At 64.5% G+C, this 114466-nt stretch carries 107 protein-coding genes, 1 pseudogene and 1 riboswitch (2 of these 109 only partly in view); of the genes and pseudogenes, 42 read left to right on the forward strand and 66 right to left on the reverse strand.

What is annotated here, in order from left to right; genetic code table 11:
* The 4 genes from EWM63_RS32315 to EWM63_RS08415 all read right to left on the reverse strand — a co-directional run.
* On the reverse strand, nt 1-97 hold the 5' portion of the coding sequence (locus tag EWM63_RS32315) for a cytochrome oxidase small assembly protein (RefSeq protein WP_229487807.1). Its footprint begins 2 nt before the window's first position; only the first 97 of its 99 coding nucleotides appear in the window; it begins with the start codon at nt 95-97; only part of the stop codon is in view: it crosses the left edge, with 1 base visible at nt 1.
* A gap of 13 nt (nt 98-110) precedes the next feature.
* A complete protein-coding gene (gene ctaD / locus EWM63_RS08405) occupies nt 111-1733 on the reverse strand; it encodes a cytochrome c oxidase subunit I (RefSeq protein WP_130186122.1) in 1623 nt (540 codons plus the stop codon).
* A gap of 15 nt (nt 1734-1748) precedes the next feature.
* The gene (coxB, locus tag EWM63_RS08410) at nt 1749-2972 is read right to left on the reverse strand and encodes a cytochrome c oxidase subunit II (RefSeq protein WP_130186123.1); all 1224 of its coding nucleotides are present in this window, start codon (nt 2970-2972) and stop codon (nt 1749-1751) included.
* A 335-nt stretch (nt 2973-3307) separates the two neighbouring features.
* Nucleotides 3308-4216: a methyltransferase domain-containing protein gene (locus EWM63_RS08415; protein ID WP_130190273.1), complete on the reverse strand. Its 909-nt coding sequence runs from the start codon at nt 4214-4216 to the stop codon at nt 3308-3310.
* A gap of 39 nt (nt 4217-4255) precedes the next feature.
* Between EWM63_RS08415 and EWM63_RS08420 the strand changes: the two genes are divergently transcribed.
* The 4 genes from EWM63_RS08420 to EWM63_RS08435 all read left to right on the forward strand — a co-directional run bounded on the left by EWM63_RS08420 (nt 4256) and on the right by EWM63_RS08435 (nt 6991).
* Nucleotides 4256-4996 (forward strand): ComF family protein, encoded by a 741-nt coding sequence (locus EWM63_RS08420; RefSeq protein ID WP_229487809.1) that lies wholly within the window; start codon nt 4256-4258, stop codon nt 4994-4996.
* A gap of 23 nt (nt 4997-5019) precedes the next feature.
* Nucleotides 5020-5490, forward strand: a complete 471-nt coding sequence (gene trmL / locus EWM63_RS08425) for a tRNA (uridine(34)/cytosine(34)/5-carboxymethylaminomethyluridine(34)-2'-O)-methyltransferase TrmL (RefSeq protein ID WP_130186125.1) — start codon at nt 5020-5022, stop codon at nt 5488-5490.
* 139 nt (nt 5491-5629) lie between these two features.
* A complete protein-coding gene (locus tag EWM63_RS08430) occupies nt 5630-6496 on the forward strand; it encodes an REP-associated tyrosine transposase (protein WP_130186126.1) in 867 nt (288 codons plus the stop codon).
* 30 nt (nt 6497-6526) lie between these two features.
* Complete coding sequence (locus EWM63_RS08435) at nt 6527-6991, forward strand: DUF421 domain-containing protein (protein WP_130186127.1); 465 nt, start codon at nt 6527-6529, stop codon at nt 6989-6991.
* Here EWM63_RS08435 and EWM63_RS08440 read toward each other — a convergent pair.
* Nucleotides 6966-7463 (reverse strand): adenylyltransferase/cytidyltransferase family protein, encoded by a 498-nt coding sequence (locus EWM63_RS08440; protein ID WP_130186128.1) that lies wholly within the window; start codon nt 7461-7463, stop codon nt 6966-6968. The genes EWM63_RS08435 and EWM63_RS08440 overlap by 26 nt on opposite strands.
* Before the next feature lie 140 nt (nt 7464-7603).
* On the opposite strand from EWM63_RS08440, the gene EWM63_RS08445 reads away from it, so the two are divergent.
* From EWM63_RS08445 to EWM63_RS08455, 3 genes are all read left to right on the forward strand, one after another.
* Nucleotides 7604-8575: a hydrogen peroxide-inducible genes activator gene (locus tag EWM63_RS08445; RefSeq protein ID WP_130186129.1), complete on the forward strand. Its 972-nt coding sequence runs from the start codon at nt 7604-7606 to the stop codon at nt 8573-8575.
* Between the two features lie 10 nt (nt 8576-8585).
* Nucleotides 8586-9461 (forward strand): 4-hydroxybenzoate octaprenyltransferase, encoded by an 876-nt coding sequence (gene ubiA / locus EWM63_RS08450; protein WP_130186130.1) that lies wholly within the window; start codon nt 8586-8588, stop codon nt 9459-9461.
* A 90-nt stretch (nt 9462-9551) separates the two neighbouring features.
* The gene (locus EWM63_RS08455; RefSeq protein ID WP_130186131.1) at nt 9552-9938 is read left to right on the forward strand and encodes an ElaB/YgaM/YqjD family protein; all 387 of its coding nucleotides are present in this window, start codon (nt 9552-9554) and stop codon (nt 9936-9938) included.
* Nucleotides 9939-10012: 74 nt separating this feature from the next.
* On the opposite strand, the gene proC is transcribed toward EWM63_RS08455, so the two are convergent.
* Both proC and EWM63_RS08465 read right to left on the reverse strand, forming a co-directional pair.
* On the reverse strand, nt 10013-10849 hold the full coding sequence (gene proC, locus EWM63_RS08460) for a pyrroline-5-carboxylate reductase (protein ID WP_130186132.1): 837 nt from the start codon (nt 10847-10849) through the stop codon (nt 10013-10015).
* Nucleotides 10850-10866: 17 nt separating this feature from the next.
* Nucleotides 10867-11586, reverse strand: a complete 720-nt coding sequence (locus tag EWM63_RS08465) for a YggS family pyridoxal phosphate-dependent enzyme (protein WP_130186133.1) — start codon at nt 11584-11586, stop codon at nt 10867-10869.
* Nucleotides 11587-11639: 53 nt separating this feature from the next.
* Here EWM63_RS08465 and EWM63_RS08470 point away from each other — a divergent pair, with 53 nt between their 5' ends.
* From EWM63_RS08470 to EWM63_RS08485, 4 genes are read left to right on the forward strand one after another with little or no spacing between them, the layout of a single operon-like run.
* On the forward strand, nt 11640-12683 hold the full coding sequence (locus tag EWM63_RS08470) for a type IV pilus twitching motility protein PilT (protein ID WP_130186134.1): 1044 nt from the start codon (nt 11640-11642) through the stop codon (nt 12681-12683).
* Nucleotides 12684-12692: 9 nt separating this feature from the next.
* Nucleotides 12693-13829, forward strand: coding sequence for a PilT/PilU family type 4a pilus ATPase (locus tag EWM63_RS08475; protein WP_130186135.1), 1137 nt, complete (start codon nt 12693-12695; stop codon nt 13827-13829).
* Between the two features lie 55 nt (nt 13830-13884).
* Entirely contained in the window at nt 13885-14370 is a 486-nt protein-coding gene (locus EWM63_RS08480; RefSeq protein WP_130186136.1) for a glutathione peroxidase, read from the forward strand.
* 34 nt (nt 14371-14404) lie between these two features.
* Nucleotides 14405-14854: a GNAT family N-acetyltransferase gene (locus EWM63_RS08485; protein ID WP_229487810.1), complete on the forward strand. Its 450-nt coding sequence runs from the start codon at nt 14405-14407 to the stop codon at nt 14852-14854.
* A gap of 90 nt (nt 14855-14944) precedes the next feature.
* Here EWM63_RS08485 and EWM63_RS08490 read toward each other — a convergent pair whose 3' ends face one another.
* Nucleotides 14945-16438: an FAD-linked oxidase C-terminal domain-containing protein gene (locus EWM63_RS08490; RefSeq protein WP_130186137.1), complete on the reverse strand. Its 1494-nt coding sequence runs from the start codon at nt 16436-16438 to the stop codon at nt 14945-14947.
* 173 nt (nt 16439-16611) lie between these two features.
* On the opposite strand from EWM63_RS08490, the gene EWM63_RS08495 reads away from it, so the two are divergent.
* On the forward strand, nt 16612-17166 hold the full coding sequence (locus tag EWM63_RS08495; protein WP_130186138.1) for a cob(I)yrinic acid a,c-diamide adenosyltransferase: 555 nt from the start codon (nt 16612-16614) through the stop codon (nt 17164-17166).
* Between the two features lie 146 nt (nt 17167-17312).
* Here EWM63_RS08495 and EWM63_RS08500 read toward each other — a convergent pair whose 3' ends face one another.
* From EWM63_RS08500 to EWM63_RS08515, 4 genes are all read right to left on the reverse strand, one after another.
* Complete coding sequence (locus EWM63_RS08500; RefSeq protein WP_130186139.1) at nt 17313-18146, reverse strand: hypothetical protein; 834 nt, start codon at nt 18144-18146, stop codon at nt 17313-17315.
* Between the two features lie 18 nt (nt 18147-18164).
* Nucleotides 18165-18860 (reverse strand): hypothetical protein, encoded by a 696-nt coding sequence (locus tag EWM63_RS08505; protein WP_130186140.1) that lies wholly within the window; start codon nt 18858-18860, stop codon nt 18165-18167.
* Nucleotides 18857-20026 carry an exo-alpha-sialidase gene (locus tag EWM63_RS08510; RefSeq protein ID WP_130186141.1) on the reverse strand — a complete coding sequence of 390 codons (1170 nt, stop codon included), beginning with the start codon at nt 20024-20026 and terminating at the stop codon, nt 18857-18859. The genes EWM63_RS08505 and EWM63_RS08510 overlap by 4 nt, the downstream gene beginning before the upstream one ends.
* Nucleotides 20027-20276: 250 nt before the next feature.
* Nucleotides 20277-21182, reverse strand: coding sequence for a LysR family transcriptional regulator (locus EWM63_RS08515; protein ID WP_130186142.1), 906 nt, complete (start codon nt 21180-21182; stop codon nt 20277-20279).
* Nucleotides 21183-21284: 102 nt separating this feature from the next.
* Between EWM63_RS08515 and EWM63_RS08520 the strand changes: the two genes are divergently transcribed.
* Entirely contained in the window at nt 21285-22523 is a 1239-nt protein-coding gene (locus tag EWM63_RS08520) for an SGNH/GDSL hydrolase family protein (protein ID WP_130186143.1), read from the forward strand.
* Nucleotides 22524-22820: 297 nt separating this feature from the next.
* Here EWM63_RS08520 and dxs read toward each other — a convergent pair whose 3' ends face one another.
* The 3 genes from dxs to EWM63_RS08535 are packed head-to-tail and all read right to left on the reverse strand — an operon-like array spanning nt 22821 to nt 25849.
* Nucleotides 22821-24692: a 1-deoxy-D-xylulose-5-phosphate synthase gene (dxs, locus tag EWM63_RS08525; protein ID WP_130186144.1), complete on the reverse strand. Its 1872-nt coding sequence runs from the start codon at nt 24690-24692 to the stop codon at nt 22821-22823.
* Nucleotides 24693-25598, reverse strand: coding sequence for a polyprenyl synthetase family protein (locus EWM63_RS08530; RefSeq protein WP_130186145.1), 906 nt, complete (start codon nt 25596-25598; stop codon nt 24693-24695). It abuts the gene before it with no gap.
* Nucleotides 25595-25849 (reverse strand): exodeoxyribonuclease VII small subunit, encoded by a 255-nt coding sequence (locus tag EWM63_RS08535; RefSeq protein WP_130186146.1) that lies wholly within the window; start codon nt 25847-25849, stop codon nt 25595-25597. Before EWM63_RS08535 ends, EWM63_RS08530 begins: the two co-directional genes overlap by 4 nt.
* 503 nt (nt 25850-26352) lie before the next feature.
* Between EWM63_RS08535 and EWM63_RS08540 the strand changes: the two are divergent.
* The 3 genes and pseudogenes from EWM63_RS08540 to EWM63_RS08550 all read left to right on the forward strand — a co-directional run bounded on the left by EWM63_RS08540 (nt 26353) and on the right by EWM63_RS08550 (nt 29112).
* A pseudogene (locus tag EWM63_RS08540) lies at nt 26353-27257 on the forward strand (aromatic ring-hydroxylating oxygenase subunit alpha).
* A 70-nt stretch (nt 27258-27327) separates the two neighbouring features.
* Nucleotides 27328-28251, forward strand: coding sequence for a DMT family transporter (locus tag EWM63_RS08545; RefSeq protein WP_130186147.1), 924 nt, complete (start codon nt 27328-27330; stop codon nt 28249-28251).
* A 9-nt stretch (nt 28252-28260) separates the two neighbouring features.
* Nucleotides 28261-29112, forward strand: coding sequence for a sulfurtransferase (locus tag EWM63_RS08550; RefSeq protein WP_130186148.1), 852 nt, complete (start codon nt 28261-28263; stop codon nt 29110-29112).
* Nucleotides 29113-29147: 35 nt separating this feature from the next.
* Here EWM63_RS08550 and EWM63_RS08555 read toward each other — a convergent pair whose 3' ends face one another.
* The 3 genes from EWM63_RS08555 to EWM63_RS08565 all read right to left on the reverse strand — a co-directional run bounded on the left by EWM63_RS08555 (nt 29148) and on the right by EWM63_RS08565 (nt 32786).
* Nucleotides 29148-30812 (reverse strand): subtype B tannase, encoded by a 1665-nt coding sequence (locus EWM63_RS08555; protein ID WP_130186149.1) that lies wholly within the window; start codon nt 30810-30812, stop codon nt 29148-29150.
* Between the two features lie 324 nt (nt 30813-31136).
* A complete protein-coding gene (locus EWM63_RS08560) occupies nt 31137-31934 on the reverse strand; it encodes a UCP032817 domain-containing protein (protein WP_130186150.1) in 798 nt (265 codons plus the stop codon).
* A gap of 99 nt (nt 31935-32033) precedes the next feature.
* Nucleotides 32034-32786 carry a ZIP family metal transporter gene (locus tag EWM63_RS08565; protein ID WP_130186151.1) on the reverse strand — a complete coding sequence of 251 codons (753 nt, stop codon included), beginning with the start codon at nt 32784-32786 and terminating at the stop codon, nt 32034-32036.
* On the opposite strand from EWM63_RS08565, the gene EWM63_RS08570 reads away from it, so the two are divergent.
* Nucleotides 32674-32949 (forward strand): hypothetical protein, encoded by a 276-nt coding sequence (locus tag EWM63_RS08570; RefSeq protein ID WP_130186152.1) that lies wholly within the window; start codon nt 32674-32676, stop codon nt 32947-32949. The two genes, EWM63_RS08565 and EWM63_RS08570, sit on opposite strands and share 113 nt — an antisense overlap.
* 45 nt (nt 32950-32994) lie before the next feature.
* Here EWM63_RS08570 and EWM63_RS08575 read toward each other — a convergent pair whose 3' ends face one another.
* Together EWM63_RS08575 and polA are read right to left on the reverse strand one after the other, a co-directional pair.
* Nucleotides 32995-33870 carry a dienelactone hydrolase family protein gene (locus tag EWM63_RS08575; RefSeq protein ID WP_130186153.1) on the reverse strand — a complete coding sequence of 292 codons (876 nt, stop codon included), beginning with the start codon at nt 33868-33870 and terminating at the stop codon, nt 32995-32997.
* A 290-nt stretch (nt 33871-34160) separates the two neighbouring features.
* Nucleotides 34161-36911, reverse strand: coding sequence for a DNA polymerase I (gene polA, locus EWM63_RS08580; RefSeq protein WP_130186154.1), 2751 nt, complete (start codon nt 36909-36911; stop codon nt 34161-34163).
* A 188-nt stretch (nt 36912-37099) separates the two neighbouring features.
* Here polA and EWM63_RS08585 point away from each other — a divergent pair, with 188 nt between their 5' ends.
* The 4 genes from EWM63_RS08585 to EWM63_RS08600 all read left to right on the forward strand — a co-directional run bounded on the left by EWM63_RS08585 (nt 37100) and on the right by EWM63_RS08600 (nt 41693).
* Nucleotides 37100-37528, forward strand: coding sequence for a hypothetical protein (locus tag EWM63_RS08585; protein ID WP_207221262.1), 429 nt, complete (start codon nt 37100-37102; stop codon nt 37526-37528).
* Nucleotides 37529-37598: 70 nt separating this feature from the next.
* The gene (locus tag EWM63_RS08590) at nt 37599-38558 is read left to right on the forward strand and encodes a homoserine kinase (RefSeq protein WP_130186155.1); all 960 of its coding nucleotides are present in this window, start codon (nt 37599-37601) and stop codon (nt 38556-38558) included.
* Complete coding sequence (locus EWM63_RS08595; protein WP_259772502.1) at nt 38555-39334, forward strand: BPSS1780 family membrane protein; 780 nt, start codon at nt 38555-38557, stop codon at nt 39332-39334. The genes EWM63_RS08590 and EWM63_RS08595 overlap by 4 nt, the downstream gene beginning before the upstream one ends.
* A gap of 52 nt (nt 39335-39386) precedes the next feature.
* Nucleotides 39387-41693, forward strand: coding sequence for a UvrD-helicase domain-containing protein (locus EWM63_RS08600; RefSeq protein ID WP_130186157.1), 2307 nt, complete (start codon nt 39387-39389; stop codon nt 41691-41693).
* Nucleotides 41694-41796: 103 nt separating this feature from the next.
* On the opposite strand, the gene EWM63_RS08605 is transcribed toward EWM63_RS08600, so the two are convergent.
* The 11 genes from EWM63_RS08605 to thiC form a co-directional block, all read right to left on the reverse strand.
* Nucleotides 41797-44058 (reverse strand): M56 family metallopeptidase, encoded by a 2262-nt coding sequence (locus EWM63_RS08605; RefSeq protein ID WP_130186158.1) that lies wholly within the window; start codon nt 44056-44058, stop codon nt 41797-41799.
* Between the two features lie 220 nt (nt 44059-44278).
* A complete protein-coding gene (locus EWM63_RS08610; protein WP_130186159.1) occupies nt 44279-45016 on the reverse strand; it encodes a DUF6338 family protein in 738 nt (245 codons plus the stop codon).
* A gap of 36 nt (nt 45017-45052) precedes the next feature.
* Nucleotides 45053-45241, reverse strand: a complete 189-nt coding sequence (locus EWM63_RS08615; protein ID WP_130186160.1) for a hypothetical protein — start codon at nt 45239-45241, stop codon at nt 45053-45055.
* Nucleotides 45242-45319: 78 nt separating this feature from the next.
* Complete coding sequence (locus EWM63_RS08620; protein ID WP_130186161.1) at nt 45320-46426, reverse strand: S-(hydroxymethyl)glutathione dehydrogenase/class III alcohol dehydrogenase; 1107 nt, start codon at nt 46424-46426, stop codon at nt 45320-45322.
* Nucleotides 46427-46493: 67 nt separating this feature from the next.
* On the reverse strand, nt 46494-46898 hold the full coding sequence (locus EWM63_RS08625) for a response regulator (protein WP_165390783.1): 405 nt from the start codon (nt 46896-46898) through the stop codon (nt 46494-46496).
* A 262-nt stretch (nt 46899-47160) separates the two neighbouring features.
* Nucleotides 47161-47790 (reverse strand): ANTAR domain-containing response regulator, encoded by a 630-nt coding sequence (locus EWM63_RS08630; RefSeq protein ID WP_130186163.1) that lies wholly within the window; start codon nt 47788-47790, stop codon nt 47161-47163.
* Between the two features lie 139 nt (nt 47791-47929).
* The gene (gene thiE, locus EWM63_RS08635) at nt 47930-48544 is read right to left on the reverse strand and encodes a thiamine phosphate synthase (protein WP_130186164.1); all 615 of its coding nucleotides are present in this window, start codon (nt 48542-48544) and stop codon (nt 47930-47932) included.
* Nucleotides 48545-48559: 15 nt separating this feature from the next.
* The gene (gene thiD, locus EWM63_RS08640) at nt 48560-49363 is read right to left on the reverse strand and encodes a bifunctional hydroxymethylpyrimidine kinase/phosphomethylpyrimidine kinase (RefSeq protein WP_130186165.1); all 804 of its coding nucleotides are present in this window, start codon (nt 49361-49363) and stop codon (nt 48560-48562) included.
* Between the two features lie 52 nt (nt 49364-49415).
* Complete coding sequence (locus EWM63_RS08645; RefSeq protein ID WP_130186166.1) at nt 49416-50207, reverse strand: thiazole synthase; 792 nt, start codon at nt 50205-50207, stop codon at nt 49416-49418.
* 16 nt (nt 50208-50223) lie between these two features.
* Nucleotides 50224-50424, reverse strand: coding sequence for a sulfur carrier protein ThiS (gene thiS / locus EWM63_RS08650; RefSeq protein WP_130186167.1), 201 nt, complete (start codon nt 50422-50424; stop codon nt 50224-50226).
* An 88-nt stretch (nt 50425-50512) separates the two neighbouring features.
* Nucleotides 50513-52393, reverse strand: coding sequence for a phosphomethylpyrimidine synthase ThiC (gene thiC / locus EWM63_RS08655; RefSeq protein WP_130186168.1), 1881 nt, complete (start codon nt 52391-52393; stop codon nt 50513-50515).
* A gap of 66 nt (nt 52394-52459) precedes the next feature.
* A riboswitch (TPP riboswitch) is annotated at nt 52460-52566 on the reverse strand.
* Between the two features lie 96 nt (nt 52567-52662).
* On the opposite strand from thiC, the gene EWM63_RS08660 reads away from it, so the two are divergent.
* Nucleotides 52663-53334: a hypothetical protein gene (locus tag EWM63_RS08660; protein ID WP_130186169.1), complete on the forward strand. Its 672-nt coding sequence runs from the start codon at nt 52663-52665 to the stop codon at nt 53332-53334.
* A 199-nt stretch (nt 53335-53533) separates the two neighbouring features.
* The gene (locus EWM63_RS08665; protein ID WP_130186170.1) at nt 53534-55138 is read left to right on the forward strand and encodes a methyl-accepting chemotaxis protein; all 1605 of its coding nucleotides are present in this window, start codon (nt 53534-53536) and stop codon (nt 55136-55138) included.
* 22 nt (nt 55139-55160) lie between these two features.
* Here the strand turns inward: EWM63_RS08665 and EWM63_RS08670 are convergent, their stop codons facing one another.
* Nucleotides 55161-56588: a DUF4214 domain-containing protein gene (locus EWM63_RS08670; RefSeq protein ID WP_165390784.1), complete on the reverse strand. Its 1428-nt coding sequence runs from the start codon at nt 56586-56588 to the stop codon at nt 55161-55163.
* Between the two features lie 270 nt (nt 56589-56858).
* Here EWM63_RS08670 and EWM63_RS08675 point away from each other — a divergent pair, with 270 nt between their 5' ends.
* From EWM63_RS08675 to EWM63_RS08685, 3 genes are all read left to right on the forward strand, one after another.
* Complete coding sequence (locus tag EWM63_RS08675) at nt 56859-59660, forward strand: valine--tRNA ligase (protein WP_130186172.1); 2802 nt, start codon at nt 56859-56861, stop codon at nt 59658-59660.
* 101 nt (nt 59661-59761) lie between these two features.
* Nucleotides 59762-60211, forward strand: coding sequence for a DUF2147 domain-containing protein (locus tag EWM63_RS08680; protein ID WP_130186173.1), 450 nt, complete (start codon nt 59762-59764; stop codon nt 60209-60211).
* Nucleotides 60212-60308: 97 nt separating this feature from the next.
* On the forward strand, nt 60309-61004 hold the full coding sequence (locus EWM63_RS08685; protein ID WP_165390786.1) for a PEP-CTERM sorting domain-containing protein: 696 nt from the start codon (nt 60309-60311) through the stop codon (nt 61002-61004).
* Nucleotides 61005-61247: 243 nt separating this feature from the next.
* Here EWM63_RS08685 and EWM63_RS08690 read toward each other — a convergent pair whose 3' ends face one another.
* The 9 genes from EWM63_RS08690 to dusB form a co-directional block, all read right to left on the reverse strand.
* Complete coding sequence (locus EWM63_RS08690) at nt 61248-61445, reverse strand: hypothetical protein (protein ID WP_130186175.1); 198 nt, start codon at nt 61443-61445, stop codon at nt 61248-61250.
* A gap of 46 nt (nt 61446-61491) precedes the next feature.
* The gene (locus tag EWM63_RS08695; protein WP_130186176.1) at nt 61492-62253 is read right to left on the reverse strand and encodes a glutaminyl-peptide cyclotransferase; all 762 of its coding nucleotides are present in this window, start codon (nt 62251-62253) and stop codon (nt 61492-61494) included.
* Nucleotides 62254-62341: 88 nt separating this feature from the next.
* The gene (locus EWM63_RS08700; protein ID WP_130186177.1) at nt 62342-62794 is read right to left on the reverse strand and encodes a YaiI/YqxD family protein; all 453 of its coding nucleotides are present in this window, start codon (nt 62792-62794) and stop codon (nt 62342-62344) included.
* Nucleotides 62795-62801: 7 nt separating this feature from the next.
* Nucleotides 62802-63851, reverse strand: coding sequence for a Holliday junction branch migration DNA helicase RuvB (gene ruvB / locus EWM63_RS08705; RefSeq protein ID WP_130186178.1), 1050 nt, complete (start codon nt 63849-63851; stop codon nt 62802-62804).
* A 15-nt stretch (nt 63852-63866) separates the two neighbouring features.
* Entirely contained in the window at nt 63867-64448 is a 582-nt protein-coding gene (gene ruvA / locus EWM63_RS08710) for a Holliday junction branch migration protein RuvA (protein ID WP_130186179.1), read from the reverse strand.
* A gap of 31 nt (nt 64449-64479) precedes the next feature.
* Nucleotides 64480-65010, reverse strand: a complete 531-nt coding sequence (gene ruvC / locus EWM63_RS08715; protein WP_130186180.1) for a crossover junction endodeoxyribonuclease RuvC — start codon at nt 65008-65010, stop codon at nt 64480-64482.
* Between the two features lie 196 nt (nt 65011-65206).
* On the reverse strand, nt 65207-66793 hold the full coding sequence (gene purH, locus EWM63_RS08720; RefSeq protein ID WP_130186181.1) for a bifunctional phosphoribosylaminoimidazolecarboxamide formyltransferase/IMP cyclohydrolase: 1587 nt from the start codon (nt 66791-66793) through the stop codon (nt 65207-65209).
* Between the two features lie 93 nt (nt 66794-66886).
* A complete protein-coding gene (locus EWM63_RS08725) occupies nt 66887-67120 on the reverse strand; it encodes a helix-turn-helix domain-containing protein (protein ID WP_130186182.1) in 234 nt (77 codons plus the stop codon).
* A 42-nt stretch (nt 67121-67162) separates the two neighbouring features.
* The gene (gene dusB, locus EWM63_RS08730) at nt 67163-68179 is read right to left on the reverse strand and encodes a tRNA dihydrouridine synthase DusB (protein WP_130186183.1); all 1017 of its coding nucleotides are present in this window, start codon (nt 68177-68179) and stop codon (nt 67163-67165) included.
* 254 nt (nt 68180-68433) lie between these two features.
* On the opposite strand from dusB, the gene EWM63_RS08735 reads away from it, so the two are divergent.
* The gene (locus tag EWM63_RS08735; protein ID WP_207221263.1) at nt 68434-70812 is read left to right on the forward strand and encodes a glycoside hydrolase family 31 protein; all 2379 of its coding nucleotides are present in this window, start codon (nt 68434-68436) and stop codon (nt 70810-70812) included.
* 116 nt (nt 70813-70928) lie between these two features.
* Here the strand turns inward: EWM63_RS08735 and EWM63_RS08740 are convergent, their stop codons facing one another.
* Genes EWM63_RS08740 through tyrS form a run of 4 tightly spaced genes read right to left on the reverse strand, consistent with a single transcriptional unit; the run spans nt 70929 to nt 73943 of the window.
* Nucleotides 70929-71570, reverse strand: coding sequence for a histidine phosphatase family protein (locus EWM63_RS08740; protein ID WP_130186184.1), 642 nt, complete (start codon nt 71568-71570; stop codon nt 70929-70931).
* Nucleotides 71567-72196 carry a YbhB/YbcL family Raf kinase inhibitor-like protein gene (locus EWM63_RS08745; RefSeq protein ID WP_130186185.1) on the reverse strand — a complete coding sequence of 210 codons (630 nt, stop codon included), beginning with the start codon at nt 72194-72196 and terminating at the stop codon, nt 71567-71569. Before EWM63_RS08745 ends, EWM63_RS08740 begins: the two co-directional genes overlap by 4 nt.
* 23 nt (nt 72197-72219) lie before the next feature.
* Nucleotides 72220-72669: a D-aminoacyl-tRNA deacylase gene (dtd, locus tag EWM63_RS08750; protein WP_130186186.1), complete on the reverse strand. Its 450-nt coding sequence runs from the start codon at nt 72667-72669 to the stop codon at nt 72220-72222.
* On the reverse strand, nt 72666-73943 hold the full coding sequence (gene tyrS, locus EWM63_RS08755; RefSeq protein ID WP_130186187.1) for a tyrosine--tRNA ligase: 1278 nt from the start codon (nt 73941-73943) through the stop codon (nt 72666-72668). Before tyrS ends, dtd begins: the two co-directional genes overlap by 4 nt.
* Nucleotides 73944-74098: 155 nt before the next feature.
* Between tyrS and EWM63_RS08760 the strand changes: the two genes are divergently transcribed.
* Nucleotides 74099-75484 (forward strand): M23 family metallopeptidase, encoded by a 1386-nt coding sequence (locus EWM63_RS08760; protein WP_130186188.1) that lies wholly within the window; start codon nt 74099-74101, stop codon nt 75482-75484.
* A gap of 178 nt (nt 75485-75662) precedes the next feature.
* On the forward strand, nt 75663-76760 hold the full coding sequence (locus EWM63_RS08765) for an anhydro-N-acetylmuramic acid kinase (protein ID WP_130186189.1): 1098 nt from the start codon (nt 75663-75665) through the stop codon (nt 76758-76760).
* Nucleotides 76761-76763: 3 nt separating this feature from the next.
* Here the strand turns inward: EWM63_RS08765 and EWM63_RS08770 are convergent, their stop codons facing one another.
* Nucleotides 76764-76979 (reverse strand): DUF4287 domain-containing protein, encoded by a 216-nt coding sequence (locus EWM63_RS08770; RefSeq protein ID WP_443094123.1) that lies wholly within the window; start codon nt 76977-76979, stop codon nt 76764-76766.
* A 160-nt stretch (nt 76980-77139) separates the two neighbouring features.
* Here EWM63_RS08770 and EWM63_RS08775 point away from each other — a divergent pair, with 160 nt between their 5' ends.
* Complete coding sequence (locus tag EWM63_RS08775) at nt 77140-77553, forward strand: DUF2061 domain-containing protein (protein ID WP_130186191.1); 414 nt, start codon at nt 77140-77142, stop codon at nt 77551-77553.
* 103 nt (nt 77554-77656) lie between these two features.
* Here EWM63_RS08775 and EWM63_RS08780 read toward each other — a convergent pair whose 3' ends face one another.
* The 5 genes from EWM63_RS08780 to rplM all read right to left on the reverse strand — a co-directional run bounded on the left by EWM63_RS08780 (nt 77657) and on the right by rplM (nt 81290).
* A complete protein-coding gene (locus EWM63_RS08780) occupies nt 77657-78601 on the reverse strand; it encodes an IS1595 family transposase (RefSeq protein WP_229487812.1) in 945 nt (314 codons plus the stop codon).
* A 152-nt stretch (nt 78602-78753) separates the two neighbouring features.
* Nucleotides 78754-79116 (reverse strand): iron-sulfur cluster insertion protein ErpA, encoded by a 363-nt coding sequence (erpA, locus tag EWM63_RS08785; RefSeq protein WP_130186193.1) that lies wholly within the window; start codon nt 79114-79116, stop codon nt 78754-78756.
* 130 nt (nt 79117-79246) lie between these two features.
* Nucleotides 79247-80284, reverse strand: a complete 1038-nt coding sequence (gene argC / locus EWM63_RS08790; protein WP_130186194.1) for an N-acetyl-gamma-glutamyl-phosphate reductase — start codon at nt 80282-80284, stop codon at nt 79247-79249.
* 175 nt (nt 80285-80459) lie between these two features.
* Nucleotides 80460-80852: a 30S ribosomal protein S9 gene (gene rpsI, locus EWM63_RS08795; protein WP_119811272.1), complete on the reverse strand. Its 393-nt coding sequence runs from the start codon at nt 80850-80852 to the stop codon at nt 80460-80462.
* A 9-nt stretch (nt 80853-80861) separates the two neighbouring features.
* A complete protein-coding gene (rplM, locus tag EWM63_RS08800) occupies nt 80862-81290 on the reverse strand; it encodes a 50S ribosomal protein L13 (RefSeq protein WP_107140762.1) in 429 nt (142 codons plus the stop codon).
* Between the two features lie 264 nt (nt 81291-81554).
* Here rplM and EWM63_RS08805 point away from each other — a divergent pair, with 264 nt between their 5' ends.
* The 4 genes from EWM63_RS08805 (at nt 81555) to EWM63_RS08820 (ending at nt 85479) form a co-directional block, all read left to right on the forward strand.
* Nucleotides 81555-82991, forward strand: coding sequence for an alpha/beta fold hydrolase (locus tag EWM63_RS08805; RefSeq protein WP_229487813.1), 1437 nt, complete (start codon nt 81555-81557; stop codon nt 82989-82991).
* A 15-nt stretch (nt 82992-83006) separates the two neighbouring features.
* Nucleotides 83007-83741: an ABC transporter ATP-binding protein gene (locus EWM63_RS08810; RefSeq protein WP_130186196.1), complete on the forward strand. Its 735-nt coding sequence runs from the start codon at nt 83007-83009 to the stop codon at nt 83739-83741.
* On the forward strand, nt 83738-84946 hold the full coding sequence (locus tag EWM63_RS08815; protein WP_229487814.1) for an ABC transporter permease: 1209 nt from the start codon (nt 83738-83740) through the stop codon (nt 84944-84946). The genes EWM63_RS08810 and EWM63_RS08815 overlap by 4 nt, the downstream gene beginning before the upstream one ends.
* A gap of 110 nt (nt 84947-85056) precedes the next feature.
* Nucleotides 85057-85479, forward strand: coding sequence for an OsmC family protein (locus tag EWM63_RS08820; protein WP_130186197.1), 423 nt, complete (start codon nt 85057-85059; stop codon nt 85477-85479).
* Nucleotides 85480-85549: 70 nt separating this feature from the next.
* Here EWM63_RS08820 and ypfJ read toward each other — a convergent pair whose 3' ends face one another.
* The 3 genes from ypfJ to EWM63_RS08835 all read right to left on the reverse strand — a co-directional run bounded on the left by ypfJ (nt 85550) and on the right by EWM63_RS08835 (nt 87801).
* Complete coding sequence (ypfJ, locus tag EWM63_RS08825; RefSeq protein WP_130186198.1) at nt 85550-86419, reverse strand: KPN_02809 family neutral zinc metallopeptidase; 870 nt, start codon at nt 86417-86419, stop codon at nt 85550-85552.
* Between the two features lie 81 nt (nt 86420-86500).
* The gene (gene coq7, locus EWM63_RS08830; RefSeq protein ID WP_130186199.1) at nt 86501-87148 is read right to left on the reverse strand and encodes a 2-polyprenyl-3-methyl-6-methoxy-1,4-benzoquinone monooxygenase; all 648 of its coding nucleotides are present in this window, start codon (nt 87146-87148) and stop codon (nt 86501-86503) included.
* A gap of 206 nt (nt 87149-87354) precedes the next feature.
* Nucleotides 87355-87801, reverse strand: coding sequence for a hypothetical protein (locus EWM63_RS08835; protein ID WP_130186200.1), 447 nt, complete (start codon nt 87799-87801; stop codon nt 87355-87357).
* A 258-nt stretch (nt 87802-88059) separates the two neighbouring features.
* Between EWM63_RS08835 and EWM63_RS08840 the strand changes: the two genes are divergently transcribed.
* The 4 genes from EWM63_RS08840 to EWM63_RS08855 all read left to right on the forward strand — a co-directional run bounded on the left by EWM63_RS08840 (nt 88060) and on the right by EWM63_RS08855 (nt 93684).
* Nucleotides 88060-88950, forward strand: a complete 891-nt coding sequence (locus EWM63_RS08840) for an ABC transporter ATP-binding protein (protein ID WP_130186201.1) — start codon at nt 88060-88062, stop codon at nt 88948-88950.
* A complete protein-coding gene (locus EWM63_RS08845) occupies nt 88941-92537 on the forward strand; it encodes an ABC transporter permease/M1 family aminopeptidase (RefSeq protein WP_307720843.1) in 3597 nt (1198 codons plus the stop codon). Before EWM63_RS08840 ends, EWM63_RS08845 begins: the two co-directional genes overlap by 10 nt.
* 111 nt (nt 92538-92648) lie before the next feature.
* Entirely contained in the window at nt 92649-93155 is a 507-nt protein-coding gene (locus EWM63_RS08850; RefSeq protein WP_130186203.1) for a hypothetical protein, read from the forward strand.
* Between the two features lie 79 nt (nt 93156-93234).
* Nucleotides 93235-93684 carry a DUF3597 domain-containing protein gene (locus EWM63_RS08855; RefSeq protein WP_130186204.1) on the forward strand — a complete coding sequence of 150 codons (450 nt, stop codon included), beginning with the start codon at nt 93235-93237 and terminating at the stop codon, nt 93682-93684.
* 147 nt (nt 93685-93831) lie between these two features.
* Here the strand turns inward: EWM63_RS08855 and EWM63_RS08860 are convergent, their stop codons facing one another.
* From EWM63_RS08860 to EWM63_RS08875, 4 genes are all read right to left on the reverse strand, one after another.
* On the reverse strand, nt 93832-96492 hold the full coding sequence (locus tag EWM63_RS08860; RefSeq protein ID WP_130186205.1) for a DNA topoisomerase III: 2661 nt from the start codon (nt 96490-96492) through the stop codon (nt 93832-93834).
* A 333-nt stretch (nt 96493-96825) separates the two neighbouring features.
* Nucleotides 96826-97296: a Smg family protein gene (locus EWM63_RS08865; RefSeq protein WP_130186206.1), complete on the reverse strand. Its 471-nt coding sequence runs from the start codon at nt 97294-97296 to the stop codon at nt 96826-96828.
* A gap of 53 nt (nt 97297-97349) precedes the next feature.
* Entirely contained in the window at nt 97350-98366 is a 1017-nt protein-coding gene (dprA, locus tag EWM63_RS08870; protein ID WP_229487815.1) for a DNA-processing protein DprA, read from the reverse strand.
* Nucleotides 98367-98529: 163 nt separating this feature from the next.
* Complete coding sequence (locus tag EWM63_RS08875; RefSeq protein WP_130186207.1) at nt 98530-99624, reverse strand: LysM peptidoglycan-binding domain-containing protein; 1095 nt, start codon at nt 99622-99624, stop codon at nt 98530-98532.
* 364 nt (nt 99625-99988) lie between these two features.
* Here EWM63_RS08875 and def point away from each other — a divergent pair, with 364 nt between their 5' ends.
* From def to metH, 4 genes are all read left to right on the forward strand, one after another.
* Nucleotides 99989-100528 (forward strand): peptide deformylase, encoded by a 540-nt coding sequence (gene def, locus EWM63_RS08880; protein ID WP_130186208.1) that lies wholly within the window; start codon nt 99989-99991, stop codon nt 100526-100528.
* An 11-nt stretch (nt 100529-100539) separates the two neighbouring features.
* Nucleotides 100540-101496 carry a methionyl-tRNA formyltransferase gene (gene fmt, locus EWM63_RS08885; protein ID WP_130186209.1) on the forward strand — a complete coding sequence of 319 codons (957 nt, stop codon included), beginning with the start codon at nt 100540-100542 and terminating at the stop codon, nt 101494-101496.
* A 249-nt stretch (nt 101497-101745) separates the two neighbouring features.
* The gene (locus tag EWM63_RS08890) at nt 101746-102354 is read left to right on the forward strand and encodes a PEP-CTERM sorting domain-containing protein (RefSeq protein WP_207221264.1); all 609 of its coding nucleotides are present in this window, start codon (nt 101746-101748) and stop codon (nt 102352-102354) included.
* Between the two features lie 200 nt (nt 102355-102554).
* Entirely contained in the window at nt 102555-106301 is a 3747-nt protein-coding gene (gene metH / locus EWM63_RS08895) for a methionine synthase (protein WP_371861239.1), read from the forward strand.
* A gap of 77 nt (nt 106302-106378) precedes the next feature.
* On the opposite strand, the gene EWM63_RS08900 is transcribed toward metH, so the two are convergent.
* The 8 genes from EWM63_RS08900 to EWM63_RS08935 all read right to left on the reverse strand — a co-directional run.
* Nucleotides 106379-107536: an ABC transporter permease gene (locus EWM63_RS08900; RefSeq protein ID WP_130186211.1), complete on the reverse strand. Its 1158-nt coding sequence runs from the start codon at nt 107534-107536 to the stop codon at nt 106379-106381.
* A 10-nt stretch (nt 107537-107546) separates the two neighbouring features.
* Nucleotides 107547-108476 (reverse strand): ABC transporter ATP-binding protein, encoded by a 930-nt coding sequence (locus tag EWM63_RS08905; RefSeq protein WP_229487817.1) that lies wholly within the window; start codon nt 108474-108476, stop codon nt 107547-107549.
* A 16-nt stretch (nt 108477-108492) separates the two neighbouring features.
* Nucleotides 108493-109785: an EAL and HDOD domain-containing protein gene (locus EWM63_RS08910; protein ID WP_130186213.1), complete on the reverse strand. Its 1293-nt coding sequence runs from the start codon at nt 109783-109785 to the stop codon at nt 108493-108495.
* 25 nt (nt 109786-109810) lie between these two features.
* Nucleotides 109811-110617, reverse strand: coding sequence for a class II glutamine amidotransferase (locus tag EWM63_RS08915; RefSeq protein WP_130186214.1), 807 nt, complete (start codon nt 110615-110617; stop codon nt 109811-109813).
* Nucleotides 110618-110710: 93 nt separating this feature from the next.
* Entirely contained in the window at nt 110711-110968 is a 258-nt protein-coding gene (locus EWM63_RS08920) for a BTH_I0359 family protein (protein ID WP_130186215.1), read from the reverse strand.
* A gap of 110 nt (nt 110969-111078) precedes the next feature.
* Nucleotides 111079-111465: a GTPase gene (locus EWM63_RS08925; protein ID WP_130186216.1), complete on the reverse strand. Its 387-nt coding sequence runs from the start codon at nt 111463-111465 to the stop codon at nt 111079-111081.
* A gap of 1 nt (nt 111466) precedes the next feature.
* Nucleotides 111467-112186, reverse strand: a complete 720-nt coding sequence (locus EWM63_RS08930) for a response regulator (RefSeq protein WP_130186217.1) — start codon at nt 112184-112186, stop codon at nt 111467-111469.
* 81 nt (nt 112187-112267) lie between these two features.
* Nucleotides 112268-114466: the 3' portion of a sensor histidine kinase gene (locus tag EWM63_RS08935; RefSeq protein WP_130186218.1), read on the reverse strand. 111 nt of this gene lie beyond the right edge of the window; the window shows 2199 of its 2310 coding nt (coding positions 112-2310); its start codon lies off the right edge, out of view — the gene reads right to left on this strand; its stop codon occupies nt 112268-112270.

The raw sequence follows: 114466 nt of genomic DNA on the forward strand, positions 1-114466 counted from the left end.
AGAGCAGGTGCTGGGCGATCACGGACACGAAGAACACGAGCGCGATCGAACCCAGGATCAGCGCCAGCCGCAGGTTGCTCTTTTTCTGGTTCGACATGGCATCCTCCTGCTTACTTGACGGTCGGCGGCGTTTCAAAGGTGTGGAACGGCGCCGGCGACGGCACGGTCCACTCCAGGCCTTCAGCGCCTTCCCACGGCTTGGCCGATGCGGCCTTGCCGCCGCGGATCGTCGGCAGCACCACGCAGAACAGGAAGAACGCCTGCATCAGGCCGAAGCCGAATGCGCCGATCGACACGAGCGTGTTGAAGTCGGTGAACTGCGCCGGGTAATCCGCATAGCGGCGCGGCATGCCGGCCAGGCCCAGGAAGTGCATCGGGAAGAACGTGACGTTGAACGTGACCAGCGAACCCCAGAAGTGGATCTTGCCCATCAATTCGCTGTACATGTGGCCCGTCCACTTCGGCGCCCAGTAGTAGAAGCCGGCGAACAGCGCGAACAGGGAACCGGCCACCAGCACGTAGTGGAAGTGCGCCACCACGTAGTAGGTGTCGTGCACCTGGATGTCGATCGGCGTCACTGCCAGGATCAGGCCCGTGAAGCCGCCGATCGTGAACACGAAGATGAAGCCCACCGCGAACAGCATCGGCGTCTCGAACGTCATCGAGCCCTTCCACATCGTGGCGATCCAGTTGAACACCTTCACGCCGGTCGGCACCGCGATCAGCATGGTGGCGTACATGAAGAACAGCTGCGAGGTGACCGGCATGCCGGTGGTGAACATGTGGTGCGCCCAGACGATGAACGACAGGATCGCGATCGACGCGGTGGCGTACACCATCGATGCGTAGCCGAACAGCGGCTTGCGGGCGAACGCCGGGATGATCTGCGAGACGATGCCGAATGCCGGCAGGATCATGATGTACACCTCGGGGTGGCCGAAGAACCAGAAGATGTGCTGGTACATGACCGGGTCGCCGCCGCCGGCGGCGTTGAAGAACGAGGTGCCGAAGTGGCGGTCGGTCAGCGTCATCGTGATGGCGCCGGCCAGCACTGGCATCACGGCGATCAGCAGGTAGGCGGTGATCAGCCAGGTCCAGCAGAACATCGGCATCTTCATCAACGTCATACCTGGAGCGCGCATGTTCAGGATCGTGACGACGATGTTGATCGAACCCATGATCGACGAGGCGCCCATGATGTGCATCGCGAAGATCGCCATGTCCATGCCCGGGCCCATCTGGGTCGACAGCGGCGCATACAGCGTCCAGCCGGCAGCGGTGGCGCCGCCCGGCACGAAGAACGAACCGGCCAGCAGCAGCGCCGCCGGTGGCAGCAGCCAGAAGCTGAAGTTGTTCATGCGGGCGAACGCCATGTCCGATGCGCCGATCTGCAGCGGGATCATCCAGTTAGCAAAGCCCACGAAGGCGGGCATGATGGCGCCGAACACCATCACCAGGCCGTGCATCGTGGTCAGCTGGTTGAAGAACTCCGGATGGAAGAACTGCAGGCCAGGCTGGAACAGCTCCATGCGGATCATCAGTGCCAGCACGCCGCCGGACAGCAGCATGATGAACGAGAACCACAGGTACAGGGTACCGATGTCCTTGTGGTTGGTGGCGAACAGCCAGCGGCGCAGGCCGGTCGGATGGTCGTGCGCGTGGTCGTCGTGGCCATGCGCGTGGTCGTGACCGTGCGTCTGGTCGTGACCGTGATCGAGAGTAGTCGTGCTCATCGTAATGCTCCTGGATTACTTGCGTGCTGCCACAATTTCAGCCGGTTGAACGATGTTTTCTGCTGGCTTGTTCGACCAGTTGTTCCGCGTGTAGGTGATGACCGCGGCAATGTCGGAATCCGACAGTTGCTTCCAGCCCGGCATTTCGGCCGGATACTTGCCGGTCTTCTGGCCGTTCAGCAGCACGTGGATCTGGTCGCCCTTGGCGCCGTTCACGACCGCCGAGCCGTCGAGCGGTGCGAACGCGCCCGGCACACCCTTGCCGTTGGCCTGGTGGCACACGGCGCAGTTGGCGGTGTACACCTTCTCGCCCTTGGTCTTCAGTTCGTCGATGGTCCACGTCTTGTTCGGATCGTCCGCCAGCGCGGCCATTTCCGCCTTCTTCGTGTTGACCCAGGCCGTATATTCGGCGTCGGTGACCACTTTCACGACGATCGGCATGAATGCGTGCTCCTTGCCGCACAGTTCGGCGCAATTGCCGCGGAACGTGCCGGTGTGCTCGGACTTGAACCACGTGTCGCGCACGAAGCCCGGAATCGCATCCTGCTTGACGCCGAACGCCGGGATCATCCAGGCGTGGATCACGTCCGTGGCGGTGGTGACGATGCGGATCTTCTTGTTGACGGGGACGACCACTTCATTGTCGACTTCCATCAGGTAGTTCTCGCCCCGTGCCTCGGTGGCGGGGGCGCCCGGCGCGCCGATCTGTGCGCGCGGCGTGGACAGGTTCGAGACGAACGAGATGCCCTCGCCTTCGCCCTTCAGGTAGTCGTAGCCCCACTTCCATTGCATGCCCGTGGCCTTGATGGTGATGTCGGCGTTCGACGTATCCTTCATGCCGACCACGGTGCGGGTCGCCGGCAATGCCATGCCGATGACGATCAGGAACGGCACCACGGTCCAGGCGATTTCAACGGCGGTGGATTCGTGGAACGTGGCGGCCTTGTGGCCGACCGATTTGCGGTGCTTCAGGATCGAATAGAACATCACGCCGAACACGGCGACGAAGATCACCAGGCAGACGATCATCATCCAGTTGTGCAGCGTGTAGATTTCCGAGGCGATCTGGGTCGCGGCCGGTTGCAGGTCAAGCTGGTTCTTCAGCGGCCCGCCGGTGCCCCCCGTGGCTGCGGTGTATGTTCCCGTTGCCGTCGCTGCCGGCTCTGCCCAGCCCGGCGAGCAGGCCAGGGCCGCCCATGATGCGGCCAGCAACGATGTAAGTCGCTTCGCAAGTTTCATATGATCCCCAAAACCAACCCAAGATATAAGAAAAATTTTTTATGGCGACGACCTGCCTGTAGAGGTGGATCGTCTCGTGCATTCAACACCTTGCAGCTCCTTGTTGGAGCCACGACCATTGCCACCGGCAGACCCGATATCGCCGATGACGCGGGCTATTGATGCCTTGCTGATGCTTTGCTGATGCTTGCTGTTTCTGGCTTTTGCAACGTCAGGATCTTGCTGTCCGTATGGAAAAAAGTAGCCAAAACAGTCAAGGATTATAAGCAGTATTTCTGATCGACTTCAAGGTAAATTGCACCACGAAAAATGGTGCGGCGCCACATGTATCGCTATCATTTCGGCGTCCGCGGCGCGAAGCGAATGATGGCTTCGCCATCCTTCGTGACGCGGGCTTCCGGCTTGAAAGCGTGTCCATAAATGACCTCGAAAGTGAGGCCGATCCTGCCGTCTGCGCGGCGCTGTTTTTGCAATCCTGTGAACAGCTTCTCACGGGCTGAACGGCTGAGCAAGCCTTTACGTACGGTGCTCAGGGGATTGCCGCCCAGTGCCCGCACATCGGCGAGAAGCTTCGCCGGATCGTCGTACGTGACGGTGATTTTTTCCATGTCCATGACTGGCGTGGAAAAGCCCGCTTCAACGAGCTGATCGCCGAAATCATGCATGTCCACAAACGGCAGTGTATGGGGGGCAAGATCGATATCGGTAAAGGCAGAACGTACTTCCTGTAAGGAGTCCGGACCGAGGCAGGAAAACATCATCAGCCCGTTGACGCGCAGCACGCGGCGCCATTCGGCGAACACGCGGTCCGGCTGCGGGTGCCAGTGCAGCGCCAGGTTCGACCAGACGAGGTCGACACTGGCAGCGCCCAGCGGCAGGTCGGCGAAATCACCACAGACGAGATCGATGCCGCTCTTGGCCGGCAACAGCTTGCTGATCAGGCGGTTCAAGCCCCTGGCCCCCTGCGTGTCGATCGTCTTCAGCATCGGCACCGACGCGTCGAGGCCGATGACCTGTGCCGCGGCATAGGCTTTCTGCAATGTTGCGAGATCGGCACCGCCACCACAACCGGCGTCCAGCACGCGCTGTGGCGCCAGGCGCACCAGTTGCAGGCGCTCGTGCATGCGCGCCGCGATTTCGCGGCGCAGGAATTCGGCATTGCGCAGGCGTTCCGGCCGGGAGAACAATGCGCGAACGCGCTCCAGGTCGATTGGAGCGGACAGTTTGGGAGGGCGGACTTGCATGGGAATGTGGAGTTGAATGCGATAATGTGCGCAGTCTACATGGTTGGAGCATATTCGATGGCGATGGCGATGGCCCTGGCCGCCTTGCTGCCCTGCCCGTGCGTGCTGTGCGGCATGCACGGCCGGGAGGCTTTGTGCCCGCCATGCCGCGCGCAATTCTTCGGCGCGCCCGCTGCGGCGCGCTGTCCCGTCTGTGCGGACCCGCTGCCGGCGGGCTGCGCCGTGCTCAAGTGCGGTGCCTGCGTGGTGCGCCACCCCGCCTTCGACGCGACCGTGGTCGCGGCCCCCTATGCGATGCCGTGGGACCGGCTGGTACTGGAACTGAAGTTCGGCGGCCAGCTGGCGCATGCGCGGCTGTTCGCGGAGCTGCTGGCCGACGCGGCACGCGGGGTCCTCGGCCTTACCCTGCCGGCGCTGCTGTGCCCTGTTCCACTGGGACCGGGTCGCCTCGCCGAGCGGGGCTTCAACCAGGCGCTGGAAATTGCCCGGCCGCTGGGGCGGCTGCTGGGCATCGCCGTGGCGCCGCGGCTGGCCGAGCGCGTGCAGGAAACATCGGCGCAGAGCAAGCTGCACGGCGGCCGGCGCCGCGCCAACGTCGCCCACGTGTTCGCGGTGCCCGAGCGGGCGCTGGTCGAAGGGCGGCATGTCGGTATCGTCGACGACGTGATGAGCAGCGGCCAGACCCTGGGCGAGCTGGCCGCCGTGCTCAAGCGCCATGGCGCCGCGCGGGTGACGAATTTCGTGTTTGCCCGCACACCGCCGCAACGTGGCGAGCAGTGATTCTTATGATTGAGGAGAAAGAGTTGTTTCACGTAGTACTGGTCAATCCAGAAATTCCGCCGAACACCGGCAACGTCATCCGCCTGTGTGCCAACACGGGTGCGCAACTGCACCTGATCGAGCCACTGGGCTTTCCGCTGGACGACGCGAAGATGCGGCGCGCCGGGCTCGACTATCACGAATACGCGCAAATGAAAGTGCACAAGGACTGGGACGCGTTCCTGACCGCCGCATCGCCCGACCCTGCCCGCATGTTCGCGATGACCACGCACGGCTCCACGCCGTTCGGGCAACTCGCCTTCCGGCCCGGCGACGTGTTCGTCTTCGGTTCCGAAACGCGCGGGCTGGCACCGGAGTTCCGCGAGACCTTCCCCGCCACGCAGCGGATCCGCCTGCCCATGCGCCCGGGAAACCGGAGCCTGAACCTGTCCAACACCGTGGCCGTGGTGGTGTACGAGGCATGGCGGCAGAACGGCTACGACGGCGGCGCATAGCGCATAAGTTCCACATCAGAGCTCGTGTCCACCATGGGGTCAACCCCAAAATCGGACACGGCCTCAGCCTGCAAAAGTTGCGTCCGGCGAACTGATCCATCGCAGCAGCCGGCAGCAACGGTGGTGTTAGCGTGCTGGAATGAGCCGACCCCACCGAATCCAGTACCCTGGCGCCCTCTACCATGTCACGGCACGTGGCAATCGCAGGGCATCTATCTTTCTCGACGATCGAGATCACTTCATCTGGCGCGACCTGCTGAGCACCGTGGCCGAACGATTCGGATTCATCGTCCATTCGTATTGCATGATGCCGAACCACTATCACATGCTCGTCGAAACACCCGATGCCAACCTGTCTGCGGGCGCACATTACCTGAACAGTTGTTATGCCCAGCATTTCAACAAGCGGCATCACCTCGTGGGACACGTCCTCCAAGGGCGCTTCCACGCCGTGCTGATCGATCGCGATGCGCATCTGCTTGAGCTCTCGCGCTATATCCCGCTCAATCCCGTGAGGGCCGGCCTTGTTACCGATCCCGCGGGCTGGCAATGGAGCAGCTATGGATCCCTGGCTGGCATCGTGCCGATACCGGCCTGGCTGGAGCACGAATGGATCCTCAGCCAGTTTGCACATAAGCAATCACGGCATGTGGCCTATAGGGCCTTCGTCGAAGCGGGCCGCCACATGAAAGATCCCCTACTCGGCATGGACGAACATACGAGTCAACCAGATTCCCCGCCGCTGTCAATGCTGCAGTACGCAGCCCTGTATCCCGACCGGGGCGTTGCCATGGCGGCTGCCTACCATGCGGGCGGATGTGCGATGAAGGCGATCGCCGCACATTTCGGTGTTTCCGTCAAAACGGTCAGCCGGGCAGCCAAACAGTACCGGGATGCATTTATAGTTGAGCTCGTGTCCGATTCGGGGGTTGACCCCAAGGTGGACACGAACTCGGCAGTAGAGCACGCCAGCTGTGTTGGCATAAATGCATGGAACGTCGTATAAGCAAACCCATCATCTTGTGATGGAGGCGCTATGTTCGACATGGACTTGCCGTGGTGGGAATTCATTGCGCGCGGCGCGGTCATTTACTGCTTCCTGCTGCTGATGGTGCGCATCACGGGCAAGCGCACGATCGGCCAGTTCACGCCGTTCGATCTGCTGGTGGTGATGCTGCTGTCGGAAGCGGTATCGAATTCGCTGTCCGGTGGCGACGATTCGCTACAGGGCGGCATGATCGTGGCCACCACGCTGATCGCGCTGAACGTGCTGTTCGCGGTGGCCACGTCGCGCAGCCGCAAGATCGCCGACCTGGTCGACGGTCGGCCCGTACTGCTGGGCCGCGACGGCAAGATCTTCGATGACGTCGTGAAGAAGTGCCGCGTGGCCGAAGGCGACGTCGAGCAGGCGCTGCGCGAGGCCGACTGCCCGGTTCACAAGATGAAGTGCGCCTTCCTCGAACCGGACGGCAAGATCACGATTCTCCAGAACGAGCAGTGAATTCGCGCACCCTGGCCAGCAGCTTCGTCGTCGAGCGGTCGTGCTCGAAGTCGATCGCCACGGCCTTGCCGCCGTAGGCCAGCACTGCCTGCCCTTCCGGGATCGCCGTCATGTCGTAGTCGCCGCCCTTGGCATAGATTTCCGGGCGCGCCTCCAGGACCACTTCGAGTGCCGTATCCTCGTCGAACGGCACCACCAGGGCCACGGACTCCAGCGCGGCCAGCACCGCCATGCGGTCTTCCAGCGTGTTGAGCGGGCGATCGTCGCCCTTGCCCAGCCGCTTGACAGAAGCATCCGTGTTGGCCGCCACCACCAGCGAGCCGCCCAGTTCGCGCGCCTGCGCCAGGTAGGTCACGTGGCCGCGGTGCAGGATGTCGAACACGCCGTTGGTGACCACCACGGGTTTCGGTAGCGCGGCCACGCGCGCGCGCAACTGGTCACGGGGGCAGATCTTGTCTTCGAACGAGGGCATGGCAAAAACCGGTCAGTGGGGAAGGCGCCATTATAGGGTCGCGCCGCCGCGCCAACCGTGCCGCCACCATTCGGAAAGGGCCATTCCGTTACAATACCCCGTCCGGGAACACCCCTCTGGCGTTGACTCGCATTGACCTTATGACACTCACCGAACTCAAATACATCGTTGCCGTGGCCCGCGCCAAGCACTTCGGCCATGCCGCCGAAGCGTGCTTCGTGGCCCAGCCCACGCTGTCGGTCGCGATCAAGAAGCTCGAGGATGAGCTGGGCGTGATGCTGTTCGAACGGGGCGGCGCCGAGATTTCGGTCACGCCGCTGGGCGCGCAGATCGTGGCCCAGGCCGAACGCGTGCTGGAGCAGACGGCCGCGATCAAGGAACTGGCCAAGCAGAACAAGGACCCGCTGGCCGGCCCGCTGCGGCTCGGGGTGATCTACACGATCGGCCCCTACCTGCTGCCGCCGCTCGTGAAGACGATGATCGAACACACCCCGCAGATGCCGCTGATCCTGCAGGAGAACTTCACGGTCAAGCTGCTCGAACTGCTGCGCCAGGGCGAGCTCGATGCCGCCATCATGGCCCTGCCCCTTCCCGAGCATGGCATGGCGGTGCAGACGCTGTACGACGAACCGTTCGTGGTGGCGATGCCGAAGAGCCACCCATGGGCGGCGCGCCAGCGCATTCCGGCCGAAGACCTGAAAAAGGAAACCATGCTGCTGCTGGGCGCCGGCCACTGCTTCCGCGACCAGGTGCTCGAGGTATGCCCCGAGATGGCGCGCTTTTCCACACCCGGCAACGGCATGCAGCGCACGTTCGAAGGCTCGTCGCTGGAAACGATCCGGCACATGGTCGCATCGGGCATCGGCCTGACGGTGCTGCCGCGCGCGTCGGTGGTGGACATGGAAGCCTCGGACGGCATGCTGCAGTATCGCCATTTCGACGACCCGCAACCGTCGCGCCGGGTCGTGATCCTGTGGCGCAAGAGCTTTACCCGCAAGGCCGCGATCGACGCCGTGTGCGATGCCATCGCGCAGATCCGCCTGCCCGGCGTGATCAATGCGGACAAGGCAGACTTGAACAAGGCCGGCGCGAACAAGGCCGAAGCCGCCTGAGGAACCGACCATGCATGCCTCCGCTCCCGCCCCCAGCAAGCTGCAACTGTATTTCCGCCTCGTTCGCCTGGACAAGCCGATCGGCACCGTGCTGCTGCTGTGGCCCACGCTGTCGGCCCTGTGGCTGGCCTCGAACGGCGTGCCCGACTGGCACCTGCTCGTCATCTTCTGCCTCGGCACATTGCTGATGCGCTCTGCCGGTTGCGCCGTCAACGACTATGCGGACCAGGACTTCGACCGCCACGTCAAGCGCACGGCGGACCGGCCGATCACCAGCGGCCGCGTCAGCGGCAAGGAAGCGCTGGCGATCGCCGCCACGCTGTCGCTGGTGGCGTTCCTGCTGATCCAGCCGCTCAACGCCCTGGTGAAGCAATTGTCCGTCGCCGCGCTCGTCATTGCCGGCACCTACCCTTATTTCAAGCGCTTCTTCGCGATCCCGCAGGCTTACCTGGGCATCGCCTTCGGCTTCGGCATCCCGATGGCGTTCGCCGCCGTGCAGGACACGGTGCCGGCCTGGGCCTGGTTGCTGCTGCTGGGGAACGTGTTCTGGGCTGTGGCCTACGACACGGAGTACGCGATGGTCGACCGCGACGATGACCTGAAGATCGGCATCAAGACATCGGCCATCACGTTCGGGCGCTTCGACGTGGCGATCGTGATGCTGTGCTATGGCGTGCACCTGGCGATCCTGCTGGCCGCTGGCACCTATTTCGGCCTCGGTTCCTGGTACAAGGCGGGCCTTGCCGTGGCGGCCGCCTGTGCCGTCTATCATTATTTCCTGATCCGTGGACGCGAGCGTGCGCCTTGTTTTGCGGCATTCCGCCACAATAACTATCTGGGAGCGGCTGTGTTTGCCGGAATTGCGCTTGACTTCGCGCTGCGCTGACATCTGTGACGCACATGAAGTTGCTTTTTAGCAAGCTCCAGCATTCTGCCGCGAAGACCAGCTTTCCAACAAACCAAACTCGAGGCGACCATGGATCAGACGAATAATCCCACCGCAGGCAATGGCATCGGCAACAACGCGGGCAGCACCGCGGGCACGGGCACGATCGGCAGCGACACGGGCGCGGCGCGCGAGCGCCTGATGACCGACCTGAAAACCGCGATCGGCGATGCCGAACAATGGCTGCGCAGTGCCGCCAGCTCCAGCGCGGAAGGCGCCGAGGAAGCCAAGACGCATTTCAAGGAAACGCTGCGCAATGCGAAGTCCAACCTGCTGACGCTGGAAGACAGCGCACTGGCAAAAGGCAAGCTCGCCGCCCAGTGCGCCGATACGTATGTGCACGACAATCCATGGCGTTCGGTCGTGATCGGCGCCGTTGTCGGCCTGCTGGCCGGCGTGATCATCTCGCGCGACTGATTCACCAGCCCGCAGCAAAACGGCCCGCAACGCGGGCCGTTTTTCATGGCACTGTCGGCATAGAAAACTCGCGCTCAGTCCCGGCCCATCTGCTCGCCCAGCTCCCTGCCCCGGGCCGCGGCGGCCTTCACGGCGGTGACGATCGCCGCCTTCACGCCGCTCTCTTCCATGCTGGTCAAGGCCGCGTACGTGGTGCCGCCCTTCGACGTGACCCGCTCGCGCAGCAACGTCACCGGCTCGGCCGATTGCGCGGCCAGTTGCGCGGCGCCGGTGAAGGTGGCCTTTGCCAGTTCCAGCCCCTGCTCCGCCGTCAGCCCCAGCTCGACGGCGGCCTGCTGCATCGCCTCGATGAAGTAGAACACATAGGCCGGGCCGCTGCCGGACACGCCGGTCACCGCGTCGATCTTCGACTCGTCGTCCAGCCACACGGTCGCGCCGACGGCCTTCAGGACCTGGTCGGCCGCCTGGCGCTGCGCGGCGGTCACGCCTTGCGACGCCACGAGGCCGGAGATACCCATGCCGATCAGCGCCGGCGTGTTCGGCATGCAGCGCACGATCGCGGCATGGCCGCCGAGCCAGCGTGCCAGGTCGGCGCTGCGGATGCCGGCCGCGATCGACAGCACCAGCGGCGCATGGCTTCCCTGCTGGCTGGCGCGCGCCAGCAGCGGCACGAGCGGCGCCACGGCTTCGCGCATGCTCTGCGGTTTCACCGCCAGCACGATCACCTCGGCCGCGGTGACGGCTTCGTCGATCGACGCAGCCGTCGTCACGCCATGCCCCGCGTGCAGCGCTTCGAGCGCGGCCGGGTTCGGGTCGACGACATGGATGTTGGCGCCCGGCGTCACCTTGCCGGCCAGCCCGGCGACCAGCGCGGCGGCCATGTTGCCGCCGCCAATGAATGCAATCTTCATGGATATCCCTTTTGGTTTTACTTGTTGTAGTCTCGCGCGCCGAAGATGGCGCTGCCCACGCGCACGATCGTGGCGCCTTCGAGGACCGCCGCGCGCATGTCGGCCGACATGCCCATCGACAGCGTATCGAAGTCCGGCCCAAATTTTTCGCGCAGGCGTTCAAACAGCACGCGCAGCGCCGCGAACGGCGCACGCTGCGCAGCGAAATCATCGGCGGGCTCCGGGATCGCCATCAGGCCGCGCAGCCGCAGGTTCGGCAGCCGCGCCACCGCCTCCGCCAGCGCTTCCACCTCGGCGGGCGCGATGCCGCTCTTGCTGGCCTCGCCGCTGATGTTGACCTGCAAGCACACGTTCAGCGGCCCCAGCGCGGCGGGGCGCTGCTCGGACAGCCGCGCGGCGATCTTTTCGCGCTCGACCGTATGCACCCAGTCGAAATGCTCGGCGATGGGCCGCGTCTTGTTGCTCTGGATCGGGCCGATGAAATGCCAGGTCAGGCGCGTGCCCGGCAATGAATCCGGCAGCGCTTCCGCCACGGCGCGCACCTTGTCCACGCCTTCCTGCACGTAGTTTTCGCCGAAGGCGCGCTGCCCGGCAAGGGCGGCGGCAAGCACGGCATCGGGCCCGAAGGTCTTCGATACGGCCAGCAGATGCACCCCCTCAGGCGGGCGCCGCGCCTCGCCGCACGCGGCCACAATGGCATTTTCGACAGCTTGCAAACGCTCTGGGATTCCGGACATAATCAGACGCGCCAGCCCACAGCTGGCATTTTTTCAAGGCACAGGGATTATAAATGGACATCTCCGATCTGCTCGCGTTCTCCGTGAAAAACAAGGCATCCGACCTGCACCTGTCGGCCGGCCTGCCGCCGATGATCCGCGTGCACGGCGATGTGCGCCGCTTGAACGTGGATCCGCTGGAGCACAAGGAAGTGCATCGCATGATCTATGACATCATGAACGATGCCCAGCGCAAGGCTTACGAGGAAATGCTCGAAGTCGATTTCAGCTTCGCCATTCCCGGCCTGGCCCGCTTCCGCGTCAATGCCTACAACCAGGATCGCGGCGCCTCGGCCGTGCTGCGCACGATCCCGTCGAAGATCCTCACGCTGGAAGACCTGAACGCGCCGCGCATCTTCGGCGAGTTCGCCTTGAGGCCGCGTGGCCTGGTGCTGGTCACCGGCCCCACCGGCTCGGGCAAGTCGACCACGCTGGCCGCGATGGTGAACCACCTGAACGAGCACGAATACGGCCACATCCTCACGATCGAGGACCCGATCGAATTTGTGCACGAATCGAAGAAGTGCCTGATCAACCAGCGCGAAGTGGGCCCGCACACGCTGTCGTTCAGCAACGCGCTGCGCTCGGCGCTGCGCGAAGATCCGGACGCGATCCTCGTGGGCGAGCTGCGCGACCTGGAAACGATCCGGCTGGCGCTGTCTGCCGCCGAGACGGGCCACCTCGTGTTCGGCACGCTGCACACGTCGTCCGCCGCGAAGACGATCGACCGCATCGTCGACGTGTTCCCCGCCGAGGAAAAGGAAATGGTGCGCGCCATGCTGTCCGAATCGCTGCAGGCCGTGATCTCGCAGACGCTGCTGAAGACCAAGGATGGCTCGGGTCGCGTGGCCGCGCACGAGATCATGGTGGGCACGCCGGCGATCCGCAACCTGATCCGCGAAGCGAAGATCGCGCAGATGTACTCGGCGATCCAGACCGGCAGCAACGTCGGCATGCAGACGCTGGACCAGAACCTGACCGACCTGGTGCGCCGCAACGTGATCTCGTCCGCCACCGCGCGCTCGGCCGCGAAGATCCCCGAAAACTTCCCGGGCTAAAGGACCACCATGGAACGCGACCAGGCCAGTAAATTCATGTTCGACCTGCTGCGCCTGATGGTCAGCAAGAAGGGGTCGGACCTGTTCGTCACGTCCGGCTTCCCGCCGGCGATGAAAATCGACGGCAAGCTCACGCCGGTATCGAGCCAGCCCTTGACGGCCGCGCACACGGCCGACCTGGCCCGTTCGATCATGAACGACAAGCAGGCGGCCACGTTCGAGCAGACAAAGGAAGCGAACTTTGCGATCAGCCCCGGCGACCTGGGAAGATTCCGCGTCTCGGCCTTCGTGCAGATGGGTGCCGCGGGCATGGTGCTGCGGGTCATCAACAGCAAGATCCCCGACCTGGACGAGCTGGCCCTGCCCCCGGTATTGAAGGACGTCGTGATGTCCAAGCGCGGCCTCGTGGTCATGGTGGGTGCCACCGGCTCGGGCAAGTCGACGACGCTGGCGGCCATGGTCGGCTACCGCAATGAACACAGCTATGGCCACATCATCACCATCGAGGACCCGGTGGAATTCGTGCACCCGCACCGCAACTGCATCGTCACGCAGCGCGAAGTGGGCGTCGATACCGAGGACTGGGAAATCGCGCTGAAGAACACGCTGCGCCAGGCGCCGGACGTGATCCAGATCGGCGAGATCCGCGACCGCGAAACGATGGACCACGCAATCGCGTTCGCCGAAACGGGCCACCTGTGCCTGGCCACGCTGCACGCCAACAGTGCCAACCAGGCGCTGGACCGCATCATCAACTTCTTTCCGGAAGAGCGCCGCCAGCAACTGCTGATGGACCTGTCGCTGAACCTGAAAGGCATGATCTCGCAGCGGCTGATCCCGTTGAAGGAAAGCCGCGGCCGCGCGGTGGCGATCGAGATCCTGCTGAACTCCCCGCTGATCTCCGACCTGATCTTCCAGGGCAAGGTGCACGAGATCAAGGAATTGATGAAGAAGTCGCGCGAGCTGGGCATGCAGACGTTCGACCAGTCGCTGTTCGACCTCTACGAGGCAGGCACGATCAGCTACGAGGATGCGCTGCGCAATGCCGATTCCGTCAACGACCTGCGCCTGGCCATCAAGCTCGAAGGAAAAGGCGCACAGCATCGCGACCTGTCGGCCGGCACCGAACACCTGGGTCTGATATAAACAGCGGATATGAACCGGGTAATGAAACCCGGATGATCCGACCCGAGGAGAACACATGAGTACCGTCTTCGATTTTTCCGCCGTGGGCCTGGCCGGCCAGCCCGTCAACCTGGCGCAGTATCACGACAAGGTGCTGCTGATCGTGAACACGGCCAGCGCCTGCGGCTTCACGCCGCAATATGCCGGCCTGGAAAAGCTGCATGAACGCTTCCACGAGCGGGGCTTCGAGGTGCTGGGCTTCCCGTGCAACCAGTTCGGCGCGCAAGAATCCGGCACGCACGAGGAAATCGGCGCCTTCTGTGAAAAAAACTATGGCGTGACGTTCCCGCTGTTCGCCAAGGTCGACGTGAATGGCGCGGATGCGCATCCGCTGTTCCAGCATTTGAAGAAGACGGCGCCGGGCCTGCTGGGCACCGAAGGCATCAAATGGAACTTCACCAAGTTCCTGGTGCGCAGGGATGGCACCGTGGCGAAGCGCTATGCGCCGGCGACCAAGCCGGACGATATCGCCGATGATATCGAGGCATTGCTGGGCGCTTGAGGGCGTGTGCACCTCCTTCCATTCTCGAATCGCAATGTCTCGAACGAACAATTTGCTGTTCAGACGCGCCAACAGCGCCGACATCCCCGCCATGTCGATGATTCGGCTGTCTGTCACCGAAAACCGTTTGTCGGACCCGGCGCGCGTTACCGCTGACATGTACGAACGTTACCTGGAACTGTCGGGACGCGGCTGGGTTGCGGAGAGTGACAACGAGATCGTTGCGTTCTGTTATGCGGACAAAGTCAATGCGTCCATCTGGGCCTTGTTTGTCAGTCCCGGGCATGAGGGGCGTGGTCTCGGCCAGGCACTGCTCAAGCTCGCAACCGATTGGCTGTTCGCCATTGGACACGACAGTATCCGCCTCACCACCGGCGTGAATACCAGGGCTGACCGCTTCTATTCGGCACAGGGCTGGAGCCGTGCGCCGGTCAGCGCTACCGACATCGGGTATTCCCTGAGCAGGTCACGAACAGTCGAGTAAGCTGCGCAGGGTTTTGTTCGCACTGGCGGCAATTGCGACAGGCCGGCGATCGAGCATCGGCTACAGGCTTGCAGGCTGAAGGCGCTCACGTCAAAAACGCGGCAGCTCCGGATGCGCCAGCACGCCTCCGGTCACGCGCATGCGCCCGAACTCGGCGCAGCGGTGCAGCGTGGGAATCGCCTTGTTCGGGTTCAGCAGCGACGTCGGATCGAAGGCCCGCTTGACGCCGAAGAAGGCATTCAATTCGGCCGGCGTGAATTGCACGCACATGGAATCGATCTTCTCGATGCCCACCCCGTGTTCGCCGGTGATCGTGCCGCCAACGGCCACGCACAGCGCCAGGATCTCGGCGCCGAAGCTTTCCGCGCGCGCCAGTTCGTCGGGCACGTTCGCATCGAACAGGATCAGCGGGTGCAGGTTGCCGTCGCCGGCGTGGAACACGTTGGCGCAGCGCAGGCCGTACTTCACTTCCATCTGCGCGATGCCGGCGAGGACGTGCGCCAGGTGCTTGCGGGGGATTGTGCCATCCATGCAGTAGTAGTCGGGCGAGATGCGGCCGGCGGCCGGGAACGCGTTCTTGCGACCGGACCAGAACCTCAGGCGCTCGGCCTCGGTGGAGGACACCGCGATCGCCGTCGCTCCGGCGTCGTGCAGCACTGCCGCCATGCGAGCGATCTCGTCTTCCACTTCCTCCGGCGTGCCGTCCGCCTCGCACAGCAGGATCGCCGCCGCTTCCAGGTCGTAGCCCGCGTGGACGAAGGGCTCGACCATGCGCGACGATGTCTGGTCCATCATCTCCAGGCCGGCGGGGATGATGCCGGCCGCGATCACGCGCGCCACCGCGTTGGCGCCCGTGACGATGTCGCCGAACGATGCCATGATCACGCGCTGCACCGCCGGCTTCGGCACGAGCTTGACGGTGACTTCCGTGACGATGCCCAGCATGCCTTCGGAACCGATGAACACGGACAGCAGGTCGAGGCCCGGCGCATCGGGCGCTTCGCTGCCCAGTTCGATGATGGCGCCGTCGATCGTGGCCACGCGCACGCGCAGCACGTTGTGCACGGTGAGGCCGTACTTCAGGCAATGCACGCCGCCGGAATTCTCGGCTACGTTGCCGCCGATCGTGCAGGCGATCTGCGACGAGGGATCGGGAGCGTAATACAGGCCATGCGGCGCGGCTGCTTCCGAAATGGCGAGGTTGCGCACGCCGGGCTGCACGATGGCCGTGCGCGCCCCCGCATCGAGCCGCACGATGCGGTTCAGCTTCGCGGTGGACAGCACCACGCCATCGGCGATCGGCATCGCTCCGCCCGACAGCCCCGTGCCCGCGCCGCGCGGCACGATCGGCACGCTCATCTCCCGGCAGACCGCCAGCACGGCCACTACCTGCGCCTCGTTTCCCGGCAGCGCCACGATCATCGGCGGCTGGCGGAACGCGGACAGGCCGTCGCATTCATATGGGCGGGTATCCTCGAGCCGATGCAGCACGCAGCCTGACGGCAACACTGCGCCCAGCGCGCGTGCCACGTCGCGCTGGCGGCTTTCACTGAACGGCGCTGCACTGGCGGGTGGCGTGGTCATGGGCCGATTGTAGGCCAAACGGCTGGCGGACCGCGCTCGGAGGAAAAGTTTCAACATAACCGGTGTCTGTCACTGGTTTTCCAGGAATGTTCCGGGAAAACCGGTGTCTGTCACCGGTTTCGCTTTCGCTGGGATGTGGCGTATGCTCGCACTTTCACTACATGGAGGCGAGCATGGGCAACCGGCTATCGAAGATCGCGACCCGCACGGGTGACAATGGCACCACCGGCCTGGGGGATGGCAGCCGCACCCGCAAGGACAGCGTGCGTGTGCACGCCATGGGCGACGTCGACGAGCTCAATTCGAACCTGGGCCTGCTGCTGTGCGAGCCGCTGCCGGACGAACTGCGCGAGGAACTGGTGGCGATCCAGCACGACCTGTTCGACCTGGGCGGTGAACTGTGCATTCCCGGCTACCAGCTGATCAAGGAAGAACACGTGGAGCGGCTCGATGGGCTGCTGGAGAAATACAACGCCACCTTGCCGACGCTGACGGAATTCATCCTGCCGGCGGGTTCGCGCGCCGCATCGCTGGCGCACGTGTGCCGCACGGTGTGCCGGCGCGCCGAGCGCAGCATCGTCACGCTGGGCAGCGAGGAAACGATCCACGACCACCCGCGCCAGTACGTGAACCGCTTATCCGACCTGCTGTTCGTGCTCGCCCGCGTGCTGAACCGCTTTGCCGGCGGCAGCGACGTGCTGTGGCACCACGAGCGAAAACGCAGCTGACAGCCCTGCCCGTGTCCACCACGGGGTCAACCCCATTTTAGGACACGGGCTGAACAGTCCCATTCATTCGCAGCCATATTACGGCCGAGGTCGTGTCCGATTTCGGGGTTGACCCCAAGGTGGACACGAACTCTGCTTTGGATAGATCAGTCCTTGCCGTTCGGGTGCAGCGCCAGGTAAGGCTCGGCACCGGCGCCGGCGCTCAGCAGCCATGCGGTCAGCAGCAGGAACACCAGCAGCATCGCGAACAGCGTGCCCACACGGCGGCTGTCGGCCGGCGTTTCGAAGATGGGGCGCTTGCCGTAGCCGATGCCGAGGAAGTAGGCGGCGAACACGGTGGCCGTGTAATGCATGGCGCCGAACATTTCGCCCAGTTCGCCCTTGCGCGGATGGTCGATCACGAGGTGGGAAATCGCCACCAGCACGATGTAGATCACCGAGGCGGACAGCGGCGGCAGGTACAGGCCGAAACGCTCGACGAAGTCGCGGATCGCCGGGCGCTTGCGGGCCAGCAGCGGCAGCACGATATTGTGCGTGAGGCCGGCGATGGCGATGACCTTCAGCAGGATCGTCTTGTGGATGCTGCCCTTCTTGCCGATCGCCAGGTTGTGCAGGTTCGTTTCGCCCTGGCGGTTATTCTGGGCAAAGTACTCGGGCGTGGTGACGTTCAGGATGCGCTGGAACCAGCTGATTTCCTCCAGCGCGGCCAGCGCCACGATGCCGGACAGGCCCACCAGCGCCAGCAGCGGCAGGTCGATGCGCCGCTCGCGCTGCCAGTGTTCGACCGCGGCGAAGGCCAGCAGGCCGGACGTCACGGCGAAGCACAGGAACTGCATCCATTCGACGATGCCGTCTTCCACCAGCAGGCGCTGCAGCTTTGCGGGGTCGCCGGACCACGCGATGGCGAGGCCCATCACGAAAACGTTGACGAGGACCGCCACGGCGATCGCCGGATGGACATACCACTTGTTCTGAACCACGTATTACTCCCTTAGCGTTTAAAGTTGTTCGATGCCGGCCACGCCTACCGGCGCCGGCTCGGCCACCGGCACCTGCACTGGCGCCGCCTGCGGCTGGGCGGCCGGTACGCGTGCCCCTGCGGCGTGGCGCACACCAGCGGCGATGGCGGAGCCCAGCGCCCACATCCACAGCAGCGGATCGAGCAGCGCGTCCCACAGGTTCCCCGTCGGCAGCCGCAACAGTGCATACAGCAACAGGCCGGTGAGCAGCGCCACCGCCGGCTGCAGGGCATGACCGCGCCAGACCGCGAATGCGCAAGCCACGATCGCCAGGAAGCCCAGCACGGGCGCGCCGATGGTGCCGAATCCGCCATGGTACAGGCCAAGGGACAGCACGCCAAAGGTGTCCAGGTACAGTGCCGTTCCGGCCAGCGCCAGCGGTAACGCCATCGCCAGCGGCAGCAGCATGGTGGGCGCCGTGCCCTGCCGGCGGCGCTCCAGCGCCATCATGCCGAGCCCGACCATCAAACCGCTCGGATACTGGAATGCCAGCGTGAGCCACCAGGCCGGCGACCACGCGGCGGGCAGCGCGCACAGCACCACGAAGCCGGCCGCCGTCGCACGCCAATGGCGGCGCGCCAGGCCGGGCATCCAGGCCGACAGCACGGCCACCAGCAACAGCGCCCAGGCCACTTTTCCATAAACGATCTGCAGCGCGAGATCGGGCAAGGTCATAACGGGTCCTTTTTGGGCGTGGAGATGCGCAGCAGGTGATGGGCGATCGCCTGCCGCTGGTGCGTGTAGGTGATGTGGAGCTTGTCGCCCACCTGCTGCATCGTGGGATACGAGAATTCGTCGCCCGGCTTGCCGCTGACGATGTCCGCCAGCGGGCGCCATGTGCGCGCATCGGTCGACAGCGCCAGCGACAGCACGTTGCGGTCCGAACCGCCCTCCGCCACGTGGTTGTACAACATCAGGAAGTTGCCGTTCGAGAGGCGCAGCGCAGCCAGCGACGTGCTCTGGTTCGACAGCGGCGACGGCGCCAGGTCTTCCCAGCTGTTGCCGCCATCCCGGCTCAGCGCCTGCTGCACGCGCCGGCCTTCGCCCGCGTCGCGCATCCAGGCCCGCACTTCGGTGGCCGTCACCGGCACGATCGCCGGCTGCAGCGACGACGTGCCGCTGCCGATGCGGGCAATGCGGCGCGGCTCGCCGTTCGCATCGAACGACATCAGCATCGGGTATTTGTTGCCGATCTCGAAATACACCGGCAGCCACCAGCCGCCATCGGCCAGCGGTACCGCCGACGTGCGCACCAGCGTGCTCGTATTGAACAGCGGCGACAGCGGCAGCACGCGGCGCACGGTGAAGGTAGCGCCATCATCGTGCGATAGGAGCTGGACGATGCGCGAAGCAGCCCAGCCGCCGAGCCCCGTGGCCACCACATACAGGTGCACGGTGCCGTCCGGCGCGGTCCAGGCCACCGGGTTACCGATACGGCGCACGCCGAAGCCCAGTGCCTCGCCGAGCGATTCGCGGCTGGCCACCACCCAGTTGTCGCTCCACGTGCCATTCGACCAGCGCGACGCATAGACTTTCACATCCGGCCCGCTTTCGCGGCTGCCGGCCCACCAGAACGAAATGAGATTACCGCCGGGCAGCGCCGCCAGGGCGCTGGCATGCGCGGACGGCACCCCGACCGGCATGGGGATGATCGAACGACTGACTTCACTGAGGACAAGGGGTGCCGGCGTGGCGACACTGGCGATGGCGGGCCGCTCGGCCTCCTTCGCGTCGCCGGACCAGCGCAACGCTTCCGCAGCCGCGGCACCGACCACCGCAATGATACAAGCCAGCGCGACCAGCTTGCCGGTGCGCCGGACAGGTGGGCGTCCTGCTCCCATTCCTTCTCCGAGAAAGATGGACATGAGAACGGTTGACGTGTTTCCCTGCCCAGCATGAATACCAGCTTGCGGGCCTTCATCCGTCGCAAGCTTGAACTTGATTTACGTCACACGTTTTGCGTGGACGAAAGCCGGTATCCTACAGGAAAACGTCAAGGAAGGGGTAAGCCAGCCGCCGGCGGGCTGCGCAAATTCATGCAGGAAGTGTTTCCTTTATTCGCGGGAAATATTGCCGGAAGTTTCACCGATGTCAGGCGTCACCCGCCCCAAAACCGGGCAGTGCCGGCAGCTGTGCCTCCATGAATGCCATGAATGCACGTGCCCGGGCGCTCCGGTGGCGGCCCGCCAGCAGGTGCACTGCCTGCGGCACGCCCTGCCAGGCGGGCAACACCCTGCGCAGCGTGCCGGCGGCCAGCAGGTCGCCCACCAGCCATTCCGGGCAGAGGCCGATGCCCGCTCCCAGCGCGAGGCTGTCCCGGATCGCCAGCGCATTGTTGACGCGGTAGCGGCTCTTCGCTGTCTCCGTGATGGTGCTGGTGCCATCGTTCAGCGTGATGGCATCGCCGGCCGGCAGCCAGGCAAAGCGTACGTAGTCGTGCTGCGCGAGCTGCCGCGGCATGTCGAGGGGAGGATGCCGCGCCAGGTAAGCCGGCGCCGCCACCAGCTGCCGCGCCGATACCGCGACCTTGCGTGCCACGGCATCCTGCGGCAGGTCGCCGCCCAGCCGCACGGCCACGTCGACGCCCTCTTCCACCAGGTCGACCATCCGGTCGTTCAGGATCAGTTCGAACTCGATCCCCGGGTGCAACGCAAGAAAATCCAGCACGAGCGCATTGAGTCGGAACTGGCCCAGCGCGACCGGTGCGCTGACGCGCAGCAGCCCGCGCAGCGCCGCGCCGCCGCCACGCGCTTCGGTGATGGCGGCATCGAATTCGGCCAGCAGGCTGCGCGCCCGCTCATGGAAGCGCCGTCCTTCGACCGTGGGCGCCAGGTGCGTGGTCGAGCGTTCCAGCAGGCGGGCACCGACCTCGCGTTCCAGCGCGGCGATGACCTTGCTGACGGTCGGTTGCGTGGTGCCTTCCGCGCGGGCGGCAGCGGACAGGCTGCCCAGCTCGACGGCGCGAACAAAGTATTGCAGCGAACGGATCGTATCCATGGCACCTCATTCCAGTATGGAATGAACTATAGTCGATTCTGCTGGCTACCACGCGCTCGTGGAATGATCGAACATGGCTTTTCCACCCCACCAGGAGCCATCATGTTCACCATCCGATCCTTGGGCGCGGCGATCCTTGCCGCCGCGCTGGCCACGCCCGCGATCGCATTCCCCGGCTGGCAGGCCAGCTGGTACGCGGCGCCGCAGCCCGGCTGGGCGCCGGATTTCGCGCTGCCGACCAATGTGCCGGCCACCGTGGCCGGCAGCACGGTACGCGAAGTGCTGCGGCTTTCCACCGGCGGCAGCGCGCTGCGCGTGGTGCTGTCGAACCGCTACGGCGCCGTGCCGCTGGCCGTCGGCGCCGTGCGCATCGCCCGCACCGCGGGCGGGCGCGGTGCCACGTCGGCCATCGACGCGGCCAGCGACCAGGCGCTGACGTTTGGCGGTCACGCCGGCGTGACCATTCCACCCGGCGGCACGGCGGTGAGCGATGCGCTGGCGTTTCCCGCCGCGGCGCTGGAACGGCTGACCGTATCGGCATGGTTCCCTGGCCCGGCACCGCTGACCACGTTCCATTGGGGCGCCCAGCAGACCGGCTATATCGCCGCCGGCAATACCACGGCCGCCGTCGCGCTGGATGGTGCCCGGCCATTGCACGGCAGGGCGTTTCTCGTCGCCGTCCACTTCGCCGGACAGGGCGGGACCATCGTCGCGCTGGGCGATTCCATCACGGACGGCAACGGCTCGACGCCGGACCGGCATCGCCGCTGGCCGGACTTCCTGGCCGAACGGCTGGCACCGCAAGGCGTGGCAATCGCCAACGCGGGAATTTCCGGTGCGCGGCTGCTGTCGTCGACAATGGGCGTGAAGGCGATCGAACGTTTCGACGCGGACGTGCTGGACCAGCCCGGCGTCACCGGCGTGGTGCTGCTGCTGGGGTCGAACGACATCGGCTGGCCCGGCACGGCTTTCGCACCGCAGGAGCCGCCGATGACGGCGGAGCGCCTGATCACCGGCTACCGTGTACTGCTGGCGCGCGCCCAGGCGCGGCACGTGCGGGTCATCGGCGGCACACTGCCACCGTTCGGCCACGCGCTGCCAGGTACGCCGTTCGAAGGCTACTGGACACCAGCCAAGGAAGCGGTGCGCCTGCAGGTCAACACATGGATCAGGGAGAGTGGCGAGTTCGACGCGGTGGCCGATTTCGATGCCGTGCTGCGCGACCCTGGCGATCCCGCGCGCCTGCGGCCGGAATACGACTCGGGCGACCACCTGCATCTGGGCGACGCGGGATATGCGGCGATGGCGCGGGCCGTACCGGAATTTCCGCCCGCGCAATAAAAAAAACGGCGCCGCGGCGCTAATGCCGTCAAGTTAGTGGAATTCGATGTAGTTCGCGACGCTGGCGTATTGGTGTCGGACACCGGCTTCTTGGTGTCGGACCGCTGCGGCGGACCGACCGGTTTTCCGCTGAGGAAATCGGCAACATCAGGTGAAGACCGGTGTCCGACACATTTTCCGGATGGAGCGCCCGGAAAAAATGTCCGACACCAGGCACGGCGCGGGCTGTGCCGGAATTACGGCCCGCGCAATAAAAAAACGGCGCCGCGGCGCCGTCTTTCGTTGCGCGAAATACGCTCAGCCGTTGCTGACCACGAGCCGGGGCTCGCCGCCGAGGAAGCGCGTCTTGATGGACCGGGCGATGCCGTCGGCATCCAGGCCCACGCTGGCCAGCAGCTTGGCCGGGTCGCCATGGTCGATGAACTGGTCCGGCAGGCCCAGGATCAGCAGCGGCTTGGCGATGCCCGCCTCGGCCAGCGCCTCGGCCACGGCGGCGCCGGCGCCACCCATCACGCAGCCCTCTTCCACCGTGACCAGGTAGTCGTGCGATGCGGCCAGTTCCTTCACCAGTTCCACGTCCAGCGGTTTCACGAAGCGCATATTGGCCACGGTGGCGTTCAGCGCGTCGCCGGCCTTGAGCGACGGTGCCACCATCGCACCGAAGGCCATGATCGCCACACGCTCGCCCTGGCGGCGCAGTTCGCCCTTGCCCAGGTCGATGGCGGTGAGCTCCTTCGATACGGCCGCGCCGATGCCGGCACCGCGCGGGTAGCGCACGGCGGCCGGGCCGGGATACTGGTAGGCAGTGGTTAGCATCTGGCGGCATTCGTTCTCGTCGGATGCGGCCATCACCACCATGTTGGGGATGCAGCGCAGGTAGGCCAGGTCGTAGTTGCCGGCATGCGTGGCGCCATCGGCGCCCACCAGGCCGGCGCGGTCCAGTGCGAACGTCACGTCCAGGTTCTGCAGGGCCACGTCGTGGATCAACTGGTCGTAGGCGCGCTGCAGGAACGTCGAGTAGATCGCCACGACCGGCTTCATGCCCTCGCACGCGAGGCCGCCGGCGAAGGTGACGGAATGCTGCTCGGCGATGCCCACGTCGAAGTAGCGCTGCGGGTATTCGGCATGGAAGCGCACCATGCCCGAACCTTCGCGCATCGCCGGCGTGATGCCGACCAGGCGCTCGTCATGGGCCGCCATGTCGCACAGCCAGCTGCCGAACACCTCGGTGTAGGTCAGCTTGGCCGGCGCCGTGGCCGGCTTGATGCCCTCGGCCGGGTTGAACTTGCCCGTGCCGTGGTACAGGATCGGCTCCGCCTCGGCCAGCTTGTAGCCCTGGCCCTTTTTCGTGACCACGTGGAGGAACTGCGGCCCCTTCAGGTTGCGGATGTTCTGCAGCGTGGGAACCAGCGAATCGAGGTCGTGGCCATCGATCGGGCCGATGTAGTTGAAGCCGAATTCCTCGAACATCGTGGCCGGCACCACCATGCCCTTGGCATGTTCTTCCAGCTTCTTCGCCAGCTCCAGCATGGGCGCCGGCAGTACCGACTTGCCGACGTTTTTCGCGGCCGCGTAGAACTGGCCGGACATCAGCCGCGCCAGGTAGCGGTTCAGCGCGCCCACCGGCGGCGAGATCGACATGTCGTTGTCGTTCAGGATCACCAGCAGGTTGCAGTCTTCTTCCACGCCGGCGTTGTTCAACGCTTCGAAGGCCATGCCGGCCGTCATCGAGCCGTCGCCGATCACGGCGATGGCGTGGCGCTGTTCGCCCTTGATCTTTGCGGCCATCGCCATGCCCAGCGCGGCGGAAATCGACGTGGACGAGTGCGCGGTGCCGAACGTGTCGTATTCGCTTTCGACGCGGCGCGGGAAGCCGGAAATGCCGTCCAGCTGGCGCAGCGTGTGGAACTGCTCGCGCCGGCCCGTGAGGATCTTGTGCGTGTACGTCTGGTGGCCCACGTCCCACACGATGCGGTCGTGGGGCGTGTTGAACACATAGTGCAATGCCACGGTCAGTTCGACAGTGCCCAGGTTCGATGACAGGTGGCCGCCCGTCTTGGAGACGGAATCGAGCAGGAAGTTGCGCAATTCGTCGGCCAGCGGTACCAGCTGGTGGCGCGGCAGCTTGCGCAGGTCGGCCGGGTTATTGATGTTTTGAAGCAGGTTCATTTATGCCTTCCGCTGCACGATCAGGTCCGCGAGTTCGCGCAGGCGCAGCGCGCCGTCGCCAAAGGCGCCAAGCGCCGCGTGGGCATCGCGCCGCAATTGCTCGGCCAGGGCGACGGATTCGTCGAGCCCCAGGATCGAGACGTAGGTGGGTTTGTTGTCGGCGGCATCCTTGCCGGCCGTCTTGCCGAGGGTGGCCGAATCGGCGGTGGCGTCGAGCACGTCGTCGACCACCTGGAAGGCCAGGCCGATCGCGCGGCTGTAGGCGTGCAACGCCTCCAGCTCGCTCGCGGACAAGTCCTTGCCGGCCAGCGCGCCCAGCACGACGGACGCGCGCAGCAGCGCGCCTGTCTTCAGCTGGTGCATGCGTTCCAGTTGCTCGAGCGTGAGGGCGAGGCCAACGCTGTCGAGGTCGATCGCCTGGCCACCGCACATGCCGCCCGAGCCGGCGGCATCGGCCAGCAGGCGCACCATGGCCAGCAGGCGCGCCGGCGGAATACCTTCGGCGCCGGCCAGCACGGTGAAGGCCTGCGACTGCAGCGCGTCGCCGACCAGCAGCGCCGTCGCTTCGTCATAGGCCACGTGCACCGTGGGCTTGCCGCGGCGCAGGTCGTCGTCGTCCATGCAGGGCATGTCGTCATGCACCAGCGAATACGCATGGATCATTTCCACGGCGGCGGCGGCACGCGACAGCGCTTGCGCATCGGCGCCCGTCAGCGCACCGGCCGCATGCACCAGGAGCGGGCGCACGCGCTTGCCGCCGCCCAGCAGCGCGTAGCGCATCGCTTCGTGCAATTTCGCCGGCACCACGGTGGCCGCGGGAAGAAAGGCGGACATGTCCGCTTCCATGCCGGCCTGGATGCCGCGCATCCAGTCCTGGAACGTGACCGCGTCGAATGGCACCGTCATGGCGCGCCCTCGTCACCGTCGGCAAAGGGCTTGAGCAGGTCGCCTTCGAGGATCTTGACCTGCGATTCCACCTTGTCCAGCTGGCTCGCGCAGTATTTGACCAGTTCCGAACCGCGCGCATAGGCTGCGACCGATGCCTCCAGCGGCAACTGCCCGGATTCCATCTGCGTGACGAGCTGCGCCAGCTCGGCCATCGCCTCTTCGAATGAGGCGGGCGCGGTGTTTTCGGCGCTGATTGTTTTATTGACCATGACTTGATTTCGGTTCAGTGCTGGAGTGTAGCCCGTTATTTTAGAACAAAGTGTCCCGCACGGTCCAAAATGGCAACCCGGCCAGGCGTGCCATGTTGCAATCGAGGCCAGGGTGGCACCCTTGCACGCTGAAAGCGCGCACAATGCCGGGCACCCGGGGGTCGAAACGATGATTTATCGGCGGAATCAAGCAGTTCACGCTATAATCTCCGGTTCTTTCCGAAATACCCGTTCTCATACTCTGAATTCAGGTCTTTGCGGATTCTGTCTCTTCTTGGTTTGCAGTAACTTAATTAAGGGGGGTTGGGATGTCCGATCTGGGTACCCACGCCAGGCTAGCGCGCTCGAATGCGCAACTTCCGGTCCACGTCTATTTTGACGAAGCGCTACTGCAGCGAGAAATGCAGCAATTGTTTCGGAATGGCCCACGTTATGTGGGCCATGAACTGATGGTGCCGAACATCGGCGACTTCACGACGCTCGCCTCGGAAAACGAGGGCCGGATGCTGGTCCGTAACGCCCAGGGTATCGAACTGCTGTCGAACGTGTGCCGGCACCGCCAGGCACTGATGTTCAATGGACGCGGCAATGCCAACACGATCGTCTGTCCGCTGCACCGCTGGACCTACGACCTGAAGGGCGAACTGATCGGCGCTCCGCATTTCCCGGAAACGCCTTGCCTGAACCTGCCGAAGGCGCCGCTGCAAAGCTGGAACGGCCTGTTGTTCGAGCAGAACGGCTACAACGTGATGGACAAGCTCAAGGACATGTCCGTGACGAAGGACCTGGACTTCACCGGCTACATGCTCGATCACGTGGAAGTGCACCACTGCGACTATAACTGGAAGACGTTCATCGAGGTCTACCTCGAGGATTACCACGTGGAGCCGTTCCACCCGGGCCTGGGCGGCTTTGTGTCCTGCGACGACCTGCGCTGGGAATTCGGCGCCGATTACTCGGTGCAGACGGTGGGCGTGAACCGCGGCCTGAAGAAATCGGGCTCGGACGTGTACCAGCGCTGGCACGAGCAGGTGCTCAAGTTCCGCAATGGCGAGGCACCGCCGTTCGGCGCGATCTGGCTGACGCTGTACCCGAACATCATGGTGGAGTGGTATCCGCACGTGCTGGTCGTGTCCACGCTGTGGCCGGAAGGCCCGAACCGCACGAAGAACGTGGTGGAGTTCTACTACCCGAAGAGATCGTGCTGTTCGAGCGGGAGTTCGTGGACGCGGAACGCGCCGCCTACATGGAAACGGCCGTCGAGGATGACGAGATCGCGCTGCGCATGGATGCGGGCCGCAAGATCCTGCTGGATCGCGGCACATCGGACGCGGGGCCCTACCAGAGCCCGATGGAAGACGGCATGCAGCACTTCCACGAATGGTATCGAAGTAAAATCGCCGTATAAACAAAATCAACAACGAGGGGACAGATCCGGATCGCAACGGACTGTCCCCTCGGTCATTTAAAGGAATGAAATGCAATCGCTGTGGATGTTGTTCGCCAGTTTCCTGTTCGCCGCCATGGGGGTGTGCGTGAAGCTCGCATCGGACATGTTCTCCACGTCGGAGATCGTGATGTACCGCGGCATCGTGGGCGTGACCGTGCTGCTGGTCCTGATCCGCCTGCAGGGCGGCACGCTGCGGACGAAATTCGCGCTGGGCCACCTGTGGCGCAGCGTGGTGGGCGTGATTTCGCTGTGGCTGTGGTTCTTCTCGATCGCCAAGCTGCCGCTCGCCACGGCGATGACCCTGAACTACCTGTCGCCGATCTGGATCGCCGTGTGGCTGTTCGCGCACGGCTGGTGGCACGCGAAGAACGACGTGTCATGGCCGCTGCTGGTGGCGGTGGGCATGAGCTTCGTCGGCGTCGTGCTGCTGCTGCAGCCCGCCTTCCAGTCCGACCAGCTGGTGTATGCGCTGATCGCGATCTTCTCGTCCATCCTCACCGCGGTGGCCTACATGCAGGTGCGCAAGCTGGGCCTGGCCGGCGAACCGGAAAACCGTGTGGTGTTTTATTTCGCCGTGTCGAACGTGGTGGCGGGCCTCATCGGCACGTTCGCCGAAGCGGGCGGCGGCCCGGTCGTGTTCCACTCGCTGAACAGCGAATACGGCTTCCTGCTGTTGCTGGGCATCGGCCTGTTCGCCACCGCGGCGCAGGTGTCGATGACGCGCGCCTACCGCCTTGGCAACACGCTGGTGGTCGCCAACCTGCAATACACCGGCATCGTGTTTTCCAGTATCTGGGGCGTGCTGGTGTTTGCCGACAAGTTCGACTGGCACAGCTGGCTGGGCATCGGCATCATCCTCGCCTCCGGCAGCGCCGCCGCGTTCTACAATACGAAGAACACCGAGCGCGGCAAGGCCGTTGCCTCGACCGATCCCATCGCCAGCGAAGTTTGAGGAGACCTTATGCACACCACCCTGATCGACGCCGCCACCCTCGCGCAACATATCGATGACCCGCAGTGGGTCGTGCTCGATTGCCGGCACGACCTGCTGAACCCCGCTTTCGGCCGCGAAGCCTTTGCCGCGGGCCACCTCCCCGGCGCGCAGTTCGCCAGCATCGACGACGACCTGTCCGGCCCGAAGACCGGCGCCGGCAGCACGTTCCGCGGCAGGCACCCGCTGCCGGAACGGGCGGCGCTGATCGAAACGCTGCGCCGTTTCGGCATCGATGACACGACCCAGGTGGTGGCCTACGACGCGCATGGCGGCATGTACGCGGCGCGGCTGTGGTGGCTGCTGCGCTCGATTGGCCACGAGGCCGTGGCCGTGCTCGATGGCGGCCTGCCGGCATGGCAGGCTGCGGGCCAGCCCGTGTCCACCGACGTGGCGCCGCGCGCCCCGGGCGGCATCACGGAACGGCCGTCGCTGACCCGCGCGGTATCGGTCGATGACGTGGTGGCGAACCTGTCCACCGGCGGGTTCACGGTCGTGGATGCGCGCGCCAGCGACCGCTTCCGCGGCGAGAACGAGACCATCGACCCGGTCGGCGGTCACATCCCCGGCGCGAAGAACCGCTTCTTCAAGGACAACCTGGGCGCCGACGGCAAGTTCAAGCCGGCCGCGCAACTGAAGGAAGAATTCGCGCCACTGTTTGCCTCGCCCTCTTCTGCCGTGATGCAATGCGGCTCGGGCGTGACGGCCTGCCACAACCTGCTGGCGCTGGAAGTGGCCGGCATGCCGGGCGCCGCGCTGTATCCGGGTTCGTGGTCGGAATGGTGCGCGGCACCCGAGCGGCCAGTGGCGACCGGGGCCTGACGCCGCCGTAGCCGCGGCGCGCCGGCCGCGGTCCCTCAGAGTCCCTTCGTCGCCGCGGCTTTCAGCGTCTGCGCGATCCACGCCATCGCTTCTGGCACGTCGTAGTTGCCGGCGTGCGGCTGGTTCCACGCCAGCCGGTAGTTTACCTCCTGCACACCCGTGTCGGCCTGCAGTGCGCGCGCAAGATTGATCGATACCGTGAATGCCGTGTCGCGGTCGCGCGTGCCGTGCCGCACGTACCAGTATGGCGCCGTGTCGGCCGTGGTGCCGATGTAGGCCATCGGATTGATCAGCTTTACCTGCGCCATGACGGGCGTCGTCACCAGGCCGAAGTGGCGGCTGGCGCTGATGCCGGTATCGTCGTAGCCGATGCCGTCGCCGTGCACGTCGTTGTTGTCCCAGCCATACTCGGTGAAGTTGCTGTATTTTTCGCTCGCCGTGCCGAACAGGTTCGATTCGCCACTGGCCCCGGTGATCGTCATGCCGGTCTGGTCGAATGCCGGCGCCGCCTTCAGCGTGGCTTGCGTGGCAACAAATTTCAGGTACTTTTCCATGTCGAGCGACACCACCTTCTTCGTGGCGTTGTCGACGTCGATCCAGTCGTTCGTGTAGGTGCGCGTGGCGGCCCCGCTGGTGTACGCCATCGCTTCACCCAAGTCGGCGATCGTGCCGCCCGCCGCCATGTACACCTCGGCCGAGCGGGTCACCTCCTGCCTGATCTGGTCCATCATGTTGTCGGCCGTGAGCGCGGCGCCGCTGCTGCCGGTCAGCTTCAGGCCCTGCTGGTAGGCGGGGAATTTCGCCGCCAGTTGCGCACTGCCCGCCGGGTTCGGATTGCGGCCCACGGCGGCACGCGTGCCGAAGGCCGTGTACAGCCACTCGTAATGCAGGTCGGCGTTGCCCAGGTCCGTGATCGGGCAATACGCGTTGATGGCGAGGACATCGTCGCGCAGCGTGCTGCCGCCGTTCGCGTCGATGCCGGCGGCGCCCACCGCGGCCAGGTAAGGCAGGTAATCGGGGCTGTTGCCGGAGGCACCGATGATCGACGACAGCGCCCCGCCGCCGCTGGTGCCGTTCACCACGATGCGGCTGGCGCTGCCCGGCATGCGCGCGTCGTTCAGGCGCAGGTAGCGGATCGCCGCCTTTGCATCGACCACCGGGGCCGGCGCCTTGCCCGGGTAGCTGCCGTCGGCCGCCGCCAGGCCGCGGCTGCGCGTGGCCACGTCGATGAACACGTAGCCCGCCTTCAGCGCCGCGCCCACGTTGCTGGTGGCGCTGTCGAAGCTGGCGCCATCCGTCACACTGGCCTTGATGTAGCTGGCGAACCAGCCGCCGTTGTTGACGGCGAAGTACAGCGCCGTGTCGTTGCTGGCCGCTGCGCTTTCCGGCACAAAGATGTTCATGCTCTGGTAGCCGCATGCCGTGTTGGCGATCGTGGTCGTGCTCCCTCCCAGCGTTGCCTGCGTGGCCGCTACCGCCGTCGGCTTGGCCACGTAGCACACTTCCCTGTACCAGCGCACCGGCACCTGCACGCCATCGATGGTGACGTTGATCGTGGTGTACTTCGCGCTGTCGAAGGCCAGCGCGCTGTCGGACACGCCTGTCGGCTGGTTACCGTCATCGGAGCCGCAGGCGGTCAGCGCCATCAGCATTGCCGCGCCGGCGGCGATGGCCTTCAAAGGGGTCGTGTTTCGATGCATGGAGTCTCCTTGTTGTGGATGATGGATGCGCGCGGGTGCACGCCGCCCTGGCAAAAAGTGCCAACGCGAAAAACAGCAAAAGGGAAAACGGGGTAACCAGTGCGCGGCAATGCACGCTGCTATATCGGTGGCGGGATCGATGCGATGTGGTGGAACTGCGGTGTCATGGTCGTTTCCTCGCGGCGGTCAGGCGGCTGCCTTGTTACGCCGGTGCCGCGATGCCGCGGAGCCCACTGGCGTTGCCGGGGAAAGTATAGGTGGGCCATGCGCGGCCACGATTGCGTTTCGCTGCTTGAAGAATGCTTTTTACTTATCGGCGCTTTTTCAACTACCGCAGCCGCCACCGCCGCAACCGCCGCCGCAACTGCTGCCGCCATCACTGCTGCCGGAATCGCCGGAGTCGGTGCTGCCACCCTCGCAGGCCAGCTCGGGGCCCGCGCCGTCAACGGCCGATCCCGAATTCCCGCTCGTTGCGCAAGCACGCAGCCACCGGTCGTAGTCGCCCTGTGCGATCAGGCCGGCGGCAAGCAGGAAGTCCGGCTCCGTTGCGGGATGCACGCGCGTGTGCTGCGAAGGCCGTCCGTACGGGTCCATGTGCGACAGGACCATCCAGTTGCCCCGCACCCGCCACGCATGGCCCTGCGGCATGCGCAGCGCGCGGTCGGTGGCGAACAGGCGCGGCACCCGGGGACCGGCGAGGCCAAGGCCGTCCAGCGTCCGCGCCGTGACGAGCGTCATGGCGATCGGCATTGCCATGCCGCCGGTCATGTCGACCGCTTCGACATGGGGAATGCGCTGGCCGAAATGGCGTTCGCAGAACGCGTCCAGCGAGGCTGGCGAGTAGCTGAGCCATGCGTGCCAGACAGAGTCCGCCGCCTTCGACGGCAAGGCGCACGGCCGGTTGCTGCGCCGGACGCACTCGAAGAAATCGAGCAGCGCGTCCGAGGCACGGGCGTAAAAAAAGGCATCGCGAGGGATGCCTTGGAATTCGAAGCGCGCCGTGCGCGACCAGTATTCGTACAGTTCCGGGGGAATGTCGCGCCAGGCCTTGCGGTGGCGCGACGTGATGCGCAGACAGGTGGCCCGGATGGTTCCGATGGTTTCCGACAGGTTGTTCAGCATGTGTTGCCTCCTTGGTTGTTGTTTTTGTTGAGGCCATGCTGACAAGGATTTATGACGGGACCATGACATGCGGCGGGAACCGCATGATCGCGGTCAATTTCAGTGCCGCCCTGCCGTCAGGAACAGCACGATGCAGACGCCCAGTGCGATCAGCAGCACTTGCGGCACGGTTTCCTTCATCGTGGCGCGGCGCTGCATCTGCGGCATCAGGTCGCTGACGGCGATGTAGATGAAACCGGACGACGCGAATACCAGCACATAGGGAATCAGGTTGCTGGCGCGGTCAAGCGTGTAATAGCCCAGCAGGCCACCGGCGACGGCCAGCAGGCTGCACAATAGATTGTAGAAGTAGGCCCGCGCGCGCGAAAAGCCGGCGTTGAGCAGCACGATGAAGTCGCCGATCTCCTGCGGGATTTCATGGGCGATGATGGCAAGCGCAGCCACGATGCCCAGGTGCGGGTCGGCCAGGAACGCGGCGGCGATCAGGATGCCGTCGGTGAAATTGTGCATGCCATCGCCGACCAGGATCATCCAGCCCGCACGGCCGGCTTCATGCTTGTCGTGACCATGCGCGTGGTGGTGGCCGTCGCCCTCGTGATGGTGCGAATGGCGCAGGATCGCCAGCTTTTCCAGCATGAAGAATGTCAGCAGGCCAGACAGCAGCGTGGCAAACAGCGTGCGCGGGTCGGCATGCGATTCGAAGGCTTCCGGCAAGGCATGCAGCAAGGACGTGGACAGCATGATGCCGACCGACAGGCTGACCATCCGCTCGACGACTTTCGACAGCAGCGTGAAGGAAAACAATGCCGCCGCCGAAATGCTGGCAACGCCGGCAAGCGTGGTTGCCAGCAGAATTGAAATGAGTACCGGATCGATTTTGGAGCCTCTCGTGCGCTTTGCCGCGCGCGCGGCACCGGGGCCCGGGCAGCGCGCAAACCGGACATTTTACCGTCCAGCTCGCGCTTCTGCTGAAAATCCGTTATCAATAAGGAGAAAACAGGACGAATGCGGCTGACAGCCCGTTACCAATAATGCAAGAACGAGGCAAAAAAGTAACGGATCAGGCCACGCCGTGCTGCTTGAACCAGTCCAGGGCGCGCTTCCAGCCATCTTTTGCATCTGCTTCCACGTAGCTCGGGCGGTAGTCGGCATGGAAGGCGTGGCCGGCATTCTCATAGATGACGAACGTGGACCCGGATTTGCCCTTTGCCAGCTCGGCTTTCATCTTTTCCACCGACTCCAGCGGAATGCCGGTGTCCTTGGCGCCATACAGGCCCAGGACCGGCGTCTTCAGCGTGGCAGCCACGTCGACAGGATGGCGGGCCGTATTGGGAGTGGCTTCCCCTAGTAACCTCCCATACCAAGCCACGCCCGCCTTGACGGCCGGATTGTGCACGGCATACAGCCAGGTGATACGGCCGCCCCAGCAGAAACCGGTGATGCCCAGCTTGTCCGCCGCGCCGCCGTTCTGGCCGGCCCAGGCCACGACCGCGTCGAGGTCCTTGAACACCTGGATGTCCGGCACCTTGCTGATGATGTTCTTTTGCAGGTCGGCGATCGACGGCTCCTTTTGCGGGTCGCCCTGGCGCGCGAACAGGTTCGGTGCCAGCGCCAGGTAGCCCTGCTTTGCAAAGCGGCGCGCCACGTCGGCGATGTGCTCGTGCACGCCGAAGATCTCGGAGATGACGAGGATCACCGGCAGGCCCGTCTTGCCGGCGGGCTGGGCGCGGTACACGGGCACCGGGTAGCCATCGACGGTGACGTTGACGGTGCCGGCCGTGAGGCCGTCGGTATCGGTCTTCACCACGGTCTCGGCGCTGACAGGCAGCGCCGCGGCGGCAAAGCCGGTGCCGAGCGCCGCCTTCAGCAGGTCGCGACGGCTGATGCCTTCGGCTGCGCCGATCAGGCTGGCGGCATCGTTGTGCAGGTCGTTCATGGATTCTCCAGGAGGTGTGTTATCGGAAATTGAAACACAATGGTATTGAAAAGCCAACTATCGAAGGAACCGCTGGCCGGCATTGCTGGGAGAACCGGTGTCCGACACCATTTTTCTGCGAAAAATAGTGTCCGACACCGATGCCCGGGCGCTATTTGCAGCATCAACCGACGCCCGGTGTCAGACACCTTTTCCGGCACGGAAAAGGTGTCTGACACCGGTTTTCGTTGGAGGCTCCTGCCGGCGCATGCGCCGTCAGTGAGCGGAGGCACCTAGAAACGCATGCGTTTTCAGTGAGCCTCCTCCCAGTTCCTGCCCACGCCGACTTCGGCGACGAGCGGCACTTTCAGCTCGGCCACGCCGGCCATCAGCTTCGGCAGTGCTTCGCGCACCAGCGGCAGTTCGTCGTCGGGCACTTCCAGCACCAGTTCATCGTGCACCTGCATGATCATGCGCGACTTCAGGTTTTCCTTTTCGATCCAGTCCTGCACGGCGACCATCGCCAGCTTGATCAGGTCGGCGGCGGTGCCCTGCATGGGCGCGTTGATCGCGGCGCGTTCGGCGGCTTGCCGGCGCGGGCCGTTCGGCGAATTGATCTCGGGGAGCCACAGGCGGCGGCCGAACACCGTTTTCACGTAGCCGTTGGCCTTGGCTTCCAGCCGCGTCTCGTCCATGTAGCGCTTCACGCCATGGAAGCGCTGGAAGTAGCGGTCGATGTAGTTCTGCGCGGCGGTACGGTCGATGCCCAGGTTGGCGGCCAGGCCGAACGCGCTCATGCCATAGATCAGGCCGAAGTTGATCACCTTGGCATAGCGGCGCTGCTCGCTGTTCACTTCATCGGCCGGCACGCCGAAGATCTCGGCGGCGGTGGCGCGGTGGATGTCGACGCCTTCGGCAAAGGCGCGCAGCATCGCCTCGTCTTCCGAGATATGCGCCATGATGCGCAGCTCGATCTGCGAATAGTCGGCCGAAACGAGATGGCTGCCCTCGGGCGCGATGAACGCTTCGCGGATGCGGCGCCCTTCGGCCGTGCGGATCGGGATATTCTGCAGGTTCGGATCGTTCGATGCCAGGCGCCCCGTCACCGCCACGGCCTGCGCATAGTTCGTGTGCACGCGGCCCGTCTGCGGGTTGATCATCTTCGGCAGCTTGTCGGTGTACGTGGACTTCAGCTTGGCCATGCCGCGGTATTCCAGCAGCACTTTCGGCAGTGGGAAATCCTCGGCGAGCTTTTGCAGCACTTCTTCATCGGTCGATGGCGCGCCGCTCGGCGTTTTCTTCACGACCGGGAGCTTGAGCTTGTTGAAGAAGATCTCGCCGATCTGCTTCGGCGAACCCAGGTTGAACGGCCCTTCGGCCAGCTCGTAGGCCTTCTGCTCCAGTTCGGCGATGCGCGCGCCCAGCTCGTTCGATTGCGTGGCCAGCAGGCCCGCGTCGATCAGCACGCCATTGCGCTCGATCTTCTGCAACACCACAGCGGTGGGCAGCTCGATGGTGCGGTAGATCTTCGTCAGGCCTTCGTCGCCCGCGACGTGGCCGTGCATCGCCATATGCAGGCGCAGCGTGATGTCGGCATCCTCGGCCGCGTAGTCGGTGGCGCGCTGCAGCTCCACCTGGTCGAAGCAGATCTGGCTGGCGCCCTTGCCGCAGACTTCTTCATAGGCGATGGTCTTGTGGTTCAGGTGGCGCATGGCCAGGCTGTCCATGTCGTGCGTGCGGTGCGATTCGAACACGTAGGACTGCAGCAGCGTGTCGTGCACGATGCCACGCAGCGCAACGCCATGGTTGGCGAAGATATGCGCGTCGTACTTCAGGTTCTGGCCCAGTTTCGGCTTCGCGGCATCCTCGAGCCAGGGTTTGAGCTTTTCCAGCACGTGTTCGCGCGACAGCTGATCGGGCACGCCCGCATACCGGTGCGCCACCGGGATATAGCACGCCAGGCCCGGCTCGGTGGCCAGCGAGATGCCGACCAGCTGCGCATTCATCGGTTCCAGCGACGTGGTTTCCGTGTCCAGCGCCACCAGCTCGGCGGCGCCGATGCGGGCGATCCATTCGTCGAGCTGCGCCTCCGTCACCACCGTATCGTAGCGGACATTGGCCGGCGGCTCGGCGAACATGTCGCCGGTAGGGCCTTCCGGCGCGGCCGGGCCGGTCTGGCCGGGCACCTGCGCCGACGGCGTCAGCGCCTTCAGCTCGCGCAGCAGCGTCTTGAAGCCGTACTTGTTGAAGAACGCCAGCAGCGATTCATGGTCCTCCTCGCGCGCGATCAGCGACTCGGAGATCGACATCATGTGCTGCGCCAGGTCGCAATCGGTCTTCACGGTGATCAGTTCGCGGCCTTTCGGCAGCCAGTCCAGCGCCGCCTTCAGGTTCGCCCCGACCGCGCCGCCGATCTTGTCCGCGTTGGCGATCACGCCTTCCAGGCTGTCGTACTGGGTCAGCCATTTCACGGCCGTCTTCGGGCCGCATTTCGCCACGCCGGGCACGTTGTCGACGGTATCGCCGATCAGCGTGAGGTAATCGATGATGCGATTCGGCGGCACGCCGAATTTCGCCACCACGCCCGCCTCGTCGAGCTTTTCATTGCTCATCGTGTTGATCAGCGTGACGTGTGGCGTGACCAGCTGCGCCAGGTCCTTGTCGCCGGTGGAAATGATCACGTCCATGCCGTTCTTTTCGGCCGTGACGGCCAGCGTGCCGATCACGTCGTCCGCTTCCACGCCCTCCACCATCAGGATCGGCCAGCCCATCGCCTTCACGGCTTCGTGGATCGGTTCGATCTGCAGCGACAGGTCGGACGGCATCGAGGCGCGGGTGGCCTTGTATTCCGGATACAGGTCGTCGCGGAAGGTCTTGCCCTTGGCATCGAATACGCAGGCGATGTAGGCGGCCGGGTAATCGGCGCGCAGGCGGCGCAGCATGTTGACCATGCCATGCATGGCGCCGGTCGGGTGGCCATCCGGGCTGCGCAGGTCGGGCAGCGCATGGAAGGCACGGTAGAGATAGCTGGAACCGTCGACCAGCAGCAAGGTCTTTTGCATGGGTGCAAGTGGGGGTGTCTGATGCGAATCCGGCATTATCGCAGAGAACAAGCGGTGGCGAATCGTGTGGCGCCGCTGCGGAAATTGGCGTTCGCAGCGGAAACGGGTGTCAGTTTGTTACAATGGCCTAACCACCAATATCACGCGTATTGCCATTACCGGCATTCTCCTGACCAAAGGCACCTATCATGCGCCCGTCCACCGTCGCCGTACCGCTGGCCTCCATCCTGCTGGCCCTGGCCGCCGCCACCGCCAGCGCCCAGAACAGCACCCCACCAAAGCTGGATCCGGTGCCGGATAACGACACGCCGATCACGGTCACGCCGAAATCGAACCGTGAAACCACCACCACGGTGCAGCGTGACGGCGGCCGCATCGTGCAGGAAACCGTGCAGGCCGGCGGCAGCACCTACGCGGTGAAGCCGGCCAACCCGAACAGCACCCAGCTGCCGGGCGACGCTGGCGGTCCGCAAGTGCGCGGCCCGCAATGGACCGTGATGGAATTTGATATCGCCAAGAAACAAAAACAGCGCAGTGCCGATGCCGCGGCCGCAGCCGCGGCGGACAACGCGGCAGACGTGCCGCCGCCTCCTCCGATGCCACCCGTAACGGAGTGATGCCGCGTTCCCGCCCGGGAGGAACATTTGCCCGGCGCAGCTCATCCATCCTCGAACCTTATTGATTCTCATGGCAGTCTTTACCTCGGTCAGCCTGGACGATGTCCAGCCCTGGATCGCGCAATTTCCCCTCGGCCGCGCGGTAGCCCTCAAGGGCATCGCATCCGGCATCGAAAACAGCAATTTCTTCCTGACGACGGAACGTGGCGAGTACGTTCTCACCATCTTTGAAAACCTCAGCTTCGAGCAGTTGCCGTTCTACCTGCGCTTGATGGAGCACCTGGCCTCGCGCGGCGTGCTGGTACCGGCGCCGGTGCCGAACGACAAGGGCGAGCTGTGCGTGCCGCTGCATGGCAAGCCGGCCGCGATCGTCCTGAAGCTCGAAGGCAGTTCCGAACTCGCTCCGCGGCCCGTGCATTGCGCCGAGGTGGGTGCGATGCTGGCGCGCATGCACCTGGCCGGACGCGATTTCCCGCTGCACCAGCCGAACCTGCGCGGCCTGGCATGGTGGCACTTCGCCGCCCCGGCCGTGCTGCCGCACATGGCCGAACCGGAAGCGGCGCTGCTGCGCGCCGAGATGCATTTCCAGGAAGCGTTCCATGGCAGCGCGCTGTATGGCCGCCTGCAGCAGGGCCCCGTGCATGCCGACCTGTTCCGCAACAACGTGATGTTCGACGGCGAGCGCCTGACCGGCTTCTTCGACTTCTACTTTGCCGGCTGCGACACCTGGCTGTTCGACGTGGCCGTGACCATCAACGACTGGTGCGTGGACCTGGACACCGGCGTGCTCGACGAGGCACGCGTGCGCGCCTTCCTGGATGCCTACCACGCGGTGCGCCCGTTCACGGCCGACGAGCAGGAAGCCTGGCAACCGATGCTGCGCGCCGGTGCACTGCGCTTCTGGCTGTCGCGCCTGTACGACCTGCACCAGCCGCGCGAAGCGGAAATGCTGACGCCGCACGACCCCACCCACTTCGAGCGCATCCTGCGTGAGCGCATCGCCACCCCCGCACCAAGCTTGTACCAATGAATCAGACACCAGCAAGATCAGGATGGGAATGGGTGAAACAGGGCTTCGGCATGCTGAAGAAGCAGCCGGCAGGCCTGTCCACGCTGTTCTTCGGTTACATGCTGCTGACCACGCTGCTGCTCGTGGTGCCCCTTGTCGGGCAGATCGCCCACAGCGTGCTCATGCCCGTGTTCGCGATCGGCTTCATGACGGCGGCGCGCGAGATCGGCGCCGGCAAGCCGGTGCTGCCCGCCCTGCTGATCGCGGGCTTTCGCGGCCCCGCGCTGCGCAAGCTGTGCATGCTCGGCGTGATCCACTTGCTGGTGTTCCTGGCCGCCGGCGCCATCGGCGTGCTGCTGTTTGCCAATACCGACGCGCTGCGCGACGCCACGCTGGCCGAGCTGCAGACGAACCGGGAACTGGTGCTCGAGTCGGGGCTGGTGCCGACGATGCTGGCCACGGCCCTGCTGTATATCCCCGCGCTGCTGGTGATCAGCTTTGCCGCGCCGCTTGTCCAGTGGAACGGCATGGGGCCCGGCAAGGCGCTGTTCTACAGCTTTTTCGCGATCAAGCGCGCGGCCGGCGCATTCTTCATGTTCGCCCTCAGCCTGTTCCTGATCACGGTCGCCGTACTGTTGCTGGTGCGCGCGGTGTTCGGCTTCGGCTCGATCGGCTTTGCATTGATGCGCATGTTTTCCGAGGTACTGTACGGCGTGGCGCATTGCGCGCTGTTCGTGGCCTATGCGCACATATTCCCGGCGCCGCCGGGCGATTCCGATCCCGCCCTGAAGCCCTGAGCCGGCACGCCACGACAAGGAACGGCGCGGGTCCGAAAGGTATAATGGCGGGATGCAGAATCTCCTCCACAACCTCAATCCCGAACAACTCGCCGCCGTCACCCTGCCGCCGCAAAACGCCCTGATCCTGGCGGGCGCCGGCTCGGGCAAGACGCGCGTGCTGACTACGCGCATCGCCTGGCTGATCCAGACCGGGCAGGTGTCGCCGGGCGGCATCCTGGCCGTCACGTTCACGAACAAGGCGGCCAAGGAAATGCTGGCGCGCCTGTCGGGAATGATGCCGATTAATACACGCGGCATGTGGATCGGCACGTTCCATGGCCTGTGCAACCGCCTGCTGCGCACCCACTACCGCGATGCCGCCCTGCCCCAGTCGTTCCAGATCCTCGACACGCAAGACCAGCTGTCGATGATCAAGCGCCTGCTGAAGGCCAACAATGTCGACGATGAAAAATTCCCGCCGAAATCGGTGATGTATTTCATCAACAACAACAAGGACCAGGGCCTGCGCGCCAGCCAGGTCGAAGCGTACGACGCGAACGAACGCAAGCTGGCCGAGCTGTACCAGCTGTACGACGACCAGTGCCAACGCGAAGGCGTGGTCGACTTCGCCGAACTGCTGCTGCGCACCTACGAACTGCTGTCGCGCAACCAGCCACTGCGCGAGCATTACCAGCAGCGCTTCCGCCACATCCTCGTCGACGAGTTCCAGGATACGAACAACCTGCAATACGCGTGGCTGAAACTGATCGCCGGCCATGGCACCGGCCACGGCGGCGCGCTGTTCGCCGTGGGCGACGACGACCAGAGCATCTATGCGTTCCGCGGCGCGAACGTGGGCAACATGGCGGCGTTCGAGTCCGAGTTCAGCGTGAAGAACCTGATCAAGCTCGAACAGAACTACCGCTCGCACGGCCACATCCTCGATGCGGCGAACGTACTGATCGCGAACAACAGCCGCCGTCTGGGCAAGAACCTGCGCACGGACGCGGGTCACGGCGAACCGGTGCGCGTGTACGAAGCCACGTCCGACCTGCAGGAAGCGCAATGGCTCGTCGACGAAGCAAAGAACCTGATCGGCGAAGGCACGCGGCGCAGCGAGATCGCCGTGCTGTACCGCTCGAACGCGCAATCGCGCGTCATCGAGCATGCGCTGTTCTCGGCCGGCATTCCGTACACGGTGTACGGCGGCCTGCGCTACTTCCAGCGCGCCGAGGTGAAGCACGCGATCGCCTACCTGCAGCTGATGGACAATCCGCACAACGATTCGGCCTTCCTGCGCGTGGTGAATTTCCCGGCACGGGGCATCGGCGCGCGCACGCTGGAGCAGTTGCAGAATGCGGCCGAAGCCTATGGCATCTCGATGTATGCGGCGGTGCCCTACATGGTGGGCAAGGCCGGCACGTCGCTGGGCGGCTTCGTGAAACTGATCGAGGGCGTGCGCTTCGAAACGCAGCAGATGGCGCTGCCGGAACTGGTGCGCATCACGCTGGAAGCATCCGGCCTGCTGCAGCACTATGCCAACGAAAAGGAAGGCGCCGACCGGGTGGAAAACCTGGAGCAGATGGTCAGCGCGGCCACCCAGTTCGTGGGCGAGGAAGGCTATGGCCAGGGTGCGCCCGCGCACCTGGGCCCGGCGGCCGAAGCCCAGGCGGGCGCGGCGATCATCAATGCCGACGGCGTGGAAATCATGGATGCTGACGCGCCGCTGTCGACCGTGATGTCGCCGCTGTCGGCATTCCTCGCGCATGCGTCGCTCGAAGCGGGCGACAACCAGGCGCAGGCCGGCCAGGATGCGATGCAGCTGATGACGGTGCACTCGGCCAAGGGCCTCGAATTCGACAATGTGTTCATCACCGGCCTTGAAGAAGGCCTGTTCCCGCACGAGAGCAGCTCGAAGGAGGAAGGCGGCGTCGAGGAAGAACGGCGGCTGATGTACGTGGCCATTACCCGGGCCAGGAAGCGCCTGTACATGTGCTTCTGCCAGACACGCATGCTGCACGGGCAAACACGCTACAACATGAAGTCGCGCTTCTTCGACGAATTGCCGGAGGAATCGCTGAAGTGGCTGTCGCCGCGCGTGCAGGCGCACTGGTTCGCCAACAAGAAGGCACAGTGGGAAGACGTGCAGCTCAATGGCGGCAGCGACAACGCGATCGCCCAGCGCATCGCGCAGAAATCCACCGGCGGCTCCGGTTGGCGCATCGGCGAATCCGTTTCGCACGCCAAGTTCGGCGAAGGCGTGATCGTCAACATCGAGGGCAGCGGTGCCAATTGCCGCGCGCAGATCAACTTCGGCAGCGCCGGCATGAAGGTGCTGGACCTGTCGGTGGCGAAGCTGGAGCGGCTGGGGCGATAGTATCTCGCACTGGTGTCTGACACTCTTTCCCGCAAGGAAACGGTGTCAGACACCGGTTTTCGTAGGATGCTGGCGATTTTCTGGTCACCGCTTTTGCGTCACTTCAGCCCTGCTTGCGCCCCACCTCGGTAGCCTGCCCCTTGCGCAGCGCTTCATCGATCAGCGCGCGGGTGGCCTTGTCGGCCTCGCTGCTCAGCCGGCCCTGTTCGCGGCCCAGCTCGGCGGCCTTGCGGGCCAGCTCTTCCATCGGCTTCGTCAGCTCGGCCATGCGGGCATGCAGGGTTTTCATGGGTTCGCGGTCGGCACTTGCCTTCTCGTGCTCGCGCGCCATCGTTTCGGACAGGCGGGCCATGCGCTGCTGCAGCGGTTCCATCTGCTTGCGGAGGGCGTCCATCTGGCGCGACAGCGCTTCCCGGCTGGCGTCGCTGCCGGCCGATGCCATGCGCCGGCCCAGTTCTTCCTGCTGGCGGCCCAGGCGCTCCTGCTTGCGGGCCAGTGCGCTCAACTGATGCACGGTATTGCGCGTGAGCTCTTCATTGAACAGCGTGGCCACCTGGGCGCCGATCTGCGCACCGATCGCCTCGATCTCCTTGCCGTGGCTGTCCATCGAGGCGCCCTGCTTTTCCATGTCGGCGGCGAGCTTTTCCGACGGTACCCAGGCGCTGCGCACTTTGGCGACGAGCGCCGCATCCTTCACGACATAGCGCTTGCCATCTTTCCTGAACCAGACGAAATCGCCACCGATGGCTTCCTTCGCCTCGCGCACGTCGGACTCGTCGCGCGGATCGAGGGCGAAGTTGCGCACCTGGGCGTTGTTCCCGCGCACGACCGCATACGATACGGACACAGGGCCCGGGTGGACGATCGTCGCGCCATTGCGTAGCCCGATCGGTGCTGCGGGTGGTGCAGGCGGTGCGGGTGGTGCGGGTGGCGCGGGTGGAACCGGTGCCGCCATCATGGGTGCGGCAGGGGCGGCCATTTTCGTCATCGGTGGCGCCGGGGGTGCGGGCGGTGCGTCCGGCACGGTCATCCTTGCCATCGGCGGCGCCGGAGGCGCATCGGGCGCATCGGGCGGGGCCGGCGGCTCGGGCGGCACGGGTGCCAACCAGCCCGCATCCTTGCGATGCAAGGTGGCGGCGCGGGCGGCTTCGGCGGCGGCACCAGCCGCCTCGACGCCAGCGGCCGCCGCGGCCTCGGCGGCCTTCGTGGCTTCCTGCGCCGCAGCCGCTTGCGCCACCGCCGCGACCGTCGCTGCCCTGGCGGCTTCGGCCGCTTCCCCGGCGTCGGCATCGCGGCCGGCGATGGGGGTGCCGGTGGTGTGCACCGCGGTGGAAGCCGTTTCCGGTTGCGCATGGGCATACAACATCACGCAGGCCGTGCACAGGCCAAGCAGCGGTGTCGCGATTTTCCAGCTGAGCGGTTGCGCATCGGGACGGATCAGGCGTTTGATACGTGACATGAGGTCTCCTCCTTGTGCCGCGGGGGCGAAGTGCGAAGTGGTGAACTGGAACTTGTCCAGCTCGGACAATGCCAGGGCCAGGCGCCGCGGCTCGCCGAGGGCGGCCGCCGCCAGGTCGTCGGCGATCTGTTCCCGCTCGATGCGGATGCGCTTGCTCAGCATCCACACGCTCGGGTGATAGAACAACAGGATCTCGATCGCGCTCTGCACCAGGTTCACGAAGTAATCGTGGCGGCGGATATGCGCGAGTTCATGCGCCAGCAAGGCTTCCAGCAGGTGCGGCGGCATGCCGGTCACCAGCGCGGCCGGCAACAGCACGACGGGGCGCCAGCAGCCGGCCGTCATCGGGCCTTCCAGGTCGTCGTCCGACACGCCGAGCCGCACATGCCGGCGGATGCCGATGCGCAGTGCGAGGCGGTCCAGGCGCTCCTGCCACCCGGCGTCGGGACGATGGTGGCCGGCCAGCATGCGCTGGCGTACCCACTGCAGGCCCAGCGACAGCCGCAGCGTCATCAGCGCAGCGCCACCGGCCCACAGCAGCACCAGCCAGGGCATCTGCCGGCGCAGCACGTATTCGAACGACGTCCACTGGTCGGCGTCGACCAGTACCGGCACGTGCGCGGCGGGAATCGCACCGGCCCCGGCCCCCAGCAACGGGTCGGACGGCAAGGGCATCGCATAGCCTGCCTGCAGCGCTTCCTGCATGCGCCACACGATGCCGCCGGCCGGCACCGCGGCACACAGCAGCAGCGCGGCGCAAGCCACGGCATAACGGGCCTGCGGCCGTGCGTTGCGCAGCAGGTGCAGCGCCAGCGCCGCGGCCCAGCCGATCAGCAGCCCCTGCCAGACGAAATGCAGCAACGACCAGCCCAGGGCCGGCACCAGCGTGTCGACGAAGGTGTTCATTGCGCTGCTCCCGCGCCGATGCGGGCAACAATGGCAGAGCGGTCGGCGTTCTTCGTCATGGCGGCTCCTCGTGAAGTGGGAACGAGAGTAAATTATGTAGAAAATTTTGTCTAGAACTTTTTGTCTAGATAAGATCGCGGCGGGTCATTGCACTATAGTCAATGCGAAACGGGCACGGTCGGGTTTTGTGACAGACGGCAGGCCGGGCGGCCTGGGCCGCTCAGCCGAGATGCACGTACTGGACGTTCAGGGTGATCATTTCACTGTAGCGCAGCACGAAGGAATCGCCATCGACCTGGTAGAAGCGGCTGGCGTCATCGACCACGCCGCCGGCATCCTTGTCGTTGGCCAGCGCCCTGCGCGCAACGTTCTGCAGCACCAGCCGGTCGAGCTGCCCTTCCGAGTCGAAGTAGAAATTATCCAGCACCCCCGTGTACAGCACCGCTTCCTTGCCCACTTCGACGATCGCCGCGACGATCACGAAATCGGGCGCGTCGTCCTCGCCGAAATCGGCTCCCGTGAGCAGGTAGTACCAGGGCGCTTCATGGAAGCGCAACATGGCGCGCAGCGGCGACGCGGCCCGGTCGAGCCGATACCGGGTGATTGCCACGCGCAGCAGCATCGGCACGACGAACGAGGCAAACAGCAGGGTGACGAAATAGGCGGCGATCCAGTCGAAATCATCCGCCACCGCGCGGGCTGCCTCGATCTGGCTGGCGGGGGCCGATGACAGCAGTTGCATCAGCACGAGGGGGTCGAAACGCTGGCCGAACAGCAGGTAGGACAGCGTCAGCCACGCCACGTGGGCGACCGCGGCCGACATGACGGCACCGGCCGCGATCCGGCCGAAAGGGGAAAAATCAAGGGAAGTGCGTTCGACCCGCTTGAAGCGGATGCGGAAGATGAAACCGGGGAGAAGGACGAGAAAGACGATGAGCGCAGGCAGGGCTACGTTCATGAGGGGAACGGTCTCCTGGCGGGTGGGACGGCCTGGTCAGGCAGCCTTGGCCTTCGGAACGATCCTGGGGCTGATCTTGACCGTTTCGCCGTTGGGCCGGCGAAACTCGAACTCGCTGGGGGGCGCCCCATTGGAGGCACCGCGGGTGAGGATTTCACGCAGGTGCTTCCGGGCGACCGGATCGGCAAGGACTTCCGACGCAAGCTGGCTTTTGAGCGCTTTCATAACCGCCACTATGCCACATTTCAGGGCCGGCCATGGCGCCTGTTGCGGTCGAGCCGCACAGGCGCCGGCCGGAACCGGTCAGTACATCACCACCGAGCGGATCGACTCGCCCTTCTTCATCAGGTCGAACCCTTCGTTGATCTGATCCAGCGACAGCTTGTGGGTGATCAGGTCGTCGATGTTGAGCTTGCCGTCCATGTACCAGTCGACGATCTTCGGCACATCGGTGCGGCCGCGCGCGCCGCCGAACGCGGACCCCTTCCATTCCCGGCCCGTCACCAGCTGGAATGGCCGGGTCGAGATTTCCTGACCGGCCGCCGCCACGCCGATGATGATCGACTTGCCCCAGCCCTTGTGGCAGCATTCGAGCGCCTGGCGCATCAGCGTGGTATTGCCCACGCACTCGAAGCTGTAGTCGGCGCCGCCATCGGTCAACTGGATGATCGTGTCGACGACGTTCTCGACATCGTTCGGGTTGATGAAATGCGTCATGCCGAACTGGCGCGCCATCGCTTCGCGGCCCGGGTTGATGTCGACGCCGATGATCTTGTCCGCGCCCACCATCTTCGCCGCCTGGATCACGTTCAGGCCGATGCCGCCCAGGCCGAACACGACCACGTTGGCGCCCGCCTCCACCTTGGCGGTAAACAGCACGGCCCCCACGCCGGTGGTGACGCCGCAACCGATGTAGCAAACCTTGTCGAACGGCGCATCCTCGCGGATCTTCGCCAGCGCGATTTCCGGCACCACGATGTAGTTCGAGAAGGTGGACGTGCCCATGTAGTGGAAAATGGGCTTGCCGTCGAGGGAGAAGCGGCTCGTTGCATCCGGCATCAGGCCGCGGCCCTGCGTGGAGCGGATCGCCTGGCACAGGTTGGTCTTTTGCGACAGGCAGAACTTGCACTGCCGGCATTCCGGCGTGTACAGCGGAATGACGTGGTCATCCTTCTTCAGGCTTTTCACCCCCGGGCCCACGTCGACGACGACGCCGGCGCCCTCATGGCCGAGGATGGCGGGGAAAATGCCTTCCGGATCGGCGCCGGACAGCGTGTAGTAATCAGTGTGGCAAATGCCGGTGGCCTTGATTTCGACAAGGACTTCGCCTTCCCTTGGACCGCCCAGCTCGACCTCTTCGATCGTCAGCGGAGCGCCCGCCTGCCATGCCACTGCTGCCCTGGTTTTCATCGTTCGCGTTCCTCGGAGGTAGTAAAACCGCCATGATAGCAAACGAAGAAATGCCGGGTTGCCAGCGCTAGCGCACGGCGGCGAGATCGAGCTCCAGCAGCCGGCAAACCGCCTGCCATACCTGGCGCGGCGACGTCCATGGCTTGGGCAGGTAGGCATGGGCCTGGTGGTGCAGGCTGGGCGGGCGCGCCGAGTACAGCAGCACAGGGGTATGGCAACCCCGCGCGCGCACCTCGTCCACCAGGACCTGGCCGTCACCGTCCGGCAGGTCGGCATCCACGATGATCAGGTCGAATCGCTCGTTTTCCAGCCGGGCCGCGGCCGCAGCCATCGTCGCCACGCGGCTGACGCGAACTTCCGGCACCAGCAGGGTGGCAAGGATCAGGGCAGTGGTCTCGTCGGCATCCACGTGCAGCACGTGGGGCGCTGGGGCCATCGGCTTGAAAGCCTCGAGGGCGTCGGTCATGTTCATCGTCTTCTCCGCTGGGGATGCTGCAAGACCTGGATCCATGCGCCGCGGGAGCGGGGTCGATTGGTATCCGGGATGCAAGTCGGCGGAGTTGGGCCGATGTTTGATGCACGGCCGCGGTGGCGGGGCAGCCGTAACGTTGACAACCGCACCGCAACCGGTGCGTATAAGACAGCTTCAGTGCAGGTGGCTTCACTGAAGAAGCTTCACCTTAAGAAGCTCAACTGTAGGAAGTGTAACCCAGCTTAGTTCTTCGTGGAAATAATTATTTCTTGAATCGGGCATTGAACGCCCCATGCAGGCTGTTCAATGTTTCCTCGGCGGCAAGCAACTGGTCCGCCACCTCGTTGACCTTGCGCCGGCTCGAGCGGGCATGGTCACGCAGCACTTCGAAAGCGGTATTGCGGTCGGTCTGGAATTTGCACATCAGCAGCCCGACGGCCAGGCTCGTTTCACGGCCCGCGGCCAGCGCCGCATTCAGGTTCAGCTCGGTGCGGCGCAACTGGCGGATCTCATCCGCCCGGGCCAGCCCCGCCTCGAATGCCGGCATCAACTGCTTTTCATCGACCGGCTTGACGAGGAAGCCGACCGCGCCATAGGCGGCGGCCTGCTTGCCGGCATCGGCATCGCCGCGCCCGGACAGGAACATGAACGGCACCGACGTTTCCCGGTTCAACTGCTTGGCCAGCTCCAGGCCCGACATGCCGGGCATGTGGATATCGAGCAGCGCCATGTCCGGCTCGCGCTCGGCCACCAGGCGCAGCGCATGGTCGGCTGAATGGGCCTGCACTGTTTCATACCCGGCATTGCGCAGGACCACGCTGAGGAATTCGGCAAGGAGCTGGTCGTCGTCGACGATCAGGATCAGGCGTTTTGCGGCGGCGGGTGCGGGCATGTCGGGCAATCGGTCAATGAACTTGAACCGATTATACGGGCGTTTGATGCGTCGGCAAGGGGATTCACGGTCATGCGGAACCGGCGATGGCCGGCTACCACATTTATTACATTCAACCGTCTTGCCGGCGGCGCGCCGGTCAGCGCCGCGTGAAAAGCTGACCGAATGCGCCAACGGCGGCGGCCACGTCCGGCGCCCCGTACACGCTGCTGATTGCCGCCACCATATGCGCGCCCCGCGCCACCAGCGGCGCGGCGTTTTCCGGCGTCATGCCGCCAATGACCACGCAAGGCACGCGCACGGCGGCGCGGGCATTCTCGACGATCGAAGGCGCCGTCGTTACCGCATAGCGCTTGACGCGCGACGGATAGAAACCGCCGAACGCCACGTAGCTGGCACCGGACCGTTCGGCATCGATAGCCAGCTGCAAGTCGCCGTAGCACGAAGCCCCGACGATCTTGGCCGGCCCCACGCTGTCGCGCGCCCGCGCCACCGACACGTCGGTACCGCCCACGTGCACGCCATCGGCATCGAGCTCGCGGGCGAGATCGACGAAATCGTTGACGATGAACGGCACGCCATGGCGGCGGCACAGCGCCAGCAGCGCGGTGGCCTGTTCGCGCCGCAGTTCCGGCGAGGCCGTCTTGTGCCGGTACTGCAGCAGTGCCACGCCGGCGCCCAGTGCCGCCTCGGTACGTGCCAGCAGCGCGGCGGTATCGTCCCAGTCGGGAGTAACCAGATAAAGTCCGTGCATTCGAATTCTCCTGTATTAGCGCAACGGTATGCGCTGGCCGGTCGCGATCGCGTACGAGGCTTCCAGCGTGCGGTGGGTATAGGCCTGGGCCCGGGCAAGCGCCTGCGCGACCGGGCATCCCTGGGCCAGCAGCGCGGCGATCGCCGCCGCCAGCGTGCAGCCGCTGCCATGGAATGCGCCATCCAGCCGTGGCCAGTGCCAGTTCTGCTGCCGCGCAGGGCCCATCCAGCGATTGACGACTGAATTGCCGCCGGCATGCCCGCCGGTGACGAGCACGTGTTCGCAGCCGATCTGCCGCAGCACCTGCGCATGTGCCAGTTCCGCCACGTCGCTCGATGGCGGCGGAATGTCCTTCTGGTGCGCCTTCGCCAGCGCAGCCGCCTCCGGGCCGTTCGGCGTGATCACGGTGGTCAGCGGCAGCAGCGGCGCCAGTGCGGCGATGGCGCTGCCGCGCCCCAGCTGGTCGCCATTACCGCTGGCCAGCACCGGATCCAGCACCACCGGCAGCGCCGGGTTTTCCTCGCGCAGGCCGATGATCACGCGGGCGATCGCCTGGGCGTTTTCCAGGTTGCCTGGAATGCCGATCTTGACGGCGCTGATACGGAAGGCCGCGGCGACGGCCAGGGCCTGCCGCATCACCACGTCGTGCTCGACCGGCAGCACTTCGTGCACCCGGTTATTGTCCTGCACCGTCAGCGCCGTGATCACGGGCAGCGGGTGCGCATCGAGCGCCGCGATGGCACCCACATCGGCGGCAATGCCGGCACCGCCCGAAGGGTCGGCGCCGGCAAAGACGAGCACGCAGGGGCGATGGCTCATGGATGAACCTTCATGGATGAAAACTCGTGGACGATCTTCATGGCCGGGGCCTTCACGCCAGCCGGCCGGCCATTGGCGACGACGGCGACGCGGCGAACTTGCGCGGCATGCGGCCGGCCAGGTATGCATCGCGCCCCGCTTCCACGGCCAGGCGCATCGCGCGCGCCATCCGCACCGGGTCGCGCGCGGCGGCAATGGCGGTATTCATCAGCACGCCGTCGCAACCGAGTTCCATCGCGATCGCCGCATCCGATGCCGTGCCCACGCCGGCATCGACCAGCACCGGCACATTGGCCTGTTCGATGATCAGCGACAGGTTCCACGGATTGAGGATGCCCATGCCGGAACCGATCAGCGATGCCAGCGGCATCACGGCCACGCAGCCGATGTCTTCCAGCATGCGCGCCTGGATTGGATCGTCGCTGCAATAGACCATCACGTCGAAGCCATCCTTCACGAGTTCCCTTGCGGCGACCAGCGTTTCTGGCATGTTCGGGAACAGCGTCTTTTCGTCGCCCAGCACTTCGAGCTTGACGAGCTTGTGGCCATCGAGCAGCTCGCGCGCCAGTTGCAGCGTGTACACCGCATCTTTCGCCGTGTAGCAGCCGGCCGTGTTGGGCAGGATCGTGAATTCCGACGGCGGCACCACGTCCAGCAGGTTCGGCGCATGGGGATCCTGGCCGATGTTCACACGGCGGATCGCCACCGTGATGATTTCCGCGCCGGCCGCCAGGGTGGCGGCACGCGTCTGCTCGAGGTCGCGGTACTTGCCGCTGCCTACCAGCAGGCGCGAGCGGTATTGCCGGCCCGCGATGGTGAGCAGGTCTTCATCGTTCGTTTGCATTGTCTGTCTCCTTTGTTCATCCACCGCCGATGGCGCGGACGATGTCCACGCGATCCTGCGCGTTCAGCGCCATCTCGCCCCAGCGTTGCCGCGGCACGACACTGCGATTGACGGCCAGCGCCAGCGCCTGGCCTTCCAGCTCCAGCGCCGCGATGAGTTCCGCCAGGGTCTGCCCCGGCGGCAACGCGCGCGGCGCCCCGTTCAGCATGATTTCCATTGTTCATCCCACCTGTTGCAAAAAACTTGGGGACTGTCCCCCGGAGGGGACTGTCCCCTCCAGGGGGACTGTCCCTGTTGTTGGTGCGCTACGCTTTCTGGTACAGCTGGCTGCCCGTCTTGACGAATTCGATGGCTTTTTCCTGCATGCCGCTGGCGGCGTATTCGCGCACTTCCTGGGTGATCTTCATCGAGCAGAAATGCGGGCCGCACATCGAGCAGAAGTGGGCGACCTTCGACGATTCCTTCGGCAGCGTTTCGTCGTGGAAGGCGCGGGCGCGGTCCGGGTCGAGGCCGAGGTTGAACTGGTCTTCCCAGCGGAATTCAAAGCGCGCCTTGGAAAGCGCGTTGTCGCGGATCTGCGCGCCCGGGTGGCCCTTGGCGAGGTCGGCGGCGTGGGCAGCGATCTTGTAGGTGATCATGCCTTCCTTGACGTCGTCCTTGTTCGGCAAGCCCAGGTGCTCCTTCGGCGTCACGTAGCACAGCATGGCGGTACCGTACCAGCCGATCTGCGCGGCGCCGATGCCGGAGGTGATGTGGTCGTAGCCGGGCGCGATGTCGGTGGTGAGGGGGCCGAGCGTGTAGAACGGCGCCTCGCCACATTGTTCCAGCTGCAGGTCCATGTTCTCCTTGATCAGCTGCATCGGCACGTGGCCGGGGCCTTCGATCATCACCTGCACGTCGTGCTTCCAGGCGATCTGCGTGAGTTCGCCCAGCGTCCTCAGTTCGCCCAGCTGGGCATCATCGTTGGCGTCGTAGATCGAGCCGGGGCGCAGGCCGTCGCCCAGGCTGAACGACACGTCGTACGCCTTCATGATCTGGCAGATGTCTTCGAAATGCGTGTACAGGAAGTTTTCCTTGTGGTGCGCCAGGCACCACTTGGCCATGATCGAGCCACCGCGCGACACGATCCCGGTCAGCCGGTTGGCCGTCAGCGGCACGTAGCGCAGCAGCACGCCCGCGTGGATCGTGAAGTAGTCGACGCCCTGCTCCGCCTGCTCGATCAGCGTGTCGCGGAAGATTTCCCAGGTCAGGTCCTCGGCCTTGCCATTCACTTTTTCCAGCGCCTGGTAGATCGGCACCGTGCCGATCGGGACCGGGCTGTTGCGCACGATCCATTCGCGTGTTTCATGGATGTGCTTGCCGGTGGACAGGTCCATCACCGTGTCGCCGCCCCAGCGGATCGCCCACGTCATTTTCTCGACTTCCTCGCCGATCGACGACGTGACGGCGGAGTTGCCGATATTGGCATTGACCTTCACAAGGAAATTGCGGCCAATGATCATCGGCTCCAGTTCCGGGTGGTTGATGTTGGCGGGAATGATCGCCCGGCCGCGGGCGATTTCCTCGCGCACAAATTCGGCCGTGATCTCCTGCGGGATGGCGGCGCCGAACGACTCGCCGCGGTGCTGGCGGCCCAGCAGGTCCGCCATCCTCGTTCCCATCGGGCCCGCGGCCCGCATGGCGTCGATGTATTCGCGCCGGCGCATGTTTTCGCGGATCGCCACGTATTCCATCTCGGGCGTGACGATGCCACGGCGCGCGTAATGCATCTGCGTCACGCAGGCGCCGGCTTTTGCGCAGCGCGGCGTGCGGTGCAGGTCGAAGCGCAGCGCATCGAGCGACGCATCGGCCAGGCGCGCCTTGCCGTAGTCGGACGTCGGGCCAGCCAGTTCCTCGGTATCGCCGCGCTCGGCGATCCAGGTTGCACGCACCGAGGCCAGGCCGGCGCGGATGTCGATCGGCACTGCCGGATCCGTATACGGGCCCGACGTGTCGTACACCGTCACCGGCGGATTGACTTCGTGGCCGAACGAGGCTGAGGTGTCGGCCTGGGTGATTTCGCGCATCGGCACGCGGATATCCGGGCGGCTGCCGGTCACGTAGATCTTGCGGGAATTGGGCAGCGGCGCGATGGCGGCGCTGTCGACTTCGGCCGTACTGGCCAGAAATTTTTGATGGGCGTTCATATTATGGCTCCTTTGGGCAGGAGCCAGCAAAGGAGACCTGGACGTGCACAGCCGTGCGGCATGGGTGCGACGATCCTTGTGCTTCCCTTCGCTGGCATTATCCAGATCAGGTTCGGAGGGTATTTCTCACCAGTGCGCGGCTGTAGCCGTGCGCAGGACCCCTAGCGTTTGCCGCCTCCGTTGAAGGCAGCGGCGCCATTATAGGCATGAACCGTGCATTTACTGCAAGCACTAACGCCTATAATCGGTATCTCGACGAAAGGATAACGATGCACAAATGGGTGGTCGCCGTGCTGGCGGCAGCGATGCAGGCGGGCGCGGTGGCTGCGGCCCCGGAGTCCAGGACGGCCACGCCGGAGGAGCAGGCGTCGTTCTTCGACTGGTACAACATCCAGCAGCAGGAAAGCCGCGGCCTGCTGCGGCCGCAGTTCAATGTGACGCTCGAGGGAGGGAAACGCGGAAAACGCGGCAAGCGCCGCGTGACGGCCACCGTCGACGGCCCCGCGCAGCGCGCGGTACTGCCGCTGTGCCGCCAGCCGCGCGCCGTCTACGAATACGATCCGCGTGCCGGCAAGGCGGCGCGCTGGCGCGAAGCCGGTCCGCCGCAGACACTCGTGTGGATCTACCACCAGCCCCAGTGCGGTGCCCAGCCGGACACGCCGGTACGGCTGTCCCAGCCGCTGGCCGAGATGGATATCCTGATGCTGCTCCAGAACCATCCGGCCATCCTCGGCAGCGCCCGCCTGCTGATGGCGGGGAACACGTCCTGCGCACCGTCGCGTTCGCGCGGTTACCGGCTTACCGGCCTCGACCGTGGCAAGGATGGCTTGCCCGTGCTGGTCTTCGAGAACGATATCGCCGGCGAAGCCCGCGTTGCCGTGCGGCGCACCCGCAACGAGCTGCTGCCGTGGAGCGTGACCTGCCCAGGTCCACGGCGTTAGCGCTAACGGACCACACTGTTGCTCCAGGGATACATTTCACTGTTCTTTGCCACTTCTCTCTGATAAGCTTGCAATCGACTTCCGGCGGCCCTGTCCCAGCCGCCATCGATGCCAGCCGCATCACAACCCGTCTCCCAGCCAGCGCGACGCGTGCCGATACCGGCATCCCTTATCAGAACAGACAAGAAAGCGAGCGAACATGCGGAACAATCTCCCTGTCACCGGCCACGAAATCCTCCTCGAAGAAGGCAAGACCATCGTTTCCACGACGGACTTGCAAGGCAACATCACCTACGCGAATCCGTATTTCATCGATATTTCCGGGTTCACGGAGGAAGAGCTGATCGGCGCGCCGCAGAATATCCTGCGCCATCCGGACATGCCGGCCGAGGCGTTCGCCGACATGTGGGATGCGATCCGCCGCGGCTTTCCCTGGACGGGCATGGTCAAGAACCGCTGCAAGAATGGCGACTTCTACTGGGTGATGGCGAACGTTACGCCGGTGATCGAAAACGGCAAGCCGGTCGGCTACATGTCGGTGCGCACGCGGCCAAGCCGCGAGATGGTTGCCGAGGCAACGAAGGCCTACGCCGCATTCAAGGATGGCAAGGCGCAGGGCCTGCGCATCCGCCGCGGCAAGGTGGTGGCGGATGGCCCGCTGCATCGCGTGATGGCCGCCATGCGCCTGTCACTGTCGGCCCGCCTGGTGCTCGCCGGCGCGTTGCCGGCCGTGGTGCTGGGGGCTTGCGCGGCGAGCCTGTTTGGCCACGGCAGCAATGCACTGGGCACGGTCGCCACGCTGGCGGCACTGGCCTCGCTGTACCTGGGCTGGAGCTTGCACGACTCGATCGCCACGCCGCTGCGCACGGCTACTTCGCTGGCGCGGCAGATGGCCGGCGGCGACCTGACCGCGACGATCGACGTGGCACGCGACGACGAAGCCGGCGAACTGCTGGCCGCGCTGCGCCAGACGACCATCAACCTGCGCAGCATCATCGGCGACGTGCGCAGCAACTTCGCCCAGATCGAACGGGCCACGAGCGAGATCGCCAGCGGCAACATGGACCTGTCGGGCCGCACGGAATCGCAGGCATCGAGCCTGCAGGAAACCGCGGCCAGCATGGAAGAGCTCAATTCCACCGTGCGGCAAAGCGCCACCAACGTGTCCGATGCCGACCGGCTGGCCGTGCGTGCGTCGGAAATGGCCGGCCAGGGTGGCGACGTGGTCGCGCAGGTGGTCACCACGATGGAAGGCATCAGTGCCTCGTCGCACCGCGTCCTCGACATTATCGGCATCATCGACGGCATCGCCTTCCAGACCAATATCCTGGCGCTGAACGCGGCCGTGGAAGCGGCCCGCGCGGGTGAACAGGGCCGCGGCTTCGCCGTCGTCGCATCGGAAGTGCGCGCGCTGGCCCAGCGTTCCGCTGCGGCCGCGAAGGAAATCAAGACGCTGATCGACCAGTCGATCCACAAGGTGGATGCCGGCACGCAGCTGACCAGCAGCGCCGGCGCGATCATGGCCGAAATCATCGCCTCGGTCGCTCAGGTGAAACAGGTGATGAACGAGATTTCCAACACGGCCTCGGAGCAGAGCATGGGCATCGGCCAGGTCAACGAGGCCGTCGCGTCGATCGACGACATCACGCAGCAGAACGCCGCATTGGTCGAACAGGCCGCCGCCGCCGCCGGCGAACTGGTACAGCAGACGCGCGGCGTGGCGCAGGCCATCGCCGTGTTCAAGGTGCAGGGCCAGCAGCACGGCCGCTCCGCGGCGCGCACAGCCTCGCGGCTGACGGCGTAAGCGCCAGCCCGGCGAGAAGGCGTTACCCGTACGGCGTGTAGGCGATGCCGTGCTGGATGTCGGCGATCACCTGCGCCTGGTTCTCGGTGCTTTCGGAGAACGCCGCCACGACCTCCGCGCGGTCGCCGCCGCCATCGAGAATGCCTTGCCAGTATTGCAGCCCGGACGTGTCGGGCGCGCGGTGCAGGATGTTGCCGTAGAGTTTGACCAGGAAGGTCGTGCTGTCTGCCCCGACCACGAGCGAGGCAAATTCGTCACCCGCCACGAAGCCATTCGCCACGTCGCGCAACGAGGCGCCCGAATCGAGCACCGACACCCAGTAGCCCAATCCCGCCGCATCGGGGGCCCGGCCCAGTGCGGCCGTGTACAGGCGGTAGGCCTGGCCGGCGTGGCCATCGATGTCGAAGGCCACGGCGCCGTCGTCGAACAGCACGCGCTCGACGCTTTGCAGGCTGGCACTGTGGCCCTCGTTCGACCCGACCCCGATGAAGACATTCCAGGTGCCCATCTGGCTCGCCGAGAAATCGGCCTGCTTGCCGGCGATGACGGCGGTATCGAACCCGTCGCCGCCCTGGATCGAGCTGCGCCCCTTCAGCAGCGTGACCACGTCGTCGCCTGCCCCCGTGGCGACGTTGAAGTCCGCGCCACCGGTCAGCACGATGCGGTCATTGCCGTAGCCCGAGTCGATCATGGGAAGTATGTCCGACGTGGCCACGTCGAGGTTGAACACGTCGTCGCCGCCGAAATTGGCCGCGTTGCCCAGCGCCGCGGCGACGCCGGACAGGGTCAGGTCCGACGCGTCGATGCGGGCGTCGCCGGCCCGCAGGAAGCTGCCGTCCGCATAGCTGAAATTCGCCGCGGTGACGGTGGCCGACGAGAAGTCGCCCTGCCCGCCCGCGACGAAATCGCCCTGCACGGAACCCTGCATGATGCCCGACGTGGTGGAAAACGCCAGCTCGGTCAACCGGCCGCGAACGGCCAGGCTTTCGTCCAGCGCCAGCGAGCCGGTGGCGCGCACCGACACGTTGCCGATCGCCGCGTCGTAGCCGGCCGAACCGGGCTGCCATTGCGACGTGATGGCCACGCTGGATACCTGGCCCGTGAAGCCCTGGATCTGCGGCGCGCCGTTCACCAGCGCATAGCGGATCGCATACTGGCCTGGCAGCTCGATGCTGCCCACGCCAGCGCGATACAGGTGCAGGTTGTCGGCAGTGATGACCGACTGGCCAAGGCCAAGGCCAAGGCCAAGGCCGCCGACCGCCAGCGTTGCGCCGTTGCCGAGATAGGCCGTCAGTGCCGAGCCGCCGATATCGAACGTGGCGCGTGCCACGTCGCTGTCGGTGGGCAGCAGGCTGTCGATGGCGTTGCCGAGCGCCGTTTCAAGGCGGGACTGGCCATGCGCATGCAGCTGGGCGGCTGCCGCGGACCATTTGAAATCGATGGTGCTCACTGTGATTCCTGAAGTGTGATGACGGTGGTGGTGGTGGATCGTCGGCGGCACGCATGCGTGGCATGCCGCTCGCGGATTATCGGACAACTCAGCCGGCAGCATAGCGAGCCATTGCCACTACAGCAAGCAACGTTTCCTGGCAGTGTGGTATCGACGCACGACCGGGATTTCCTGCGGCAGCGGCGGCCCGGCGGGCCGGACCGCCGCTGCCTACCTGCCGGCCTGCTCCTTTATAATGGTCGTTTTCGCCAAAATCACACATCCCGGATCATGGAATTAGCCAAGTCTTTCGAGCCTGCCGACATTGAACAGTTCTGGCGCAGCGAATGGGAGAAGCGCGGTTACTACGCCGCTTCGATGGACCTTTCGCAGCCCTCCTTCAGCATCCAGCTGCCACCGCCCAATGTGACCGGCACGCTGCACATGGGCCACGCGTTCAACCAGACGATCATGGATGGCCTGACGCGCTACCACCGCATGCTGGGCCACAACACGGCCTGGATTCCGGGAACCGACCACGCCGGCATCGCCACGCAGATCGTGGTGGAGCGCCAGCTCGATGCGCAAAAGATCTCGCGCCATGACCTGGGCCGCGAAAAGTTCGTCGAAAAAGTCTGGGAGTGGAAGGAAAAATCCGGCTCCACGATCACAGGCCAGATGCGCCGCCTGGGTACTTCGCCGGACTGGAACCGCGAATACTTCACGATGGACGAACCGCGCTCGAAGGTCGTCTCGGAAGTGTTCGTGCGCCTGTTCGAACAGGGCCTGATCTACCGCGGCAAGCGTCTGGTGAACTGGGATCCGGTGCTGGGCACCGCCGTCTCCGACCTGGAAGTGGTGTCGGAAGAGGAAGACGGCTCGATGTGGTACATCAAGTACCCGCTGGCCGACGGCAGCGGTTCGCTGACGGTTGCCACAACCCGCCCCGAAACGATGCTGGGCGACGTGGCCGTGGCCGTGGACCCGACCGACGAGCGCTATGAAGCCCTCGTCGGCAAGATGCTGACCCTGCCGCTGGTGGGCCGCGACATCCCGATCATCGCCGACTCGTACGTGGACAAGGCGTTCGGCACCGGCTGCGTGAAGATCACGCCGGCGCACGACTTCAACGACTACGCGGTGGGCCAGCGCCACAACCTTGACATGCCGTCGATCCTCACGCTGGATGCGAAGGTTGCCGATACCGCGCCGGAAGCCTACCGTGGCCTGGACCGCTTCGCCGCGCGCAAGCAGATCGTGGCCGACCTGGAAGCGCAAGGCCTGCTGGAGCAGGTCAAGCCGCACAAGCTGATGGTGCCGCGCGGCGACCGCACGGGCGTCGTCATCGAGCCGATGCTGACGGACCAGTGGTTCGTGGCCATGAGCAAGCCGGCGCCCGAAGGCACGTTCAATCCGGGCAAGTCGATCACCGACGTGGCGCTGGAAAAGGTCGCATCGGGCGAAATCAAATTCGTGCCGGAAAACTGGACCACCACGTACAACCAGTGGCTGAACAACATCCAGGACTGGTGCATCTCGCGCCAGCTGTGGTGGGGCCACCAGATACCCGCATGGTACGACGAAGCCGGCAACATCTTCGTTGCGCGCACCGAAGAGGAAGCGCTCGCGAAGCAGCAGGCCGCCGGCGGCACCGGCACGCTGCGCCGCGACAGCGACGTGCTGGACACGTGGTTCTCCTCCGCGCTGGTACCGTTCTCCACGCTGGGCTGGCCGCAAGAAACCCCTGACCTGAAGGCCTTCCTGCCCTCCTCCGTGCTGGTGACGGGCTTCGACATCATCTTCTTCTGGGTCGCCCGGATGGTGATGATGACCGCCCACTTCACCGGGAAGGTGCCGTTCGAGACCGTGTACGTGCATGGCCTGGTGCGCGACTCGCAGGGCCAGAAGATGTCGAAATCGAAGGGCAACACGCTCGACCCGATCGACCTGATCGACGGCATCGGCCTCGAGGAACTGGTCGCCAAGCGCACGACGGGCCTGATGAATCCTAAGGCCGCGGAAAAAATCGCCAAGGCCACGCGCAAGGAATTCCCCGAAGGGATCGCCGCCTACGGCACCGACGCGGTGCGCTTCACGATGGCCAGCTATGCCTCGCTGGGCCGCAACATCAACTTCGACCTGGGTCGCGCCGAAGGCTATCGCAACTTCTGCAACAAGCTGTGGAACGCTACCCGCTTCGTGCTGATGAATACCGAAGGCAAGGACTGCAGCGCCAGCGATGCCGACCTGTCGCAGGCCGACAAGTGGATCGTGTCGCTGCTCAACCGCACAGAGCAGGAAGTGGCCAAGGGCTTCGCCGACTACCGCTTCGACAACATCGCCACGGCAATCTACAAGTTCGTGTGGGACGAGTACTGCGACTGGTACCTTGAACTGGCCAAGGTGCAGGTCCAGCAAGGCACCGAAGGCCAGCAGCGCGCCACCCGCAACACGCTGTTGCGCGTGCTGGAAGTGGTGCTGCGCATGGCGCACCCAGTCATTCCGTTCGTGACCGAACAGCTGTGGCAGACCGTCGCGCCATTGGCGGGCAAGGGCGACACCGAAGGCAAGTCGATCATGGTGCAGCCTTACCCGATCGCCAATGAAGCAGCCATCGACACGGCGGCCGAAGCCTGGATCGGCGAGCTGAAAGCCATGACGGATGCAACGCGCAACCTGCGCGGCGAAATGAAGCTGTCGCCATCCGTTCGCGTGCCGCTGATCGTGGAAACCACCGCTGCCGACAAGGACAAGATCACCGCCTTCGCACCGTATGTGCAAATGCTGGGCAAGCTGTCCGAGGTGCAGATCATGGACGCGCTGCCGGAATCGCCGGCCGCCGTGTCCGTGGTGGGCACCACGAAGCTGATGCTGAAGGTGGAGATCGACGTGAAGGCCGAGCGCGAGCGCCTGTCGAAGGAAATCGCACGCCTGGAAGGCGAAGTGGCCAAGGCTGCCGGCAAGCTGTCGTCGGAAAGCTTCGTGGCCCGTGCGCCCGCCGCCGTGGTGGCGCAGGAACAGGAACGTGTCGCCACGTTCTCCGCCACGCTCGACAAACTGCGCGAGCAGTTCGCCAAGCTGCCGGCCGCGTAAGTTTTTCTCGCCACATGCAAAGCCGGACCGGGTTCGCCCGCTCCGGCTTTTTTATCGCGCTGCGCTACACTGCCCGCATAATCATTCCAAGGAGACTTCCAATGCGTGCCCTGTTGTTCACCGCCCTGCTTTCCACCTTTCAGCTTGCCGCCCTGCCCGCCTTTGCCGACAACACTTCCGCCGTGGGCCTGTGGAGAAACATCGACGACCAGACCGGCAAGCCGAAGGCCGATATCCGCATCAGCGAATCGAACGGCGTGCTGCAGGGTCGCATCGAAAGACTGTATCGCGCCGCGGGGCAGGACCAGCATCCGATCTGCGACAAGTGCGAAGGCGGCGACAAGGGTCGGCCGATCGTCGGACTGTCGATCATCGACGGCATGAAGAAGGATGGCGACGGCTATGCCGGTGGAACGATCCTCGATCCGGAAAACGGCAAGGTTTATAAAAGCAAGATGCAGCTGGTGGAGGGTGGACGCAAGCTCGAGGTGCGCGGGTATATCGGTGTGCCGATGCTGGGACGGTCGCAGATCTGGGTCCGGCAGGAGTGATACCTGGTTCAACCGCCGCCCGACATTTTTTGAATTTTCTTAAATGATGTGGTCCAATTGCCAACTTATTAAAACAATATCCAGGGAATACCACTTCATGAAAAAGACGCTTTGCATCCTTGCTGCCGGGCTGGCCTTTGGCAGCACTGCCCACGCCACGCAATACACCTTGCAATACACTGCCACGATCGGCACCATCAGCGACGGTGGCTTCCCGGAACAGTTCTTTTCCTCGGCCACCGCAAACGGCAACCTGATCGTCATCGGCGACACCGTCACCGGCCGCTTCACGTTCGACAGCGAGCAGGTGCCGGTGCTGGAGAGTGACTATGGCCTGGCAGCGGAGGCGCAATACGGCTACAACGCCGCGACCACGAGCTTCGTGCAGTTCGACAAGACCGGCTACAGCCAGGTTTCCAACACAGGTTCCAGCTACATTCGCGTGACCGACAGCCGCGACCCGGCATATTCTCCGGATAGTGTCCATCTCGTCGGCTACACCTACAGCTATAACCCGGTGTTTTCCTCGGCCGTTTCCCTGTCCCTGCAAGCCCCTTCGGCCGATACCCTGGACGGTACGGCATTGCCGAGCTCCGAGTTCGCCAGTCTTGCCGGCACCTTCCAGTACAGCTACGGCTACTTCACCACGGGTGGGTATCAATCACTGCTGTTTCGCGGTGACATCACATCGCTCTCGGTGGTGTCCAGCGTCCCTGAACCCGGCACGTACGCCATGCTTCTCGCCGGCCTCGGCATCGTCTGCTGGCGTCGCCGCGCGGCCAAGCTGAAGTAACGGCAAGCGTCAAAAAAACGGGGGGCCGAAGCCCCCCAAATTACAACACTTCCTGCCACTTGGCGCTGGCGGAACAGTACCCTCCACTGGCAACGCAGGCCTTTGCGCCCGGCGGCGATATGGTTCGCCTTGTCCCGTAGCGTTCAGTGGAGCTGCTTGCAGGGTACGCTCCAATCGGTGTGCGCCGGCCAGCTCGGTCCTGCCGCTGTACCTGGCGCCGTTTCACCGGATGCTGTCGCCCCTTCAGTGCGACCGGCATGCCGATGAATTCTTCATGGACTGAATTATGCCGGCCAGCCCCGCGCAAAGATTCAGCGAGATTGCCCGAAATTTGTAAGGCGGCCGTGACAAATTGCCACGGCCGGGCTTGCGCGTGGCGCCTTCCGGCTGGCCCGCGGCCTGCACGGTGACGATGCCCTGCTCGCCGTAGCCGCTTTTCACGCACATCGACTGTGGCTCCGTTTCCCTTTGAAGTGTCCTGGTATGGTTATTTTTTATTGAGCCGGATCTCGAACAGCTTCGGCCACCGCTTGCCGGTGACGAACAGGCGCCGGTTCGTGCTGTCCCAGGCGATGCCGTTCAGGACATTGTCCGCACCGGGCGCCACGCCGGCCAGCTCGTCCAGCCCGGTGAGATCGATCCAGCCGCGCACGTTGCCGGTGACGGGATCGATGCGGGCGATCCGGTCGGTCTGCCAGATGTTCGCGAAGATCTCGTTGCCCACCCATTCGAGTTCGTTGAGCTGCCCGACAGGAATGCCGTCGGCCGTGACGCGGATGCGGCGCAGTACGCCCATCGTGGCCGGATCGAGCACGCGGATGAAGGCCGTGCCATCGCTCATGTACAGCAGCTTGCCATCGCTTGTGAGGCCCCAGCCCTGGCCCTGGTAGCCGAACGAGCCCACCTGCTCGAACGTGTCGATGTCGAAGATGAAGCCCTGCTCGTTGGTCCACGTGAGGCTGTAGATGCGTTCGCCGAACGGCGCGATGCCCTCGCCGAAATAATTCGCCGGCAGATCATGCTTTTGCAGCACCGCGCCCGTTTCCAGTTCGACCTTGCGGATCGACGAGGCACCGTACTGGCCGGTGCTTTCGTACAGCACGCCATCGCGGTAGAACAGGCCCTGGGTGAACGCGGCCGTATCATGGGGATAGGTGTTCTTGACGGCATAGCCGTAGACGGGAACGGCGGCCTGCACGATCGCGCTGCAGGCGAACGCCAGCGCGGCAAGGAAGGTCCTGGTCAGCATGTCAGCCTCCGGCTTTCGGTTCGACTTGGTTGAATGACTGGTTCGGCAACCTGGTCGGGCCACCAGGCTGGCCAAGGTGCTGGATCAACTACTTCGGCAAATGGCGGCGCAGGTGGCCGTCGAGCGCATTGGCAAAGCGCTGGCGGTCGGCCTGGCCATACGCGGACGGGCCGCCCGTATCGACGCCGCTGCCGCGCAGTTCGTCCATGAAGGCCCGCATCGTCAGCTGTTGCGCGATATTGTCCGGGGTATAGAAATCGCCGCGCGGATTGAGCGCGTGGGCACCTTTCTTCAGTATATCCGCCGCCAGCGGAATGTCAGCCGTGATCACCAGGTCGCCCGGCTCGGCCAGGCGCACGATCTCGCGGTCGGCCACGTCGAAGCCGCTTGGCACCTGCACCGAGCGCACGTATTTCGACGGCGGCACCCGCAGCAGCTGGTTGGCCACCAGCGTGACGTCGACCTGCACCCGGTCAGCCACGCGGTACAGGATTTCCTTCACGGCGCCCGGGCAGGCGTCGGCATCGACCCAGATCTTCATCGGCGGGTCACCACAGTTCGCCGGTGAGGCTGGCGCGCGGCGGCTTCAGCCCGAAGTGCTCGTAGGCGGCCGGCGTGGCCACCCGGCCGCGCGGCGTGCGCTGCAGGTAGCCCTGCTGGATCAGGTAGGGTTCCAGCACGTCCTCGATCGTGTCGGCGGCCTCGCCGATCGCCGCGGCCAGGTTGCCGATGCCGACCGGGCCGCCGTTGAACTTGTACAGCACCGCTTCGAGCAGCTTGCGGTCCATCACGTCGAAGCCGACCGTGTCGACATCGAGCATGACGAGCGCCGCATCGGCGACATCCTTCGTGATGTCGCCATTGCTTTTCACTTCGGCGTAGTCGCGCACGCGGCGCAGCAGGCGGTTGGCGATACGGGGCGTGCCGCGGGCGCGGCGGGCGATTTCCAGGGCGCCCGTCTCGTCGATGTTCGCCTTCAGCAGCGATGCGCTGCGCAGCACGATCTTCGCCAGCTCCTCGGTCGTGTAGAACTCCAGGCGCGCCACGATGCCGAAGCGGTCGCGCAAGGGATTGGTCAGCATGCCGGCGCGCGTGGTGGCGCCGACCAGCGTGAAGGGCTGCAGGTCCAGTTTCACCGAGCGGGCGGCCGGCCCCTCGCCGATCATGATGTCGATCTGGTAATCCTCGAGCGCCGGGTACAGGATTTCCTCGACGACCGGCGACAGGCGGTGGATCTCGTCGATGAACAGCACGTCGTTGGCTTCGAGGTTGGTCAGCAGCGCGGCCAGGTCGCCCGGACGTTCCAGCACAGGGCCGGAAGTCTGGCGCAGGTTCACGCCCATTTCGCGGGCGATGATGTTGGCCAGCGTGGTCTTGCCGAGACCGGGCGGGCCGAACAGCAGCGTGTGGTCGAGCGCCTCGCTGCGCCCCCGCGCGGCGGAGATGAAGATCTCGAGCTGGTTGCGGATCTTTTGCTGGCCCACGTATTCGTCGAGCAGCTTGGGGCGCAGCGCGCGTTCGATCGCTTCCTCGTTCGGCGACGAAGGGGCGGCATCGATGATGCGCTGTTCGGTAAAGCTATCGGTCTGGATGCTCATTGCCTAGTTTCCCACTCAACCCTTCGACAGCGCCTTCAGCGCCTGCTTGATGCCATCGGATACCGAGGCACCGGCCGGCACGGTCTTCAGCGCCAGCAGCGCTTCCTTGTCCGAATACCCGAGTGCGATCAGCGCGTTCAGGATATCGGTCTGCGCATCCGGCACGGCGGCGATGCCGCCGACGGCGCCCAGGTCCGCGCCCAGTTTGCCCTTCAGTTCCAGCAGCAGGCGCTCGGCCGTCTTCTTGCCGATGCCGGGAATCTTCACGAGGCGCCCGGCCTCCTGGCGCGTGACGGCCTGCGACAAATCGGCGATCGACATGCCGGACAGGATCGCCAGCGCCATGCGCGCGCCGATGCCGCTGATTTTAATCAGTTGCCGGAAGACGACGCGTTCTTCCGCATGGCCGAAGCCATACAGCAGGTGCGCATCCTCGCGCACGGTCAAATGGGTGAACAAGGTCACGCGCTCGCCCGTGTGCGGCAGGTTGTAGAAGGTGCTCATCGGCACGTCGACTTCGTAGCCGACGCCGCCCACGTCGATCAGCAGTTGCGGCGGATTTTTTTCAAGCAGAACACCGGAGAGACGTCCGATCATGGCGAAGCCTTGGAATTGTGGTTAGTGAAGTTTAGCCGACCAGGCGGCCGCGCTTCATGTGCAGTTGGGTCATGCCCGTGGCGGCGATGGCCGCCAGCGTGTCGTGGGAATTGGCGTGGCAGATCGCGACCCCGAGCGCATCGGCCGCATCGGTGCCCGGCAGGCCGGGCAATGCCAGCAGCCGCGCCACCATCATCTGCATCTGCTCCTTCACCGCCCTGCCCGAGCCGGTCACGGCCTGCTTGATCTGGGTGGGCGAATACTCGGCCACCGACAGCGCCCCGCTCACGAGCCCGCAGATGGCGGCGCCCCGCGCCTGCCCCAGCAGCAGCGTGGATTGCGGATTGACGTTGACGTAGACCTGCTCGATGGCGGCGCAGTCCGGCTGATACGTGGCCGTGAGTTCCATGACGCCGTCGAGGATGACCTTCAGGCGCGTGGGCAGGTCCCCGTCGCCGCTCTTGATGGTACCGGAGGCGATGTATCGCAGCTTCGTGCCCTGCTTGTGGATGACGCCAAAGCCGGTGGTGCGCAGGCCGGGGTCGATGCCGAGAATGATCATTAAAGGATTATATGCAGGAAAGAAAGCGCCCGCTAGACGCGGGCGCTGTATGGTGCAGCATTACTGCCGAGTTCGTGTCCACCATGGGGTCAGGCTCATTTTCGGACACGAGGTCATCGGTAACATTGTTGAGCCCGTGTCCACTTTTGGGGTTGACCCTACGGTGCCCCCAAAGTGGACACGGGCTCGGCCGTGATCAGTGACGGAAGTGGCGCGTGCCCGTGTACAGCATCACCACGCCGCGCTCGTCGGCCGCGTCGATGACTTCCTGGTCGCGCATCGAGCCGCCCGGCTGGATCACGCAGGTCGCGCCGGCGTCCACGACGACATCCAGGCCGTCGCGGAACGGGAAGAATGCGTCGGAAGCGACGACGGAACCGGCCAGCGCCAGCCCGGCGTTCTGCGCCTTGATCGAGGCGATGCGTGCGGAGTCGATGCGGCTCATCTGGCCGGCGCCCACACCCAAGGTCATGTTATTGCCGCAGAAGACGATCGCATTCGATTTCACATACTTCGCCACCTTCCACGCGAACATCAGGTCGGCCAGCTGCTGCGGGGTCGGCTGCTTCTTCGTCACCACGCGGGTGTCGGCCAGCAGCACGTTCTTCGAGTCGGCCGACTGCACCAGCAGGCCGCCGCCCACGCGCTTGAAGTCGAACGTGTTGACACCCGAGCCCAGGGCGATTTCCAGCAGGCGCACGTTCTGCTTCGCCGACATGATCTTTTTGGCTTCATCCGTGAACGACGGTGCGATCAGCACTTCGACGAACAGCTTGGCCAGCTCGGTGGCGGCGGCGGCGTCGACTTCCACGTTGAAGGCGATGATGCCGCCGAATGCCGACGTCGGGTCGGTCTGCAGCGCGCGGCCGTAGGCTTCGACTGCGGAGCCGCCCAGCGCCACGCCGCACGGGTTGGCGTGCTTGACGATCACGCAGGCCGCCGGCTGGTCCATGCCCGTGAAGCTCTTCACGCATTCCCAGGCCGCGTCGGCATCGGCGATATTGTTGAACGACAGTTCCTTGCCCTGCAGCTGGCGGTAGTTCGCCAGCGCGCCCGGCACGGCTTTCGTGTCGCGGTAGAACGCGGCGCCCTGGTGCGGGTTTTCGCCGTAGCGCATGTCCTGCACTTTTTCAAAGGCCACGTTCAGCGTTTGCGGGTAGGCGCCGCGGTTGGCATGCGAACGGTCCGGGCCCAGGCTGGACAGGTAGTTCGTGATCGCGCCATCGTAGGCGGCCGTGTGCGCGTATACCTTCTTGGCCAGGTTGAAGCGGGTTTCGTAGCTGATGTAGCCAGGCGAATTGTCCGTGGTCTTCATCTCGGCCAGGATCTGGCCGTAGTCGGACGGATCGCAGATCACGACGACATCCTTGTGGTTCTTGGCCGCGGAGCGCAGCATGGCCGGGCCACCGATGTCGATGTTCTCGATCGCATCGTCCAGCGTGCAGTCATCCTTGGCCACCGTGGCCTGGAACGGGTACAGGTTCACGACCACCATGTCGATCGTGGGAATGCCATGTTCATCGAGCTTGGCCATGTGCTCCGGAAAATCGCGACGGGCCAGGATGCCGCCGTGGACTTTCGGGTGCAGCGTCTTCACGCGGCCATCCAGCATTTCCGGGAAGCCGGTGTAATCGGCCACTTCGGTCACGGCCAGGCCGTTTTCCTGCAGCAGCTTGGCGGTGCCGCCGGTGGACAGGAGGTTGACGCCCATCGCCGACAGGGCACGGGCGAAATCCAGAACGCCGGTCTTGTCGGAAACGGAGATGAGAGCTTGTTTGATCATGGCTGTGGTCCAGGTTGAAAATTCTTGTTGTCGAGCAGCCGCCGGCACGGGTGGCCGGTCACAGCCACTCGATCCCGGGCCGGACGAAAAGCCTTACAGCAGGCCGTGCTCCTGCAATTTCTTGCGCAGCGTATTGCGGTTGATGCCCAGCATTTGCGCCGCATGGGACTGGTTGCCATCGGCGCGGTGCATCACCACTTGCAGGATCGGTTTTTCGACGGTCATCACGACCATGTCGTAGATGTTCGACGGTTGCTGTTCGCCCAGGTCGTTGAAATACTCTTCGAGGCTCTTCGTGACAACTTCCTGGATACTTTCTTTGCTCATGTTCTTCTATTTAACGAAATAATTTGCCGATCTGGCGCCAAGTCAGGCAGCCAGCATGTCTTCGGCGAGGCGGTATTGTAACCGCTCGCCATGCTTCCACTGGGATTCGAAGAAGCTGTCCACGGCGCGCAATTGTTCGACGGTGGACTCGAGACGGTTCATCTCCTGCCGGAAATCCTCCCCGCCCGGGAGGTCGCGCACATACCAGCCGATATGCTTGCGCGCGGTGCGCACGCCCAGGTATTCGCCATAGAAGGCGTAATGGGCACGCAGGTGTTCGTCCATCAGCTTGCGCACTTCGGCCACCAGCGGCGGCGGCAGGTGGGTGCCCGTGCGCAGGTAATGATCGATCTCGCGGAAGATCCATGGGCGGCCCTGGGCGGCGCGGCCGACCATGACCGCGTCCGCGCCGGTTGCGTCCAGCACGTAGCGGGCCTTTTCAGGCGTGACGATGTCGCCGTTGGCCACCACCGGGATCTTCACGGCGGCCTTCACGGCGGCGATGGTGTCGTATTCCGCGTCGCCCTTGTAGCCGTCGGCGCGGGTGCGGCCATGCAAGGTAAGCATCTGGATGCCGGCTTCCTCCGCGATGCGGGCGATGTTCAGCGCGTTCTTGTTTTCGCGGTCCCAGCCGGTACGGAATTTCAGCGTGACCGGCACATCGACCGCGCCCACCACGGCATGCAGGATCTTTTCAACCAGGTCCTCGAACTGCAGCAGCGCCGAGCCGCACCAGTTGTTGCATACCTTTTTCACGGGGCAGCCCATGTTGATGTCGATGATCTGGGCGCCCTTGTCCACGTTGAACTTCGCGCAATCGGCCAGTTCCTGCGGATCGGAACCCGCGATCTGCACGGCCTTCGGCTCCATCTCCCCCACGTGGTCGGTGCGGCGCGAGCTCTTTTCGCTGGCCCACACGCGCGGGTTGGCCGCCGCCATTTCGGAAACGGCATAGCCGGCGCCGAGTTCCTTGCAGAGTTGGCGGAACGGACGATCGGTTACGCCCGCCATGGGAGCGACGAAGACGTTATTGCGCAGCTGATAGGGGCCGATTTGCACTTGGGTATCAATGAAGACTTGCTGGAGGAACCCGCAATTCTAACCCAAGCACTGCTCATTTAATACGCACGAATCTGTATTAAAACACCAGGTGTGCAGCTTTCCGGTTATGAAACAAGGAGTTATAGAAGGAAATTTTTCGGACGGGTGTGCGTTGAATTGGCCGGACCGCAGGTGTTGACATGGGACCAATGCTGCCCGATCATCGCGATAGCGCTAACAATGGCGTGTTACATAACATTCAGGAGACCTGCATGATGATCCCGACAGCGCGCCGCAGTGCCGGCTGCGCTCCTACCCGGGTGGCCGCGGCCATCGCTTCCGCCTTTCTGCTCGCCGGTGCCGGCGCTGCCGCCGCCGCACCGCTGGTGACACTCGATCGCAACGGTGCCTTCGTTGCAGTGGAAGCCTACGGTCCGAATATCGTGCACGTCACGATCGCGGTGGACAAGGCCGAGGTACTGAAGGGCCCGGGTCACGGAATCATCGCGCAGCATGCCGACAACAAGCCCTTCCAGCACCGCGCCGCCGCCGATGGCGATACGTTTGCTTCCAGCGGCATGACGCTGCGGATCAACCCGACCGCCGTGCCGTCGATTCCCACGCAAAGCCAGAAATACTTCGCGCCGTCGCTGGCGCCGGTGGGGCTCGAGGTGCGCAATGCGCAGGGCCAGCAGATCCTGAAGATGACGGGCTGGGAAATGTCGCCGCAGACCGTCAATGAAGAAAAGACTTACCAGGTGGGTGCGGAATTTCATGCGCCAGCCGACGAGCACTACTACGGCATGGGCCAGAACCAGGAGTCGCTGTCCGGGCTGGACCTGCGCGGCCGCACGCTCGACTGCAAGCACTGGTACGACGCGCCGGGCGGCGAAACCGTGTGCGTGCCGTTCATGGTGTCGTCGAAGGGCTATGGCATCGTGTGGGACAACCCGTCGGCCACGCGCTTTTCCGCCGGCGTGCTGGGCAGTACCCGTTTTCAGTCGAACGTGGGCGAACGGGTCAGCTTCTTCATCATCACCGGCAAGAATGCCGACGAATTGTATTCCGGCTACGCGCGGCTGACGGGCAAGACGCCGATCCCACCCAAGGCCGCGTTCGGCCTGATCCAGTCGAAAGCACGCTACGACAGCCAGGACCAGGTGCTGCGCATCGCCAAGACCTACCGCGAGAAGCGCTACCCGCTGGACATCATGGTGGTCGACTGGTTCTACTGGACGCGGATGGGCCAGCTCGACATCGATCCGGCGCAATTCCCGGACCCGGATGGCATGAACAAGCAGTTGCACGATATGGGCATGCAGTCGATCATCTCGGTCTGGCCCCGCTTCGAGACGGCCGGCCGCTACTTCAACGAGCTCGATGCCAAGGGCTACCTGCTGAAGGACAAGGATGGCAAGACGCAGGATGGCCTGCCGTTCCGCTCGGACCGCACGGGCGGCCTGATCGATTCCACGAACCCGGCCGCGCGCAAGTGGTTCTTTGAAAAGGTGCGCGACAACGTGCTCTCGCACGGTTTCGACTACCCGTGGCTCGACGAGACCGAGCCGGACCTGGTGCCGGACGGGTTCCGTTATGCGATCGGCACCGGCGACCGTTACCGCAACCTGTATCCGCTCGTGCATACGGAAGGGTTCGCCGAGGGCATGCGCGCGTGGAAGCCGAACCGCCGCGTGCTGATCCTGTCGCGCGCCGCCTATCTCGGTTCGCAGCGCACGGGGGCGCTGTTCTGGTCGTCGGACATCAAGTCCACGTGGGAAGCGCTGGCGCGCCAGATCCCCGCGGGCCTGAACATGACGGCATCGGGCATCGCCTACTGGGGCAACGATATCGGTGGCTGGCAAAACCTGCCGCAGACGACGGAAGCGACCAGGGCACCGCTGCTCGATCCCTCGGATGCGCGCAACGTCGTGGGCCAGAACCACGATTACCCGGAATTGCACACCCGCTGGTTCCAGTACGGCACGTTCACGCCCACGCTGCGCCTGCATGGCTCGCGCAAGGAAGCGGAACTGTGGTCCTTCGGCAAGCAGGCCGAGGCAGTCATGGCCAAATTCAACGCGCTGCGCTACCAGCTGATCCCCTACATCTACAGCCAGGCCAAGATGACCTACGACACGGGCGCGCCGTTCATGCGCCCGTTGTGGATGGACTTCGGCACCGATCCGAACGTGGCGAACATCGGCACGCAATACATGTTCGGCCCGGCATTCCTCGTGGCACCGGTGACGGAACAGGGGCAAACGGAGAAAAACGTCTACCTGCCGGCCGGCACCGACTGGTACAACTGGTGGACCAACGAGAAGCTGGCCGGCGGCCAGTGGGTCAAGGTGGCCGCGCCGATCGACCAGATCCCGCTGTTCGTGAAAGCCGGCTCGATCGTGCCGCTGGGCGCCGCCGTGCAATCGACCGCCAGCAAGCAGGCGATCGAGCAGATCCTCGTCTTCCCGGGCAGCGACGCTGAATTCACGCTGTACGACGACGACGGGCTGTCGTACGACTATGAAAAGAGCAAGGGCGTGGTCAGCGGCAAGCTGCGCTGGAAGCAGTCCGACGGCAAGCTGAGCGCCAACGGCGGCCCTTCCGGCTTTGCCGCCACGGCACCGAAGCTCGTGAAAGTCATCGGACGATAACCGGAAGCAAAACAGGGGACGTACCCCTGTTTTAAGGAAACTTACAGGGCGCACTGCCCTGTGGACGCCGCTGGCTTCCAACTTGCCTGGAAACAGGGGTACGTCCCCAGTTTTTCCTAGACGATATCGTCCAGCGCTTGTGCGAGGTGGTCGACGTCGCCCCAGTGCGTGAGGGCCAGCTTGCCTTCCGACCACGTGAAGCGGTTGATGCTGGCGTTGCGCACCTGGAAGTCGCGCGGGCTTTCCAGCGTCATTTCGCGGGCGGCGCGGTAGGCGCATTCCAGCACGCCGCCGTGGGCGACGATGGCGATCCTGCGGCCGGGGTACTGATCGGCCCAGTGGCCGATGGCGGCGGTGCAGCGCTCGTAGAATTGCCGGAAGCTTTCGGCGTGGCGCTCGCCATGCGGCATCACGGAATCCACGTGCCGCCCCTGCCAGGCGGTGAAGTGGTCCGGATAGCGCGCTTCGATCTCTGTATACAGCAGGCCTTCGAACACGCCGTAACCGCGCTCGCGCAATGCCGGATCGGTATGGAATGGCACGTGGTGGTATTCGGCAACGGCCTCGGCCGTGTGCATCGCCCGCTGCAGGTCCGAGGCAACGATCGCCGCCAGCGGCTCGGCGGCCAGTGACCGCGCCAGCGCGCTGGCCTGGCGGCGGCCGGCGTCGTTCAGCCCGATGTCGAGGTGGCCCTGCAGGCGGCGTACGGCATTCCATGCCGTTTCGCCATGACGTATCAATAACAGTTCGGTGCTCATTTGCTCCTTAATGAATAGGTGCCGATGATCTGCGCCTCGTCGAGGATGTGGCCATGCAATGCCGCCAGCGCCTGTTGCGCGGTGAAATCGCCATCGACCGGCAACACGGCCACGTCGATTGCATACAGGCGGAAGATATAGTGGTGGACGCGTTCATCGTTCCACGGCGGGCACGGACCGTCGTAGCCGAAGTAGCGGCCATTCATGTCCGGATCGTTCGCGAACCAGCCAGTGTAGTCATTGAGCCCGTGGCGCAGGTGCGTGCCGCCGTTGGCGATGATGGGGCCCGGCTTGCCGCGCGGCGTGACGCCCGAGGCGTGCGCGCCTGCGGGCAAGCTCGACAGCGATGGCGGGATATCGACCAGCGCCCAGTGATAGAAATCGCCACGCGGCAGCTCCACCGGCAGTGTCCTGCCCTCCTGGTTGACATCCGTGCCGACCGTTGGCGCGTCGCCGTCGATGCACAGCAGCACTAGCGAGGCGGTACCAGGCGGAATGTCGTCCCAGGCCAGGTGCGGATTGCGGTTGCCCGCGAGACGCACGCGCGTTGCGGCATCCGGTTCGGCAAATGCGAATTCGGCGGGAATCGCGGCGCCATTCTTGAATGAGTCGCTCCACAGCTTCATGGGATTGTCCTTTGGGTTCGTTGTTATTGTCTTGGACCTGTCTGGAGCCAAAAGGTTACCGGACCATCGTTGGTCAGCGTGACTTTCATGTCGGCACCGAACTGCCCGGTCGCCACGACGGCATGCCGGGCACGGGCCTGCTGCACGAAATGGTTGAAAAGGCGTTCGCCATCGGCCGGCGCGGCGGCCGGCGAGAATGACGGACGGGTGCCGGAGCGGGTGTCTGCCGCCAGCGTGAACTGCGGGACCAGCAGCAAGCCGCCAGCCACGTCGGTGACGCTGCGGTTCATCTTGCCGGCGTCGTCCGAAAAGACGCGGTAGGACAGCAGCTTGTTCAGCAGCGCATCGGCGTCCTTCTCGGTATCGCCCTTCTCGGCACACACCAGCACCATCAGGCCGCCATCGATGGCGCCGATCACGGCACCGTCGACGACGACCTGCGCCGCCGTCACTCTCTGCAACAAGGCGATCATGCCGACAGCGTGATGCGCGCGAACTTGCGCTTGCCCACCTGCAGCACGAAGGTACCGGCGTCGGCCTTGAGTGCCTTGTCGCTGATGACGGTGCCGTCGATGCGCACGCCGCCCTGGTCGATCATGCGCATCGCTTCGGACGTCGACGCGCAGAGCCCCGTTTGCTTGAGCAACTGGGCCACGCCCAGCGGCGCACCGCTCACGGCGATTTCGGCGATGTCATCCGGGATGCCGCCCTTGGAACGGTTGACGAAGTCGGCCAGCGCATCCTCGGCCGCCTGGCGCGAGTGGAAGCGCTCGACGATTTCCTGGGCGATGGCCACTTTCGCATCGCGCGGGTTGGCGCCGCCCTCGATGGCTTTCTTCAGTGCGGCGACATCGTCCAGCGAGCGCCACGACAGCAATTCGTAGTAGCGCCACATCATCGTGTCCGAAATGCTCATCACTTTCGCGAACATGGTATTTGCCGGCTCGGTGATGCCGATGTAGTTGTTCTTGGACTTCGACATCTTGTCGACGCCATCCAGGCCTTCCAGCAGCGGCATCGTCAGGATGCACTGCGGTTCCTGGCCCCAGTCCTTCTGCAGTTCGCGGCCGACGAGCAGGTTGAACTTCTGGTCCGTGCCGCCCAGCTCCAGGTCGCTCTTCAGCGCCACCGAGTCGTAACCCTGCATCAGCGGGTACAGGAACTCGTGCACCGAGATCGGTGTCCCATTCTTGAAGCGTTTCGCGAAATCGTCGCGTTCCATCATGCGCGCCACGGTGTAGCGGGAAGCCAGCTGGATCATGCCGCGCGCGCCCAGCTGGTCGCACCACTCGGAGTTGTAGCGGATTTCCGTGCGTGCCGGGTCGAGCACCAGCGAAGCCTGCTTGAAGTAGGTCTGGGCGTTCAGTTCGATCTGTTCGCGCGTCAGCGGCGGGCGCGTGGCGTTGCGGCCGGAAGGGTCGCCGATCATCGACGTGAAGTCGCCGATCAGGAAGATCACCTGGTGGCCCAGGTTCTGCAGCTGGCGCATCTTGTTCAGCACCACGGTATGGCCCAGGTGCAGGTCCGGTGCGGTCGGGTCCAGGCCCAGCTTGATGCGCAGCGGCACGCCGCTCTGTTCGGACCGCGCAAGTTTCTGAGCGAATTCACTTTCGATCAGCAGTTCGTCGACACCCCTCTTGGCGATGGCGAGCGCTTCTTGTACGGTGTCACTGAGAGGTAATACGGAAGAGGCAGGCGTGGCGGAGGCGGTAGCGGCAGCAGGTTGCGCCGGAGAATTTGTATCCATGTATCCGAAAATTTTCTCAAAATGTTGGCGTAGCGCAGGAGTTTGTTATAATGCCCGATCCCGTCAATCTTGCCTAACGAAAACTAAATAAATCAACAAGTTAGAACAAAAAAGCAAAAATTCAACAGTTCAAGCGGCAAATTTTAACTGATTGCATGAACCCTATACATAAGTTCACAAGCTCGCGCTTGTACCATCTGCTAGGTTCGACCCGCAAGGCCCGCATCGTCAGCGCGACGGCAGTGGCTCTCACTCTGTGCGCCTTCGGCGCCACGGGTGTTGTGCCGCTTGCCCCGGACGCCAGTGACATGCCGGTGACCATGGTCACGCAAGATCTTGCCTCTCCGAACCTCTCTTCCCAGATCACCGCCCTCGAAGCGCAGGACGGCACGGAAAAATACGTGCGCGAAGAGCGCATCCGTGCCGGCGACACGCTGGCCACGCTGCTGCACCGCCTCGGTGTGGACGACAGCGAAGCGGAAAGCTTCATCAAGAAGGACAAGACCGCCAAGGCCATCATGCAGCTGCGCAGCGGCAAGCGCGTGCTGGCGCAGACGGACGACAACGGCCAGCTGCTGTGGCTGCGCGCCAGCGTCGTCGACGGCCAGGACGTTCCAGTCAAGAACATTGCCGTTTCCCGCAAGGGCGATCGCTTCGTGGCGGAAGAATCGCCCGTGAAGCTGGAACGCCGCGTGGAAATGCATGCGCGTGAAATCAAGACGACGCTGTTCGCGGCCACCGATTCCGATGCGGACGGTGCGCGCCTGCCGGATTCCGTCACGCGCCAGATCCTGGAAATGTTCTCGAACAATATCGACTTCCGTTCCGACGTGAAGCGCGGCGACCGCTTCAACGTGGTCTACGAAACGTTCTGGCAGGATGGCGAATTCGTCAAGGCCGGCCGTATCCTGGCCGGCGAATTCACCACCCGCGGCGTGACGCATCAATCGGTATGGTATGAAGACCCTGTCAGCAAGCAGGGTGGCGGCTACTACAGCCTGGATGGCAAGGCGCTGAAGAAGGGCTTCCTGAAATCGCCGCTGGAGTTTTCGCGTATCTCGTCCGGCTTCTCGATGCGCGTGCATCCGATTTCCGGCAACTGGAAAGCCCACAAGGGCATCGATTTCGCGGCGCCGACCGGCACCCCGATCCGTGCGGCCGGCGATGGTGTCGTCGATTTCGCGGGTTCGCAGAATGGCTACGGCAACGTGGTCGTGCTGAAGCACTGGAGCAATTACACGACGGCGTATGCACACATGAGCCGCTTTGCTTCGGGCCTGAAGAAGGGCCAGAAAGTCCGCCAGGGCGAACTGATCGGCTATGTGGGCTCGACCGGCTGGTCGACCGGCGCGCACCTGCACTATGAATTCCGCATTGGCGGCGAATCGAAGGATCCGACCAAGCTGGCTTCGATCACGCAGGCACCGTTGACCACGGCCGAGCTGGCACGTTTCAAGGCCGTGTCCAGCGAAATCCAGCACCGTTTCGCACTGCTGCGCCCGCAAGGTTCGGCTTCGACCGATACGCTGGCGCAGAAATAAGCGACCGCGTTTTCGTTCGGTTCCTGGTTCAGAAAGACGGCGCCCCGAGGGGCGCCGTTTTTCATTCCTCCCTCACTGTGAAACCAGTGTACGCCGCTGCCCCGGCCGCAACCGTTAGCTGGCTAACACTACCGTCCATCGTGCACAATAGCCACAACCTCAACTTCACGGGCCTGCAATGAGCTTGTTTATCGGACTGATGTCGGGCACCAGCCTCGATGGCGTCGACGGCGTGCTGGTCGACTTCTGGGCGGGCAGCGCCCGCACGATGGCCGCGCACCATGTGCCCTACCCGCCCGCGCTGCTGGAGGAACTGCGCGCGCTGCAGGCGGCCGGCGATAACGAACTGGAGCGTGAAGCGCTGGCCGGCAACGCGATTGCGCGGGTCTATGCGCAATGCGTGGCGGCGCTGCTCGAACAGTCCGGCATGCAGGCGGCGGACGTGCGCGCGATCGGCGCCCATGGCCAGACGATCCGCCACCGCCCCGAACTCGGTTTTACATGCCAGAGCATCAACGGCGCGCTGCTGGCCGAACTGGCCGGCATCGATGCGATCGTGGATTTCCGGTCGCGCGACGTGGCCGCCGGCGGGCAAGGTGCGCCACTGGTGCCGGCCGCGCACCATGCCCTGTTCGGCGAAAAGGGCAAGACACGCGTGCTGGCCAATATCGGCGGGATCGGCAACATCAGCGTGCTGCAGGCGGACGGCCACGTCACCGGCTTCGACACCGGGCCCGGCAATGTGCTGATCGATGAATGGACGCGCCTGCACCTCGGCAAGCCCTATGATGCGGACGGCGCCTGGGCGTTCTCGGGCCGCGAATTGCCGCACCTGCTAGCCGTGTTGCTGTCGGAACCTTATTTCGCGCTGCCGCCGCCGAAGAGCACGGGCCGCGACCTGTTCCACCTGGACTGGCTGCGTGCGCGCCTGACCGGTTTTTCAAGCGCCGCGCCAGCCGACGTGGCGGCGACGCTGACGCGGCTGACGGCGGTCACCCTGGCCGCCGGTATCCGCACCCACGCGCCCGACACGGAAGCCCTGTATGTGTGCGGCGGCGGCGCCTTCAACGGCACGCTGCTGCGCATGGTGGCGGAAGAACTGGGCGAGCGCGTGAAGGTGCAGACCACGAGCGCGCTGGGCGCCGACCCGTCGCATGTGGAGGCATTGTGCTGGGCCTGGCTGGCATGGCGCTTCGACGAACGCCTGGCAGGCAACCTGCCTTCGGTGACGGGAGCGCGCGGTGAGCGCGTGCTGGGCGCCCTGTATCCCCGCTGAGGCCTATTTCGATCGCGCCTGGTGATGGGCCACCAGTGCATTGGCATGACCATGGCCGAGCCCATGCTCGCTTTTGAGCCAGTTCACCAGCTCCATATGCTTCAGGCCGCTGGCGCGCTTGTCCAGCAGGGCGAACCAGTGCGTGACCGGGCGACCGTACTTCTTTTCGATGGAAGGGAAGTAAGAGGCGGGGCCCTTGACCTGTTCAGTCATGTCGATCTCCTTATTGTGGACTATATCTGGACGACGTTCGAGCCGCACTATGATCGACAGTCGCGTCATTGAAAAAATTAATCGGGTTAGTGAGCACAATTAATTTTCAAATTTAAACGAGAATCGTTATCATCTGTCTCAACAGTTATCCAACGTAGAGGCAGCCATGATCATCGCAGCGAAAAAAACCAGCCAGGTCGCCACCCACATGGCCATCGCATTCACCCTGATGTACGTGATGACGGGCTCGCTGGCGTTCGGCGGCCTCGCGGCGATCCTCGAGCCCGTTATCAACGTGGCGCTGCTGCCGCTGCATGAAAAATTCTGGCGGCGCGTACGCGCCCGCTCGACGGCCAACGCCACCGCCCTGCTGGCTGCCGAAAAGCTGAGCCAGACGCTGTTCCACATGGTCGTGGCGTTCGGCGTGATGTTCTGGGCGACCGGCTCCATGGCCTTCGGCGGCGTGGCCGCCGTGCTGGAGCCGATCCTGAACGTGATCGCCCTGCCTTACCACGACCGCTTGTGGGCCCGTCTGGAAGAGCGCCTGGCGGCCAATGCACGGCTCGCGACCGCGGCCTGATTCGCACCTCCCGCGCACAAATAAAAAGGCGCTGTTAGCGTAAAGTGGTCATTGCTTTGAGCCACGGAACTTTCTACGAGCACCGTTGTCGCCGGCGTCGCCATCAGGCGGACGCTACCGCAACACGCAGCCATTGCGCCGGTGCCGTCCACGCTGCGTTGTCGAGCACGCGCTGCCAGCCCGTGTAATTGGCCAGATAGCGGCTGGCCACACCGTTGAAGCGCCGCAGCCAAGCCTTGAAGCGGCCGTGCCACGCATTCACGCCCTGGATGTGGATGGCACCACGTGTTCGGATGCCCGCCTTGACGTTCACCGCCTCATGCGTAATGCCCGCCTGTCTGGCGAAGGTGGCATAAGCCTTGGCGGCATCGCTGATCAACAGGATGTCCGGCGCCAGCACCGCCTTCAGGTGTTCCGACAGTTGGCTGGCGCTGACCGGGCCGCGACCGGTCACGAACTCGCAGGTTTGTCGGTTACGGTCACGCGCCACAAGAATGCAGTCGAACTCCCTGCTGATCCCGCGTGTCGACGCCTTGCCACCACGCTTGCGGGGCCGGCGGTCCAGGTTTCGCGATCCTTTTTGTGATTCGAGGTGATACGTTTCGTCGGCTTCGACGATGCCGGAGAGTGTCGGCCGACGCTCCCGGCGCACGGCGGCAATAAAGCGGTGGCGCCATCGGAAGCTGGTGGACTTCGCCACGTCCACGCGCTCGGCGGCCTTGCGCACCGTGCTCGACTCGATCAGGCATTGGAAGTAAGGCAACCACTTGTCGCGCAACCGCAGCCGTGCCAGCGGCGTGCCGGTCAGCGCATTGAAGCTGCGCCGGCAGGCAGTGCAACGATAGCGTTGCAGGCCGTTCGCGTGACCGCTGCGGTGGCATCGCGTGCCGCCGCATCTGGGACAAGGCCGCTTGCCGGCAGCCTCCTCGATCAGGCGCAGCCACCGGCCAGGTTGCACGACGTTCGCCACGAAGCCTTGCAAAAGAGCGATCTCATCGTCGGAAAGCTGGAGCTGCGCCAGCGCCTTGAACACCACGTGGAACTCCATTGCGCCCATCGTCTCCTCCGCGAATACATGAAGTATCTCAACAGAAGATCAGACCGTGATTCCGCAGGGAAGTTCCCCAGCTTTACGCGCACAGCGCCAATAAAAACGGCGGCCAGCTTGCGCTGGCCGCCGTTCGATAACGCTGGAAAAGCTCAGACCGAGAACGAGGAACCGCAGCCGCAGGTGGACTGGGCATTCGGGTTCTTGATCACGAACTGGGCACCTTCCAGGTCATCCTTGTAGTCGATCTCGGCGCCGATGAGGTACTGGTAGCTCATCGAATCGATCAGCAGCTGCACGCCGTTCTTGACCATCGTGGTGTCGTCTTCGTTGACGATTTCGTCGAACGTGAAACCGTACTGGAAACCGGAGCAACCGCCACCCTGCACGAAAACGCGCAGTTTCAGGTCGGGATTGCCTTCTTCCTCGATCAGCTGGGCCACTTTATCGGCGGCGCTGTCGGAAAAGACGATCGGTGCCGGGATCACGTCTTGCGCTTCGGCTACTGCATTCATTGGAAACTCCCACTAAAAATCGTTGCGGTCATTATAGACCTTTGCGCGACGCCCTGCTCCGGCCCGCCCCATTTCTCTACGGATATGAAACACAGATGCGGCAAACACACCGCACTTCAATGGCAGAAGATCAAGGCAGCAGTGCAATCGTGTTCAAACCCAGGCTTTCCTCGAGGCCGAACATGAGGTTCATGCACTGCACGGCCTGGCCGGACGCGCCTTTCACGAGGTTATCCTGCACGACCAGCACGATGACGGTATTGCCATTGTCCGGGCGGTGGACCGCCAGGCGCAGCATGTTCGAGCCTTTCGTGGTGCGGGTTTCCGGGTGCGAGCCGAACGGCATCACGTCGATGAACTGCTCGCCCGCATAGGCATCCTCGAACAGCTTTTGCAGTTCGTCGTTGGAAATCTCCTTTGTCAGCTTGCCGTACAGCGTGGAATGCATGCCGCGGATCATCGGCACCAGGTGCGGCGTGAACACCAGCGACACTTTTTCGGACGTCAGGCGCTGCAGCTGGGCCGTGGTTTCCGGCGTGTGGCGGTGGCCGGCCACGCCGTAGGCCTTGAAGTTGTCGCTCGATTCCGAGAACAGGATACCGATCTCGGCCTTGCGGCCCGCGCCGGACACGCCGGACTTGCAGTCGGCGATCAGGTTGCCTGCATCGATCACGCCAGCCTTCAGCAGCGGCGCGAAACCGATCTGCATCGTGTTCGGATAGCAGCCCGGATTGGCGATCAGGTTCGCGCCCTTGATCTCTTCACGGTTCAGCTCGACCAGGCCATACACGGCCTGTTCCAGCAGTTCCGGCGCGGTATGGTCGATCTTGTAGGTCTTCTCGAACACGGCGCGGTCCTTGATGCGGAAGTCCGCCGCCAGGTCGATCACCTTGACACCCTTGGCCAGCAGTTCCGGCGCCTGCGCCATCGCCACGCCATGGGGCGTGGCAAAGAACACGACGTCGCATTGCGTGAGGTCCACCTTGTCCGGCGCCGAGAACGCCAGGTTCACGCGGCCGCGCAGCGACGGGTACATGTCGGCCACCGGCAGGCCATCTTCCTTGCGCGACGTGATTGCCGTCAGCTGCACTTCGGGATGGACTGCCAACAATCGCAGCAGTTCCACGCCGGTGTAGCCGGTGCCGCCGACGATGCCAACTTTGATCATGTTCTTGTTCCTTGCAAAAAAAGTGAGTGAGCGGGGATTTTAACAGTGGATGGTGACAGATGTTTTACTGATAGCACCAGGAAGCCAAAAAGCAAAAAAGCCGCTGGAAAACCAGCGGCTTCTTGTCGCAGTCCGTGCCAGCCCGGCGAACCGGGCTGCACAGGCAGGAAACGAATTAACGCTTCGAGAACTGCTTTGCGCGACGTGCTTTACGCAGGCCGACTTTCTTACGCTCGACTTCACGTGCGTCACGGGTAACGAAGCCGGCACGTGCCAGATCGCCCTTCAGTGCTGCGTCGTAGTCGATCAGGGCGCGGGTGATACCGTGGCGCACTGCACCTGCCTGGCCGGACTCGCCGCCGCCATGCACGTTCACCTTGATGTCGAAACGCTCGACGTTGCCGGTCAGTTCCAGCGGCTGACGGATCACCATCAGGCCGGTTTCGCGGGAGAAGTACTCGGAAGCAGGCTTGCCGTTCACGATGATCTGGCCGGTGCCGACCTTGATGAACACACGAGCCACTGCACTCTTGCGACGGCCGGTGCCGTAGTTGTAGTTACCGATCATGTCAGTTCCTTAGAATTCGAGTGCTTTGGGTTGCTGGGCAGCGTGCGGGTGCGAACCTTCTGCGTACACTTTCAGCTTCTTGATCATTGCATAGCCCAGCGGGCCCTTCGGCAGCATGCCTTTGACGGCCTTTTCCAGGGCGCGGCCCGGGAAACGCTGTTGCATTTTCAGGAAGTTCGTTTCGTAGATACCGCCCGGGTAGCCGGAGTGACGGTAGTACGTCTTCTCGGTGGCCTTGGTGCCGGTCACGCGCAGCTTGCCTGCGTTGATGACGACGATGAAATCACCGGTGTCGACGTGAGGGGTAAATTCTGGCTTGTGCTTGCCGCGCAGTCGGCGTGCCACTTCGCTGGCAACACGGCCGAGGACTTTGTCCGTCGCGTCAATCACGAACCAGTCGCGCTGGACTTCATGGCCCTTAGCGGAAAAAGTTTTCATGTTTGACTTCCTAATGAAGATAAAAAATAAACGCTCAAATCGGCGGTTCCGCACAGCGACGCCGTATCAGGATCGATACACAGCCGACAGCGGACGCATCCTTCTTATGACTTTTCCTGAGCGAACGGAAAGCCGGCGATTATAGCGCCCTTGCCGCGGCCGGGTCAAGCAGCGAAAGGGCCATCGACCGAATGTTGCCAACTGTTGCTTATCATGCAAAACCCGCGCTAGTATTGCTCACCGATATTGTCGAGAGGGCATGCAGTGCGATCTACCCTGGCTTTACCCCTGCTGTTCGCCGCCCAGTTCGCCCTAGCCGCCCCCGTGCCTGCATCGGCGCCGCCGCAGGCGGGCCGCACCTGCCACCTGCCCGGCGCCGAGGAAGCGCTGCGCTGCGTCAGCGTCCAGGTGCCGCTCGATTACGGCAAGCCCGGCAAGACGATCACGATTCATGCCACGATCGCCCCCGCCTTCCGCGAAGCGGCCCGTGCCGACCCGCTGTTCGTGCTGGCCGGCGGCCCGGGGCAGGCCGGCAGCGATATCCTGCCGATCGCGCAGGCGGCGATGCGCCGCGTGCGCGCCACGCGCGACATCGTGCTGGTCGACCAGCGGGGCACCGGCCTGTCCGGCAAGCTCGATTGCAAATCTCCGCCCGAAATCGACACGATGACGGAAGAACAGCTCGACGCGGACGCCAGGCGCTGCATCGGGTCGCTCGGCGTTTCCTTCAGCAGCTACACGACCGATGCCGCCGCGCGCGACATCGAACGCGTGCGGCTGGCGCTGGGCTACCGCCAGGTCAACCTCTGGGGCGGCTCGTACGGTACCCGCCTAGCGCAGCACTACGCACGCCTGTATCCGGCGAGCGTGCGCGCCATGGTGCTCGATGGCGTGGCGGCGCCGGACCAGGTGATTCCCGCCGGCGGCCGCGATGCCCAGGCCGCGCTCGAGGCCACGTTCCGCCGCTGTGAAAAGGAGCCCGCCTGCGCTCGCGCCTTCCCCGCATTGCGCACCGAGTTCGCGGAACTGGCCGCGCGACTGGCCAGGGCGCCCGTCAGGATCGAGATGGCCGATCCGCGCACGGCCGCGCTGCGCCCGGTGACCATCAGCCTGCGCCGCTTCATCGCCACCGTGCACCGCGTGCTCTATTCGCAGGCCGATGCGTACACGCTGCCGTTCCTGATCCACAGCGCGCAGGGCGGGCGCTGGGAACCGTTCATCGCCCAGAGCAACCGCGACAGCGATTTCTCTGCCGATGGCGCGATGGCCGGCCCGCTGTACCTCGCCATCGTGTGCGCCGAGGATTTCCCGCGCCTGACACCGCAACTGATGGCCGAGGACGCACGCGGCTCGTTCCTCGGCACGCCGCTGGTGACGCAACTGGCAGCGCTCTGCCCTGCCGTCGGCGTCAAGCCCGTCGCCTATGCCACGCCGGCCCGGATCGACGCGCCGGCACTGCTGCTGTCCGGCGCGCAGGATCCGGTCACGCCGCCGCGCCGCGCCGAAGCGGCGGCACGGCTGATGAAATCCGCGCAGCACCTGGTGGTGAAGAACGGCGGGCATATCGTGTCGACGCTGGGCTGCGTGCCACGGCTGATACGCGAATTCCTTGATGCGCCGGGCAAGCCCGTGGCGGCGCAATGCCTGGACGATATCCCTGCCCCCGCGTTCCAGCTGAACAGCGCCGGCCCGCAACCCTGAACAGAGCGCTACCAGATGATTGAAGTCCACGATGTGACGAAACACTTCGGCAAGGTGCAGGCGCTGGCCGGCGCCACCTTCACCGCCCGCGACGGCCAGGTGACGGCGCTGCTGGGGCCCAACGGCGCCGGCAAGACCACGCTGCTGCGCCTGCTCGTCGGCCTGCTGGCGCGCGACCGCGGCACGATCCGCATCGACGGCATCGATCCCGGCACCGACCCGCTGGCGGCGCGGCGCAGCATCGGCTTCCTGACCGACCAGTTCGGGCTGTACGAAAAGCTGTCCACCCGCGAATACCTGCGCTACTTCGGCGAACTGAATGGCATGGACCGCCGCGCCATCGACCAGCGGATCGACGAGGTCACGGCATTGCTGTCGCTCGAAGATATCCTGGAACGGCGTTCCAAGGGCTTTTCGCAGGGCCAGCGGATCAAGGTGGCGCTGGCACGCACGCTGCTTCACCGCCCGCGCAACCTGCTGCTCGACGAACCGAGCCGCGGGCTCGACGTCATGAGCACACGGGCCCTGCGCCGCGCGCTGGCTGCGCTGCGGGCGGACGGCTGCTGCGTGATCATGGCCACCCACGTGATGCAGGAAGTGACCAACTCCTGCGACGACGTGATCGTCATCGCGCGGGGCGCCACGGTGGCGCAGGGCACGCCGCAATCGCTGTGCGAACGCACCGGCATCGCCAACCTGGAAGATGCGTTCGTGAAGCTGGTCGGCACCGATGAGGGGATCTCCGCATGAAGCCCCTCGCCAAGTCCCGCATCAAGCCCCTTTTTGTTGTCGTCTTCCTCAAGGAATTGCGCGAAACGCTGCGCGACCGGCGCGCGCTTTCCCTGCTGCTGCTGTTCGTGCTGATGTACCCGGTGATGGTGGGCGGCATCCTGTCCCAGCAGATCAGCCGCGCCACGGCGACGGCCAAGGAAGGCATCGAGCTGACCGTGATCGGCGCACGGCAGGCGCCGACGCTGATGGCGCAGCTGAAGCAGAAGAACGTCAACGTGACGGAAGCGCCGCCGATGCCGGAGGAACGGATTACGGCCCTGCTGCGCTCGCAGAAGACGGCCGCGGTGCTGCGCCTGACCGACAGCTACGGCGGCGACTACCGTGCGATGCGCCCGGCGCGGCTGGAGCTGTGGTACGACTCGGCCACCGACAATGGCCGCAAGGTGCGCGATATCGAGGAAGTGCTGCGCGCCTACGGCAACACGATCGCCGGTGCCCGCCTGCTGGCGCACGGCGTTTCCCCGGCCACCCTGTTCCCCGTGCAGGTACAGCGCTACGACACCGGCACCAGCGCGTCGCGCTCGGCTTCCGTGATCGGCACGATGCTCGGCATGTTCTTCATTCCCGCGTTCTTCTTCGCCCTGAGCCCCGCCGTGGACAGCACCGCCGGCGAACGGGAACGCCGCTCGATGGAAGTGCTGCTGGCGCAGCCGGCGCGCACGATCGACCTGGTGGCGGGCAAGTGGTTCGCCGCGTCGGCGGTGGCGCTGGCCGGGCTGGTGCTGGAACTGTGCGTGGCGCACGGCGTGCTGAAATGGCTGCCGCTGGAGGAAATCGGCATGTCGTGGCGGTTGACATGGGCCGACCTGGCACTGATATGCCTGGTATCGGTGTCGCTGCCGCTGTTCGCCGCCGGGCTGGAAATCGCGCTGGCGATCAACGCGAAGACGTTCAAGGAAGCGCAGACCACGGCCAGCTTCGCCATCATGATCCCGATCGTCCCGGTGATCGTGGTGCCGATGCTGGACCTGACGACGCAGCTGTGGATGTATGTCGTGCCGCTGCTGTCGCACCAGACGCTGCTGCGCGAACTGGCCAAGGGCCAGGCCGTGGGCGCGCTGCCGTTCCTGCTGACGTTCGGCAGCAGCCTGCTGGCCGCGCTGCTGTGCATCGCCTTCACCACGTGGCGCATGCGCAGCGAGCGTTACATGATGGGCGTGTAGGTGGGCGTGTAGTTGGGCGTACAGCGGCGGAAAAAAGCCGCCTCCGGCAGCCGCGGCCGGGCTGCTTTACAATCGCACGTCAACATCGTCACAGTCATTCGGAGATTGAAATGGAAGTCAAAGTCAGCTGGAACGGCCCGTCGGGCATGAGTTTTCGCGCCCAGACGGGGTCGGGCCACATGGTCGTGATGGACGGCGCGCCGGAAGGCGGCGGCCACAACCTGGCGCCGCGGCCGATGGAAATGGTCTTGCTGGGCACGGGCGGCTGCACGGCCTACGACGTGGTGCTGATCCTGAAGCGGGGCCGCGCCGACGTGCGCGGCTGCGACGTGACGCTGCAGGCCGAGCGCGCCGATACCGATCCGAAGGTGTTCACCAGGATCAACTTCCACTTCGTCGTCACCGGCAAGGACCTGAAGCGCGAAGCCGTCGAACGCGCCGTCAACCTGTCGCACGACAAGTACTGCTCGGCCAGCATCATGCTGGCCAAGACGGCCGAGATCACGCACACGTTCGAGATCGTCGAAGCCTGAGCCGGCTTACAGCTGCCGCGGCCTGAACCCATGCCGCGCTACAGCAGCGGCGCCTTGAGTCCATTCCGCACTACAGCTGCCGCGCCTTGAAGGTATCGCACTGCGCCACGTCGCCCGACTCCAGGCCGGTGCGGAACCAGCGCGTGCGCTGGGCCGAGGTGCCGTGCGTGAAGGAATCCGGCACCACGTAGCCCTGCGCCTTGCGCTGCAGCGCATCGTCGCCGATCGCGGTGGCGGCCGACAGCGCCGCTTCCACGTCGCCCTGCTCCAGGATCTGGCGCGAGCGGTTGGCGTGGAAGGCCCACACGCCGGCAAAGCAGTCGGCCTGCAATTCCAGCCGCACGGACATCACGTTACCTTCCGCTTCGCTGGCGCTTTGCTGCGCCTGGTGCACCTGGTCGGACACGCCCAGCAGGTGCTGCACGTGGTGGCCCACTTCATGGGCGATCACGTAGGCCTGCGCGAATTCGCCGGATACCTGGAAGCGCTCCTTCATGAGGCGGTAGAACGCCAGGTCGATGTAGACCTTGCGGTCGGCGGGGCAGTAGAACGGCCCGGTCGACGACTGGCCGGTGCCGCAGCCGGTGGCGGTGCGGCCGGTGAACAGCACCAGCTTGGGTGGCTGGTACTGCGCGCCCTGGGCGCTGAACAGCGCACCCCACGTATCCTCGGTATCGGCCAGCACCGTCTTCATGAAGCGGGTTTCCGTATCGTTGGCGGTTGCCTGCGGCCCGGCAGCCTGTTGCGGCGTGCCGCCGTCCATTCCGCCCATCCCCAGCAGGGTGAGCGGATTGATGCCGAATACAAAGGAGAGGATGAGCGCGATGACGACGCCGCCGATCGACAGCGAGCCGCCGCCAAAACTGAATCCGCCGCCACCACCGCCGCCGCCGCGGCGGTCCTCCACGTTATCGCTTTCCCGGTTGCCTTCCCATTTCATATTGTTCTCCGTGATCATTTTGATCACACTATACGATGGCAAGCCACACGCACAGCGCATGTTAGCCTGAGGCAATAACGATCAGATGTGGTAGGTGGTCCCCGTCATCAGCTTCGACATCGCCGTCATGGCCACGCGCACGGGCAGCGGTGTCTGCGCGGCGCCCAATTCCTGGGCGGCCTTGCCGTGCGCAATCTCGTCGAGGCGCATCTGCTCGACGATCGCGCGCGACTTGGCGTCGTTGGCCGGCAGCGTTGCCAGGTGATTGTCCAGGTGCTTCTCGACCTGGCGCTCCGTCTCGACCACGAAGCCGAGGCTGTGCGGGTCGCCCATCTTCGCGGCCACGGTGCCCAGCGCATAGGCCCCCGCGTAGAACAGCGGCGCCAGCACGCTCGTCTGCGAATTGAGTTCCTTCAGCCGCTGCGCCGTCCAGGCCAGGTGGTCTTCTTCCTCGCGGCTGGCTTCCTCGAATTTCTCGCGCAACCTATCGCTCTTGGCAAAGCGGGCTTGCGAGTTGTACAGCGCCTGCGCCATCACTTCGCCCACGTGGTCGACGCGGATCAGGCCGGCGCTGTGCTTGCGTTCCTCGTCCGTCAGCGTGGCATCGTCCACGTGCGCGGCCGGCGTGGGGCGCGAGGCGGAAGCGACACCGGCCAGCACGCGCAAGGCCTTGTCGGTGCTGCAGATGAAACGATCGAGGGGCGTATGGAAGTGGAATTTGGAGCTCATGGCAGTCGATCCATCTTGTTCGGACAACCACGATTATAAGGGCCGGCCCCTGGCGGGCGCCGCACGATGGCCGGGACAAATCGTCCCAGTGCCCCATACTGCGGCTATTCGCCCTCCCGTGGGCAAACGATTTTGGCAGTGCCTGCTCGAAGGCGTTATTCGCCCTCTCGTGGGCAAACGATTCTGGCGGTGCCCGCTCGAGGGCGTTATGCGCCCTCTCGCAAGATCCGCTGCCGTTCGATCCAGTCGGCCACCGGGCCGCGCACGTCGAGCCCGGAGAAATCCTTGGCCACGCCCAGGTTCAGGCCCAGCAGGAACGGGATCGATTCGACCGGCACATGCGGCAGGTACTCGCCGAACGCGCGCACGAAGCGTTTTGAATCGAGGGTCTCGACCACCCCTTCCCCACTCATCCATTGCAGGATGCTGGTGATGCTGTGGCCGGGGCCGATGGAGCGGTAGATGAAGCGGTTGAAGGCCTTGTCCAGCTTCTTGAAGTCCAGCGCTTCCTTGGTCATCAGCGTGGCCAGGTAGCACAGGCCCAGGGCCAGGCGGAAAAAATCCGTGGCCTCGCTGGCCGACAGGCCGCAGCGTGTAACCGTCAGGATCTTTTCCTGCAGTGCGCTATCGAGTTTGCTGTTCTCATTGCTCATGGCACCACTATATCGCAACGCCAAACCTTTTTCCGCCTTGTCACCAACGGTCGCGCTTGCTACCCTTGGCCATTTTTTGACTCGACAGTAAGGTGACAGCAAAGGTTTCCGCCGATCCCGCATTTGCGCACTCTGGTGCCCGGAATGCGCGGAATATCGCAAGGCAGCAACCCTTATGTCGACGATTCAATACAATGCCATGAAGAGGAACGGATGGCAGCGACGCCCCATGCCGCGCCGCAATCACGAGGAGTAAGCATGGAACTACGCATCCGCAGCCTGTCGAAGACCTACGCCAACGGCGTGGTGGCGCTGGACAACATCACGCTGGCTATCCCCACCGGCATGTTCGGCCTGCTGGGCCCGAACGGCGCCGGCAAGTCGACGCTGATGCGCATCCTCGCCACGCTGCAGGAATGCGATACCGGTTCCGTGTTCTTCGGCGATCTCGACGTGCTCGACGAGAAGGATGAAGTGCGCCGCCTGCTCGGCTACCTGCCGCAGGATTTCGGCCTGTACCCGAAAGTGACCGCGTATGAATTGCTGGATCACTTCGCCGTGCTGAAGGGCCTGTCGCACCGCACGCGCCGGCGCGAGGTAGTCGACGGCCTGCTGCAGCAAACCAACCTGTTCGACGTGCGCAACCAGAAGCTCGGCACCTTCAGCGGCGGGATGCGCCAGCGCTTCGGCATCGCCCAGGCGCTGCTCGGCGATCCAAAGCTGATCATCGTCGATGAGCCCACCGCCGGCCTCGATCCACAGGAGCGGGTGCGCTTCCACAACCTGCTGTCCGATATCGGCGACGACCGCACCGTGATCCTCTCCACGCACATCGTCAGCGACGTGGCCGACCTGTGCTCGAACATGGCGATCATCAACAAGGGCCAGCTGCTGCTGACCGGCGCCACGCAGCAGCTGGTCGACGATATCAGCTGCAAGATCTGGGCGCGCTTCATCGACAAGCGCGAGCTGGCCTATTTCCAGCAGCGTCACACGATCATTTCCACCCGGCTGCTGTCCGGCCGCACGCTGATCCACGCCTACAGCGACGACGACCCGGGCGACGGCTTCGAGGAAGCCATCGGCGACCTGGAAGACGTGTATTTCGCCACCATCGCCGGCCGCCACGTGGCCGACGCGTGCGACTGAAGGGCGCCATGCTGGAGATCGCGCTATTCGAAGCGAAGCAGCGGCTGCGGCTGCTGTCGACGTGGGTGTACTTCCTGATGTTCCTGGCACTGGCGATGCTGTGGATGGCCGCCGCCGGCGGGGTCTTCAAGGAAGCGGTCGTCACGTTCGGCGGCAAGGTGCTGATCAACGCGCCACGCTCGATCATGCTGACCACGAGCGCGCTGGGCTGCCTGGGTGTGATCGTGGTGGCCGCCGTGATGGGCCGCGCGGTGCAGCAGGATTTCGAATACGACATGCACCACTTCTTCTTCTCGGCGCCGATCAGGAAGTTCGAGTACATGTTCGGCCGCTTCCTCGGCGCCTGGCTGGTGCTGGTCGTGATCTTTTCCAGCATCCTGCTCGGCAACCTGTTCGGCACGTGGCTGCCCGGCGTGGACCCGGAACGCATCGGCCCCTTCGTGCCACAGGCGTACCTGCTGCCCTGGGCGCTGATCCTGCTGCCGAACCTGTTCATCTTCGGCGCCATCTTCTACGTGATGGCGGCGCTGACGCGGCGCATGCTGCCGGTGTACATCGGCAGTGTCGTCATGCTGGTCGGCTACATCGTGGCACCGGGCCTGGCGCGCGATCTCGACTACAAGACGCTGGCCGCGCTGATCGATCCATTCGGCACCGCCGCGCTGATCCGCCTTACCGAATACTGGCCGATCGCCGAACGCAACACGCGGCTCGTGCTGCCGGAAGGCGTGTACCTGCTCAATCGCGCGATCTGGTGTTCGTTCGCGCTGGTGGCGCTGCTGCTCGGCTACTGGCGCTTCCATTTCAACGGCACCGTCGACAGCCACGGCGCGCCACGTGGCGAAGGCGACGTGCCGCTGCGGATCACGGCAACCGCCAGCCGCACCGCCGAAACCCCCGACTTCAAGGCGCGCAGCCTGACGCTGCTGCTGTTCCAGTTCAGCTGGATGAACCTGCGCGAAACGGTCAGGAACGTGTATTTCCTCGTGCTGGTGCTGGCCGGCGTGCTGCTGATGTTCGCCAGCGCGCTGGAACTGGGCTCGATGTGGGGCACCACCACCTATCCGGTCACCTACATGGTGATCGAGACGATGTCGCAGGCGTTCGCGCTGGTGATGGTGGTGGTGACCACCTTCTATGCGGGCGAAATGGTATGGCGGGAACGGGAGCACCGGATGGCGCTGATGCTCGACGCGCTGCCGGTACCGGGCTGGCTGCCCCTGGCTTCCAAGCTCACTGCGCTGGTCGCCCTGCAGGCATTGCTGCTGTTGCTGGTCATGGCCTGCGGCATGTCCATCCAGGTAGTGCGCGGCTACTTCCACCTCGAGCCGATGCAGTACCTGCACAACCTGTACGCGGTACAGCTGCCGTTCTATGCGCTGCTCGCCGTGCTGGCGATCGCGATGCAGGTGCTGATCGGCCAGAAGTACGTGGCTTTCTTCGTGATGATCCTGTACTACGCGGCCACGATCGCGATGCCCACGGCGGGCTTCGATCACCCGATGGTGCTTTACGCGTGGACGCCGCCGATGCGCTATTCGGACATGAATGGTTTCGGCCACTACCTGGTGCGCGAACACTGGTATCAGCTGTACTGGGCCGGCGCCGCGCTGATGCTGGCGGTGGCCACGCGCGTGTTCTGGCCGCGTGGCGCCAACAACGAGTGGCGCACCCGCCTGCGGCTGGCGCGCCGCGCGCTGACGTTGCCGGTACTGGCCAGCTTCGGCATCGGCCTTTCGCTGATGGTGGGCACCGGCGCGATCATCTACTGCAACCTGAACGTGGCCAACGAATTCCAGTCGCCGTTCCGGCGCGATGCCGACCGGGCCGATTACGAACGCAAGTACCAGGCGACGGCCAATGCTGCCCAGCCGCGCATCACGGACGTGAAACTACGGGTGGAAATCATGCCGGGGCGGCGGCAGCTGGTGGTCAAGGGACGCTACCTCCTGGCCAACCGCGGCGGCACACCGCTCACCACGGTCTATGTGAGCACCGATCCTCGGGCGACGCTGGCGCCGCTGCGCTTCGGTACCGCCAGCCGTGTCACGCTGGCCGACCGCGAACTGGGCTTCTACCGCTACACGCTGGCGCAGCCGCTGGCGCCGGGCGCCACGCTGGCACTGGAATTCGACATCTCCTGGGCGCCGGGCGGCTTTTTCGGCCTCGGCAAGGATACGCCCGTGGTGGCCAATGGCACCTTCTTCAACAACACGATCCTGCCGCACATCGGTTACCAGCGCGACCGCGAACTGGCCGATCCGCGCGACCGCAAGCGGCACGGCCTGCCGGCACAGGAACGGGCGTTGCCACGCGACGATCCGAAGGGCCTGGCGAACAACATGCTGGGCAGCGATGCCGACTGGGTCACGTTCGACGCCGTGATCGGCACGGATGCCGACCAGACCGCGATCGCGCCGGGCACGCTGGAAAAGGAATGGATGAAGGATGGCCGCCGCTGGTTCCACTACCGGATGGACAAGCCGATCCTGAACTTCTATTCGTTCCAGTCGGCGCGCTACGTGGTCAAGCACGACTGGTGGCAGGACGTGGGCATCGAGATCTACTATCACCCAGGCCATGAGTACAACCTGGACCGGATGACAAAGGGTGCCAAGGATGCCCTCGACTATTACACGCGCAATTTCGGCCCCTACCAGCACAAGATCGTGCGCATCGTGGAATTCCCCCGTTACCAGTCCTATGCGCAGTCCTATCCGAACACGATTCCGTTTTCGGAAGGCATGGGCTTCATTGCCGAAGTGGACGACCGCGACCCGAAGGATATCGATTATCCCTACTACGTGACCGCGCACGAGCTGGCGCATCAGTGGTGGGGCCACCAGCTGGTGGGCGGCAATACGCGTGGCGCCACGGTACTGTCCGAAACGCTGTCCGAATACTCGGCGCTCATGGTCATGAAGCGCACCTTCGGCCCCGACCGCATGCGCCGCTTCCTGCGCTACGACCTGGACATGTACCTGCATGGCCGCGCGATGGAGAACAAGAAGGAACTGCCGCTGGCGGACAACGAGGACCAGGACTACATCCATTACCGCAAGGGCAGCCTGGCGATGTACCAGCTGCAGGACATCGTTGGTGAAGACCGTGTCAACGGCGTGCTGCGCGGCTTGCTGAAGCAGTATGCCTACCGGGGCGATCCGTATCCAAGCGTGACGGCGCTGGTGGACGGCCTGCGTGCCGTGGTACCGCCCGCCCAGGCTTACCTGATCGACGACCTGTTCAATGCGATCATCCTGTATGACAACCGTGCGCTGGCGGCCACGGCGCAGCGCCGCAAGGATGGCCGCTACGAAGTGCGGCTGACGGTGCACGCGGCCAAGCTGCGTGCCGACGGGCTGGGTGCGGAAAAGGATACGCCGCTGGCCGACCTGATCGACATCGGCATCGACGACAAGGATGGCAAGCCGCTGCTGCGCGAACGCCGCCTGGTCGACCGCCGCGAGAGCACCGTCACGCTGGTGGTCAGCGGCCGCCCGGCCCGCGCCGGCATCGATCCGGACAACAAGCTGATCGATCGCAAGCCAGGCGACAACATGATTGCCGTGGAGATGACCCCGCCATGACAGCGCCGGCTTGGATGACGGCAGGCACCGATGTTTTATAGTTAAGCCGCGAACAGACCCTGGCCCTTGTCCGCGCTATGCTGGCGGCTGACTTTCACACAGGAGCCGGCAATGGGATTCGATCTCGGTAATCTGTTACAGCAATACATCGGCGGGGCCATCGACCCTGCCCGTGCGGAACAAGACTTTCCGCAGGCGGCACAACAAGCCCCGCGCGCTTCGGTGGCGCAAGGCGTCACCGAAGCACTCCGTTCCGACCAGACCCCGCCATTCGCACAGATGGTGAGCCAGATGTTCGGCCGCAGCGACCCGCAACAGCGGGCCGGCATGCTGAACCAGCTGCTGGCCAATGTCAGCCCCGCCATGCTGACGGCGCTGGCTGGCGGCATCGGCAACCTGTTCGGCCAGAATGGCCAGCCGCAGGTCACGCCGGAGCAGGCTGAAAAGATCACGCCACAGCAGGTGGAAGAAATCGCCAGCACGGCCGAACAGCACAATCCCGGCATCGTCGACCGCATCGGCGACTTCTATGCCGAGCATCCGCAACTGGTGCAGGCGCTGGGTGGCGCCGCGCTGGCGATCGTGCTGGGCAAGATCGCGCAAGCCAGCCGCAACTGAGTTACGCAACTGATGCACGCAACTAGGCCATCCTGCAACTGATCCATTTGCATCCGATCCACTTTCAAGGAGACATCACATGGGCATCCTCAGCAATATTTTCCACAAGATCTTCCCTTCGTCGCACCCTGCCGTAGCCCAGCAAAAGCAGGCGCCGGCACCGGCGCCCGCTGCGGCCCCCGCCGCCAAGCCACAGGCTGCACCGGCGGCACCGGCCACCGCGACCGCCGCCCAATCGCCGGCCGCGCCGGCACAGCCGGCAGCCTTGTCGGAAGTGGACGTGGAAGCGATCCTGAACGGCAAGGCGCAACAGGCTGGCCAGGCGCTGAACTGGCGCACGTCGATCGTCGACCTGCTGAAACTGCTGGACCTGGACAGCAGCCTGCAATCGCGCAAGGAACTTGCACAGGAGCTGAACTACACGGGTGACACCGGCGATTCGGCCAAGATGAACGTGTGGCTGCACCGGCAGGTGATGAACAAGCTGGCCGCCAACGGCGGCAAGGTCCCCGCCGACCTGAAGGACTAACGTCCCGCAGTGCGGGACGTTAGAACTGATTCGCAGTGCGGGGCGTTAAAACTGACTCGCAGCGCGCGACGTTGGAACTGACCCGCAGTGCGGAGCGCCAAACAAAAAGGGGCCACATGTGGCCCCTTTTTGTATCGGCTGATCCGCTTACTCGGTCGCCACCGCCTTCTTCGCGGCAGCCTTCTTTGCAGGCGCCTTCTTGGCGGCCGCCGTCTTGGTGGCGGCCGTCTTCGTGGCGGCTTTTTTCGCCGCCGGCTTCTTCGCCGCTGCCGCTTCTTCCGGCTGCGCTTCGGCGCCGTCCGCTACCACGGCGGCCTTGCCCTTCGCGGCCGGCTTCTCCTTGCGCGGCTCGAATTCAAAGCTGATCTTGCCATCCTTGCCGCGCACGAGGAATGCCTTGAACGGACGACGCGTACGCTGCGAGATGAAACCCGGCAGCAGGTCGGTCTTGCCTTCGTTCAGCAGCTTGGCCATCTGCTCGGGCAGTATTTCCTGCTGCAGGATGATGCGCCCGCTGCGGAAATCGCACGTCTTCGGCTTTGCCACGCTGTGCTCGCAAACATAGGCCAGGCCCATCTCGTACACGCCGCCATTGCACTTCGGGCATGGCCCCAGCGCTGTCTGGCCGGAGAAGTCGACGCCTTCGCCATCCTCGCCCTCTTCGTCGTTCTGGCCGAAGTCGAATTCGAGCTTGAAGTTGTTGATGTCCTCGTCGCGCACGATGCGCAGGATCGCGGCGAAAGGCCGGCCCATCTTCGAGCGGAAGCCCTGCAGCGGTCCGATGGTGCGGTTCTTCAGCAGCTCTTCCACTTCGGCGATCTCGAACTGCCGGCTGCCCGGCGTTTTCGACATCGAGAATTCGCATTTGGTGCAGGCGAAGCGCCGGTAGTTTTCCTTGACCACGCTGCTGCAGTTCGGGCACGGCGTGACCAGCGTTGCATACTCGCCGGGAATCGTGTCGTTGCTGTATTCCTTGGCGCGCTTGACGATAATCTGCGTCATCTGCGCGATCTCGCGCATGAACTCCTCGCGCGAGATACGGCCCTTTTCCATTTGCGAAAGCTTGTGCTCCCACTCGCCGGTGAGCTCGGGCGCGGTCAGTTCGTTCACGCCCAGGCCGCGCAGCAGCGTCATCAGCTGTGATGCCTTCGCGGTGGGGATCAGTTCGCGGCCTTCGCGGATCAGGTATTTTTCCGTCAGCAAGCCTTCGATGATGGCCGCGCGCGTGGCCGGGGTGCCGAGGCCCTTGCCGGCCATGGCATCGCGCAATTCATCCGAGTCGATCAGCTTGCCAGCGCCTTCCATCGCGGAGAGCAGTGTCGCTTCCGTATAGCGCGCGGGCGGCTTCGTCACGAGCGCGTTCGCGTTCACGTTTTCCGTGTGCACTTTCTCGCCCTTCGCCACCGGCACCAGGTTGCCGCTGCCTTCCTTGTCGTCGGTGGTGTCCTTGCCATAGACCGCCAGCCAGCCAGGGTTGGTCATCACCTTGCCTTCGGTCTTGAACTGGTGGCCCGAGACCTCGGTGAAGCGCGTGGTCACCTGGAATTCGGCGGCCGGGAAGAACACCGCCATGAAGCGGCGCGTTACGAGGTCGTACAGCTTTTGTTCCGGCTCCGACAAGCCCTTCGGCGCAATGCCGGTGGGGATGATCGCGAAGTGGTCCGAGATCTTGGTGTTGTCGAAGATGCGCTTGTTCGGCTTGACCCAGCCCTTGTCCAGGATCTGCTTGGCGAACTGGTGGTAGTTCGGATTCTGCTTCACCACTTCCAGCGTGGATTGCACGGTGGGCAGGTAATCCTCGGGAAGGTGGCGCGAATCGGTACGCGGGTACGTGAGCACCTTGTGCTTTTCGTACAGCGCCTGTGCCAGGCCCAACGTGTTCTTGGCCGAGAAGCCGAAGCGGCCGTTGGCTTCGCGCTGCAGGCTCGTCAGGTCGAACAGCGCGGGCGCCATCGATGTCGTCGGCTTCGATTCCTCGGTGACGATGCCGGGCTTGCCTTTGCACGCCAGCGCGATCGAATCGGCGGCAGCCTTGCTCCACAGGCGCTCGGCGCGTTTCTCGGGATCGTTCTCGTCCTTCTTGAACCCCGTGTCGAGCCAGCGGCCTTCGTAGATACCGGCAGCGCACACGAATTCGGCGCGCACTTCCCAGTAGTCGCGCGGCACGAATTTCTTGATCTTGTCTTCGCGCTCGACGACGATCGACAGCGTCGGCGTCTGCACGCGGCCCACGGTCGTCAGGTAGAAGCCGCCCTCTTTCGAATTGAAGGCCGTCATCGCGCGGGTGCCGTTGATGCCGATCAACCAGTCGGCTTCGGAACGGCAGCGCGCCGCGTCGGCCAGCGGCAGCATTTCTTCATCGCTGCGCAGGTGCGCAAAACCTTCGCGGATCGCGTTCGGCGTCATCGACTGCAGCCACAGCCGCTTGACGGGCTGCTTGGCCTTCGCGTTCTGCGCGATCAGGCGGAAGATCAGTTCACCTTCGCGGCCCGCGTCACATGCGTTGATCAGCGCGGTCACGTCTTTCCGCTTGATCAGTTTGTTCAGTACCTTGAGGCGGCTTTCCGTCTTGGCGATGGGATTCAGCGCGAAGTACGGCGGAATCATCGGCAGGTGCGTGAAGCTCCACTTGCCACGCTTGACGTCGAACTCTTCGGGCACCGCGATTTCCAGCAGGTGGCCCACGGCGGACGACAGCACGTATTCTTCGGATTCGAAATACTCATCGTGCTTGGTGAAGCCGCCAAGCGACTTCGCGATGTCGTTCGCGACAGAAGGCTTCTCGGCGATGATGAGGGTTTTGCTCATGATTGTTGTTCTCGGTTTGCTTTGCTCAGTTGCTGCGGGGCCTGCGTCGCGCGCGGCGCGTCGGCTGGCCTGGCCGGGGTACGGCAGGCGCATGATACATGGGCATCACGCATCGTGCCGAATTTTTCGCCCCGGGCATTTTTGTCAAGGGGCCAATCATAAGCGCGCACGCGGCAAAACCGCAAGCACACGCACCAATGCAATCCGGCCGCAAAGGCGGCCGGCGAAAGTACTTCCAGGAATGATTGCGCGCTCCGCGCGGGTGCTCCAACAAACTGCGCGCACTTGCGCATTGTTCGCGCCACCTTCAATGCCGCCGTTCAGCGCAGCGTATCAGTGCAAGAGGCGGGGAGCCTGTTCCTCGTCGGAACCAAACAGGTCGTCGAACATCAGCGCATCGGGTTCCTTGCCCTGGCTCCACAACAACATCAGCACGATGATCTTCAGCTTGCCCAGGTTGACGGGCGACTCCTCGAGCGCCAGCGCGCGCTCGATGACGATTTCACGTTGCAGCGGCGACAGTACACGCGCGCTTTCCAGGAACGCGATGAAGCCGATGGCTTGCGTGCCCAGCGCATCCTGTTCCTGTTCGACATAGAAACGCGTGCCGGTCGATACCATGGATGCCAGCTCGACATCCATTTCATCGGCCATCTCGGTCAGGTCGTTGAGCCAGACCAGCGCCTCGGAAATCTCCACGTCGTCGAAACCGACAGCGGATAGCTTCTTCGCCAACGCTGCCGGTTCAGGGCATGCGTCGGGGCGATAATAGGTCTCGTAGAGATAAACAAGGATGTCGAACATGGCGCTACTCTATCAGCATAAATCGGCGCGGCACAAGACCGCACTTCTGGTTTTCACCGTTTCAGTCGCTGAAAAACACCACCCGGCAGCCGTTCCACAACACCTGCTAACTCTAGTGCAAGCAAACTTGCCTGAGTGTCAGCCGGGTCGAGTTTCAGCCTTGCCGCCAGTTCATCGGCGGGTACTGGATCGTACGTCAATGCCGTTAACAGCACATCGGCGGCCGCCGTCAATTCTTCCAGCATCACCGTCTCGCTCGCTGCCTTCCTGATACCGAATGCTTCGAGGATATCGTGCGCGGTGTCGACCAGTCTCGCGCCATCGCGTATCAGCTTGTGACAACCTTTCGACAGTGCCGAATGGATCGAACCGGGAATCGCGAACACGTCGCGCCCCTGTTCGTTGGCAAGGCGCGCGGTGATCAGCGAACCCGACTTCTCCGTTGCTTCGACCACGAGCACGCCGCGCGACAAGCCGCTGATGATGCGGTTGCGGATCGGGAAGTATTGCTTGCGCGCGGAAGTACCGAGCGCGAACTCACTGAGCAGGCAACCGGCGTCGCGAATGCGCGCAGCCAGCGCCGCGTTCGATTCCGGATAGATCACGTCGATGCCGGTGCCCACCACCGCCACGGTCGATCCGGCGCCGGCCAGGCCGCCCTGGTGCGCGGCGGCATCGATGCCGAGCGCAAGACCCGACACGATCGTAACGCCCGCCTCCGACAAGGTGCGTGCGAAGTTGCGGGCATTGGCCATGCCTTGCATCGTGGCCTTGCGGCTGCCGACGATGCCGACCGCATTGCCTGCCGCATTGCATTTTGCATTCCATCCGTCCAGCAGTGAGAGATCACCTTGCGCGTGCAGCAGCACTGGCGGATCGGCAATCTCTTTCAGCTCCGTTGGATAGGCCGCGTCGTTCAGCGTCAGCAAATGGTTGCCGGGCTGGCTGGCCCAATGCAGCGTGGCTTCGGCAACCGCGCGCGCGCGCGCCGCGAACGGCGCGGCAAGCGCCGCTGCCGGCACCACGGCATTCACGTCGGCAAGGCGATTTTCGCGTGCCGCGTCGATCACGGCTTGTGCCGTGCCATGCGCGCGGATCAGCCGCGCCGCCGCGTGGCGCGGCAGGCCCGGCATCATCGTCAGGCGCAGCCAGGGCAACAGGGTATCAGCACACTGCGCAGCACTCTGCGCGGCGCCTTCAGGGAAAAGGGAATCCGTGGCTTGCACGGCGGGGTCACTCCGGGGTTCTGGCAACGTCGCCGACCACTACCGGTTCGGTCGCCTGCATGATCAGGCCATAGGAAACATGCTTGAACACGCGGAAGATGAACAGGCTGCCGACCTGTTCGTCCGGCAGCCTGACCTGCGGATTGCCGAGATTGTGCCAGCCCTTGCTGGCCGACCTGTCGGCTACCGTCTGCCCGACATGGTACAGCTCGAGGGTGGCACCGACGTCGAGCCCGTCAAGCTTTCCACGATTGATCGAGACCACGTGGTTCTGGCCCGCATGCACCACGCCATCGTAGATGGCGAGCACGCGCGCATTGACCGGCACGGCCGGCGGATGCGGCACGTAGTTTTGTATCGGCACGGGCTCGCTGCGCATCAGCAAGTCGCCGGCCCCCATCTCCTCCTTTGCGCCGGTGACGATGAACGTGTGCACGTCCGCACCCGGTGCCGCTTCCTTCTGCAACGCCAGCGTGCCGAGATAATGCGCTTCGTGGCCCACCACGGCCTTCGTGACCGGGTCACGCAGCGGCTTGCCGGGTCGGAAAGCCTGGAAGGACGTGGCGCCCTTCAGGTTGCCCCGCACATAGGCCTTGTCATCCTTGCCGAGGAACACCCGGTTGCCGGCGGTGGCCACGATGCGCGGCGCATCCTTCAACTCGTCCGACTCCACGATCAGCGGCTGCGCCAGGAACGGTTCGATCACGCCGGGCGGGATGGCGGGAATGGCATCCTTGCCCAGCCCTTCGGTGCGCTCGCGCGGCGACAGCCTGACAGTACCGGGCTCGGCAGGAGTCAACCTGCTGCCCAGCCGCAAGCGCCCGGCGGCGCGATCGAACCAGATGACCTGGCCGGGATAGATCCAGTGCGGATCGGCGATTTCCGCCTGGTTCAAGCCCCACACGCGGGGCCAGCACCAGGGCTTCTGCAGGAACGTTCCAGCGATATCCCACAACGTGTCGCCCCTGGCAACGGTGTGCTGGTCCGGCGCGTTCGGGCGGAACTCGCAACGGCTGTCCTGTGCCGCGGCAGACATCGCGCTCGCCCCGGAAAACGCCATGGCGAGCAACAGGCGGGTGCCGACTGTGCTAAAATTTTTCATTAAATATGTCCGTTGATTCGGCACGAAAAGCGTCCGGTTCGTGTTTGTCGATGTTGCTTCGACGCTTCTTTGTCATGCTTCCTTATGATGCTTTCTTGCACGATTTCGATTTGGTTAACGAAGTCGTCATGGAAAACAGGCAGATAAAACAAGCATACGAAGAAGTTGCCGAACGGAATCATTCTGCCTAACTTTACCCTGTGTTGACAAGCCTAAACCGCGCGACAAGCCGAACAACGCTGTAATGCGTGCCGGGCGCTTGTTCGGGCGTTGCTTTTTTGCGAGGCGTAATCATTTCGATCACGCATCCCTGAACGCCACCCTGCAGGTTTTACGTAATTCGCATCCTTTTACCAGATCATCCATGTCGAAATTGAACATCCTCCGCTATCCCGACCCGCGCCTGCACAAGGTCGCCAAGCCCGTCACCGAGTTCGACGAACGCATCGCGCGCCTCGTTGCCGACATGGCCGAGACAATGTACGACGCGCCCGGCATCGGCCTGGCCGCCACGCAGGTCGATGTGCACGAGCGCGTGATCGTCATCGATATCAGCGAAACAAAGGACCAGCTGACCGCCTACATCAATCCCGAGGTGCTGTGGGCCAGCGACGAGAAGCAGGTCTATGACGAAGGCTGCCTGTCGGTGCCCGGTATCTACGACGATGTGGAACGTCCAGCCAGGGTGAAGGTGCGCGCGCAGAATGAAAAAGGCGAGTTCTTCGAAGTGGATGCCGATGGCTTGCTGGCCGTGTGCATTCAGCATGAAATGGATCACCTGATGGGCAAGGTATTCGTCGAATACCTGTCGCCGCTCAAGCGCAACCGCATCAAGACCAAGCTGCAGAAGGAAGAGCGCGGTATCGAACGCGAGCGCCAGTTGCGCGCCGCCGGCCGCCGCTGATCGGGCGCCCGATGAAGGTCGTCTTCGCCGGTACTCCCGAGTTCGCAGCCGTGGCGCTGCGGGCCATCCACGCCGCGGGCTTTGAAATTCCCCTCGTGCTGACGCAGCCGGACCGCCCGGCCGGCCGCGGCCTGCACCTGCAACCCTCGGCCGTCAAGCAATACGCGGTGGCCCACGGCATTCCCGTGGCGCAGCCGCTGTCGCTGCGGCTGGATGCGAAAGACCCGCAGCGTGCGCAGGAGGCACAGGCCGCGCACGAATTATTGTGCGCGACCGACTACGATGCGATGGTGGTCGCCGCCTATGGGCTGATCCTGCCGCGCAGCACGCTCGACATCAAGCCCTGCATCAATATCCACGGCTCGCTGCTGCCGCGCTGGCGCGGCGCCGCGCCGATCCACCGCGCGATCGAGTCCGGCGACCATGAAACGGGCGTCACCATCATGCAGATGGAGGAAGGCCTCGATACGGGGCCGATGCTGCTGATCGAACGCACGCCGATCGGCCCGCAAGACACGACAGCCACGCTGCACGACCGGCTGGCGGCCATGGGCGCCGGCATGGTGGTGAAGGTGCTGAGCAAGATGGAACACGATGTGATCGAGGCCGTGCCACAGCCGGAGGCCGGTGTCACCTACGCCGCCAAGATCGCCAAGGAAGAAGCCGCGCTCGACTTTACCCTGCCGGCGCGCGAGCTTGGCCGCAAGATCCGGGCCTTCAATCCCTTCCCCGGCGCGCATGCCACGGTGAACGGCACGGTCATCAAGCTGTGGGGTGCCGAATCGCTGGATGCCGACAGCGCGGCGCCATCGGGCCAGGTCATTGCCGCCGATGCCCAGCATGGCATCGTGGTCGCCTGCGGCGGCGGCGCATTGCGCCTGACCGAACTGCAGAAACCGGGCGGCAAACGGCTGCCCGCCGCCGAGTTCATCAAGGGCTTCGCTCTCGAAGGCCAACGTTTCACATAACAGCGCGCAGCTATCGAACCTTGCAGTCCATGCAATGCCGGCCGCGTTTTCGTCCGTCATTGCACGACGATGTAAGCACATCGAACGGCGCCTGATTCCATTCGGCGCAATATATTTCGCTCAAGATATTTCGAATAATCTTTGAATAATCAAGGCGTTGTAATCGCACACAAACCAATCGAGAATTTGTTCCATCGCAAAGCTGGGCCAGTTAATATGTATTCTCTTCACCTTTTGTTGAGAATTGTCATGTTAAAGACTGTTGCAATCGCCATGTTACTGGCCGTCAGCTGCGGCGCTAACGCAGCTCCCACGTACAATTTTTCGTACACGGGTTTTCTGGATCAAAACACTGGAAATTTCTCGGACTCCTATCAGCTGAAAGGCTCGTTTTCGGGTAACGATGCAAACCATGACGGTTTTCTGGACAAGACGGAAATCTCCTCTTTTTTCCTGAATGGAACGGATTATATTGGCTGCGCCGCTGGCAGCAATGCGTACTACCAATGTGGCACCGACAATTTTCTCTACAAGATCGGCGGCGCGCTGGATTTTTCCGCCGGTATCGGCAGCTCTGATCCTGAAGGCTTTGTCAGCAGGGGGCATTATTTCGTCTCCGGCAGTGGCGAATTCGACTACGTGATGACGCCGTTTTCGTCTTCGGAAAGTGCCTACCTCTGGACCAGCGACACCACGTTCTCCATCGGCAAGCGCGGTTTGTACAACGCCCAGTCCAATTTCCAGGTGCACATGCTGGCCGTGCCGGAGCCGGGCACGTGGGCAATGCTGGCCACCGGCCTGCTGGTCGTCGTGGGCACGGCGCGCCGTCGCAAGGGAGCGCTGCAAGTGCGCGGCTGACCTCGTCAATCGCCCTTCATGCGGCCGCGCCGACCGGCCTGCGCTTTGCGCGGGAAGGTCGGCGCGGTTTTCGCATGTGCGCCCCGAGCCGGCCGCAAGGCGCCCCCTGCCGCTTTGCCGCGCACTTTACCGTATAATCAGTACCCCCTTCCCGTTTGCCATCGATGCCAATGAACCAGCCCGTGTCCCTGTCCCGCCCCATCTCCCAGACCGAAGCGCGACTGCGCGACATCCTGTCGCGTCGCATCATGTTCCTCGATGGCGCGATGGGCACGATCATCCAGCAATACAAGCTCGATGAAGCGGCATATCGCGGCGAACGCTTTGCCACGTTCGCGGCACCGGCCGACAGCGGTGCACGCGAGCTGTTCGTGAAAGGGAACAACGAGCTGCTCAATCTCACGCAGCCGCACATCATCCAGGAAATCCACGAGCGCTACCTGGCGGCCGGTGCCGATCTCATTGAAACCAACACCTTCGGCGCCACCGGCATCGCGCAGGACGATTACCACATGGCCCATCTCGTGCGCGAGATGAACCTGCAGGCCGCGAAGCTGGCCCGCGCGGCGGTGGACAAGTACAGCACGCCGGACAAGCCGCGCTTCGTGGCCGGCGCGCTGGGCCCGACGCCGAAGACGGCATCGATCTCGCCGGACGTCAATGACCCGGCGGCCCGCAACGTGACGTTCGACCAGCTGGTCGCGTCGTATTACGAGCAGCTCGGTGCGCTGGTCGAGGGCGGCATCGACGTGGTGCTGGTGGAAACCATCTTCGACACGCTGAACTGCAAGGCGGCACTGTTCGCGATCGACCAGTATTTCGATGACCACCCGGAGCAGGAGCGGCTGCCGCTGATGATCTCCGGCACCGTGACCGATGCTTCGGGCCGCATCCTGTCCGGCCAGACCGTGCCGGCCTTCTGGAATTCGGTGCGCCACGCGAAGCCGCTGACCATCGGCCTGAACTGCGCGCTGGGCGCGGCGCTGATGCGCCCCTATGCCGAGGAGCTGTCGCAGATCGCCGATACCTTCGTGTGCATCTACCCGAACGCCGGCCTGCCCAACCCGATGAGCGACACCGGCTTCGACGAACTGCCGGCCGACACGTCGGCCCTGCTGCAGGAATTCGCCGGCGCCGGCTTCATCAACATGGCCGGCGGCTGCTGCGGCACCACGCCGGACCACATCGCCGCCATCGTCGACCTGCTCAAGGACATGAAGCCACGCACGCTGCCGCGTATCCCGGTCGCGCAGCGCCTGTCCGGCCTGGAGCCGTTCACGATCGACGACGACTCGCTGTTCGTCAACGTGGGCGAGCGCACCAACGTCACGGGCTCCAAGGCGTTCGCGCGGATGATCCTGAACGAGCAGTACGACGAAGCGCTGTCCGTCGCGCGCCAGCAGGTGGAGAACGGCGCCCAGGTCATCGACATCAACATGGACGAGGCGATGCTCGATTCGCAGGCGGCCATGACGCGCTTCCTGAACCTGATCGCCTCGGAGCCGGACATCTCGCGCGTGCCGATCATGATCGACTCATCGAAATGGTCGGTCATCGAAGCCGGCCTGAAATGCGTGCAGGGCAAGTCGATCGTCAACTCGATCTCGATGAAGGAAGGCGAGGCCGAGTTCATCCGCCAGGCGCGCCTGTGCCGCCGCTATGGCGCCGCCGTGATCGTGATGGCGTTCGATGAAACGGGCCAAGCCGACACGTTCGAGCGCAAGATCGAGATCTGCGAGCGCGCCTACAAGGTGCTGACGGAAAAAGTGGGCTTCCCGGCTGAAGACATCATCTTCGACCCGAACATCTTCGCCGTGGCAACCGGCATCGATGAGCACAACAACTACGCGGTCGACTTCATCAATGCCACGCGCTGGATCCGCGACAACCTGCCGCACGCGAAGATTTCCGGCGGCGTGTCGAACGTGTCGTTCTCGTTCCGCGGCAACGACCCGGCGCGCGAGGCGATCCACACCGTGTTCCTGTACCACGCGATCAAGGCCGGCATGACGATGGGCATCGTCAACGCGGGCATGGTCGGCGTGTACGACGACCTGCCGGCCGAACTGAAGGAGCGCGTGGAGGACGTGGTACTGAACCGCCGCCCCGACGCGACGGAACGCATGATCGAAATCGCCGGCACGCTGAAGGCCGGCGGCAAGCAGCAGGAAGCGAACCTCGAATGGCGCGAAGCGCCGGTGGAAAAGCGCCTGGCGCACGCGCTGGTGCACGGCATCACGCAGTGGATCACCGAAGATACCGAGGAGATGCGCCAGCAGGTGTTCAACAGCGGCGGCCGCCCGATCAACGTGATCGAAGGCCCGCTGATGGATGGCATGAACATCGTTGGCGACCTGTTCGGCCAGGGCAAGATGTTCCTGCCGCAGGTGGTGAAATCGGCCCGCGTGATGAAGCAGGCCGTGGCCCACCTGATCCCGTACATCGAGGAAGAAAAACTCGCCGAGGAAAAACGCACCGGCATCGTGGCGAAACCAAAGGGCAAGATCGTCATCGCCACCGTGAAGGGCGACGTGCACGACATCGGCAAGAACATCGTTTCGGTCGTCCTGCAATGCAATAACTTCGAAGTGGTGAACATGGGCGTGATGGTGCCCGCGTCCGAGATCCTGGCGCGCGCCAAGGTGGAGAACGCCGACATCATCGGCCTTTCGGGCCTGATCACGCCATCGCTCGAAGAAATGGCGCATGTGGCCAAGGAAATGCAGCGCGACGAGCACTTCCGCATGCTGAAGATCCCGCTGCTGATCGGCGGCGCCACCACGAGCCGCGCGCACACCGCCGTGAAGATCGCCCACAACTACGACGGCCCGGTCGTGTATGTACCGGACGCATCGCGCTCCGTCTCGGTGGCGCAGTCGCTGCTGACGCCCGAGGCGCGCGACCGCTATGTGCAGGAACTCGATACCGACTATGCCCGCATCCGCGAACAGCACGCGAACAAGAAGGCGCTGCCGACGGTGACGCTGGCCGCCGCCCGCGCGAACAAGGCGAAACTGGACTTTGCACCGGTCAGGCCCAAGTTCGTGGGCCGCCGCCTGTTCCGCAACGTCGACCTCGCGCTGATCGCGCAATACATCGACTGGGGCCCGTTCTTCCAGACCTGGGACCTGGCCGGCCCGTTCCCGGCGATCCTTACCGATGAAGTCGTGGGCGAGGCGGCCACCAAGGTCTTCGAAGAAGGCCAGGCGCTGCTCAAGCGCATCATCGAAGGCCGCTGGCTGACGGCCAACGGCACGGTTGCCCTGCTGCCCGCCAACAGCGTGAACGACGACGACATCGAGGTCTACACGGACGAGACGCGCAGCGAGGTGGCATTCACGTACTACGGCCTGCGCCAGCAGGGCGTGAAGCCGGTGATCGACGGCGTGCAGCGCCCGAACCAGTGCCTGGCCGACTTCATCGCCCCGAAGGCGTCCGGCGTGAAGGACTACCTCGGCATGTTCGCGGTGACGGCCGGGCTGGGCATCGAAAAGTACGAGAAGCGCTTCGAGGATGCGCATGACGATTACTCGTCGATCATGCTGAAATCGCTGGCCGACCGGCTGGCCGAAGCGTTCGCGGAATACCTGCACGAGCGCGTGCGCAAGGACCTGTGGGGCTACGCGGCGGACGAGCGGCTGACCAACGAGCAGATGATCCGCGAGGAATACACCGGCATCCGCCCCGCGCCGGGCTACCCGGCCTGCCCGGAACACACGGTGAAAGCCGACCTGTTCCGCGTGACGGGCGCCGAGGAGATCGGCATGGAGCTGACCGAATCGTTCGCCATGTTCCCCGGTGCCGCCGTGGCCGGCTTCTATTTCGCCCATCCCCAGTCGAAGTACTTCACGGTCGGCAAGATCAACGAAGACCAGCTGGACGATATGGCAAAGCGCCGCGACGTGTCGAAGGCACAGCTGGAAAGCTGGCTGGCGCCGAACCTGTAAGCCGGCACGGCCCGCCGCCCGCGCGGCCTGGCGGGAGCGCCCGCCACGGGTCCATTCATGGCGCGTGGTTACGCCCTTCAGGCTTCGCTGGCGCGGGCCTTGAACCGCCATGCGGCCACCAGGCCGAACAGCACGGCAAAGCCCAGCTGCACGCCGGCGCAGCGCAACGCCGCTTCCATGCCCAGGCCACGCCACGTGACCGCGTCGAGGCCGTCGATCGCCCAGCGCGCCGGCATCATCAGCGAAGCCTGTTGCAGCCATTCAGGGAAGATGAATGACGGCACCCAGGCACCACCCAGCATCACGATCATCAGCGTGGCAAACGTGGCGATGCCGCGCGTCGCTTCCGGCGTGCGGCCCAGCGCGGCGACCAGGATGCCGAACGTGGCCGTCATCAGCGCGAATCCCAGTGTCACGAGCATGAAGCCCAGCGGATTCGTGATCGTCACGCCGAAAAGCACCACCGCGCAAAGGAAGATCGTCACCAGCAATACCGCCGCGATGATCGTACCGGACAGCAGCCGCGACAGCAGCACCTGCCCCTGCGTGACGGGTGCGGCGAGCAAGCGGCTCCAGATGCCGGTGCGGCGCGCCGTCAGCAGGCCGATGCCCCAGTCCACGCCCATGAACAGGATGAATTGCACGCCCATGCCGGCAAACGAGTGGGCGTAGGCATCATAGGCCGGGCCGGCGCTGACGGCCTTCTCGCGCGTGGCGAACGGCTTGCCGGCCCCGGGCGGCAGGGCCACTCCGGGGCCGGCGGCGCGCGCGAACACCTGCGCATTCAGGTGCTGCATGACATGGTGCATCAGCAAGCCTTTCACCATCGCCAGCACGGTCGCATGCGATGGATCGTACAGCAGCGGCAACTCCGGCACGCCGCCCGCTCCGGCCAGCGCACCGGCCGCCGCGTCGCCGAACCCCGCCGGGATCACGATGGCCACGGTCACCTTCCCGGCGGCCACCCTCCCCCGTGCGTCATCGAGCGGCAGCACCTGCACGCGCAGGTTCGGATCGGCTTTCAGGCTCGCCGTCACCTGCGTGGCCAGGCTTGACCGGTCCTGCTGCACGACGGCGATGTCGATCTTGCCCCCCTGCCCATTGCCGGCACCGCCGAACAGCGAGCCGAAGAACGCGGCCACGATGACCGGTACCAGCAGGTGGATCACCAGCGCGCGCCGGTCGTTGATGTAGAGGAGCAGGTCCTTGCGGATCAGGGCGAGGATGGCGGTCATGGTCGTCGTTTCAGTCGCGCAGCGAGCGGCCGGTGAGGTCGAGGAACACATCCTCGAGGCGGGCGCGGGCGGTGGCGAAGTGCACCGGCACCTGCCCCCGGTCGCGCAGCCAGTCGAGCACGGCGATTGCCTGGGTGCCGTCTTCGAGCCGCACGTCCCAAGCCAGGCTTTCGCCCGAGACGCCGGCAATACCGGGCAACCGGGCGAGCCCGGCGGCCAGTTCGCCGGACAGCGGCGCCGCCAGTTCGACGTGCAGCGCGGCGCGCGCCGGCAACCGCGCGTACAGCTCCGCCGGGTTTGCGTCCGCCAGTACCTTGCCATGGTCGATGATGACGATATGGTCGGCCAGCCGTTCCACTTCTTCCATGTAGTGGCTGGTATAGACGAGCGCCATCCCGCTGCCCTGCAGTGCCGCCAGCGTTTCAAAGATCGCGTTGCGGCTTTGCGGGTCGACACCGACGGTCGGCTCGTCGAGGATCAGCAGCGCGGGTTCGTGCAGCAGTGCCGCGGCGATGTTCAGGCGCCGCTTCATGCCGCCCGAAAAGGTCAATGGCTTGTCGCGTGCGCGGTCGGCCAGGCCCACGAGTTCGAGCACCGCCGCGCAGCGCCCTGCCAGCGCGGCGTTCTTCAGGCCATACAGCGCGCCGAACAGCTTCAGGTTCTCGATGGCCGGCAGGTCGTCGTACAGCGCCAGGTCTTGCGGCACCAGCCCGATGCGGCGCCGCGTGGCATGGCCACGCGTGCCCACGGCCGCGCCATCGAGCAGCACAGTGCCGGCGTCGGCATCGAGGATGCCCGAGATGATGCCGACGATCGTCGATTTGCCTGCGCCGTTCGGCCCCAGCAGCCCAACCGTCTGGCCGCGCCGCACATGGAACGACACGCCGTCCACCGCCTGCCGCCGGCCATAAGCCTTGGCCAGGTCACGTACATCCAGCAATACGTCCCGCATCGATTCAGATCGCGTAGCGCACCACGTTGTCGCTCCACTCGTAGGCGGACATTTCCAGCTCCACCAGTTCATCGGTGGACATTTCCAGGTCGAGCAGGGCCGGCATGATTTCGTCTTCCAGGTCTTCGATGCGCTCGATGCATTCGGCCAGTTTCAGCAGTTCGCCAAAGAAGCCGCTGCGGTAGAGCAGCGCCTCGGCCACTTCGTCGCTGACGGCGATCTGTGTCAGCAGCTCGGCCATCGGGATCGAGAACAGCGTATCCATCAGCGACATGATGCCGACCGTGAAGGCGATATCGGCCACATGGCGGTGGGCCGGCCGCAGCTTGTGCGCCAGCAGTTCCAGCAACCGGCCGCGCGTGGTGGCCAGCATCAGCAGCGGGGTCTGGCTGCCGCCACGCTTGCCCGGCTCCGCATACAGCATGATCTGCAGCCAGCGCTGCAGCTGGCGGCGGCCAAGGATCGTCACGGCCTGGCTCAGCGAATCGATGCGCTGGCGTGCGCCCACCGCCGGCGTGTTCACGAGACGCAGCAGGTTCATCGCCAGCGACGCGTCGCGCTTGATCGCCCGTTCGATCTCGATATTGTCGGCGTCCGACACCACCAGCGTCATCAGCTCCATCACCGCCAGCTGCGATGGCGACAGTTTCTTGCCGCTCAGGATGATCGGCCGGGCGAAATAATAGCCCTGGAAATAATCAAAGCCCAGGTTCAGGCAGGCCGCGAATTCCTCGCGCGTTTCCACTTTTTCCGCGACGAGCTGCTTGCCGTCGCCCTTCAGCTGGCGCGCCAGCGGGGCCAGCATGTCCGGCCGCGCCCCGTCGTCCATCCCGCGCATGCTGAGCTTGACGAACTGCGTCATCGGCAACATGGCCTGCAACTGTGCGCTGTCGCCGCGCACATCGTCGAGTGCGAACTGGAAACCGTGGCTGGCCAGGTCGGCCATCCGCGCCAGCACGGCGGGCGTGGCCTGCAGGGTCTCGACGATTTCCAGCACGATTTTTTCCCGGGGCAGGAAACCGAAGATATCGCTGTTCAATGCCTGCTCGTCGACATTGACGAAGCCCAGGCCGTCGCCGATCACCTTTTCCACGCCCAGCTGGGAGGCATGGGCGATCACGGCCGCGGTGGCGGAAAGTTCGCTGGTGTCGATGTGCGCCGGCCCGACCGGACCGTTACGGAACAGCAGCTCGTAGCCGAACAGCGCGCCACCGCGGTCGAGGATGGGCTGGCGGCCGAGGTAGAACTCGCGCACGCGCAGGGAGCGGGACAGGTTGGAGCCGGACAGGTCGATCATGGGAAAACGTTCTCTCGATTTTTAATTATTCTGACATTCCCGGCGTGGCCGTTGGTGGAAATATGTTTTTCTGAGGTAATCCGTCCACAAAACACTGCATTTCCCCTGCTGCGCATGCCGTCCAGCGCTCGTTCGTCGTCAACGGCTGCGTAACGATGATGGCCACGCGGTCGTGGGGCGTCGTCACTTGCGAGAAGTCGACACGCACGTCCTCGTCGGACAGGATCGCCGTCTCGAACGGGTGCTGGCGCACGAGCCAGAACAGCTTGGTGGAGCAATGGGAAAACAGTGCCGAGCCATCGGACAGCATCATGTTGAACGTGCCGTGCGCGGCAATGCGGGGCACCAGTTCGCCGAGCGCCGCGCCGAGATCGGCCAGCGCGGGGCGCACGTCGCCGAACCGGCTGCGCAATTCCTGCAGCAGCCAGCAGAACGCACGCTCGCTGTCGGTGGTGCCCACGGGCCGGTAAGGGCCATCCAGCACGGGATTGAATTGCTTCAGGTCGCCGTTATGGGCGAATACCCAGTAGCGACCCCACAGCTCGCGCATGAACGGATGGCAGTTCTCGAGCGCCACCTCGCCCTGCGTTGCCTTGCGGATGTGCGCGATGACGTTGCGCGACTTGATCGGGTAGGTCTTGATCAGCGTGGCCACCGGCGAATCGACGGCCGGCTGGTGATCGACGAAATGGCGCACACCGGCGCCTTCGAAAAATGCGATGCCCCAGCCATCGTGGTGGACATCGGTGCGGCCGCCGCGCAGGGCGAAGCCGGTAAAACTGAACACAATGTCGGTCGGCACATTGCAGTTCATTCCCAGGAGTTGGCACATGGTATACGTGATAAGGTATTGCCGACCGTCACCTTACCACACGTGCGCCACTGGAAGATCCGGGCGCGCGGATCGCGTGTGGCTCAGTACGCGTTAATGCAGCAATACGGGCTGGCTCATCAGCGAATCGTAGTTGCCGAGGAATTCGTCGATTTCCTCCATCGTGGGTTCATTGGCGATGAGCTGGTTGACGTCGCGCCGGAAGTTTTGCGCCAGTACACCGGCAATGAAGATTTCGCGCTTGCCGCCCTTGTCGACGATTTCGTAGCCACCGAAGCGCAAGGATTCGAGATCGCGATCGGGTCCGAACTCGACGACGCTGTACTGCTCGCTGTTATAGATGAGGTTCATGTCGCTTCCTTCTCTCAAGGACGAAACCGGCGGGTTCCGTATTGTTGGCTTTCCATTTCACTTTCGAGGTGGGGCTGTGACAGCCCATTTCAAGAGGCGAGCCGGCGAAGTCAGGAAGCGAGGGCGGGTGCCGCGACGTCGTCGCAGAGGGACAGCAGCGCATCGTAGGGCGGCGCCGACAACATCGCGCGCAACTGTCCGACATGGGTGGCATCAGCCAGGCTGATAAAGAGCTGCGCCGGCGGGCGCCGCAAGAGACGATTCAATGTAACACGCAACACCACGTTACCGGCGCAGCATAGGCAGCCGGGAGCGATGCGGTGCAATGCCACGTGCGGACATTCGGCAAGCGGGGAATGCGGGTCGGCCAGGCCTTCGATGATGACGGCCACCGGGGCGGATGCCGGATCAGGCGCCGGCAGGCGCGCCGCAATCGCGGTTTCGCGATCGACGGCGCGCTGGCCGGTCACCAGTGTGGTGATGACGGGGGGCGGCAACTCAGACTTGCTGGTTTTTCTTGGCGAGCTTGCCCGGCTCCACGCCCAGCTGCTTCAGCTTGCGGTACAGGTGGGTGCGCTCCAGGCCCGTTTTCTCGGCCACGCGCGTCATGCTGCCGCCTTCACGCCCGAGGTGGTGTTCGAAGTACATGCGTTCGAATGCATCGCGCGCCTCGCGCAGCGGCAGGTCGAACGACAGGCTGAACATATGGCCTTCGCCACCGCCACGCGCCACGGCGATGCCATGCGCGCCCTGGGGTGGCGCCGGCTGCACGCCGAAGCTGGGCGGCGCCGCCTCCTCGACGGGCGGCAGGGCCGCTGGCCGCTGCGCCATCACGGGCGCGCGCACCACTTCCTGGCCGCGCGCCAGGCCCGCCTGCACGGCCTTCAGCAACTTCTGCATTGCAATCGGCTTTTCCAGGAAGTTCAGCGCGCCGATACGGGTGGCCTCGACCGCGGTATCGATCGTCGCGTGGCCGGACATCATAATCACCGGCATCGTCAGCAAGCCGTCGCGCTGCCATTCCTTCAGCAACGTGACGCCGTCCGTATCCGGCATCCAGATGTCGAGCAGGACCAGATCGGGCGCCCCGGCCGCGCGGGCCTGGCGGGCCTGCTGGGCGTTTTCCGCCAGCGTCACCGCATGCCCTTCGTCCCCGAGGATTTCCGAGAGCAGTTCCCGGATACCCATTTCATCATCAACTACGAGAATGTTTGCCATCTATCCCTGCCCTTCTTTTCTTTTTCGCCGGTTGTCCGGCGTTGTGCTGGTCGTGACAACGATTTTATGTGTCCTTCAATATTATGCCAACTGCACCGGTGCCAACTTTAACAGCAAAATCAGTACCGAAGCGCCACAACCGTCCGGATGGTTCTGGATGTCGATCCGCCCCCCATGCTCGTCGACGATCTTTTTCACCATGGCCAGGCCCAGGCCAGTGCCGCGCGCTTTCGACGTCACGTAGGGTTCGAACGCGCGGGCCAGGATCTTCGGCGCGAAGCCGGGCCCATTGTCGGAAATCGACAGGCGCACCGCGATCCGCGTGCCGCCATCCGCGCTCTGGTAGTGGATCGCCTCGGTGACGACGTCCACGCGCGGCGCGCGCTTGCCTTCGGCCGGCGTTCCCTCCGCCCCTTCGGGCAGGTCGGCCAGCGCATCCTGGGCATTCTGCAGCAGGTTGTGGATCACCTGCCGCAGCTGCGTTTCGTCGCCCATCACCATCGGCAGGTAGGGCGCCAGGTGTGGGTGGATGATGTCGTTGCCGTCGCCGGCCACGTACAGGTGCAGGATTTCTTCCACCAGCTCGTTCAGGTCGAGCGGCCCGAGCTGGGCCGGCGGGGTGCGTGCATAGTCGCGGAAATCGTCGACCATCCGCTTCATCGCCGCCACCTGGTTGACGATCGTGGTAGTGCTCTTGTTCAGCAATTCCACGTCGGTTGGCGCCAGCTTGCTCTCGAGCTTCATCTGCAGCCGTTCGGCCGACAGCTGGATCGGCGTCAGCGGGTTCTTGATCTCGTGCGCCAGCCGGCGCGCGACCTCGCCCCAGGCGATCGAGCGCTGGGCCGAGATCACGTCGGTGATGTCGTCGAACACCACGATGTAGCCGCCACCGCCTTCGAGCGGCAGGCGCGAGCCCCGCGTCAGCAGGATCAGGTCATTGTCGTCCGGATTGCTGGCCAGGCGCGGGATTTCGATCTGGCGCTGCCAGTGCAGGCGCTGCACGTTGCGGCCGGCCGCCGACTGGGCGCTCTGGGCGGAAAACGCGGCAATCACGGCGGCGGCGAATTCGTGCATGCCATCCACGTCGGCCAGCGGCTTGCCGATCAGCGTCACGCCGGCCTTCTGCAGGATCCGTTCGACCGAGTCGTTGCACGTGACAAGCCGGAATTCGCTGTCCAGCACCATCACGCCGGCCGACATATTGGCCAGCACCGATTCCAGGTGGGCCTTGGCATTCTGCAGCGCGATGCGGTTGCGTTCGACCGCGCTGCGCGCCTCGGAAAGCTGGCGCGTCATCGTGTTGAAACTCTGGGTCAGCGTGCCCAGCTCGTCGGAACTGGCGACGATGGGGCGCGGCGACAGGTCGCCCTCGGCCACCGCGCGGGTGCCTTCGGCCAGCAGCAGCAGCGGTTGCGCCAGGTCGTTCGCGATCAGGAATGCCGCCGCGATCGCGCCGAACACGGCCAGCAGCAGGGTCAGGGTCAGCGTCTCGATGTACATCCGCCGCAAGCTGTTGCGGGCGACGTAGCGTTCCTTGTATTCGCTGTACGCGGTGCGCAGCATCTCGCCGTCGTTGGCCAGTTGCGGCGAAACGGCCTGGATGATCTGCAGGTAGCGCGGCGCCAGCCGCCCGCCGGAAGGCTGCACCGGATCGGGCACCGGCATCAGCACGCGCAGGCGCAGCACATTGTTGGGGTCCGGCGGGGCCGCGGCCGCGCGCTCGTCGCGCGCTTCGCTGCCGCCTTCGGGCACGGCATACGGCGGCTCTTCCTGCGCCTTGGCCATCATCGCGGCGGTCGGCAGGTCGCCGGACAGGTTGATGCGGCGCTCGCCGACGGCCGAAACGATCAGCCCTCCCTCGGCATCGACGATGATCGCGCTCTGCACGCGCGGATGTTCCTTGACGAAGCGCGCCAGCGCCGAGGGCGCGGCATAGAACGGCAGCGAGGCAAGTTCCTGGGCCGTCTTGTCCACCTCGCCCTTCAGCTCCACCAGCGACGCGTCGAGCGCCGAGCGGCCCAGGTCCAGGCCCGCCTCCAGCGCTTCCTCGACGCGCACGTTGAACCATGACTCGATCGAATGCGACACGAACTGCACGGACACGAGGAAGATCACGAGCCCCGGCAACACGCCGATGGCGGCGAACAGCATTACCAGCCGCGTCATCAGGCGCGAGCCGAACTTGCCGCTCTTGTAGCGGGAATACAGGCGGAACAGGGAAACGCCGACCAGCAGCAGCAATGCCACGGCGACGGCGGCATTCAGGCCCAGCAGCCAGGA

The sequence above is a fragment of the Pseudoduganella lutea genome (assembly GCF_004209755.1).
Taxonomy (GTDB): domain Bacteria; phylum Pseudomonadota; class Gammaproteobacteria; order Burkholderiales; family Burkholderiaceae_D; genus Rugamonas; species Rugamonas lutea.

Bases quoted from the DNA above. Each gene is read 5' to 3' on its own strand.
- ctaD (WP_130186122.1), bottom strand. From the start codon at position 1,733: ATGAGCACGACTACTCTCGATCACGGTCACGACCAGACGCACGGTCAC.
- coxB (WP_130186123.1), bottom strand. From the start codon at position 2,972: ATGAAACTTGCGAAGCGACTTACATCGTTGCTGGCCGCATCATGGGCG.
- EWM63_RS08415 (WP_130190273.1), bottom strand. From the start codon at position 4,216: ATGCAAGTCCGCCCTCCCAAACTGTCCGCTCCAATCGACCTGGAGCGC.
- EWM63_RS08420 (WP_229487809.1), top strand. From the start codon at position 4,256: ATGGTTGGAGCATATTCGATGGCGATGGCGATGGCCCTGGCCGCCTTG.
- EWM63_RS08430 (WP_130186126.1), top strand. From the start codon at position 5,630: ATGAGCCGACCCCACCGAATCCAGTACCCTGGCGCCCTCTACCATGTC.
- EWM63_RS08435 (WP_130186127.1), top strand. From the start codon at position 6,527: ATGTTCGACATGGACTTGCCGTGGTGGGAATTCATTGCGCGCGGCGCG.
- EWM63_RS08440 (WP_130186128.1), bottom strand. From the start codon at position 7,463: ATGCCCTCGTTCGAAGACAAGATCTGCCCCCGTGACCAGTTGCGCGCG.
- EWM63_RS08445 (WP_130186129.1), top strand. From the start codon at position 7,604: ATGACACTCACCGAACTCAAATACATCGTTGCCGTGGCCCGCGCCAAG.
- ubiA (WP_130186130.1), top strand. From the start codon at position 8,586: ATGCATGCCTCCGCTCCCGCCCCCAGCAAGCTGCAACTGTATTTCCGC.
- EWM63_RS08455 (WP_130186131.1), top strand. From the start codon at position 9,552: ATGGATCAGACGAATAATCCCACCGCAGGCAATGGCATCGGCAACAAC.
- proC (WP_130186132.1), bottom strand. From the start codon at position 10,849: ATGAAGATTGCATTCATTGGCGGCGGCAACATGGCCGCCGCGCTGGTC.
- EWM63_RS08465 (WP_130186133.1), bottom strand. From the start codon at position 11,586: ATGTCCGGAATCCCAGAGCGTTTGCAAGCTGTCGAAAATGCCATTGTG.
- EWM63_RS08470 (WP_130186134.1), top strand. From the start codon at position 11,640: ATGGACATCTCCGATCTGCTCGCGTTCTCCGTGAAAAACAAGGCATCC.
- EWM63_RS08475 (WP_130186135.1), top strand. From the start codon at position 12,693: ATGGAACGCGACCAGGCCAGTAAATTCATGTTCGACCTGCTGCGCCTG.
- EWM63_RS08480 (WP_130186136.1), top strand. From the start codon at position 13,885: ATGAGTACCGTCTTCGATTTTTCCGCCGTGGGCCTGGCCGGCCAGCCC.
- EWM63_RS08485 (WP_229487810.1), top strand. From the start codon at position 14,405: ATGTCTCGAACGAACAATTTGCTGTTCAGACGCGCCAACAGCGCCGAC.
- EWM63_RS08490 (WP_130186137.1), bottom strand. From the start codon at position 16,438: ATGACCACGCCACCCGCCAGTGCAGCGCCGTTCAGTGAAAGCCGCCAG.
- EWM63_RS08495 (WP_130186138.1), top strand. From the start codon at position 16,612: ATGGGCAACCGGCTATCGAAGATCGCGACCCGCACGGGTGACAATGGC.
- EWM63_RS08505 (WP_130186140.1), bottom strand. From the start codon at position 18,860: ATGACCTTGCCCGATCTCGCGCTGCAGATCGTTTATGGAAAAGTGGCC.
- EWM63_RS08510 (WP_130186141.1), bottom strand. From the start codon at position 20,026: ATGGGAGCAGGACGCCCACCTGTCCGGCGCACCGGCAAGCTGGTCGCG.
- EWM63_RS08515 (WP_130186142.1), bottom strand. From the start codon at position 21,182: ATGGATACGATCCGTTCGCTGCAATACTTTGTTCGCGCCGTCGAGCTG.
- EWM63_RS08520 (WP_130186143.1), top strand. From the start codon at position 21,285: ATGTTCACCATCCGATCCTTGGGCGCGGCGATCCTTGCCGCCGCGCTG.
- dxs (WP_130186144.1), bottom strand. From the start codon at position 24,692: ATGAACCTGCTTCAAAACATCAATAACCCGGCCGACCTGCGCAAGCTG.
- EWM63_RS08530 (WP_130186145.1), bottom strand. From the start codon at position 25,598: ATGACGGTGCCATTCGACGCGGTCACGTTCCAGGACTGGATGCGCGGC.
- EWM63_RS08535 (WP_130186146.1), bottom strand. From the start codon at position 25,849: ATGGTCAATAAAACAATCAGCGCCGAAAACACCGCGCCCGCCTCATTC.
- EWM63_RS08545 (WP_130186147.1), top strand. From the start codon at position 27,328: ATGCAATCGCTGTGGATGTTGTTCGCCAGTTTCCTGTTCGCCGCCATG.
- EWM63_RS08550 (WP_130186148.1), top strand. From the start codon at position 28,261: ATGCACACCACCCTGATCGACGCCGCCACCCTCGCGCAACATATCGAT.
- EWM63_RS08555 (WP_130186149.1), bottom strand. From the start codon at position 30,812: ATGCATCGAAACACGACCCCTTTGAAGGCCATCGCCGCCGGCGCGGCA.
- EWM63_RS08560 (WP_130186150.1), bottom strand. From the start codon at position 31,934: ATGCTGAACAACCTGTCGGAAACCATCGGAACCATCCGGGCCACCTGT.
- EWM63_RS08570 (WP_130186152.1), top strand. From the start codon at position 32,674: ATGATGCCGACCGACAGGCTGACCATCCGCTCGACGACTTTCGACAGC.
- EWM63_RS08575 (WP_130186153.1), bottom strand. From the start codon at position 33,870: ATGAACGACCTGCACAACGATGCCGCCAGCCTGATCGGCGCAGCCGAA.
- polA (WP_130186154.1), bottom strand. From the start codon at position 36,911: ATGCAAAAGACCTTGCTGCTGGTCGACGGTTCCAGCTATCTCTACCGT.
- EWM63_RS08585 (WP_207221262.1), top strand. From the start codon at position 37,100: ATGCGCCCGTCCACCGTCGCCGTACCGCTGGCCTCCATCCTGCTGGCC.
- EWM63_RS08590 (WP_130186155.1), top strand. From the start codon at position 37,599: ATGGCAGTCTTTACCTCGGTCAGCCTGGACGATGTCCAGCCCTGGATC.
- EWM63_RS08595 (WP_259772502.1), top strand. From the start codon at position 38,555: ATGAATCAGACACCAGCAAGATCAGGATGGGAATGGGTGAAACAGGGC.
- EWM63_RS08600 (WP_130186157.1), top strand. From the start codon at position 39,387: ATGCAGAATCTCCTCCACAACCTCAATCCCGAACAACTCGCCGCCGTC.
- EWM63_RS08605 (WP_130186158.1), bottom strand. From the start codon at position 44,058: ATGAACACCTTCGTCGACACGCTGGTGCCGGCCCTGGGCTGGTCGTTG.
- EWM63_RS08610 (WP_130186159.1), bottom strand. From the start codon at position 45,016: ATGAACGTAGCCCTGCCTGCGCTCATCGTCTTTCTCGTCCTTCTCCCC.
- EWM63_RS08615 (WP_130186160.1), bottom strand. From the start codon at position 45,241: ATGAAAGCGCTCAAAAGCCAGCTTGCGTCGGAAGTCCTTGCCGATCCG.
- EWM63_RS08620 (WP_130186161.1), bottom strand. From the start codon at position 46,426: ATGAAAACCAGGGCAGCAGTGGCATGGCAGGCGGGCGCTCCGCTGACG.
- EWM63_RS08625 (WP_165390783.1), bottom strand. From the start codon at position 46,898: ATGAACATGACCGACGCCCTCGAGGCTTTCAAGCCGATGGCCCCAGCG.
- EWM63_RS08630 (WP_130186163.1), bottom strand. From the start codon at position 47,790: ATGCCCGCACCCGCCGCCGCAAAACGCCTGATCCTGATCGTCGACGAC.
- thiE (WP_130186164.1), bottom strand. From the start codon at position 48,544: ATGCACGGACTTTATCTGGTTACTCCCGACTGGGACGATACCGCCGCG.
- thiD (WP_130186165.1), bottom strand. From the start codon at position 49,363: ATGAGCCATCGCCCCTGCGTGCTCGTCTTTGCCGGCGCCGACCCTTCG.
- EWM63_RS08645 (WP_130186166.1), bottom strand. From the start codon at position 50,207: ATGCAAACGAACGATGAAGACCTGCTCACCATCGCGGGCCGGCAATAC.
- thiS (WP_130186167.1), bottom strand. From the start codon at position 50,424: ATGGAAATCATGCTGAACGGGGCGCCGCGCGCGTTGCCGCCGGGGCAG.
- thiC (WP_130186168.1), bottom strand. From the start codon at position 52,393: ATGAACGCCCATCAAAAATTTCTGGCCAGTACGGCCGAAGTCGACAGC.
- EWM63_RS08660 (WP_130186169.1), top strand. From the start codon at position 52,663: ATGCACAAATGGGTGGTCGCCGTGCTGGCGGCAGCGATGCAGGCGGGC.
- EWM63_RS08665 (WP_130186170.1), top strand. From the start codon at position 53,534: ATGCGGAACAATCTCCCTGTCACCGGCCACGAAATCCTCCTCGAAGAA.
- EWM63_RS08675 (WP_130186172.1), top strand. From the start codon at position 56,859: ATGGAATTAGCCAAGTCTTTCGAGCCTGCCGACATTGAACAGTTCTGG.
- EWM63_RS08680 (WP_130186173.1), top strand. From the start codon at position 59,762: ATGCGTGCCCTGTTGTTCACCGCCCTGCTTTCCACCTTTCAGCTTGCC.
- EWM63_RS08685 (WP_165390786.1), top strand. From the start codon at position 60,309: ATGAAAAAGACGCTTTGCATCCTTGCTGCCGGGCTGGCCTTTGGCAGC.
- EWM63_RS08695 (WP_130186176.1), bottom strand. From the start codon at position 62,253: ATGCTGACCAGGACCTTCCTTGCCGCGCTGGCGTTCGCCTGCAGCGCG.
- EWM63_RS08700 (WP_130186177.1), bottom strand. From the start codon at position 62,794: ATGAAGATCTGGGTCGATGCCGACGCCTGCCCGGGCGCCGTGAAGGAA.
- ruvB (WP_130186178.1), bottom strand. From the start codon at position 63,851: ATGAGCATCCAGACCGATAGCTTTACCGAACAGCGCATCATCGATGCC.
- ruvA (WP_130186179.1), bottom strand. From the start codon at position 64,448: ATGATCGGACGTCTCTCCGGTGTTCTGCTTGAAAAAAATCCGCCGCAA.
- ruvC (WP_130186180.1), bottom strand. From the start codon at position 65,010: ATGATCATTCTCGGCATCGACCCCGGCCTGCGCACCACCGGCTTTGGC.
- purH (WP_130186181.1), bottom strand. From the start codon at position 66,793: ATGATCAAACAAGCTCTCATCTCCGTTTCCGACAAGACCGGCGTTCTG.
- EWM63_RS08725 (WP_130186182.1), bottom strand. From the start codon at position 67,120: ATGAGCAAAGAAAGTATCCAGGAAGTTGTCACGAAGAGCCTCGAAGAG.
- EWM63_RS08735 (WP_207221263.1), top strand. From the start codon at position 68,434: ATGATGATCCCGACAGCGCGCCGCAGTGCCGGCTGCGCTCCTACCCGG.
- EWM63_RS08740 (WP_130186184.1), bottom strand. From the start codon at position 71,570: ATGAGCACCGAACTGTTATTGATACGTCATGGCGAAACGGCATGGAAT.
- EWM63_RS08745 (WP_130186185.1), bottom strand. From the start codon at position 72,196: ATGAAGCTGTGGAGCGACTCATTCAAGAATGGCGCCGCGATTCCCGCC.
- dtd (WP_130186186.1), bottom strand. From the start codon at position 72,669: ATGATCGCCTTGTTGCAGAGAGTGACGGCGGCGCAGGTCGTCGTCGAC.
- tyrS (WP_130186187.1), bottom strand. From the start codon at position 73,943: ATGGATACAAATTCTCCGGCGCAACCTGCTGCCGCTACCGCCTCCGCC.
- EWM63_RS08760 (WP_130186188.1), top strand. From the start codon at position 74,099: ATGAACCCTATACATAAGTTCACAAGCTCGCGCTTGTACCATCTGCTA.
- EWM63_RS08765 (WP_130186189.1), top strand. From the start codon at position 75,663: ATGAGCTTGTTTATCGGACTGATGTCGGGCACCAGCCTCGATGGCGTC.
- EWM63_RS08775 (WP_130186191.1), top strand. From the start codon at position 77,140: ATGATCATCGCAGCGAAAAAAACCAGCCAGGTCGCCACCCACATGGCC.
- EWM63_RS08780 (WP_229487812.1), bottom strand. From the start codon at position 78,601: ATGGAGTTCCACGTGGTGTTCAAGGCGCTGGCGCAGCTCCAGCTTTCC.
- erpA (WP_130186193.1), bottom strand. From the start codon at position 79,116: ATGAATGCAGTAGCCGAAGCGCAAGACGTGATCCCGGCACCGATCGTC.
- argC (WP_130186194.1), bottom strand. From the start codon at position 80,284: ATGATCAAAGTTGGCATCGTCGGCGGCACCGGCTACACCGGCGTGGAA.
- rpsI (WP_119811272.1), bottom strand. From the start codon at position 80,852: ATGATCGGTAACTACAACTACGGCACCGGCCGTCGCAAGAGTGCAGTG.
- rplM (WP_107140762.1), bottom strand. From the start codon at position 81,290: ATGAAAACTTTTTCCGCTAAGGGCCATGAAGTCCAGCGCGACTGGTTC.
- EWM63_RS08810 (WP_130186196.1), top strand. From the start codon at position 83,007: ATGATTGAAGTCCACGATGTGACGAAACACTTCGGCAAGGTGCAGGCG.
- EWM63_RS08815 (WP_229487814.1), top strand. From the start codon at position 83,738: ATGAAGCCCCTCGCCAAGTCCCGCATCAAGCCCCTTTTTGTTGTCGTC.
- EWM63_RS08820 (WP_130186197.1), top strand. From the start codon at position 85,057: ATGGAAGTCAAAGTCAGCTGGAACGGCCCGTCGGGCATGAGTTTTCGC.
- ypfJ (WP_130186198.1), bottom strand. From the start codon at position 86,419: ATGAAATGGGAAGGCAACCGGGAAAGCGATAACGTGGAGGACCGCCGC.
- coq7 (WP_130186199.1), bottom strand. From the start codon at position 87,148: ATGAGCTCCAAATTCCACTTCCATACGCCCCTCGATCGTTTCATCTGC.
- EWM63_RS08835 (WP_130186200.1), bottom strand. From the start codon at position 87,801: ATGAGCAATGAGAACAGCAAACTCGATAGCGCACTGCAGGAAAAGATC.
- EWM63_RS08840 (WP_130186201.1), top strand. From the start codon at position 88,060: ATGGAACTACGCATCCGCAGCCTGTCGAAGACCTACGCCAACGGCGTG.
- EWM63_RS08850 (WP_130186203.1), top strand. From the start codon at position 92,649: ATGGGATTCGATCTCGGTAATCTGTTACAGCAATACATCGGCGGGGCC.
- EWM63_RS08855 (WP_130186204.1), top strand. From the start codon at position 93,235: ATGGGCATCCTCAGCAATATTTTCCACAAGATCTTCCCTTCGTCGCAC.
- EWM63_RS08860 (WP_130186205.1), bottom strand. From the start codon at position 96,492: ATGAGCAAAACCCTCATCATCGCCGAGAAGCCTTCTGTCGCGAACGAC.
- EWM63_RS08865 (WP_130186206.1), bottom strand. From the start codon at position 97,296: ATGTTCGACATCCTTGTTTATCTCTACGAGACCTATTATCGCCCCGAC.
- EWM63_RS08875 (WP_130186207.1), bottom strand. From the start codon at position 99,624: ATGAAAAATTTTAGCACAGTCGGCACCCGCCTGTTGCTCGCCATGGCG.
- def (WP_130186208.1), top strand. From the start codon at position 99,989: ATGTCGAAATTGAACATCCTCCGCTATCCCGACCCGCGCCTGCACAAG.
- fmt (WP_130186209.1), top strand. From the start codon at position 100,540: ATGAAGGTCGTCTTCGCCGGTACTCCCGAGTTCGCAGCCGTGGCGCTG.
- EWM63_RS08890 (WP_207221264.1), top strand. From the start codon at position 101,746: ATGTTAAAGACTGTTGCAATCGCCATGTTACTGGCCGTCAGCTGCGGC.
- EWM63_RS08900 (WP_130186211.1), bottom strand. From the start codon at position 107,536: ATGACCGCCATCCTCGCCCTGATCCGCAAGGACCTGCTCCTCTACATC.
- EWM63_RS08910 (WP_130186213.1), bottom strand. From the start codon at position 109,785: ATGATCGACCTGTCCGGCTCCAACCTGTCCCGCTCCCTGCGCGTGCGC.
- EWM63_RS08915 (WP_130186214.1), bottom strand. From the start codon at position 110,617: ATGTGCCAACTCCTGGGAATGAACTGCAATGTGCCGACCGACATTGTG.
- EWM63_RS08920 (WP_130186215.1), bottom strand. From the start codon at position 110,968: ATGAACCTCATCTATAACAGCGAGCAGTACAGCGTCGTCGAGTTCGGA.
- EWM63_RS08930 (WP_130186217.1), bottom strand. From the start codon at position 112,186: ATGGCAAACATTCTCGTAGTTGATGATGAAATGGGTATCCGGGAACTG.